Annotated in this window: 108 protein-coding genes and 1 tRNA gene (2 of these 109 running past the window's edge); 62 read left to right on the forward strand and 47 right to left on the reverse strand. The window is 62.4% G+C overall.

What is annotated here, in order from left to right:
* Window positions 1–226 carry the 5' portion of a CAF17-like 4Fe-4S cluster assembly/insertion protein YgfZ gene (gene ygfZ / locus ACSMXM_RS07165; protein ID WP_460315219.1) on the reverse strand. 635 nt of this gene lie to the left of the window's left edge, so the window shows 226 of its 861 coding nt (coding positions 1–226); its start codon is at window positions 224–226; its stop codon lies beyond the left edge, outside the window.
* A gap of 149 nt (window positions 227–375) precedes the next feature.
* On the opposite strand from ygfZ, the gene ACSMXM_RS07170 reads away from it, so the two are divergent.
* Window positions 376–1,965 (forward strand): MFS transporter, encoded by a 1,590-nt coding sequence (locus ACSMXM_RS07170; RefSeq protein ID WP_460315220.1) that lies wholly within the window; start codon window positions 376–378, stop codon window positions 1,963–1,965.
* 35 nt (window positions 1,966–2,000) lie between these two features.
* On the opposite strand, the gene ACSMXM_RS07175 is transcribed toward ACSMXM_RS07170, so the two are convergent.
* The 3 genes from ACSMXM_RS07175 to ACSMXM_RS07185 form a co-directional block, all read right to left on the reverse strand.
* A complete protein-coding gene (locus ACSMXM_RS07175) occupies window positions 2,001–3,854 on the reverse strand; it encodes a M2 family metallopeptidase (protein WP_460315221.1) in 1,854 nt (617 codons plus the stop codon).
* Between the two features lie 60 nt (window positions 3,855–3,914).
* Complete coding sequence (locus ACSMXM_RS07180) at window positions 3,915–4,667, reverse strand: alpha/beta fold hydrolase (protein WP_460315222.1); 753 nt, start codon at window positions 4,665–4,667, stop codon at window positions 3,915–3,917.
* A gap of 79 nt (window positions 4,668–4,746) precedes the next feature.
* The gene (locus ACSMXM_RS07185) at window positions 4,747–5,535 is read right to left on the reverse strand and encodes an SDR family NAD(P)-dependent oxidoreductase (RefSeq protein WP_460315223.1); all 789 of its coding nucleotides are present in this window, start codon (window positions 5,533–5,535) and stop codon (window positions 4,747–4,749) included.
* A gap of 186 nt (window positions 5,536–5,721) precedes the next feature.
* On the opposite strand from ACSMXM_RS07185, the gene ACSMXM_RS07190 reads away from it, so the two are divergent.
* A complete protein-coding gene (locus tag ACSMXM_RS07190) occupies window positions 5,722–6,867 on the forward strand; it encodes an OmpA family protein (protein WP_460315224.1) in 1,146 nt (381 codons plus the stop codon).
* 105 nt (window positions 6,868–6,972) lie between these two features.
* Here ACSMXM_RS07190 and ACSMXM_RS07195 read toward each other — a convergent pair whose 3' ends face one another.
* Window positions 6,973–7,995: an aspartate-semialdehyde dehydrogenase gene (locus ACSMXM_RS07195; protein WP_460315225.1), complete on the reverse strand. Its 1,023-nt coding sequence runs from the start codon at window positions 7,993–7,995 to the stop codon at window positions 6,973–6,975.
* Between the two features lie 118 nt (window positions 7,996–8,113).
* Between ACSMXM_RS07195 and ACSMXM_RS07200 the strand changes: the two genes are divergently transcribed.
* Window positions 8,114–9,394, forward strand: a complete 1,281-nt coding sequence (locus ACSMXM_RS07200) for a Glu/Leu/Phe/Val family dehydrogenase (RefSeq protein ID WP_460315226.1) — start codon at window positions 8,114–8,116, stop codon at window positions 9,392–9,394.
* A 54-nt stretch (window positions 9,395–9,448) separates the two neighbouring features.
* Here the strand turns inward: ACSMXM_RS07200 and secA are convergent, their stop codons facing one another.
* A complete protein-coding gene (secA, locus tag ACSMXM_RS07205; protein WP_460315227.1) occupies window positions 9,449–12,145 on the reverse strand; it encodes a preprotein translocase subunit SecA in 2,697 nt (898 codons plus the stop codon).
* 180 nt (window positions 12,146–12,325) lie between these two features.
* On the reverse strand, window positions 12,326–13,324 hold the full coding sequence (locus ACSMXM_RS07210) for a diguanylate cyclase domain-containing protein (RefSeq protein ID WP_460315228.1): 999 nt from the start codon (window positions 13,322–13,324) through the stop codon (window positions 12,326–12,328).
* A gap of 178 nt (window positions 13,325–13,502) precedes the next feature.
* Between ACSMXM_RS07210 and argJ the strand changes: the two genes are divergently transcribed.
* Window positions 13,503–14,732 carry a bifunctional glutamate N-acetyltransferase/amino-acid acetyltransferase ArgJ gene (argJ, locus tag ACSMXM_RS07215; protein ID WP_460315229.1) on the forward strand — a complete coding sequence of 410 codons (1,230 nt, stop codon included), beginning with the start codon at window positions 13,503–13,505 and terminating at the stop codon, window positions 14,730–14,732.
* A gap of 33 nt (window positions 14,733–14,765) precedes the next feature.
* On the opposite strand, the gene trxA is transcribed toward argJ, so the two are convergent.
* The 4 genes from trxA to ACSMXM_RS07235 all read right to left on the reverse strand — a co-directional run bounded on the left by trxA (window position 14,766) and on the right by ACSMXM_RS07235 (window position 17,974).
* On the reverse strand, window positions 14,766–15,086 hold the full coding sequence (trxA, locus tag ACSMXM_RS07220) for a thioredoxin (protein ID WP_460315230.1): 321 nt from the start codon (window positions 15,084–15,086) through the stop codon (window positions 14,766–14,768).
* Between the two features lie 89 nt (window positions 15,087–15,175).
* Entirely contained in the window at window positions 15,176–16,420 is a 1,245-nt protein-coding gene (locus tag ACSMXM_RS07225; RefSeq protein ID WP_460315231.1) for a DUF418 domain-containing protein, read from the reverse strand.
* Complete coding sequence (locus ACSMXM_RS07230) at window positions 16,417–17,283, reverse strand: LOG family protein (RefSeq protein WP_460315232.1); 867 nt, start codon at window positions 17,281–17,283, stop codon at window positions 16,417–16,419. Before ACSMXM_RS07230 ends, ACSMXM_RS07225 begins: the two co-directional genes overlap by 4 nt.
* A 25-nt stretch (window positions 17,284–17,308) precedes the next feature.
* Entirely contained in the window at window positions 17,309–17,974 is a 666-nt protein-coding gene (locus ACSMXM_RS07235; RefSeq protein WP_460315233.1) for an extensin-like domain-containing protein, read from the reverse strand.
* Window positions 17,975–18,131: 157 nt separating this feature from the next.
* On the opposite strand from ACSMXM_RS07235, the gene ACSMXM_RS07240 reads away from it, so the two are divergent.
* The 3 genes from ACSMXM_RS07240 (at window position 18,132) to serA (ending at window position 22,259) form a co-directional block, all read left to right on the forward strand.
* Window positions 18,132–19,259, forward strand: coding sequence for a glycosyl transferase (locus ACSMXM_RS07240; protein WP_460315234.1), 1,128 nt, complete (start codon window positions 18,132–18,134; stop codon window positions 19,257–19,259).
* Window positions 19,260–19,377: 118 nt separating this feature from the next.
* Window positions 19,378–20,535, forward strand: coding sequence for a phosphoserine transaminase (locus tag ACSMXM_RS07245; protein ID WP_460315235.1), 1,158 nt, complete (start codon window positions 19,378–19,380; stop codon window positions 20,533–20,535).
* A gap of 146 nt (window positions 20,536–20,681) precedes the next feature.
* On the forward strand, window positions 20,682–22,259 hold the full coding sequence (gene serA / locus ACSMXM_RS07250; RefSeq protein WP_460315236.1) for a phosphoglycerate dehydrogenase: 1,578 nt from the start codon (window positions 20,682–20,684) through the stop codon (window positions 22,257–22,259).
* A gap of 58 nt (window positions 22,260–22,317) precedes the next feature.
* On the opposite strand, the gene ACSMXM_RS07255 is transcribed toward serA, so the two are convergent.
* From ACSMXM_RS07255 to ACSMXM_RS07275, 5 genes are all read right to left on the reverse strand, one after another.
* A complete protein-coding gene (locus ACSMXM_RS07255) occupies window positions 22,318–22,947 on the reverse strand; it encodes a prolyl hydroxylase family protein (protein WP_460315237.1) in 630 nt (209 codons plus the stop codon).
* Window positions 22,948–22,959: 12 nt separating this feature from the next.
* The gene (locus tag ACSMXM_RS07260; protein WP_460315238.1) at window positions 22,960–23,715 is read right to left on the reverse strand and encodes a TIGR02186 family protein; all 756 of its coding nucleotides are present in this window, start codon (window positions 23,713–23,715) and stop codon (window positions 22,960–22,962) included.
* The gene (locus tag ACSMXM_RS07265; RefSeq protein ID WP_460315239.1) at window positions 23,712–24,629 is read right to left on the reverse strand and encodes a sulfite exporter TauE/SafE family protein; all 918 of its coding nucleotides are present in this window, start codon (window positions 24,627–24,629) and stop codon (window positions 23,712–23,714) included. The genes ACSMXM_RS07260 and ACSMXM_RS07265 overlap by 4 nt, the downstream gene beginning before the upstream one ends.
* Window positions 24,630–24,691: 62 nt before the next feature.
* Window positions 24,692–25,900: a hypothetical protein gene (locus ACSMXM_RS07270; RefSeq protein ID WP_460315240.1), complete on the reverse strand. Its 1,209-nt coding sequence runs from the start codon at window positions 25,898–25,900 to the stop codon at window positions 24,692–24,694.
* Window positions 25,900–27,369 carry a glycosyl transferase family protein gene (locus ACSMXM_RS07275; RefSeq protein ID WP_460315241.1) on the reverse strand — a complete coding sequence of 490 codons (1,470 nt, stop codon included), beginning with the start codon at window positions 27,367–27,369 and terminating at the stop codon, window positions 25,900–25,902. The genes ACSMXM_RS07270 and ACSMXM_RS07275 overlap by 1 nt, the downstream gene beginning before the upstream one ends.
* A gap of 10 nt (window positions 27,370–27,379) precedes the next feature.
* Between ACSMXM_RS07275 and ACSMXM_RS07280 the strand changes: the two genes are divergently transcribed.
* From ACSMXM_RS07280 to ACSMXM_RS07290, 3 genes are read left to right on the forward strand one after another with little or no spacing between them, the layout of a single operon-like run.
* A complete protein-coding gene (locus ACSMXM_RS07280) occupies window positions 27,380–28,171 on the forward strand; it encodes a thymidylate synthase (protein ID WP_460316370.1) in 792 nt (263 codons plus the stop codon).
* A complete protein-coding gene (locus ACSMXM_RS07285) occupies window positions 28,168–28,674 on the forward strand; it encodes a dihydrofolate reductase (RefSeq protein ID WP_460315242.1) in 507 nt (168 codons plus the stop codon). Before ACSMXM_RS07280 ends, ACSMXM_RS07285 begins: the two co-directional genes overlap by 4 nt.
* Window positions 28,674–29,930, forward strand: coding sequence for a dipeptidase (locus ACSMXM_RS07290; protein WP_460315243.1), 1,257 nt, complete (start codon window positions 28,674–28,676; stop codon window positions 29,928–29,930). Before ACSMXM_RS07285 ends, ACSMXM_RS07290 begins: the two co-directional genes overlap by 1 nt.
* Window positions 29,931–29,936: 6 nt before the next feature.
* On the opposite strand, the gene ACSMXM_RS07295 is transcribed toward ACSMXM_RS07290, so the two are convergent.
* A complete protein-coding gene (locus ACSMXM_RS07295; protein WP_460315244.1) occupies window positions 29,937–30,218 on the reverse strand; it encodes a 4a-hydroxytetrahydrobiopterin dehydratase in 282 nt (93 codons plus the stop codon).
* A gap of 44 nt (window positions 30,219–30,262) precedes the next feature.
* Between ACSMXM_RS07295 and ACSMXM_RS07300 the strand changes: the two genes are divergently transcribed.
* A complete protein-coding gene (locus tag ACSMXM_RS07300) occupies window positions 30,263–30,661 on the forward strand; it encodes a metallopeptidase family protein (RefSeq protein WP_460315245.1) in 399 nt (132 codons plus the stop codon).
* On the opposite strand, the gene ACSMXM_RS07305 is transcribed toward ACSMXM_RS07300, so the two are convergent.
* Window positions 30,658–31,362 (reverse strand): NAD-dependent deacylase, encoded by a 705-nt coding sequence (locus ACSMXM_RS07305; protein WP_460315246.1) that lies wholly within the window; start codon window positions 31,360–31,362, stop codon window positions 30,658–30,660. The genes ACSMXM_RS07300 and ACSMXM_RS07305 overlap by 4 nt on opposite strands.
* Window positions 31,363–31,409: 47 nt before the next feature.
* On the opposite strand from ACSMXM_RS07305, the gene dapB reads away from it, so the two are divergent.
* Window positions 31,410–32,192: a 4-hydroxy-tetrahydrodipicolinate reductase gene (gene dapB / locus ACSMXM_RS07310; RefSeq protein WP_460315247.1), complete on the forward strand. Its 783-nt coding sequence runs from the start codon at window positions 31,410–31,412 to the stop codon at window positions 32,190–32,192.
* The gene (locus ACSMXM_RS07315; protein WP_460315248.1) at window positions 32,189–33,178 is read left to right on the forward strand and encodes an LLM class flavin-dependent oxidoreductase; all 990 of its coding nucleotides are present in this window, start codon (window positions 32,189–32,191) and stop codon (window positions 33,176–33,178) included. The genes dapB and ACSMXM_RS07315 overlap by 4 nt, the downstream gene beginning before the upstream one ends.
* A gap of 25 nt (window positions 33,179–33,203) precedes the next feature.
* Here ACSMXM_RS07315 and ACSMXM_RS07320 read toward each other — a convergent pair whose 3' ends face one another.
* Genes ACSMXM_RS07320 through ACSMXM_RS07330 form a run of 3 tightly spaced genes read right to left on the reverse strand, consistent with a single transcriptional unit; the run spans window position 33,204 to window position 35,732 of the window.
* The gene (locus ACSMXM_RS07320) at window positions 33,204–34,112 is read right to left on the reverse strand and encodes a hypothetical protein (protein ID WP_460315249.1); all 909 of its coding nucleotides are present in this window, start codon (window positions 34,110–34,112) and stop codon (window positions 33,204–33,206) included.
* A gap of 26 nt (window positions 34,113–34,138) precedes the next feature.
* Window positions 34,139–35,104, reverse strand: a complete 966-nt coding sequence (locus tag ACSMXM_RS07325) for a diacylglycerol/lipid kinase family protein (protein ID WP_460315250.1) — start codon at window positions 35,102–35,104, stop codon at window positions 34,139–34,141.
* Window positions 35,105–35,111: 7 nt separating this feature from the next.
* A complete protein-coding gene (locus ACSMXM_RS07330; protein ID WP_460315251.1) occupies window positions 35,112–35,732 on the reverse strand; it encodes a DUF2141 domain-containing protein in 621 nt (206 codons plus the stop codon).
* Window positions 35,733–35,820: 88 nt separating this feature from the next.
* Between ACSMXM_RS07330 and ACSMXM_RS07335 the strand changes: the two genes are divergently transcribed.
* The 4 genes from ACSMXM_RS07335 (at window position 35,821) to ACSMXM_RS07350 (ending at window position 40,283) form a co-directional block, all read left to right on the forward strand.
* Window positions 35,821–37,053, forward strand: coding sequence for an LptF/LptG family permease (locus tag ACSMXM_RS07335; RefSeq protein ID WP_460315252.1), 1,233 nt, complete (start codon window positions 35,821–35,823; stop codon window positions 37,051–37,053).
* Window positions 37,050–38,150, forward strand: a complete 1,101-nt coding sequence (lptG, locus tag ACSMXM_RS07340) for an LPS export ABC transporter permease LptG (RefSeq protein WP_460315253.1) — start codon at window positions 37,050–37,052, stop codon at window positions 38,148–38,150. Before ACSMXM_RS07335 ends, lptG begins: the two co-directional genes overlap by 4 nt.
* Before the next feature lie 167 nt (window positions 38,151–38,317).
* Complete coding sequence (locus ACSMXM_RS07345; protein ID WP_460316371.1) at window positions 38,318–39,082, forward strand: sterol desaturase family protein; 765 nt, start codon at window positions 38,318–38,320, stop codon at window positions 39,080–39,082.
* A 259-nt stretch (window positions 39,083–39,341) separates the two neighbouring features.
* Entirely contained in the window at window positions 39,342–40,283 is a 942-nt protein-coding gene (locus tag ACSMXM_RS07350) for an N-acetyltransferase (protein ID WP_460315254.1), read from the forward strand.
* A 24-nt stretch (window positions 40,284–40,307) separates the two neighbouring features.
* Here ACSMXM_RS07350 and ACSMXM_RS07355 read toward each other — a convergent pair whose 3' ends face one another.
* A complete protein-coding gene (locus tag ACSMXM_RS07355; RefSeq protein WP_460315255.1) occupies window positions 40,308–40,766 on the reverse strand; it encodes a DUF3617 domain-containing protein in 459 nt (152 codons plus the stop codon).
* A gap of 167 nt (window positions 40,767–40,933) precedes the next feature.
* Between ACSMXM_RS07355 and ACSMXM_RS07360 the strand changes: the two genes are divergently transcribed.
* From ACSMXM_RS07360 to ACSMXM_RS07370, 3 genes are read left to right on the forward strand one after another with little or no spacing between them, the layout of a single operon-like run.
* Entirely contained in the window at window positions 40,934–41,191 is a 258-nt protein-coding gene (locus ACSMXM_RS07360; protein ID WP_460315256.1) for a hypothetical protein, read from the forward strand.
* A gap of 39 nt (window positions 41,192–41,230) precedes the next feature.
* The gene (gene uvrB / locus ACSMXM_RS07365) at window positions 41,231–43,435 is read left to right on the forward strand and encodes an excinuclease ABC subunit UvrB (protein WP_460315257.1); all 2,205 of its coding nucleotides are present in this window, start codon (window positions 41,231–41,233) and stop codon (window positions 43,433–43,435) included.
* A gap of 44 nt (window positions 43,436–43,479) precedes the next feature.
* Complete coding sequence (locus ACSMXM_RS07370) at window positions 43,480–44,601, forward strand: DUF2855 family protein (RefSeq protein WP_460315258.1); 1,122 nt, start codon at window positions 43,480–43,482, stop codon at window positions 44,599–44,601.
* A 45-nt stretch (window positions 44,602–44,646) separates the two neighbouring features.
* On the opposite strand, the gene ACSMXM_RS07375 is transcribed toward ACSMXM_RS07370, so the two are convergent.
* On the reverse strand, window positions 44,647–45,438 hold the full coding sequence (locus ACSMXM_RS07375) for a hypothetical protein (protein WP_460315259.1): 792 nt from the start codon (window positions 45,436–45,438) through the stop codon (window positions 44,647–44,649).
* Between the two features lie 141 nt (window positions 45,439–45,579).
* Between ACSMXM_RS07375 and ACSMXM_RS07380 the strand changes: the two genes are divergently transcribed.
* Window positions 45,580–47,280 carry a SulP family inorganic anion transporter gene (locus ACSMXM_RS07380; protein WP_460315260.1) on the forward strand — a complete coding sequence of 567 codons (1,701 nt, stop codon included), beginning with the start codon at window positions 45,580–45,582 and terminating at the stop codon, window positions 47,278–47,280.
* A 27-nt stretch (window positions 47,281–47,307) separates the two neighbouring features.
* On the opposite strand, the gene ACSMXM_RS07385 is transcribed toward ACSMXM_RS07380, so the two are convergent.
* Window positions 47,308–48,093, reverse strand: a complete 786-nt coding sequence (locus ACSMXM_RS07385; RefSeq protein ID WP_460315262.1) for a class I SAM-dependent methyltransferase — start codon at window positions 48,091–48,093, stop codon at window positions 47,308–47,310.
* Window positions 48,094–48,155: 62 nt separating this feature from the next.
* Here ACSMXM_RS07385 and ACSMXM_RS07390 point away from each other — a divergent pair, with 62 nt between their 5' ends.
* The 5 genes from ACSMXM_RS07390 (at window position 48,156) to ACSMXM_RS07410 (ending at window position 50,641) form a co-directional block, all read left to right on the forward strand.
* Entirely contained in the window at window positions 48,156–48,896 is a 741-nt protein-coding gene (locus tag ACSMXM_RS07390) for a double zinc ribbon domain-containing protein (RefSeq protein ID WP_460315263.1), read from the forward strand.
* A 27-nt stretch (window positions 48,897–48,923) separates the two neighbouring features.
* The gene (gene grxC / locus ACSMXM_RS07395; RefSeq protein WP_460315264.1) at window positions 48,924–49,181 is read left to right on the forward strand and encodes a glutaredoxin 3; all 258 of its coding nucleotides are present in this window, start codon (window positions 48,924–48,926) and stop codon (window positions 49,179–49,181) included.
* A gap of 2 nt (window positions 49,182–49,183) precedes the next feature.
* Entirely contained in the window at window positions 49,184–50,002 is an 819-nt protein-coding gene (locus ACSMXM_RS07400; protein ID WP_460315265.1) for a carbon-nitrogen hydrolase family protein, read from the forward strand.
* A complete protein-coding gene (locus ACSMXM_RS07405; protein WP_460315266.1) occupies window positions 49,999–50,529 on the forward strand; it encodes a DUF1178 family protein in 531 nt (176 codons plus the stop codon). The genes ACSMXM_RS07400 and ACSMXM_RS07405 overlap by 4 nt, the downstream gene beginning before the upstream one ends.
* Before the next feature lie 35 nt (window positions 50,530–50,564).
* Window positions 50,565–50,641: transfer RNA gene (locus ACSMXM_RS07410), tRNA-Arg, on the forward strand.
* On the opposite strand, the gene ACSMXM_RS07415 is transcribed toward ACSMXM_RS07410, so the two are convergent.
* The 3 genes from ACSMXM_RS07415 to ACSMXM_RS07425 form a co-directional block, all read right to left on the reverse strand.
* Window positions 50,600–52,297, reverse strand: a complete 1,698-nt coding sequence (locus ACSMXM_RS07415; protein WP_460316372.1) for a recombinase family protein — start codon at window positions 52,295–52,297, stop codon at window positions 50,600–50,602. The genes ACSMXM_RS07410 and ACSMXM_RS07415 overlap by 42 nt on opposite strands.
* Window positions 52,298–52,643: 346 nt before the next feature.
* The gene (locus ACSMXM_RS07420) at window positions 52,644–53,066 is read right to left on the reverse strand and encodes a type II toxin-antitoxin system VapC family toxin (protein WP_088712607.1); all 423 of its coding nucleotides are present in this window, start codon (window positions 53,064–53,066) and stop codon (window positions 52,644–52,646) included.
* Window positions 53,063–53,308: a FitA-like ribbon-helix-helix domain-containing protein gene (locus ACSMXM_RS07425; protein ID WP_088712608.1), complete on the reverse strand. Its 246-nt coding sequence runs from the start codon at window positions 53,306–53,308 to the stop codon at window positions 53,063–53,065. The genes ACSMXM_RS07420 and ACSMXM_RS07425 overlap by 4 nt, the downstream gene beginning before the upstream one ends.
* A gap of 458 nt (window positions 53,309–53,766) precedes the next feature.
* Here ACSMXM_RS07425 and ACSMXM_RS07430 point away from each other — a divergent pair, with 458 nt between their 5' ends.
* The 4 genes from ACSMXM_RS07430 to ACSMXM_RS07445 all read left to right on the forward strand — a co-directional run bounded on the left by ACSMXM_RS07430 (window position 53,767) and on the right by ACSMXM_RS07445 (window position 59,757).
* A complete protein-coding gene (locus ACSMXM_RS07430; RefSeq protein WP_088712609.1) occupies window positions 53,767–55,827 on the forward strand; it encodes a ParB/RepB/Spo0J family partition protein in 2,061 nt (686 codons plus the stop codon).
* Window positions 55,828–55,988: 161 nt separating this feature from the next.
* Window positions 55,989–56,732: a DCL family protein gene (locus ACSMXM_RS07435; protein WP_088712610.1), complete on the forward strand. Its 744-nt coding sequence runs from the start codon at window positions 55,989–55,991 to the stop codon at window positions 56,730–56,732.
* Between the two features lie 78 nt (window positions 56,733–56,810).
* Window positions 56,811–59,108 (forward strand): AAA family ATPase, encoded by a 2,298-nt coding sequence (locus ACSMXM_RS07440; RefSeq protein ID WP_088712611.1) that lies wholly within the window; start codon window positions 56,811–56,813, stop codon window positions 59,106–59,108.
* Window positions 59,109–59,316: 208 nt separating this feature from the next.
* Window positions 59,317–59,757: a DUF736 domain-containing protein gene (locus ACSMXM_RS07445; RefSeq protein WP_431768021.1), complete on the forward strand. Its 441-nt coding sequence runs from the start codon at window positions 59,317–59,319 to the stop codon at window positions 59,755–59,757.
* A 55-nt stretch (window positions 59,758–59,812) separates the two neighbouring features.
* Here ACSMXM_RS07445 and ACSMXM_RS07450 read toward each other — a convergent pair whose 3' ends face one another.
* Window positions 59,813–60,142 carry a hypothetical protein gene (locus ACSMXM_RS07450; protein ID WP_088712612.1) on the reverse strand — a complete coding sequence of 110 codons (330 nt, stop codon included), beginning with the start codon at window positions 60,140–60,142 and terminating at the stop codon, window positions 59,813–59,815.
* A 257-nt stretch (window positions 60,143–60,399) separates the two neighbouring features.
* Between ACSMXM_RS07450 and ACSMXM_RS07455 the strand changes: the two genes are divergently transcribed.
* The 23 genes from ACSMXM_RS07455 to ACSMXM_RS07565 all read left to right on the forward strand — a co-directional run bounded on the left by ACSMXM_RS07455 (window position 60,400) and on the right by ACSMXM_RS07565 (window position 79,703).
* A complete protein-coding gene (locus ACSMXM_RS07455; protein ID WP_088712613.1) occupies window positions 60,400–61,242 on the forward strand; it encodes a DUF932 domain-containing protein in 843 nt (280 codons plus the stop codon).
* A gap of 521 nt (window positions 61,243–61,763) precedes the next feature.
* Window positions 61,764–62,036, forward strand: coding sequence for a DNA -binding domain-containing protein (locus ACSMXM_RS07460; protein WP_088713447.1), 273 nt, complete (start codon window positions 61,764–61,766; stop codon window positions 62,034–62,036).
* Between the two features lie 133 nt (window positions 62,037–62,169).
* Window positions 62,170–62,391, forward strand: a complete 222-nt coding sequence (locus tag ACSMXM_RS07465; protein ID WP_088712614.1) for a transcriptional regulator domain-containing protein — start codon at window positions 62,170–62,172, stop codon at window positions 62,389–62,391.
* Complete coding sequence (locus ACSMXM_RS07470) at window positions 62,330–62,953, forward strand: DUF2285 domain-containing protein (RefSeq protein WP_210308524.1); 624 nt, start codon at window positions 62,330–62,332, stop codon at window positions 62,951–62,953. The genes ACSMXM_RS07465 and ACSMXM_RS07470 overlap by 62 nt, the downstream gene beginning before the upstream one ends.
* 128 nt (window positions 62,954–63,081) lie before the next feature.
* Entirely contained in the window at window positions 63,082–63,348 is a 267-nt protein-coding gene (locus ACSMXM_RS07475) for a helix-turn-helix transcriptional regulator (RefSeq protein WP_015459426.1), read from the forward strand.
* Window positions 63,345–63,851 (forward strand): DUF2840 domain-containing protein, encoded by a 507-nt coding sequence (locus ACSMXM_RS07480; protein WP_088712615.1) that lies wholly within the window; start codon window positions 63,345–63,347, stop codon window positions 63,849–63,851. Before ACSMXM_RS07475 ends, ACSMXM_RS07480 begins: the two co-directional genes overlap by 4 nt.
* The gene (locus tag ACSMXM_RS07485; RefSeq protein WP_088712616.1) at window positions 63,848–64,393 is read left to right on the forward strand and encodes a S26 family signal peptidase; all 546 of its coding nucleotides are present in this window, start codon (window positions 63,848–63,850) and stop codon (window positions 64,391–64,393) included. Before ACSMXM_RS07480 ends, ACSMXM_RS07485 begins: the two co-directional genes overlap by 4 nt.
* Window positions 64,394–64,428: 35 nt before the next feature.
* Window positions 64,429–64,764 (forward strand): DUF736 domain-containing protein, encoded by a 336-nt coding sequence (locus ACSMXM_RS07490; RefSeq protein ID WP_088712617.1) that lies wholly within the window; start codon window positions 64,429–64,431, stop codon window positions 64,762–64,764.
* Window positions 64,765–64,768: 4 nt separating this feature from the next.
* The gene (locus ACSMXM_RS07495) at window positions 64,769–65,680 is read left to right on the forward strand and encodes a lytic transglycosylase domain-containing protein (protein WP_088712618.1); all 912 of its coding nucleotides are present in this window, start codon (window positions 64,769–64,771) and stop codon (window positions 65,678–65,680) included.
* Between the two features lie 238 nt (window positions 65,681–65,918).
* Window positions 65,919–67,676, forward strand: coding sequence for a relaxase/mobilization nuclease domain-containing protein (locus ACSMXM_RS07500; protein ID WP_054725789.1), 1,758 nt, complete (start codon window positions 65,919–65,921; stop codon window positions 67,674–67,676).
* A gap of 13 nt (window positions 67,677–67,689) precedes the next feature.
* Entirely contained in the window at window positions 67,690–69,663 is a 1,974-nt protein-coding gene (locus ACSMXM_RS07505; RefSeq protein WP_054725794.1) for a conjugal transfer protein TraG, read from the forward strand.
* A 9-nt stretch (window positions 69,664–69,672) separates the two neighbouring features.
* Complete coding sequence (locus ACSMXM_RS07510) at window positions 69,673–70,101, forward strand: ribbon-helix-helix domain-containing protein (RefSeq protein WP_054725797.1); 429 nt, start codon at window positions 69,673–69,675, stop codon at window positions 70,099–70,101.
* Window positions 70,102–70,273: 172 nt separating this feature from the next.
* Window positions 70,274–71,260, forward strand: a complete 987-nt coding sequence (gene trbB, locus ACSMXM_RS07515; RefSeq protein WP_054725800.1) for a P-type conjugative transfer ATPase TrbB — start codon at window positions 70,274–70,276, stop codon at window positions 71,258–71,260.
* On the forward strand, window positions 71,257–71,589 hold the full coding sequence (locus ACSMXM_RS07520) for a TrbC/VirB2 family type IV secretion system protein (protein WP_054725809.1): 333 nt from the start codon (window positions 71,257–71,259) through the stop codon (window positions 71,587–71,589). Before trbB ends, ACSMXM_RS07520 begins: the two co-directional genes overlap by 4 nt.
* Window positions 71,589–71,861, forward strand: a complete 273-nt coding sequence (locus tag ACSMXM_RS07525; protein WP_054725812.1) for a VirB3 family type IV secretion system protein — start codon at window positions 71,589–71,591, stop codon at window positions 71,859–71,861. The genes ACSMXM_RS07520 and ACSMXM_RS07525 overlap by 1 nt, the downstream gene beginning before the upstream one ends.
* Complete coding sequence (gene trbE / locus ACSMXM_RS07530; protein ID WP_054725815.1) at window positions 71,858–74,293, forward strand: conjugal transfer protein TrbE; 2,436 nt, start codon at window positions 71,858–71,860, stop codon at window positions 74,291–74,293. Before ACSMXM_RS07525 ends, trbE begins: the two co-directional genes overlap by 4 nt.
* Window positions 74,290–75,006 carry a P-type conjugative transfer protein TrbJ gene (gene trbJ / locus ACSMXM_RS07535; protein ID WP_054725818.1) on the forward strand — a complete coding sequence of 239 codons (717 nt, stop codon included), beginning with the start codon at window positions 74,290–74,292 and terminating at the stop codon, window positions 75,004–75,006. The genes trbE and trbJ overlap by 4 nt, the downstream gene beginning before the upstream one ends.
* Before the next feature lie 4 nt (window positions 75,007–75,010).
* Window positions 75,011–75,262, forward strand: coding sequence for a putative entry exclusion protein TrbK-alt (gene trbK-alt, locus ACSMXM_RS07540; protein ID WP_054725821.1), 252 nt, complete (start codon window positions 75,011–75,013; stop codon window positions 75,260–75,262).
* Complete coding sequence (trbL, locus tag ACSMXM_RS07545; RefSeq protein WP_088712619.1) at window positions 75,259–76,563, forward strand: P-type conjugative transfer protein TrbL; 1,305 nt, start codon at window positions 75,259–75,261, stop codon at window positions 76,561–76,563. Before trbK-alt ends, trbL begins: the two co-directional genes overlap by 4 nt.
* A 5-nt stretch (window positions 76,564–76,568) precedes the next feature.
* The gene (gene trbF / locus ACSMXM_RS07550) at window positions 76,569–77,252 is read left to right on the forward strand and encodes a conjugal transfer protein TrbF (protein ID WP_054725827.1); all 684 of its coding nucleotides are present in this window, start codon (window positions 76,569–76,571) and stop codon (window positions 77,250–77,252) included.
* A complete protein-coding gene (gene trbG, locus ACSMXM_RS07555; protein ID WP_054725830.1) occupies window positions 77,249–78,265 on the forward strand; it encodes a P-type conjugative transfer protein TrbG in 1,017 nt (338 codons plus the stop codon). Before trbF ends, trbG begins: the two co-directional genes overlap by 4 nt.
* Window positions 78,262–79,485, forward strand: a complete 1,224-nt coding sequence (locus ACSMXM_RS07560; protein WP_088712620.1) for a TraB/TrbI/VirB10 family type IV secretion system protein — start codon at window positions 78,262–78,264, stop codon at window positions 79,483–79,485. Before trbG ends, ACSMXM_RS07560 begins: the two co-directional genes overlap by 4 nt.
* Window positions 79,482–79,703 carry a DUF2274 domain-containing protein gene (locus tag ACSMXM_RS07565; protein WP_054725836.1) on the forward strand — a complete coding sequence of 74 codons (222 nt, stop codon included), beginning with the start codon at window positions 79,482–79,484 and terminating at the stop codon, window positions 79,701–79,703. The genes ACSMXM_RS07560 and ACSMXM_RS07565 overlap by 4 nt, the downstream gene beginning before the upstream one ends.
* Before the next feature lie 15 nt (window positions 79,704–79,718).
* Here the strand turns inward: ACSMXM_RS07565 and ACSMXM_RS07570 are convergent, their stop codons facing one another.
* The 5 genes from ACSMXM_RS07570 to ACSMXM_RS07590 all read right to left on the reverse strand — a co-directional run bounded on the left by ACSMXM_RS07570 (window position 79,719) and on the right by ACSMXM_RS07590 (window position 82,799).
* A complete protein-coding gene (locus tag ACSMXM_RS07570; RefSeq protein WP_054725841.1) occupies window positions 79,719–80,027 on the reverse strand; it encodes a hypothetical protein in 309 nt (102 codons plus the stop codon).
* Window positions 80,028–80,059: 32 nt separating this feature from the next.
* Complete coding sequence (locus tag ACSMXM_RS07575; protein WP_158514424.1) at window positions 80,060–80,983, reverse strand: LysR family transcriptional regulator; 924 nt, start codon at window positions 80,981–80,983, stop codon at window positions 80,060–80,062.
* 98 nt (window positions 80,984–81,081) lie between these two features.
* Window positions 81,082–81,423: a Rap1a/Tai family immunity protein gene (locus tag ACSMXM_RS07580; RefSeq protein ID WP_224199557.1), complete on the reverse strand. Its 342-nt coding sequence runs from the start codon at window positions 81,421–81,423 to the stop codon at window positions 81,082–81,084.
* A 72-nt stretch (window positions 81,424–81,495) separates the two neighbouring features.
* Window positions 81,496–81,843, reverse strand: a complete 348-nt coding sequence (locus tag ACSMXM_RS07585; RefSeq protein ID WP_054725844.1) for a hypothetical protein — start codon at window positions 81,841–81,843, stop codon at window positions 81,496–81,498.
* Between the two features lie 74 nt (window positions 81,844–81,917).
* A complete protein-coding gene (locus ACSMXM_RS07590) occupies window positions 81,918–82,799 on the reverse strand; it encodes a DUF1259 domain-containing protein (RefSeq protein ID WP_054725847.1) in 882 nt (293 codons plus the stop codon).
* Window positions 82,800–83,058: 259 nt separating this feature from the next.
* On the opposite strand from ACSMXM_RS07590, the gene ACSMXM_RS07595 reads away from it, so the two are divergent.
* Both ACSMXM_RS07595 and ACSMXM_RS07600 read left to right on the forward strand, forming a co-directional pair.
* Window positions 83,059–83,727, forward strand: coding sequence for a response regulator transcription factor (locus tag ACSMXM_RS07595; RefSeq protein WP_054733083.1), 669 nt, complete (start codon window positions 83,059–83,061; stop codon window positions 83,725–83,727).
* Window positions 83,708–85,108, forward strand: coding sequence for a sensor histidine kinase (locus tag ACSMXM_RS07600; RefSeq protein WP_054725851.1), 1,401 nt, complete (start codon window positions 83,708–83,710; stop codon window positions 85,106–85,108). Before ACSMXM_RS07595 ends, ACSMXM_RS07600 begins: the two co-directional genes overlap by 20 nt.
* A 63-nt stretch (window positions 85,109–85,171) precedes the next feature.
* On the opposite strand, the gene ACSMXM_RS07605 is transcribed toward ACSMXM_RS07600, so the two are convergent.
* The 8 genes from ACSMXM_RS07605 to ACSMXM_RS07640 all read right to left on the reverse strand — a co-directional run bounded on the left by ACSMXM_RS07605 (window position 85,172) and on the right by ACSMXM_RS07640 (window position 94,529).
* Window positions 85,172–86,287: a Cj0069 family protein gene (locus ACSMXM_RS07605; protein WP_143712235.1), complete on the reverse strand. Its 1,116-nt coding sequence runs from the start codon at window positions 86,285–86,287 to the stop codon at window positions 85,172–85,174.
* A gap of 14 nt (window positions 86,288–86,301) precedes the next feature.
* Complete coding sequence (locus tag ACSMXM_RS07610; protein ID WP_153876138.1) at window positions 86,302–86,973, reverse strand: superoxide dismutase; 672 nt, start codon at window positions 86,971–86,973, stop codon at window positions 86,302–86,304.
* Window positions 86,974–87,093: 120 nt separating this feature from the next.
* Window positions 87,094–88,341: a chromate efflux transporter gene (gene chrA / locus ACSMXM_RS07615; RefSeq protein WP_082395458.1), complete on the reverse strand. Its 1,248-nt coding sequence runs from the start codon at window positions 88,339–88,341 to the stop codon at window positions 87,094–87,096.
* Window positions 88,342–88,412: 71 nt separating this feature from the next.
* Window positions 88,413–89,366: a chromate resistance protein ChrB domain-containing protein gene (locus ACSMXM_RS07620; RefSeq protein WP_054725861.1), complete on the reverse strand. Its 954-nt coding sequence runs from the start codon at window positions 89,364–89,366 to the stop codon at window positions 88,413–88,415.
* Between the two features lie 337 nt (window positions 89,367–89,703).
* Window positions 89,704–91,119, reverse strand: a complete 1,416-nt coding sequence (locus tag ACSMXM_RS07625; RefSeq protein WP_088712621.1) for an argonaute/piwi family protein — start codon at window positions 91,117–91,119, stop codon at window positions 89,704–89,706.
* A complete protein-coding gene (locus ACSMXM_RS07630; RefSeq protein ID WP_054725867.1) occupies window positions 91,116–92,849 on the reverse strand; it encodes an SIR2 family protein in 1,734 nt (577 codons plus the stop codon). The genes ACSMXM_RS07625 and ACSMXM_RS07630 overlap by 4 nt, the downstream gene beginning before the upstream one ends.
* Window positions 92,850–92,993: 144 nt before the next feature.
* Window positions 92,994–93,608, reverse strand: coding sequence for a hypothetical protein (locus ACSMXM_RS07635; protein WP_054725869.1), 615 nt, complete (start codon window positions 93,606–93,608; stop codon window positions 92,994–92,996).
* A 3-nt stretch (window positions 93,609–93,611) separates the two neighbouring features.
* Window positions 93,612–94,529 (reverse strand): hypothetical protein, encoded by a 918-nt coding sequence (locus ACSMXM_RS07640; RefSeq protein WP_088712622.1) that lies wholly within the window; start codon window positions 94,527–94,529, stop codon window positions 93,612–93,614.
* 1,019 nt (window positions 94,530–95,548) lie between these two features.
* Here ACSMXM_RS07640 and ACSMXM_RS07645 point away from each other — a divergent pair.
* The 6 genes from ACSMXM_RS07645 to ACSMXM_RS07670 all read left to right on the forward strand — a co-directional run bounded on the left by ACSMXM_RS07645 (window position 95,549) and on the right by ACSMXM_RS07670 (window position 106,039).
* The gene (locus tag ACSMXM_RS07645; protein ID WP_460315267.1) at window positions 95,549–96,946 is read left to right on the forward strand and encodes a M24 family metallopeptidase; all 1,398 of its coding nucleotides are present in this window, start codon (window positions 95,549–95,551) and stop codon (window positions 96,944–96,946) included.
* A 64-nt stretch (window positions 96,947–97,010) separates the two neighbouring features.
* Window positions 97,011–98,690 carry an alpha/beta hydrolase gene (locus tag ACSMXM_RS07650; protein WP_460315268.1) on the forward strand — a complete coding sequence of 560 codons (1,680 nt, stop codon included), beginning with the start codon at window positions 97,011–97,013 and terminating at the stop codon, window positions 98,688–98,690.
* Between the two features lie 70 nt (window positions 98,691–98,760).
* Window positions 98,761–101,850, forward strand: coding sequence for a TonB-dependent receptor domain-containing protein (locus tag ACSMXM_RS07655; RefSeq protein WP_460315269.1), 3,090 nt, complete (start codon window positions 98,761–98,763; stop codon window positions 101,848–101,850).
* A gap of 86 nt (window positions 101,851–101,936) precedes the next feature.
* Window positions 101,937–103,355: a M20/M25/M40 family metallo-hydrolase gene (locus tag ACSMXM_RS07660; RefSeq protein WP_460315270.1), complete on the forward strand. Its 1,419-nt coding sequence runs from the start codon at window positions 101,937–101,939 to the stop codon at window positions 103,353–103,355.
* 10 nt (window positions 103,356–103,365) lie between these two features.
* The gene (locus ACSMXM_RS07665) at window positions 103,366–104,643 is read left to right on the forward strand and encodes a M24 family metallopeptidase (protein ID WP_460315271.1); all 1,278 of its coding nucleotides are present in this window, start codon (window positions 103,366–103,368) and stop codon (window positions 104,641–104,643) included.
* 19 nt (window positions 104,644–104,662) lie between these two features.
* Entirely contained in the window at window positions 104,663–106,039 is a 1,377-nt protein-coding gene (locus ACSMXM_RS07670; protein ID WP_460315272.1) for a M24 family metallopeptidase, read from the forward strand.
* Between the two features lie 2 nt (window positions 106,040–106,041).
* Here the strand turns inward: ACSMXM_RS07670 and ACSMXM_RS07675 are convergent, their stop codons facing one another.
* The 6 genes from ACSMXM_RS07675 to ACSMXM_RS07700 form a co-directional block, all read right to left on the reverse strand.
* On the reverse strand, window positions 106,042–107,283 hold the full coding sequence (locus ACSMXM_RS07675; RefSeq protein ID WP_460315273.1) for a M20/M25/M40 family metallo-hydrolase: 1,242 nt from the start codon (window positions 107,281–107,283) through the stop codon (window positions 106,042–106,044).
* The gene (locus tag ACSMXM_RS07680; RefSeq protein ID WP_460315274.1) at window positions 107,280–108,545 is read right to left on the reverse strand and encodes a M24 family metallopeptidase; all 1,266 of its coding nucleotides are present in this window, start codon (window positions 108,543–108,545) and stop codon (window positions 107,280–107,282) included. The genes ACSMXM_RS07675 and ACSMXM_RS07680 overlap by 4 nt, the downstream gene beginning before the upstream one ends.
* Window positions 108,546–109,465: 920 nt before the next feature.
* The gene (locus tag ACSMXM_RS07685) at window positions 109,466–109,804 is read right to left on the reverse strand and encodes a hypothetical protein (protein ID WP_460315275.1); all 339 of its coding nucleotides are present in this window, start codon (window positions 109,802–109,804) and stop codon (window positions 109,466–109,468) included.
* A 173-nt stretch (window positions 109,805–109,977) separates the two neighbouring features.
* The gene (locus ACSMXM_RS07690) at window positions 109,978–111,759 is read right to left on the reverse strand and encodes a DUF885 domain-containing protein (RefSeq protein WP_460315276.1); all 1,782 of its coding nucleotides are present in this window, start codon (window positions 111,757–111,759) and stop codon (window positions 109,978–109,980) included.
* A 24-nt stretch (window positions 111,760–111,783) separates the two neighbouring features.
* Window positions 111,784–112,662 carry an MFS transporter gene (locus tag ACSMXM_RS07695; RefSeq protein WP_460315277.1) on the reverse strand — a complete coding sequence of 293 codons (879 nt, stop codon included), beginning with the start codon at window positions 112,660–112,662 and terminating at the stop codon, window positions 111,784–111,786.
* Complete coding sequence (locus ACSMXM_RS07700) at window positions 112,551–112,919, reverse strand: PAS domain-containing protein (RefSeq protein ID WP_460315278.1); 369 nt, start codon at window positions 112,917–112,919, stop codon at window positions 112,551–112,553. The genes ACSMXM_RS07695 and ACSMXM_RS07700 overlap by 112 nt, the downstream gene beginning before the upstream one ends.
* Window positions 112,920–113,292: 373 nt before the next feature.
* On the opposite strand from ACSMXM_RS07700, the gene ACSMXM_RS07705 reads away from it, so the two are divergent.
* On the forward strand, window positions 113,293–113,759 hold the 5' portion of the coding sequence (locus ACSMXM_RS07705; RefSeq protein WP_460315279.1) for a hypothetical protein. The gene runs 9,364 nt beyond the window's last position; the window shows 467 of its 9,831 coding nt (coding positions 1–467); its start codon is at window positions 113,293–113,295; its stop codon lies off the right edge, out of view.

Here is a 113,759-nt window from a genome sequence, read left to right on the forward strand (position 1 = left end):
CGTAGCGCTGGGCCGGCAGATCGAGCAGCACTTCGTCGGCACCGCCTGCGAAAATGACCATGTCCGCAAGATATTTGCCCTGTGCCGTCAACAGCGCCCCCCAGACGGGCGTGTCCTCGCCGACATTGGCAACGTTGTTGGTTACGAGACCGTTCAGAAACGCCACCAGATCTTCCTCGGGCGCGTGCAGACGCATGACTTTGCGGTCGGAAAGGTGAACAAGCATGGGAAGGCCTTAACGCCCTCGCGAGGCCGGTTCATCCCCCTATGTCGCGTACCCCTGCTTTTTCCGCAGATAGCGGGCCGCCTGTTCATCATTTTCACGGGGGCCACCTGCTGCTAATCGCAAGCGAAATAGCCGGGGGGAGGATTTGAGTGACTGAGGTGAATGCCACGGATCGCACCATCGATCCGCAACGCGACAGGCTTGTCATTACCGCGTCCTCGCTGGGAACGGTTTTCGAATGGTATGATTTCTTTGTGTACGGCACACTTGCCGCTCTGCTGGGCCGCTTGTTCTTCGCGCAGGTGGAGTCGGAAAGCCTATCCTTCCTCCTCAGTCTCGCCACCTTTGCCGTCGGGTTCATCGTCCGGCCGATAGGCGCCGCCGTTTTCGGATATCTGGGCGACCGCGTCGGGCGAAAATATACGTTCCTGGTCACGATCAGCCTGATGGGCCTGGCCACCGCCGCGATCGGTCTGCTGCCTACCTATGCGGCAATCGGCTATTGGGCGCCCTTGTTGCTGGTTGCCATTCGCATCCTGCAGGGGCTGGCGCTGGGCGGGGAATATGGCGGCGCCGCAATCTATGTGGCGGAACATGCGCCGGCGCACAGGCGGGGTTTTTATACCGGCTTCATTCAGGCGTCAGTGACGGTCGGCTTCCTGCTGGCGCTGGGTGTGGTTATCGGCACGACTGTGCTGGTGGGGGAGGAGGCATTCAATGCCTGGGGCTGGCGCATCCCGTTCCTGGGGTCTTTGTTGCTGTTGGCGCTGAGCATCTGGATCCGCCTGAAGCTGAACGAGAGCCCGGTGTTTCTGGCCATGAAGAAGGCGGGCCGGTCGGCGGCAAACCCGCTGAGGGAAAGCTTCAACAGCTGGTCCAATGTCCGCCTGATCCTGATCGCGCTGCTGGGCATTGCCGCCGGCCTGACGGTGATCTGGTACAATGCCCAATTCTATACGCTGTTCTTCCTGCAATCGACGAGCGGCGTATCGGAAGCGGATGCACGCGAATTGATCGCCTGGGGCGTTATCGTGGCCGCCCCCGCCTTCGTGTTCTTTGGCTGGTTGTCGGACCGCGTCGGGAGGCGGAAGGTGGTTGTCACCGGCTATGCCGTCACACTGGCCCTGCTGTTTCCCATCTATCACATGATCGCGGGAGCGGCGAACCCGGAACTGGATCGCGCGCTGGAGGAAAATCCGGTTGTCATCAGCGTACCGGACGATTGCAACTACTCCGCCTTGGCCGACGTGCAGCAGGGGGACTGCGCCAAGTCGCTGGAATGGTTCGTCGCGAACGGCATCGATTTTTCGCGTCGGGAAGGAAGCTTTCAGGTCGCCATTGCGGATGTCCGTCTGCTGAATTTCGATCCGGAGGGATTTGCACAGGCAGTGGCAGAGGCGGGCTATCCGCTTGAGAGCAACCCCGCAACGCGCAATGACGCCGTGGTCCTGATCGGCGTAATCGCGCTGAGCCTGCTGTCGGCGGCCACCTTCGGGCCCGTCGCCGCCATCCTGGTGGAGCTGTTCCCGGCGCGAATACGCTACACCTCCATGTCGGTGTCCTATCACATAGGCACGGGCATTTTCGGCGGGATGCTGCCCTTCACGTCACAATTGATCGTCGTGCAGACGGGCGGCGTCTTTAACGGCCTGTGGTATACGTTCGCGGTCGTATCGGTGGCCCTGTTCACGACATTCTTCTTCCTGCCGGAAACCTCCGGCAGAGACATATCGGGTTAGGACGGGGCCACCAATATCAGGACAGGGCTGCTACCCTACCAGCCGCACTGCTTTCCGCGGTTCTGCTCCTCCAGCCAGGCCTGTAGCGGGGCGAAATAGGCGAGCATTGCGTCGCCGTTCATCTCGCGGCTGCCGGTGAAAGTTTCCAGCGCCTCCGGCCACGGACGGCTGGCGCCCATTTCCAGCATGGCGTTCAAACGCTCACCCACTTCCTTATTGTCGTAGATAGAACAGCGGTGCAGCGGTCCCGTCCAGCCCGCCTGTTCGCAAGCGGCCTGGTGGAACTGGAACTGCAGCAGGCGCGCCATGAAATAGCGCGTATAGGGCGTGTTGCCCGGGACATGGTACTTCGCGCCCGGATCGAACGCGTCTGCCGGACGTGCGCCGCCTGGGGGCACGATGCCCTGATATTCGCGGCGAAGCTCAGTCCAGCTATCGGTATATTCCTCCGGCGTCGTTTCGCCGGAAAATACCTGCCAGCGCCATTTGTCGATCATCAGGCCGAAGGGCAGGAAAGCGATCTTGTCCATCGCCTGACGCAGCAAAAGGCCGATATCCTTGTCTTCCGACGGGACCGCCGCCTGATCCAGCAGATCGATCTGCACCAGATAGTCCGGCGTCACCGACAGCGCGATCATGTCGCCGATCGCCTCGTGGAAACCATCATTGGCGCTGTTCTTGTAGAGGAACGGCTGTTGGTTATAGGCGCGCTGGTAATAATTGTGCCCCAGTTCGTGGTGCACCGTGACGAAATCGTCAGCGTTCACCTTCGTGCACATCTTGATCCGGATGTCGTCCACATTGTCGACGTCCCACGCCGACGCATGACACACGACCTCCCGATCGGCAGGCGCGGTGATCATGCTGCGTTCCCAGAACGTGTCGGGCAAGGGCGCGAAGCCGAGTGACGAGAAGAACCCCTCGCCCGCCTCGACGATGCCCTTCGGCGTATATTGCGCCTGCTCCAGCAGTTCTGTCAGATCATAGCCGACATCGCCCGCACCCGCCGGCGCGACGACATCATAGATGTTTCCCCATTCCTGCGCCCACATATTGCCCAGCAGATCCGCGCGGATCGGGCCGGTCGCAGGCTGCACATCCTCACCATATTTTTCGTTGAGTTTCGTGCGCGTATAGCAGTGGAGCTGATCGTAAAGCGGCTTCACCTGTTGCCAATTGGCGTCCAGCATCTCGGCATAGGCGTCGGGATCCATGTCATAACCCGACCGCCACATGGCGCCGGTATCTGCATAGCCCAGTTCGCGCGCGCCCTGGTTCGACAGTTCGACGAAGCGGGCATAATCCTCTCTCATCGGCGTGCCGACCTTGTGCCAGGACAGCCACATCTCCTCCAGCAGAGCGGGGTCGCGCTCTGTCCCCATCAGCGCCTCCAGATCGTTGCCGCGGGTTTCCTCTCCTTTGTAGAGGCCCCTGCCCTTGCCATAGGTAGAGCTGAGACCCGTGAGGATGGTCGACAGCTCATCCGCCGCCCCCGGTACATTCGGTGCCGGGGCCGTCATTCCCTGACGCAGCATGTCGAGCTTTCGCTTCGTATCGTAGCTGAGTCCCGGAAGGTCGGCATATTTCGCGGCCTCGGTCGCCAGTTCGACCGCGGCCACCGTGTATTCCGCCCCGGCACGCGCAGCCAGAAAGTCGGTGTCGACGTTGATATAGGTGGCGTTCACCCACGCCGCCTTCGCCGTGTAGAGGGCGAGGTCGGCAAGCCGCTGTTCCGCCTCGACCACGAAGGCGTCGGCATCAGCGACCGTCGGAGCAGCAGCGGAGGCCGCGGCCGGCGTTTCCGCCTGCGCGGCGCGATCCGTTTGTGCGACTGCGGAGCCGGACAACAATGCGACGGCAAGTGCCATGGTGGAAATGGGCTTTAGCATACTCTTATACTCCGAAAGGCTGATCTAAGCCGATAGAATGGTCGCGAAGCCGCAGTGTGGTCAAGCAGTTAGAAAGTCCACGAGCGCTGCGCCGAATTCCGGCTTCGACACACACGACATGTGGGTCCCGGGAATTTCCGTAAAGCTTGCAGTTGGCATCAATTCCTGCAGCGCCCTTGCATCGTCATAAAAGCGATCATCGGTCGCGCAGATGATGCCGGTCGGAATGTCGATGGCGGCGATGTCCTGTTCGTCGGCATCGACCTGAGCGCGTAGCAGGCGAAGGGCGGCATCCGGATCGACCTTGTTCGTTTTCATGAACTGAACGGCGAAATATTCTTCGCTGCCAAGGCTGTGCCCGGCACGGTTCGATACAGCGTCAATGAACCAGTCGGTCCCGGCCGTCTGATCGGTGATGCCGCGAAGCCCCATGCCGCATATGGCGAGGCGACGCGGGGCGAGGCCATTGATGACGGCGTGCACGGCGGTGCGGGCACCAAGGGAAAAGCCGCCAAGATCATATTCATCATGGCCGAGATGCTGCACCCATTCGGCGACATCGCGCGCCAGCACATTGGCGGGCCATTCCGCCGAGGGATCACCGCCGCTGCCGCCATGTGCGCGGAAATCGAGCATCTGGCAGCGAAAGCCAGCCTCTGCCAGCCGCTTGGCCGTTCCGAACTTCACCCAATTTATCTGGGCGTTGGAGAAGAGGCCATGCAGCAGCAATAGCGGCCGCCCCTGTCCCATTTCATGCCAGGCCAGTTTGACATTATCAGAGGTCGTGAAGTGGTGCTGTTGAACGGCGGTCATGGTGGCATCCCAAAGATATGTTGCTGCGCGCCGGGATGACGGCGCACCGACATGCATTCAAGGCCCGAAAGCCTTTCCCTCAGGCATTCTTGATCGTCATGCCCCCGTCGACCGGGATGGCGGCGCCGGTAAGATAGCTCATGGCCGGAAGGACGCAGTTCAGCGTCATGTGCGCCACCTCCTCTGGAATGCCATAGCGCCGCAGGGGCACACGCCGCTTTGCGTAGATCGTCTTGTGCTCGTCGGAGATCGCCTCTGTAATGCCGGTCACGATGGGGCCGGGACAGACGCAATTGACGGTGATCCCCTCCCGCCCCAGATCCACGGCGAGGCCGCGCGTCAGGCCAATGACACCATGTTTCGCGGCAACATAGGGGCTGTTGCCGGGCGTCGCGCCGAGCCCCTCAGTCGATGCTATGTTGACGATGCGGGGATGTTCCGCCTGTCGCAGATGGGGCAGCGCGGCACGGATCATGCGCTGATGCGCGGAGAGCATGACCGCCAGCGTCGGTTGCCAGCTATCCTCGTAACTTTCCTCGGCAATGTCGCCCGGCAGGGCAAAGCCGGCATTGTTCACCAGAATGTCGATGCCGCCGAAACTTTCGGCGATAGCCGCAACCGTGGTGCGGATCGCCTGCGGATCGGATACGTCGAGCGCCCATGCCCGCGCCGATCCGGGCAGGCCAGCCGAGCCGATTTCCGCGACAACGGCATCGCAATCCTCCTGCCGCAGATCGGTGACCGCGACACGCGCGCCCTCCCCCGCGAAAAGGCGCGCCGTCGCGCGGCCCATGCCACTGGCCGCGCCCGTGACGATGGCGATTTTGCCCGCGATCGAGCGGCTGAGTTCCTGATAGGGCTGGGACATGACGGGCGATCTCCTGTCTGGATGGCGAGGGGCAGCATAGGCGCCATAGGACCGATCGACAGCTATCGCATTTGCACCAGTTTCAGTCCCCGCGACGTCAAACTGTCATACAAGGTGCGTAGGCGGCGGTCCTGCAACAATATTTGCGCGAACCCTCCGCCATTAGATTCAAGGGGACTTTCCACAATGACCAGAAACAAGCTCGTAGCGGCGCTGCTGCTATCGTCGGCAATGGCCGCCGCGCCCGCCATGGCGCGCGACGGGGCCGCCTATGTCGGTGTCGAGGGCGGCTTCTTCGACGCAAGCGATATCAAATTCGACCTTGCGGACGTCGACACGACCTCTGACGATCCCCTGCGCGTGAAGCATAGCAACGGCTATGATGTCGGCGCGGTCGTGGGCTATGATTTCGGCATGTTTCGCGTCGAGCTGGAAGGCTCGCGCAAGGTCGCCGAGCTGAACATCGTCGAATTGAACGACTCCCCGGTCGGGTTTCAGGGCGGCGGCGTCACGGGCCGCGACCCGCTTGCGCCCGGCAATTATTCGGACGGCACCTTTACCAGTGCCGGCGGATCGACGCGTATCTGGGCAGGCATGCTGAACGCCCTGCTGGACATTGGCGGCAATGACGGCGTGGGTGTCAGCATCGGCGGCGGTGTCGGCTATGCACAGATCGATGCCGACATCTATCAGATCTATGAGCCTGGCGTGGCCTTCATCGACGACAAGACGGAGGAATTCGCCTATCAGGGCATCGCCGAGCTGTATTATCCGATCGCCCGCTGGGTCGATGTGGGGGTCAAGTACCGCTATTTCCGGATCCCTGATTACACGCAGGTCGCACGCAACGGTACGGAACTGGACGGCAAGTTCCAGAGCCATTCTGCGCTGGCAACGCTGAGCTTCAACTTTGGTGGTGAAGAGGCAGCCCCTCCTCCCCCGCCACCTCCTCCGCCTCCTCCCCCGCCGCCGCCTCCCCCGGCGCCGGTCGCCGATAATTTCCTGGTCTTCTTCGACTGGGACGAGTCCGACGTCACGTCAGAGGCTGCCGATACGCTGAACCGTGCGGCAACGGCCTATTCCGAAGGCGGTTCGGCCAGCGTCACGCTTGCCGGTCATGCCGACAAGTCGGGTAGCGCGAGCTATAATGTCGGCCTGTCGCAGCGCCGTGCAGATGCGGTCCGCGAATATCTGGTCGGTCGTGGTGTTCCCGAAGGCGTCATCTCGACGGAAGCATTCGGCGAAAGCCGTCCGCTCGTCGAAACCGCCGACGGTGTGCGCGAACCGCAGAACCGCCGCGTGGAGATCAATTTCGGCGGCGCCGGAATGTAATCTGCGATGGGGGCGCGGTTCGCCGCCGCCCCCGCTGACAGACCTAAAAAAAAGGGCCGCCCCTTTCGGAGCGGCCCTTTTTCTATTGAAGGTGCCGAAGCGGGATTATCCCTTCTTCAGCTGTTTCCTGCCGACAAGCTCCGCAATCTGGACGGCGTTGAGGGCGGCGCCCTTTCTGAGATTGTCGCTGACGCACCACAGGTTGAGGCCATGCGGCACCGTCGGATCCTTGCGAATGCGGCTGATGAAGGTGGCATAATCGCCGACGCATTCGACCGGCGTGACATAGCCGCCATCCTCCTGCTTATCGACGACCATGATGCCGGGCGACTTTCTTAGGATGTCCCTCGCCGCCTGCGGCGTCAGCTCGTTCTCGAACTCGATATTGATCGCTTCCGAATGTCCGACGAATACCGGCACGCGGACACAGGTCGCGGTCAGCTCGATATCGGGCGACAGGATCTTGTGCGTCTCCTGCACCATCTTACGCTCTTCCTTGGTCGAGCCGTCCTCCAGGAAAACGTCGATGTGCGGGATCACATTGAAGGCGATCTGCTTCGTGAAGACCTGATTCTCCTTCGGATCGCCGACGAAGATGGCGCGCGTCTGGGTAAACAGCTCGTCCATCGCTTCCTTCCCGGCGCCGGAGACGGACTGATAGGTCGATACGACGACGCGCTTGATCTTCGCGGCATCATGCAGCGGCTTCAGGGCGACGACCATCTGTGCCGTGGAACAGTTCGGATTGGCGATGATGTTGCGCTTCGCCTTCATGATCGCATCGGGATTTACCTCCGGCACCACCAGCGGCACGTCGGGTTCCATGCGATAAAGCGAGGAATTGTCGATCACCATGCAGCCGGCGGCAGCGGCCTTTGGCGCATATGTCTTGGTGGGGCCGCTTCCCGCCGCGAACAGGGCAATATCATAGCCGGTAAAGTCGAAATGCTCGATCGACTGAACCTTCAGCTCCTGCCCCGAGTCGCCGAAATCAATCATGCGCCCCTGGCTGCGTGACGAGGCGACAGCGGTGAGTTCGTCGAGCGGAAATTCCCGCTCGTGCAAGATGTTCAGCATTTCGCGACCGACATTGCCGGTCGCGCCGACGACGGCGACGCGATATCCCATATGATAGTCCTTCGTAATTCAGTGACCGCGCTTATGTGCCGCAGCCTGCTGCGATGCAACATAAGGGAACTTAATGGCGATGCCACCTTTGCTTGCAACATAAGCTGAGGAGCACTGCATGGGTGAAATGCTGCACGCGGCGCGCGGACGGATGCATCGCGCTGCCGAACATGTGAACGTCGATACAGAGCTGGTTACGCGACTGGATTATCCGGCGGAGACGCTGGCCGCGTCCGTACCGCTGCGGCGCGACGACGGATCGTTGCTGGCGCTGAAGGCGTGGCGGTGCCGCTATGATTCGACGCTGGGGCCGACAAAGGGCGGTATCCGGTTCCACCAGTCCGTCACCGCCGACGAAGTGCAGACGCTCGCCTTTCTGATGACAATGAAATGTTCGCTGATGGGACTGCCCTTTGGCGGGGCTAAAGGCGGCGTGCAGGTCGATGCCAACGACTTAACGCTGATGGAAAAGGAGCGGCTGGCGCGCCAGTGGGTACGGCGCTTCGCCAAGATAATCGGGCCCGATCGCGATATCCCCGCCCCCGATGTGGCGACTGGGGAGCAGGAAATGGCGTGGATGACGGATCAGTATAATGATCTGGTAGGGTCGATCTGTCCTGCCGCCTTTACAGGCAAGCCTGCATCCCTGGGCGGTATCCCACAGCGCACCCCCGCCACCGGCCACGGCGCGCTAATCGCGCTTCAGGCCGTGCGCGGGGAACTGGGGGTCGGTGACGGTCCGCTGACCATTGCGTTACAGGGTTTCGGAAATGCCGGGGCGTGGTTCGCGACGCGCGCGGCGGAGGCCGGACATCACATCGTCGCTGTATCCGATTCCGCAGGAATGGTCCGCCGCGACGATGGGTTGGATGTGGATGCGTTAAGGGCGGCGAAGCGCGCCGGCGGCTCCGTTACAGACACCAAGCAGGACGGCGTCGAGAGGGGTGACCGGAACGACATCCTCTCCGCGCGATGCGATATACTGGCGCTGGCGGCCCTGGGCAGCGTGGTGACGCGGAAAAATGCCAGCGATGTCCGTTGCAAGGCCATCCTGGAGATCGCCAATGGCCCGGTCGCGCCAGACGCGGACGACATGCTTCGCAGTGCCGGCGTAGAGGTCGTTCCCGATATTCTGGCCAACGGCGGTGGCGTGACAATCAGCCATGCGGAATGGGCGCAGAACCGGGCGGGGCTGCCCTGGGATTCAACCCATGTCGACATGTACCTGAAGCAGCAGATCGAAAAAGCGGCCTCAAAAATTCTCGATATGATGAACGAGAAAAAGATCGATATGCGAACCGCCGCCTATGGCGTCGCGCTGGTGCGCCTGTGCGATGCCATCTCCGCACGCGGAACCCATGCCGACTTCGACCCCAATAGAGCGGACGCTAGACGTTAGGGGACATGCTGGCGGGCGAAATCATACCCGACCAGCAAAGAGACTGAACCGCCTCTAACCCGCCGCGCCGTGGCAATGCTTGTATTTCCGGCCGGACCCGCAGGGACAAGCGGAATTGCGGCTGATCCGGGCGTCGGTTCCTGCCGGCATGGGCGGCAGCGCGCGCTGGGCCGGGCCGGGCCGCTCCGTATGCGGGAAACTGTCGTCCTCGCCCGTGAAGGGGTCGATATGGGTCGTCACGAATTCCGAAGGCTTGGGCTCGGGCCGCGGTTCGGCAAGGCGGGCGTTCGCCAGCATGCGCGTCACATCCTCGCGAATGGTACCCAACATGCGCTCGAACAGTTCGAACGCCTCCTGCTTATATTCGTTGATCGGCTGTTTTTGCGCATAGGCGCGCAGATGGATGGAGCCGCGAAGAGCGTCGAGGGTCGCCAGATGCTCTTTCCACCGCGTGTCGATGGCCTGCAACAGGAAGCTCTTCTCCACCTCGAACCATTTGCCCTCTGGCAATTGGGCCACCTTCGCCTCGAGCGCGGCGGCGGCACGTTCGGTAATGCGGTCGATGAAGATTTCCTGGCTGACCGCATCCTCCTGCATCCATTCCGTGAAGGGCAGGTCGAGACCCATGACGCGCTGCGTCTCTTCGGAAAGGCCTGCAACATCCCATTGTTCGGGATATGATGATGGCGGCGCGTAGCTGCGTACCAGTTCGCTGACCGTTTCGGTGCGCATCTCCTCGACCACATCGTCGACGCGTTCCGAATCCATGACCTCCTCGCGCTGCTGGTAGATCACCTTGCGCTGATCATTCATGACGTCGTCATATTGCAGCAGGTTCTTGCGGACGTCGTAGTTCCGCGCCTCAACCTTCCGCTGGGCGGTCTCGATCGCCTTCGAAATCCACGGATGTTCAATCGCCTCGCCGTCTTCCAGACCGGATTGCATCATGCGGTTGAGAAGATTGGCCTGGCCAAAAATACGCAGAAGATCGTCATCGAGCGAGAGGAAGAAGCGGCTGACACCCGGGTCGCCCTGCCGACCCGAACGGCCGCGCAGCTGATTGTCGATACGGCGGCTTTCGTGACGTTCCGTGCCCAGCACGAACAATCCGCCGGCATCGCGCACAGCCTGGCGTTCCGCCTCGATCTCCTTCTGAATGCGCTCGATCTCGCGATCCTTTTCGGCGCCGTCCTCCATGGAGGAAAGCTCGTCCTCGACACGGAAATCGAGATTGCCGCCAAGCTGAATATCGGTGCCCCGACCCGCCATGTTGGTGGCGATGGTGACGGCACCAAGACGCCCCGCCTGGGCGACGATATGCGCCTCCTGCTGGTGGAAGCGGGCATTGAGGACCGAATGATCGACCCCCTCCTTCTTCAGGAATTCCGACAGCATTTCGGATTTTTCGATGCTGGTCGTGCCAACGAGAACGGGCTGGCCGTTACGCGTGGCATCGCGGATCGCCTCAACGATCGCCTTGAATTTGTCGCCGGCATTCTTGAAAAACTGATCATCATAATCCTGTCTGGCGACAGGCACGTTGGTCGGGATTTCAACAGTGTTCAGCTTGTAGATTTCGTAAAATTCGGCCGCTTCGGTCGCCGCCGTGCCGGTCATGCCGGCCAGCTTTGGATACATGCGGAAGAAATTCTGGAACGTGACCGTCGCCAGAGTCTGGTTTTCCGGCTTGATATCGACATTTTCCTTTGCCTCGACAGCCTGGTGCAAGCCGTCGGACCAGCGGCGCCCCTCCATCATGCGGCCGGTAAATTCGTCGATGATGACAATCTTGCCGTCCTTGACGATATAATCCTTGTCGCGTTTGAACATCTTGATCGCGCGCAGGGCCTGGTTGGTGTGGTGCACCACCTGCGTGTTTTCGATGTCGTAGAGGTTCTCTCCCTCCAGCAGGCCAGCATCTTCCAGCAGGCGTTCGACGCGCTCCGTGCCATCCTCGGTCAGGATGATCGATTTCTGCTTCTCGTCGATTTCGTAGTCGTCGTCTTCCAACTGGCGAACGATGCGATCGACATTTACGTAAAGCTCGGATTTGTCCTCCGTCGGGCCGGAGATGATCAGGGGGGTCCGCGCTTCGTCCACAAGAACGGAATCGACCTCGTCGACCACCGCGAAATTGAACGGGCGCTGCACCATCGTGCCACGCGAATATTTCATATTGTCGCGCAGATAATCGAAGCCGAACTCATTATTCGTGCCGTAGGTGATGTCCGCGGCATAGGCCCGGCGGCGTTCATGTTCCGGCAGATCGGGGATGATAACGCCGACGGAAAGACCCAGAAATTCATATACCTGCGCCATCCAGGCGGCGTCGCGGCTGGCCAGATAGTCGTTCACGGTAACGACGTGAACGCCCTTCCCCTCCAGCGCGTTCAGATAGACTGCCAGCGTCGCGACCAGCGTCTTGCCCTCGCCCGTCCGCATCTCCGCGATTTCGCCGCGATGGAGAACGATGCCGCCGATAAGCTGAACATCGAAGTGACGCATGCCGAGGCGCCGCTTTGCCGCCTCCCGCACCGTGGCGAAGGCCTCTGGCAGCAGCTTGTCGAGCGTTTCGCCGTTTTTCAGCCGTTCGCGAAATTCATGAGTCTTGGCGGCAAGCGCATCGTCATCGAGGGGGACAAACTCCTCCTCCAGCGCGTTGATCTTGTCGACAATGGGGTGCAGCGAGCGCACGTACCGATCATTGGAAGAGCCAAACAGGCGCTTCGCCAGCGCATTCATCCCGAGCATGGACTACCCTCAAATTTCATATCGGCGGACGCGATCATTCGCGGCCCACGCCAAACTGCTCGCGCGACATAGGAACGCATGGGTTGCTGGTCAATGAAGCGGACGCTGTCGAAACGTTCGCGCAGGATGAGTGCCGCCGCCCGCGTCGCTTATCAATTGGGTGTTTCTGGCGCCGGTGTTTCAGGCGCCATCATAAACGACGGCCCTGCTCTTTCCGGCTGCCTTGGCACGGTACAGGGCGACATCCGCCTTTCGCCGCAGATCCCGGGCGCTGGTCGCTAGGTCGGGATAAAGCGCCGCGCCTATGCTGATCGATGGAACACCCGCATCAGGCTTTCTCAACGCCGACTTGGCCAGCGCCTTCAACCCGGCCATGCTGCGTACCTTTGGCAGGACCACGCCGAATTCATCCCCCCCGATGCGCGCGACCGTCGCGGGGGGAGGAAAAAGGCCACGCAGATGATCGGCAATGCGGCATAGGGCGCCATCGCCCGCCTCATGCCCGTTTTCATCGTTGATCGCCTTGAAATCATCAATGTCGATAAACAGCAGACCCGCGCGCCCGCCCTCCTTATTACTGGAATGAATGGCCGCGCTCAGCATTTCCTCGAACAGCGCACGGTTGAGCAATCCGGTGAGGGGATCGTGGACCGCGAGCCAGCGCACGCGTTCTTCGCTCTCTCGCCGTTCCGTCACGTCGGCGCGCGTCCCGATCATCCGTACGGCGCGGCCGTTCTCGTCCCGCTCCACAATGCGGGCACGCTCCAGAATCCAGACCCAGCCGCCATCTTTGTGACGCAGGCGATGTTCGTTAGCGATCAGGTCCAACCGGCCCTTTACGCACAAGGTCAGCAGTTTTTTCCAATGCGGCCAGTCCTGCGGATGAAAATAGGCCTCCGCATCCAGCATACGCGTTTCTATCTCACCCGGCAGATAGCCCTGAACGGACAGCGCGCTGTTCGACATCCAGACGTCGCCAGATTTCATGTCCCAGTCCCAGACGCCAAACCCAGTCGATTCAAGGGCCAGAGACAGGCGCGCCTCAGCGGTCGAATGCCGCGCTATCGACAGACGAAGAGCGGCATTTTCGGCACTTAGCCGCGCCAGTTCCACCCTGTAATCGCTTGCGGGCTTCGATACCGGTATGGCTTCTGGCCGCGCTCTCGCACGATCTGTCATGATAGTCCCCCCGAACAAAGGAAAGTGGGCAAGCTACCGGTACGCCACGAAAACAAGATAGCACGAGAAAATGAACGAGCTAATGCCTGAATACACCCCCCGACTCTTTGGTCTCGGCTGAGAGGCCTGCTTCGGCTAATCCTTGAATTCCAGAATTGCAAAAGGAATTATTCCCACCGTGTCAGAACGTTCGCCGCTTGCGCCCGCCCTTTTTCCCGAACTGCCGCCGGTCGAGGGCGTGCGTATCGCGGTCACCCATGCAGGATACCGATATCCCGAATCGCGCATGGACCTGACCCTAGTCGTTCTTGATGAAGGTACGACTGTCGCAGGCGTGACAACGAAGTCGCTATGCCCTTCACCGGAAGTCGAATGGTGCCGGGAGCGGCTGTCCGGCGGCACTGCGCGGGCGCTGGTCGTCTCCTCCGGCAACAGTAACGCCTTTACGGGAAAGAAGGGCGCGGCGGCGGCCCATGCCGTCGGCAGCCGCGCGGCGGAAGTACTGAACCTGAATTTGGACGAAGTGTTCCTGTCCGCCACGGGCGTTATCGGCGTCCCCCTGCCCGCAGAGCGGGCGTTCGATGCGCTCGGTAGCGCGGCCGAAGCGCTCGGCAGTGCGGACTGGCAGGCGGCAGCGCTGGCCATCGGCACGACCGACACCTTTCCAAAAGGCGCCACTGCACAGGCGGTCGTCGGCGGCGAGACCGTCACGCTGGTGGGGATTGCAAAGGGGTCAGGCATGATCGCGCCGGACATGGCGACCATGCTGGGCTATATATTCACGGACGCCAACGTCGCCCCCGCCATGCTGCAGGCCATGCTGAACGATGCAAATGGCAAAAGCTTCAACAGCATTACGGTCGATGGAGACACGTCGACCAGCGATACCGTCCTGCTGTTCGCAACCGGCCGCACGGGCAGCAGGATCGAAAGCGGGGACAGCCCCGGCGCGGATGCATTTGCCAGTGCATTGCGCCAGGTATGCGAAGACCTGGCCCGGCAGATCGTGCGCGATGGAGAGGGCGCGTCGAAGTTCATCACCATAAATGTGGACGGCGCCGAATCCGACGAAAGTGCGCGGGTCATTGCCCTTTCCGTCGCGAACTCACCGCTCGTGAAAACGGCGATTGCAGGAGAGGACGCGAATTGGGGACGCGTGGTGATGGCCGTGGGCAAGGCAGGACAGCCCGCCGACCGCGACCGTCTCGCCATCCGCTTTGGAACGGTGACGGTGGCGCGAGATGGGGAGGTGGTCGACGGCTATGACGAGGCGCCGGTTGCCCAGCATCTGAAGGGCAGCGACATCGATATCGGCATATCGCTGGGTCTGGGTGACGGCCGCGCGCGGGTCTGGACCTGCGATCTGACGCACGGCTACATCACGATCAACGCCGATTACCGAAGCTGACGGCCATCCGGCCGCCAGCTCGGTGTGTCGGCATTAGCCGAGTTCGCTTTCCAGCCATGCCTTGATGCTGCTCTTGGGCTGCGCGCCAACCTTTGTGGCTGCAGGCTTTCCGTCCTTGAACAGGATCATCGTGGGAATACCGCGAATGCCGAATTCGGCCGCGAGCTCGGGATGATCGTCGGTATTGAGCTTCGCGATCGTCACCCCGTCCATCTCGTCTGAGAGCTCCTCCAGGGCGGGGGCGATCTGCTTGCAGGGGCCGCACCACGGAGCCCAGAAGTCAACGAGGACGGGCGCCGACGCCGTCTTAATAGCGCTATCGAAATTATCTGGCGTGATGGCGGTAGTGGCCATGAATTGTCTCCTGCGATGTTATGCAAGAGAACATGGCGTCGACCGGGGAAACGCGCAAGCCGACATGCACAATGCTTTCTTTCCGATGCTCAAGCCGGACGCCGCAGATAAGTCCCCCAGCGCCATAGCCATTCCAGCGGGCCAAAGCGGAAATAGCGCAGCCACAGATGACTTGCCGCGATCTGCGCGAGGAGGATCAGAAGGGCGACACCCCAAAGCTGCGAGAGGGACAGTCGGGCGTGGAGCCCCAGCCCAAATCCCGGAAACAGGACCCACTGGCAAATCAAGGTCTGGGAAATATAATTGGTCAGCGCCAGGCGGCCCACAGGTGCGAAAATGCCGAGCGCACGGCGTCCGATCCCCCGCCGCCATAGCCACAAAAGCAGACCAAGATGGCCCATGGTCATGGCGACCCGGCCGATCTCGTCCGAATAGAAAAGGATCGGGTTTGGGTGGGCGAAATTCGCGGCGTAGAGCTGGCCCCATTCCGCAACGCTGATCGGTATGCCAAAGCCATATCCCGCCACCAGCATCCAGCGATAGAGGTCCGCATCAGCCTCGCCCGACAAAAGGCCGTATTTCATCAGCCCCGCGCCGATCAGCATCATCGCAAGCGCATCGAGGACCAGCGTGACGAGGCTTTCCGGCTTCATCCAGTCATTGGAGACGCCCAGCTTGTAATGCCAGTTCTCGGCGAAACTGCCGGCGCGCGCCTCCAGCGATCGCTCCATCTTTGCCGCCGACGGTTTCAGGGAAGCGCGGTAATCCGCCCACTCCACGATGCGGGCGTCATCCGCCTGCGCGCCTGCGGCGGCCGCGCCCTCCGCCAGTGCGCGCATATTGGCGACCTCTGCCGTTCCGCCGAGACCCAGACCCGCCAGAAAGACCAGAATGGCAATGCCAGCGCCGACAAGCGGGCGGGCATCCACGTCCTTTACGAAGTAGAGAAGTAAACCCGCGATTCCGTAAACGAAGAGAATGTCCCCCGGCCACAACAACAGCCACGCATGGGCGGCGCCCATCAGGATCAGGATCAGAGTCCTGCGGAAATAACGACCCGCGCCAGCCCGCGCAGACATGAGAACGAAGCCCGCACCGAACAGCAGCGACAGCAGACCGCGCATCGTCCCTTCGACAAAGACCATCTGCAGCCACCAGACGGCCTGATCGAGAATGCCCCAACCGCTGAGACGGGCGTCATATTCGACGCCCGAAACGCTGCCCATGACCCAGATATTGATGAACAGGATTCCGCAGATTGCGATACCCCGGATGATGTCCAGCGTCGCGATCCGGTCCGCAGGGGCGGCGAGAGGCCCGCCGGCAAGAGTCACACCTCGGCGCCCTCTTCGATCTCGTAAAAATCGGCGACGATCCGCCATCCCTCCTCAGCCGTTTCGACATAATGGAACAGGTCGAGATCACCCGGCGATATGGTCCCTTCGTCCACCAAAGCTTCGAAATCGATGATCCGGTCCCAGAAGGCACGGCAAAACAGCAGCACGGGCATGCGCTTGATCTTGCCGGTCTGGATCAGGGTCAGCGTCTCGAACAGTTCGTCCAGCGTCCCAAATCCGCCCGGGAATGCCGCAACGGCGCGCGCGCGGATCAGGAAATGCATCTTTCGGATCGCGAAATAGTGAAACAGGAAACTGAGTTCCGGCGTCACATAGGCGTTCGGTGCCTGTTCGAACGGCAGAACGATGTTGAGGGCAACCGAATCGGTGCCGACATCATGTGCGCCGCGATTCGCAGCCTCCATGATCGACGGTCCGCCGCCAGAGACGACGACGAAATTCCGTTTTCCGTCGTCTGTCTGCGGCATGGAGGACACGATCTGCGCCAACCGGCGCGCTTCGTCATAAAAGCGCGCCTTTTCGGCCAGCTTTTTGGCCTTTCGCCGCTCATCCTCGTTGGTCGCGGCGGCCAAGCGCGCTTCGGCGGCGGCGGGTTCCGGGATGCGGGCGGACCCGTAGATCACGAAAGTCGATTCGATGCCGCGCTCCTGCTGGACAAGTTCCGGTTTCAGCAGTTCGAGTTGCAGCCGCACCGAACGCAAATCCTCACGCTTCAGGAAATCGAGATCCTGATAGGCAAGGCGATAGGCTGGGTGCTCGGTGGGACCGTGCGCCGCGCGCTCGGCATCTTCGGCACTGGTGGGGAACAGGCGGTCGTGAAGCTTTTCTTCTTTTGTCATGCGCCCGCGCATAGCGCCCCCGCCCCTATCGGCAATAGGGGCCACGGCCCATGTCCATATGGATATGATCCTGGTGAAAGCGGTCGCCGTCCGGGCCGATGACGATCTGAAACGTCTGGCAGGCGGCGCGATGCACATCCTTCAAAAAGGCGGTGGAAGCGCCCCCGGCGCGCCATCCCGTTTCAACGCCAATCGTCCGGCCATCAGCGAGTTCGAAGGCGGCGATATCAACCGCATTGGCATAGGAATGTTCGCTCAGCCTTGCGCCGGGGCGGCTGTTGACGCTGCGGCAGGAATAGGTGCCATAGCTGGTAATGCGCACGACCTGCTGACCGAAATGCCGCTGCGCCGCAGGCTGCAGTCCCTCCTCGATCCAGCGGTAGAGCGCTCCGGCGACCGGGCAGGACATGGCGGTAATGCCGGATATGGGGACGCCCACCTGCAAAAGCTGAACACCGTCATCGAAACCGCATCCCTCCGCCGTGCGGCGCGGCGCCAGGGGTCGATATTCAAGGCCGGGCACACGGTCGAGCGAGGCATAGCATTGTGCTGCCGGTCCCGAAGCGGGCGTCTGAATGGGGGCAGGGCCCGCCGACGGCGGACGCGTCACCACGGGTCTGTCCGGTGCGCAGGCCGTCAGGGCAGCGCACAGCAGCAATGCCAAATGGAGAGGCCGTAGAAACGATGTCATCAGGGCGAGCATGACCGAAATTTGACGTCCAACGGCGATCCGTAGCAAAGATTGAACCCTTTCCCAGAGGCACGATAGAAAACGCAGCCAAGTGCCACCGTCCTGCCATCCGGGCAGGACATTGCTGCTTGCAGACAGGCAGGACCGTCAAGAATCAATGCCCAAGCGTATCAAGGTCGGTTTTCTGTATATTGGCGGGCGTCATCAGGTGGCGCACAGCGCACCCGTCGCGGCGGAGCTGGCGCTGCGCGGGCGTGTCGAGGTACGCGCATTCGCCGCCACGCAGGCAGAGGTCGATTGCTTTGATGCCATCGCGCGCCAATGCGGTTGTCCGGATCTGGTCGCTACCCGGTTCAGGCGTCCGCCGCTAATATCCTCGCTGATCGCCGGTTTTCCTGCGGTTTCGGCGCTGAAAGTGCCCATCGTCGTTGCAAACCTGCCGCACCTGGCCCGCTGTAATGCGCTGGTGACGACGGAACGCACATCATCCTTTTTGGGTCGTATACCGGGCTGGCCACCGCAGATGGTCCATATTCCCCACGGGGCGGGCGATCGCGCGGTGGGATTCGAATCCCGCCTGTCCCGATTCGACCATGTGATCACCGCAGGCAGCAAGGACCGCAGCCGGATCATATCGTCGGGCCTGCAGCCCGCCGAGCGGGTCACCGCCGCCGGCGCCGTGAAGCTGGGCCATGTTCTGGGAAACACGCCGACGCCCACGCTGGGCCTAGATACAAGTCGTCGGACGATCCTATATAACCCACATTTTTCAAAGAAGCTGGGATCATGGCCGAATGCCGAACGAGTGTGGAACGCCGTGGCAACTCGGCCCGACTGGAACCTGATCATCGCGCCCCACATCCGGCTGGCCGACCGACTGTCGCCGGAGGAGAGGTCGCGATGGGAGAGACGCGCCGTTCCGGGGCGAATCATCGTCGATTTCGGCAGCGAGAGAAGCATAGACATGAGCTATACCCGCGCGGCGGATCTTTATCTGGGGGATGTCAGCAGCCAGGTTTATGAATTCATCGCAGAGCCACGACCCTGCGTCTTTCTGAACGACGGAGCGGCGATATGGCAGGATAATCACGACTATCTGCACTGGACGATGGGCGAAGTCATCACGCGCGACGACGATTTGCGGCAGGCGGTCGACGCCGCCTTTCTGAACCACGGTGCCTTCGCATCGCGGCAGGAAGCAGCAGTCAAGGCTGCCCTGGGCGACATTGAGAATGCAGCGGCGCTGGCGGCCGACAAGATCGAGCAGCTTTGCCTGGAGCGATAGCGCGGCGGACGCCCCGCCGCGCCAAATGACCGTTTGACATGCGGCGCGAGGCCAATAGGTACGGCGGCGGGCCACGCGGTCCCAACGCCGCGCGCGCTCTCTGTGAGGAGAGACTTAAATGTCAAATGTACCAACGCTCAAACCCGAGCGTCCTTTCTTTTCGTCCGGACCGACCGCGAAGTTTCCTGGCTGGTCGCTCGATAAGCTGAAAACCGAAGCCCTTGGACGGTCGCATCGTTCCGCCGTCGGCAAGGCACGCCTGAAATACGCCATCGACCTTAGCCGCGAATTGCTGGGCATCCCCGACGATTACCTGATCGGCATCATGCCTGGGTCTGACACGGGCGCGCTGGAATGCGCCATGTGGACGATGCTGGGCGCCGGTCCCGCGACGGTGGCGGCATGGGAAAGCTTCGGCAATGTGTGGATTCAGGACGCCGTCAAGCAACTGAAGCTGAAAGAGCTGACCACGCTTGATGCGGACTATGGCGAAATCCCCGACCTCGCCTCCATTCCGCAGGATAATGACGTCGTCTTTACCTGGAACGGCACCACGTCCGGCGCGCGCATTGCGAATACCGACTGGCTGGAACCCGGCCGCAAGGGTCTGGCGATCAACGACGCCACCAGCGCGCTCTTTGCGCAGCCCATGGACTGGCCAAAGCTGGATGCGACCACCTATAGCTGGCAGAAGGTCATGGGATCGGAAGCCGCGCATGGCATGCTGATCCTCAGCCCGAAAGCCGTGGAGCGGATCGAGAGCTACGATCCGGCATGGCCGCTGCCCAAGCTGTTCCGCATCAAGAAGGGCGACAAGCTGAACCGCGCCATTTTCGAGGGCGCGACGATCAACACGCCGTCCCTGCTGGCAACGGAAGACTATATCGCATCCCTGGAATGGGCGAAGTCGATCGGCGGCCTGAAGGCGCTGTTCGCACGCGCCGATGCGAATGCGAAGATCGTCACCGACTGGATCGAGGCGACCCCCTGGCTGCGCAACATGGTTTCCGACCCGGCGCAGCGCACGAATACCGGCGTTTGCATGGTGTTCCAGGGCGATTGGTATGAGGGGCTGGACGCAGACGCGCAGGCCGCCGTGCCAAAGAAAATCGCCAAGATGCTGGAAGAACGCGACGTTGCCTACGACTTCAACGGCTATCGTGACGCGCCCCCTTCCCTGCGCATCTGGTGTGGCTCCACGGTCGAGGAGGAAGATTTGCGTCGCCTCCTGCCCTGGATCGAATGGGCCTATGAAGAGGTGAAAGCCGGACGCTGACGTCAGGCCCCTTCCCCATGTGGGGAGGGGGCACGAACGCAGCGATGGCTGCCCCCGCCCGTTTGCGGCGGCCGCCCCTCTTATGATTGCACGATTTGCGCCTTCCCCCGCACAAGGGGGAGGATACTCCCTTAAGGAGATTTCCCATGCCTAAAGTTCTGATTTCCGACAAAATGTCACCCAAAGCCGCCGAAATCTTCCGTGACCGCGGTATTGAGGTGGACGAAAAGCCCGGCCTGTCCAAGGACGAGTTGATCGCCATTATCGGCGATTATGACGGCCTCGCCGTTCGGTCGGCAACGAAGCCGGACGCCGACATCATGGATGCTGCGCCGAATCTGAAAGTGATCGGTCGCGCCGGCATCGGTACCGACAATATCGACAAGGATGCCGCCTCTGCACGCGGTATCGTCGTCATGAACACGCCGTTCGGCAATTCCATCACGACCGCCGAACATGCCATCGCCATGATGTTCGCGCTGGCCCGCCAACTGCCGGAAGCAGACGTGTCGACCCAAGCCGGCAAGTGGGAAAAGAACCGCTTCATGGGCGTCGAGGTCACCGGCAAGGTGCTGGGTCTGATCGGGGCAGGCAATATCGGGTCCATCGTCGCAGATCGCGCGCTGGGACTGAAGATGAAGGTTGTTGCCTTCGACCCCTTCCTGACGGAGGACCGGGCGCGCGATATCGGTGTCGAGAAGGTTGACCTCGACACCCTGTTGAAACGCGCCGATTTCATCACCCTTCATACGCCGCTGACGGATCAGACCCGCAATATCCTGAGCAAGGAAAATCTTGCAAAGACGAAGAAAGGCGTACGGATCGTCAATTGCGCGCGTGGCGGCCTGATCGACGAAGCGGCGTTAAAGGAAATGCTGGAATCCGGCCATGTCGCCGGTGCCGCACTGGACGTGTTCGTCGAAGAGCCGGCAAAGTCGAACCCCCTGTTCGGAACGCCGAATTTCATGGCGACCCCCCATCTGGGCGCATCGACCGATGAGGCGCAGGTGAACGTCGCCATTCAGGTGGCAGAGCAGATGTCCGACTATCTGCTGACCGGTGCCGTGACGAATGCGCTCAACACGCCGTCGGTCAGCGCCGAGGAGGCACCGCGCCTGAAACCCTATATGGCGCTGGCGACGAAGCTGGGCCTGCTGGCAGGTCAGTTGATGACGGAAGGGGTGCGCCGTGTTTCCATCGAGGCCGAAGGCGCGCTGGCCGAGCTGAATATGAAGCCTGTCTCGGCTGCAGTTCTGGCGGGCCTGTTGCGCCCGATTTCGGAATCGGTGAACATGGTCAACGCACCCTTCATGGCACGCGAGCGCGATATCGACGTCGCTGAGGTGCGCCATGATAAGGAAGGCGATTATTCCAGCCTGCTGCGCCTGACAGTAGAGACGGCCGATGGCACGCGTTCGGTCGCCGGCACCCTGTTCGGGGACAATGCACCGCGTCTGGTGGAACTGTTCGGTATCCGCATGGAAGCGGAGCTGGAAGGCGCGATGCTGTTCATCGAGAATGAGGACAAGCCAGGCTTCATCGGCTCGGTCGGTTCCGCACTCGGCGAGGCCGGCGTCAACATCGGTACCTTCAACCTCGGCCGGCGCGTTGGCGGCAACGATGCCGTCATGCTCGTCGCCATCGACGAGCCGGTCAGCGAGCCGCTGCTATGGAAAATATGCAATCTTGACGGCGTCAAGAACGTGAAGTCGCTAAACTTCTAATCAGATATGGTAAAGCCGGGCGTCCGATTTGTCGGACGCCCGGAGACCCCTTCACCGCTCATTGCGGATGTGCCCACGGGCGTTCGCAGAACCATTTGGTGATGATATATTTCAACCCCGCGCGCACCGGCATGCCGTGGTGCAGGGTCGCCGGATTGGGCGAACCGTCCGGCTTCAGATTGTTCCAGGCCAGCAGCGTGCCGCGCTCAGGCTGTATCGATTTACGAATGACCTTGAAACGGGTCGCCCCGCCCGCGCCGGGTTCGTTCAGATAGATCATCGCCGTCCAGGTGCGCTGGCCCGGGATCTGGCGGATCGTCTTGATCGCGTCTCCGTTCGCTTCGAAATAGTCCGTGTGGCCCTTGAATTCCTGACCGATGGCATAGCGCTGCCCTTGCATCGGTTCGCCGAGTGCTGGGTCGAGATCCAAGAGGGCGGAAATCCGCTGATCGATCGTGGCAATCAGCGGATCGCCGCGGTCGAAATGGCACGTTTCACTGGTGCGGAAGCTGCGATCATTATTGTAATCGTCGGCAATTGTTGATGGCTGGCGATTGGCGTCAATCCGTTCGATCACGCCCGCGCATTCCTCGGCTGTCATGAAATCTCGCAGGCGAAAGAGATCGAGTTTCGGAGACGGCACACGCTGCACCTTCTCCGTCCGCTTCAAACGTTCCGCGACCGACATTCCCGCTTTTCCCTATCTACGCACCAAAAGGCCTGCGCCCCATCCAAGAAGAAGCGCCAGAGCAACGGCAAGTATGCCATAACTCAGGCTCTCCTCCTGAGCTGCCGAATAAACCGCCCGCTCGAAACCGGATTTGTCGACATCGATGGTACGCGTTGTGGAGGACAGGACGTCACCATCCTCTATCAAATGTATTTCAACCGTATAGGTGCCGACCGGCACCTGGCTCGGCAGATCGATGCGGGCGCGGTAAAGAACATTTTCGACAAGATCGACGCCCGTGGGGTCCGAGCCGTAAAGCGCCTCATCCTGCCATGTGGCAAGGAAGCCATCCTCGAACCCCGCCACCATCGCCGCGTCCGCGCCGCCAGTCGGTGATAGCTGCAAATATTGCGGGCTGAGTTCGAATATGGCGGCGGTCCGCTCGTCCACCATATCGGCGATGGGGCGGGTGGACGCGGCGCGAAAGAATGTTGGCGCAGTCTCGAAGCGAACGGAATCCGTATTGAGCCAGAGACCGAGAACCCGCTCCTTCCGTCTGACGGTGATCGCCTCTGGCGGGCCGCGCACCACGATGGCGATATCGGGCCGTTCGTCGGGCGTGCGCCCGTCCGGATATTGTATCGCGCCGAATACAAGCAGCTCGGCACCGGCAAAGGAATAGATGATGTCGATCCGGCTTTGCGACAGATCCGCGATCAAACGGGGCGGGGTTTGCGCCGCGGCGGGCACAGCCAGCAACGTCAACAGCGCCAGCAGCCACCTCATGCGCCGTCAACCTGAATGGAGAAGAGGTTCGCCGGTTCGACAGTCAGCCCGAACAGCAATCGCCCCGCCACGATCAGCACCAGAATGGCAAGCGCCAGGCGCAATTTTTCCGGGGGCAGGCCGATCGCGATTTTTGCGCCCAGCTGAGCGCCCATGACACCGCCGATCAGCAGCAGGGCAGCCAGGACGATGTCCACCGTCTTAGATTGGACGGCATGCAACAGCGTGATCGCCGCGGTCGTAAAGACGATCTGAAACAGGCTGGTCCCCACGACGACGCCAACCGACATGCCGAGGACGTAAATGAGGATCGGCACCATGATCAGGCCGCCGCCAATGCCCATGACGAACGTCAATATGCCGACCACCATGCCGACCAGCAACGGCGCCAGGGGAGAGATGAACAGTCCCGACGCGCGGAAACGCATTTTTCCTGGCAGGGCGGAAATAAGGCGGTTCTGGCGCCGGGACTGTTTCGGCCGCCCCCCCTTTGCCTGCCGCCGCAACGTGCGGACAGTTTCAATGAGCATCGACGCGCCAACAAGACCAAGAAAAACGACGTATATCAGCGAGATCGTCAGGTCGATCTGGCCGACCTGCTGAAGCGCGCGAAACAGCACAGAGCCCAGCAGCGCGCCAATTACGCCCCCCGCGACCAGTACGGCGCCCATCTTCACATCGACGCCGCCACGCCGCCAATGCGCCATGGCGCCCGAAACGCTGGACCCGGTTACCTGGGTCGCGGAAGAAGCGACGGCGACGGCGGGCGGAATGCCATAGAACATCAGCAGCGGAGTCATCAGAAAACCGCCGCCTACGCCAAACAGACCCGACGTAATGCCCACCAGCAGGCCAAGGCCTATGATCACGGCGGCGTTGACGCTTAGTTCCGCAATCGGCAGGTAAATATCCATGGCGGATTGCCTTAACGGGCTATGCGCGGAGTCGCCACTGGATTGCTGCGCCGCAACAGTGGTCAGTATCCAAGTGCGACCGTCAATGCGGCTCCATCATTGTTCGCAGCGTTCCCGGCAATTCCGCGCCGGTAGCTGGCCCGCAGGTCCAAGGTGGCCGCTCCGATAGGGACCTGGGCACGCAGAGCGGGTCCGATCTCAAGAACGGATATTGTATTCCCTGCCCTTTGAATGCCGCCCCAGGCGCCCGCCCCGATGCTGAGACCGTCGCGCAGGCGATAGCCGGTAAACCCTTGCCCGCCCGCAAACACATCTCGATCCCGCCAGCCGACAATTCCGACATCGGCATATACTGACGCGTCGAGGGCATTCTCCTGATCCGTCGCCATGCCCCCGGACAGCCGGATCTGCGTTGCATTGATACCGCCATCCCCGAGGGCAATCCGCTGTTCGACGACCAGCTTGGGCACTGCGCGGCCGAACAATTGCCATCCCGCCCCGACCAGCGCCTCCGCAATGCCCGGCTGTCCGCCCTGTGCAGGCGCGCCGGTCATGCGCGCCTCGATTGAAACTGGCTGCCTTGCGAGCGGATCGAGTGTCCATGACGCGGCAAGGCCATATTGGCTTCCCCCAAAGACCGGCTGGGTCGGAAGGATCGTCGCCGCAGCCTCGTCACGCGCCAGCCAATATGCGGAAATGGACAGCCGCTTGTTGAGACCGCGAAGCTGCGCGCGCCACAGTTCAGCCTGAGGATGGTCCGGCCCCTCTGTCAGCGCCCGCTGGAAATAATCGGCCGCTTCCCGCCGGTCCCCCGCTTGCAACCGTGTAAAAGCAGTTTCTGCCAGATTGAACGGGTCTGGGCGGATCGACGGTATATCCGTGCGGATCGGGGCCTTGGCAGAATGGAGGGTCGCGGCGCTCGGCCCAGTGGCCTGAGAATCAGTCGCGATGGAAGAAAGGGGCAAAGAAGCAAGCGCATCCGGGTCATGGGCAATTTGCCTATGGCCTCCTTGGCGGGAGGGCGATGGGAACGTGCCTGGCGAACCGGCTGGCACCGGTGCACCCGCCGCTGCAACAAGGGTCTCGTCGGCCGGGGTGGGGTATAGCGGAGAGGCCGCAGGAGCGCGGTGCCGTTCAGGAGCGGGCACAGAGGGCGGCGGCCCCATCTCTGCAATGAGGAGTCGCACATTATCCTGCAGCACGGCGAGGCGCCAGATCATCCAGCCGAACAGCAGCGCCCCCAACAGGGCAAGCCAGAAAAGCGGCCTCATCAGTCGTCTGCCGCGGCGGGAAATTTGTGCACGGTCTTGTCCCAGCGCAAGCGCTCACCCCGCACGATGAGCGTCAGATAGACGCCAAGGGCGCGTCTGGCAGCTAGGATACTGAAGATATTGGCGATAACCGCCCTGGGGATCGAAAGCGCTCCTTCGACAAGGCCATAGACCCGGGCGGTAAACCACGCCCGCATCGCGAGCCGCCAAAGAACCGAAGCCGTGCAGAAAAGCATCAGATACCACAGGAGGGAGCCGCCCCTCACCAGCGTCGGCAGACGTGCCGCATCGGCATCGACCCATCTGGCGACCACCGAAATAGCGACCATGATCGAGGCGGCATAGGCCAGAAGAATAATGACCGCGTTCACCGGCGGCTTCCGGTCCCTGAGCATCATATATCGGTCGGCAAGGCCCCCTGCCCAGCCAAGCCGTTGCCAACCCTGAAACACGATGCCGGTCAGCCAGCGTGTCTTTTGCCGAACCGCAGCGTCGAAGCTCGCAGGGAAATGTTCGCGTGTCGCCACGGCGCCCCTGCCATTGCGCTCGGGCAGGCGCACAAAGGCACCCCTGCCACCACGCGATATCCTCAGCCCTATCTCATAATCCTCCGTCAGCGATTCCGCATCGAACGGCATTTGCTGACGCAATTCTGCCAAAGCGCCGAGTTCCTGCCTGCCGAAGGCACATGCCACCCCGGCAGACGGGATCGCGGCACCCAACATTTCGCGGACGATCAAGGTCTTGCCATGATGTTCTGAGAATTCGTCGAGGTAATGGCCGCTGACCCAGCGAGAATCAGCATCCGGCAGGGGGATGACCGGCAGTTGCACCATGGCGATCCGCGGCATCAGATGATCGAATATTCTGAGTTCGCTGGGATGGACGACGTCCTCGGCGTCATGAAGAACGACGCCCTTGTAGCGAAAGCCGCCCTTTTGCTCATGTCGCAGCATTTCTTGCCAGATATGGTTCAGGCAATCGGCCTTTGTCGTCGGCCCCGGCCGTGGATTTACGGTGACGTGTACGCGCTCGTCATTGATGGGACGGATGGCGGCGATGGTGGCCGGATCATTTGCGTAGACGCCGACGAAAACGTCGTAGCACGCGTGATCGAGGGTGCGCGTCAGGCGCGTCAGCATGGGGCCGATCACGTCGCCTTCGTCCCAGGCCGGCACGAAGATCGCGAAGCGCCCGGCAGGTTCACGGCGCGGGACGTCATCCTCCGTCCATCGGCTATAGCGGCGATAGGCGCCGAATCGACGCCGCAGACTGCCCACGATATAGGTCAGATCGACGAACAGCTCATCAAGGCCGAAGACGGCCACGCCCAGGGCGGCGATCATCAAAAGGTCGCGGGTCAACACCCAGTAATACGGCCAAAAGCCGAACTGCTCTGTCGTCGCCACCCCCATGGGATGCCGCATAGCGGCAAACGCGGACTTCACAAAATGTATCGTCTGACGCATGACTGCCGCCATGCAGCAATATCTGGATTTGATGCGCACCGTCCTGGAAACGGGCGTCGTGCGCGGCGACCGCACGGGAACGGGCACGCGCAGTATATTCGGCCATCAGATGCGCTTTGACCTGGCAGACGGCTTTCCGGTGCTGACCACCAAGAAGCTGCACCTGAAAAGCATTATCCATGAGCTTTTGTGGTTCGTCGCCGGCGATACGAATATCCGCTACCTGAAAGAGAATGGCGTCTCCATTTGGGACGAATGGGCGGACGAGAATGGCGAATTGGGTCCGGTCTATGGAAAGCAATGGCGCCGGTGGGAAACGGCGGACGGCCGGGTCGTCGATCAATTGCAGAATGTGCTGGATCAGATTCGGACCAACCCCGAGTCCCGGCGCCTGATCGTCACAGCCTGGAATCCGGGTGAGGTCGATTCAATGGCTCTGCCCCCCTGTCATTGCCTGTTTCAATTCTATGTCGCAAACGGGCGGCTTAGCTGTCAGCTATATCAGCGGAGCGCGGATATTTTCCTGGGCGTTCCGTTCAACATCGCCAGCTATGCACTGCTGACGATGATGATTGCGCAGACCAGCGGACTGGAGCCCGGCGACTTCGTGCTGACGCTGGGGGATGCGCATCTCTATTCGAACCATGAGGAACAGGCGCGTGAGCAACTCACTCGCACGCCCGGGCCGCTGCCCCGAATGCATATTGCCGACCGTGCCAGTCTGTTCGATTTTCGCTATGAAGATTTCCGGCTGGAAGGATATGAGGCAGCGCCGACGATCAAGGCGCCGATCGCGGTATGACGCGGCCCGCCATCGTTCTGCTGGCCGCACTGGCGGAAAATCGCGTGATCGGCAAGGACGGCGGTATGCCCTGGCACCTGCCGGAAGATCTGAAGCGGTTCAAAAGGATGACGATCGGAAAGCCCTGCATCATGGGGCGCAAGACGTTTGAATCCATGGGCGGCGCCCTGCCCGGCCGGCATAATATCGTCCTGACACGGCAATCCGGTTGGCAGGCGGAGCGGGCGCACGTCGTACCCAATCTGGCAGAAGCGATCGCGGAAGCCGGCCTGAATCCGAAGGCGCGCGCGGAAACGATTTTCGTCATCGGCGGCGCGGAAATCTATGCGCAGGCGCTGCCGTCCGCCACGCGGCTGGAACTGACCGAAGTGCATGCCACGCCGGAGGGTGACACATTCTTTCCTGCATTCGACCGGGAGAAATGGCAGGAAATCGCGCGGGAGCGCCATGAAGGACCCGAGGGGCAGCCGGACTTCAGCTTCGTTACCCTGGAAAAAGCCTGATGGCAGCCAAGCCGAAACCGAAGCGCAAACCGGGTCCGCAAGGAAAAGCAAAGGCGAAGGCGAAACCACCGGCAACTGCCGCCGCGCGCAGGATTCGCCGCTTCTTCACGACGGTTACGGTCTTTTCCATCATCATCGTGCTGTTTTTCTGGCTGGTCCCCGCCATGGCAGAGCGCGCGATGAACCGGATCGAGGGGTCCGGGCTTTGGCGGGTTTCCGAGGAAGCGCAGGCGCTGCACGATGAGGTGATTGTCGCTGACCTGCATGCGGACACGCTGCTGTGGCGCCGCAATCCTAATGAGCGTTCCGCACGCGGGCATGTCGATTTGCAGCGGCTGCGGGACGGAAATGTCGCGCTGCAGGTCTTCGGATCCGTCACAAAGACGCCGCGGGGACAGAATTACGAGTCTAACAGCGCCGATACGGACAACATCACGCCTCTTTCCGTCGCTCAGTTGCAGCCGATCCGAACATGGGATTCCCTGCTGCAACGCTCCCTCTATCATGCCGAGAAACTGGCAGATGCAGCGCAGGAAGAGCCCGGCGGCTTTCTGCTGATACGCACGAACGCCGATCTGGACCTGCTGCTCGCCCAGCGTGCGCGCGGACAGCAGGTCGTGGGGGCGCTGCTGGGGGTCGAAGGGCTGCACAATCTGGAGGGGCGCATCGACAATCTCGACCGCCTGTTCGATGCCGGCTATCGCATGGCGAGCCTGACGCATTTCTTTGACAATGATCTCGCAGGGTCAATGCACGGCATGGACAAGGGTGGCCTGACCCCCATGGGACGACAGGCGGTACGGCGCATGGAACAAAGCGGCATGCTGGTCGACGTGGCGCACCTGTCGCATATGGCACTGGCCGACCTGATTGAAATGGCTGAGCGGCCGCTGATTTCCTCGCACGGGGGCGTGCGCGCGACTTGCGCGGAAAACCGCAATTTGTCCGACCCCGAAATCCGGGGCATCGCCGCTACGGGCGGATTGATCGGCATTGGTTTTTGGGACGGCGCCGTATGCGCCCCCACCCCGGCCGCGACGGCGCGCGCGATGCGACACGTTCGCGATCTGGTCGGCATCGAACATGTCGCGCTTGGCAGCGATTTCGACGGCGCCGTCACTACCGGTTTCGATGCAAGCGGCATGGCGGCGATGACGCAGGCCCTGCTGGACCAGGGTTTCAGCGAGGCAGAGGTGCGCGCCGCCATGGGAGGCAATGCCGTAAGGCTGTTCCGCCGCACCCTGCCCCGGGACTAGCTGCGCTTACAAGGCGTCGATCTGCTTTGCCAAGTCCAGGTCGCGCGTCGAAAGACCGTCGGCATCGTGCGTGGTAAGTGTGATCTCTACCTTATTGTAAACATTGAACCACTCCGGGTGGTGATCCGCCTTTTCCGCCAGCAGGGCAATTTTCGTCATGAACCCGAAGGCAGCGACGAAATCGTCGAACTGAAAGCTTTTCTGAATCGCATCTCGGTCTGCGGCAATTTTCCAGCCGGACAGTTTCGGCAAGTGCTGGGCACGTTCTTCCTCGGTCAGCTTTTTCATCTTCGTCTTTCCTCCTGTGCTTTGCGTTTCTAGGGGGGGATCGCATGACGACCCCGCATGGTTTCGCACCGACCCTTGACGATATCGAAGCGATAGCGCGACAGGCGCTGGCCGATCTGCCCCCGGTTTTCCAGGCCTATCTGCCCGATGTGGTCCTGAAAGTGGAGGATTTCCCCTCCGAGGAGGTGCAGAGGGACATGGAGCTGGAATCGCCGTTCGACATTCTGGGCCTTTATCATGGACATGATGTCAGCCGCTCGGTCGAGGTGTCAGGCGCCCTGCCCGACACAGTCTATCTCTACCGTCGGCCGCTGCTCGATTATTGGGCCGAACATGAAGAGACGCTGGAACATCTCGTCGCCCATGTGCTTATCCACGAAATCGGCCATCATTTTGGTATGTCGGACGATGATATGCACGGCCTGGAGGACCAGACGGACTAGCCGAGGAGCGAATCCACCCATTGCGGCACCAAGGTTCCCGCAGGTCCGTGGCGCGCTTCATCGAAAAACGACGTCCCCTCACTGGGGTCAAGATTGAGTTCCAGGGTGCGCGCGCCATGCGCGGCCGCTACCCGAACGAAGCCGGCGGCAGGATAGACCGCCCCCGACGTGCCGATGGAAACGAACAGGTCGGCCACGGACAGGGCCTCCTCAATACGCTCCATATGATAGGGCATCTCCCCGAACCAGACGATGTCGGGACGCAATGCCTCTGGCGCCCCGCAAGCGGCGCAGGTAGCCTCCTCGACCAGCGTCGCAGGCGAATCCTGGCGCTCGTCGCATGACAGACAGAATGCCCGGCGTAATTCGCCATGCATGTGGATAAGGCGCCGCGATCCCGCGCGCTCGTGAAGATCGTCGACATTCTGCGTAACCAGCAGCAAATCCCCGGGCCATTCGCGATCAAGGCGCGCCAAGGCCAGATGCGCGGCATTGGGTTCCACCCCCGCCAGCGCGGCGCGGCGCTGATCGTAGAAATTCTGTACCAGCCGGGGGTCGCGTAAAAATGCCTCGGGCGTGGCGACATCCTCGACGCGGTGCCCCTCCCACAGGCCATCGGGACCGCGAAATGTGGCAACACCCGATTCCGCCGATATACCGGCGCCGGTCAGGATGACGATGTTTCCTGGCTTGTCATGCATGATAGGGCTCTCCATCTCTTTGAGGACGAATAGGAGCGCTGAAGAACATGACAAGCCGCATTGGCGTATTGGGTGCGGGCGGACGCATGGGCCGCGCGATCATCGAGACCGTCGAGATGACCGACGGGGTGACACTCGGCGGGGCAGCCGAGCGCCCGGGGCATCCATGTCTCGGCGAGCCATTGACCGGTACCCTGACAATCTGCGCGAACCCCTCTGCCATTGCGAACGATTGCGAAGTCCTGGTCGATTTCACGACACCGGACGCGCTGGCGGGCAATCTGGATGCGGCGCTAGCGGCCAAATGCGCCATCGTCATCGGAACCACGGGCCTGACAGAGTCTCACCTGAAGCAGGTTGACGAAGCATCGCGCGATATAGCTGTATTGCAGACGGCGAACACCAGTGTCGGCGTCAACATGCTCGCATCACTCGTCCGGCAGACTGCCGCGGCACTGGGGCCGGACTGGGACATCGAAATCGTGGAAATGCACCATCGCCACAAGGTGGACGCGCCATCCGGCACGGCCCTGCTGCTGGGCGAAGCGGCGGCTGCAGGTCGCGGTGAAACGCTGGGCCGTCTGGCCGAACGCGGACGCGACGGCCCGGACAGCCAGAGAGTGCCAGGTGCGATCGGCATGGCATCGCTGCGCGGCGGCTCCGTCGCGGGCGACCACAATGTGATCTTCGCTGGCGATGGAGAGCGGCTAGAACTCGGTCATCGCGCTGAATCGCGTGAAACTTTCGCGCGCGGGGCTGTGCGCGCGGCGCGCTGGCTGGCTGGAAAGCCGGCCGGTCTTTACACCATGAAGGACGTACTTGGCCTGTGATCCCCTTTTCCATTCTTGATCTTTCCCCCGTCGTCGAGGGCGGTGACGTTTCGACGTCCCTGGCGAACTCCCGCGCGCTGGCGCAGGCCGGCGAGCGTCTGGGTTACAATCGCTTCTGGCTGGCCGAGCATCACGGCATGCAGGGCATTGCCAGCGCCGCGACCAGCGTCGTTATCGGCCATGTCGCGGCAGGTACCAGCAAGATACGCGTCGGCGCAGGCGGCATAATGCTGCCAAATCACGCCCCCCTGCTGATCGCTGAACAGTTCGGCACACTGGCCGCACTGCACCCCGGTCGTATCGACCTTGGCCTGGGACGCGCGCCGGGTTCGGACGGTGTCGTGGCGCAGGCAATGAAACGCGACCTGTATGCGGCTGCGGAACGGTTTCCTGCCGATGTTCAAGAGCTGATGTCCTATTTTGCCGGCAGCGGGCCGGTGCGCGCCGTCCCCGGCGAGGGCGAGGACGTACCTGTTTGGATCTTGGGCTCCAGCCTCTATGGTGCGCAGGTTGCGGCACATTTCGGCCTTCCCTACGCCTTCGCCAGCCATTTCGCGCCCACGCATATGCACGAGGCGATCCGGATTTATCGGGAACGTTTCCAGCCGTCAGAGAGGCTGAAGAAACCCTATGTCATGCTGGGCTACAATGTAGTCGCCGCGGAAACCGACGAGGAGGCGCAATTTCTATCTACCTCCCTCCTGCAGGCGTTTGTCAATCTGAGTCGCGGCACGCCGGGGCGGCTGCCCAGGCCCGTCGAGGGGTATGAAAAGGATCTGCCCCCTGATGCACGCGCGCGGCTGTCGGGCATGCTGTCGGCAAGCGCCATTGGTTCCGCCGACACCGTGGCGAACACCATCGTCTCCTTCATCGAAAAGACCGGCGCCGACGAACTGATCCTGTCCGCGAGTGTGCATGATTTCGAGAAGCGGGTCAGAAGTTACGAAATTGCCGCCGACGTTCATGCGCGGCTGGCGGCGGCCTGAATTGGCTGTGCGGTCGGCAGTGCCGTTACTTGACCGCGCCGCTTTTCAATAATTGCGGCAAAAGGGTGATGCCGGCAAGGATCGGATGCCGGCGCTGCCAGTCAGAAATGCGGATATCGCTGCCGGCGTGGCGGTTTATCTTCCAGGCGAGATAGTCGATGCCGCCGTCGAACGTTGCGGTTGCCTTTGCGAGGCGCGCGACGGAGATCAGCTTTCCATTGCGCCGCCGCCGTGCCCAGGCACGCTCCCCTGCCCTTCGATCGACCGCGTCCCTGAATCGAATGAGCGTGCCGCTTATCTCTGCGTCCAGTTTCGCTTCCGCCAGGGCTGGGGCCGTGATGGAGCGATACCAGTCCGGCGCGGCATCGAACACGGCCCCTGGCCTCTCCTTGCGCTCGGCGCGGAGTTCGGCCGCGTAGGTCAGCGCAAAGGCGGAAGACCATAAGGAGCGCATGTCCGTTTCCTGCGGCAATAGCGGCCGGGCAGTGTTCATCAGCGTCACTGGACTGTTCGCAACGGCAGAAATGATCCTGTCGGCCGCCGGCAACCCTGCCCCCCAGGCGAGGCGCGCAGGTTGGCAAAAGCGCGCCCAGACCGATACGCTGCGCGTTTCACCACGACATTCACGCTGCAGATCGTCAAGGCTGAGCACCGCATATTTCGCGACCAGTCCCTGCCACCGGGCATGGAAAACATTTGGCGGGACAAGAGCATTGGCGCGCGCCAGCCATGCGCGGTCATAGGCCCGTTCATAGCTGTCGACGATCAGGTAGAAATCCAGCATCAGGCCGTCGAGCCGAGCCTCTCTCAGGCAGGATCCATAAAAGAGGACGCCGAGCGCACCGGCATGGCGTGCCGCGACATCAGCGGCAAATCCGCGGACCTGGGCATCGACAGGCTTCGACAGCTCGTTTCTGTAAAGGTCGATCAGCATGAGAAGCGGGCCTAACCGCCCCGCAGCTATGCCGCCAGCCGCAGGAAATTCACTGGTTCAGTGGGTGTCAGGATGATCGAGCCCCCCTTGGGCGCGGAAAAGTGTTCCCCGTCCAGAATGACGTCGGACTGCGATCCAGAAATGCGGATTTCGTCCCCGCTGTCCATGTGAAGCCCCCGAAATTTCGATTGCCCTAGCCGGCCGAAGATAGCCGCAAAGCTGGCGCGGAGCACCGCGCCGCGCGTCTGGTCGATCGCCATCACGCCCAGACGGCGGTCGGCGGACGTACCATTCTGTACGTTCATCAGAACCTTTTCGAGCGTCGTGACCATCAGGAGCAGAAAGTGCCCCTCCAGCAGTCCGTCACGGCGAACGGACACACTCAGCTTTTCACGCGATACCGGACCCCATTTGCCCGGCAATCCAACGATCAGCACGAGGAATGCCATCACCGATGTCAGAAAATGCGCCATCCAGTTCGGCAGGCCGAGCGGGTAGAGCTTATGACGGCAATAAAGGATTGAGGAGGCAAGCCCCGCGCCCCCCAGGAACATACCCATGACAGGTCGCGACAGGCGACCGTCGTTGAGCGCGATCAGTTTACGCGGGGTCACATAATCCTCGACGCCGGTTTCGGCGATTTCGATAATACGTTCCAGGGCCTTCAGCGGATCGGTACCGCTGCCGAGGTCGGCGGCGATCAGATTCGTTTTACCGTTCGGCAGCACGGCGACTGGCGGAGGCGTGTCCCCGAACGGCTTGCCGTGATAAATTTCGGTCAGCGTCGCCTGGACCGTTCCGTCACCGCCATTGATCACCAGCACCTTTGGCTTGGTACGCGCGATCGTTCTGAGCGCATTGGGAATCTCGGCAATGTCATTCACTTCGTAATGAAAGATTTCCGGAACCCGCGCAGTGAAATCGCGCACCCGGGGCAGATGGGCGCGATTGCCAGTGGAAACAGGATTGGAAAGGAGGGCGACCGATGCCATTTTTGATTTACTTCCGCTTCACGGGGCCGAAGCCCAAAATACCCTTGTGGTAATTGAGAACGACGGTCATCGGCGTGACGCCGGCCTTCGCCTGAAAATTCGCCATGTCATATTTGGGCTTGGCCAGCTTCATGCTGGGATTGCCCGGCAGTCCGGCACCGTCCTCGAACGGATCGAGTTTGCCGTTCTTTGCGCGGTCGTGCATCACGACCATCGCCATTTCACCGGAGTAGGGCAGCGGCACGCAGATATCCATGTCGCCGGATTTTGACACCGGAACGTCGACGCGTCGGATCCACTCCCCCCCTTCAAGAAATTTGTCGGGGTCGTCGGGATAAAGCTGGATACGCACCTGGCCGGCGCGATCCTTGAAGCCCGTAACGCGGACCAGGGCCGCGGGTTCTTTCGCGTTCGAATAGCAGGCCGAGGGTGTATTCGGCATCTCACGCTTTGCGGTGGCAGCCTGCGACATGGCGGGCTGGGCGGCCGCCAAAGCGGCGCTCGCCAGATAAAGCGGAACAAGTTTACCGTAGAATCTCAAAATCTCTTCCTCACCGACTTTGCGTATTCTGATGCGGGGCGCTATTGCGCGGTGCACCGACGAAGGGCAAAGCCATGCCTTCGTCATCAGGACATCACATATTGCCTCCGGTTGCGGCCAAAATTGGGCAGGCACCGGGCAAAACTGGGCAGGACTGGGCCTAACGAACACCGATATGCTCGCTGCCCGCTTAGACAGATATATCGCCAGGCTGATCGCGCTGCCGCTATTGGGCACGCTGGTCGTCGCCGCCATGCTGTTGCTGCTGGACAAGATGTTGCGCCTGTTCGATTTTGTCGTGAACGAGGGCGGTCCGGTCAGCGTCGTTTGGCGAATGCTGGGGAATGTGTTTCCGCAATATCTGGGCCTCGGCGTCCCCGTCGGCCTGCTGCTCGGAATTCTTTTGGCCTTTCGTGGACTTGCCCTTTCCAGTGAACTGGATGCCATGCGCGCGGTGGGCGTGTCCTATCTGCGCATGCTGCGTGTCCCCTATCTTTATGCCTTGGCAATGGGCGCGATGACGCTGGGCATCGTGGGGTTCATCCAGCCGATCACCCAATATACCTATGAGGCGCTGGAATTCGAATTGCGGTCAGGCGCGCTCGGCGCGACCATCGACGTTGGGGCCTTCGTCCTCGTGGCGGAGGATACGATCCTTCGCGTCGAAGAGAGCCGGGAAAGCGGCAGTGACCTACGCGGTATTTTCCTGCACACACAGCGCGCCGACGGGCGGACGGCAACGGCAACGGCGGAACGGGGCCAGTTTTTGTCCACCGACGATCCCGACGTGATCCTGTTGCGGCTGGAGGAGGGTGTTATCGTTCACGATGCAGCCGAATTCCCGGAACCGCGCGTGCTGAGTTTCCAGAACTACGACCTGGCCGTGCCCCTGCCCCGCATCGATGTGTTTCGCGCCCGCGCGGACGGCGCCGACGACCAGGAATTCACCCTGCCCGAACTGTGGCAGGCGAGCGCCAATCCGAACCCCAGTTTCGGTGCCGCGAACCAGCGTGCGATCGAGGCGAACCTGCACAGGCGCCTGGTACAGATCGTCGTCGTTCTCGTCATTCCCCTGCTTGCGCTGGCACTCGCCGTTCCCGCGAAGAGGTCGTCAAGCGCGCTGGGGGTGTTCGCGGCGCTGATCATCCTGGTCGTGTATAATGAGATTTCGGAAACGGCCGAGCGCGCCGGGGCGGCCGGCGACATACCGATTGCGCTTAGTCAATGGGCAAGCTTCGCCGCCTTTGCCGCGCTGTGCGGCTGGTTCTTCTATGTTCTGGCGTTCAAGCCGGCCGGGCAACCCATTGGCATGCTGGAAAGCGCCTTCACCCAGCTTGCGAAGCCGATAAAGAAACTGTGGCGGTTCATTCGTCGTAAAACCCACCGCATGCAGGCGACGTCTTCATGATGCGGCCATGGCCATCAAATACCCTGGCTCTTTATCAGGCGCGCATGTTCGCGATCAGGATCGTCGCCTTCGCTTTCGTCCTGGTCGGTATCCTGCAAATGCTGGACCTGTTGTCGGAATCCGAAAAGATCCTGGCGGTCAGCGGAAACGGCAATGCCGAGCTATGGCAATATGTCCAGCTTCGCGCGCCGCAATTGGTCGACACATTCCTGCCGTTTTCCGTGCTGCTGGGCGCGCTGGTGACATGGGCGTCGCTTTCGACGTCCTCCGAAATCGTCATCATGAAAGGTGCCGGGCTTTCGCCCCACAAGATATTATTGCCGATGATGGCGACCGCCCTGCTGGTGTCGGTGGCGCACTTTGTCTTTTCGGAAACCGTGCTCCCGCAAACCAACGCCCGGCTGGACGCATGGCAGGGGGCCGATTACGGCGTCCTTCCCGCCGACCCTGGCACGGCCCGCTTCGATGAATGGCAGATCGGCGACAGCGATATTCTGTTTGCCGAACAGGTCGAGGGCGCAGGAGCGGACATGGTGCTGACCGGTGTCACAGTCTATCGGCGCAGCGCAAATGGCGCGGACCTAGTTGCGATCGCCAACGGCCCTCGTGCGGTTCCTGTTGCGGACGGCTGGCAGTTGGATGATGCGCGCAGCTTTAACGTGGCGGCCGCCCAGATCGAGGAGATCGGCCCAACGATCGTCGGGCGCGGCATCGCGCCGGCGCGCTACACCGTCGAAACGCCCGATCCCGACGAAAGCACGACATCCGAATTGGCGGCAGCAATCGAGCGGCTGGAGGCGGCCGACCGACCAACGGACGCGTTGCACACGGCATTGATGCACAAATTTTCGGCCCCGCTTTCAGCGCTGCTGATGCCGCTATTGGGGGCGGTGGCCGGCTTTGGCCTGGCACGGTCCGGTCAGTTGTTCAAACGCACGGTCATTGGATTGGTGCTGGGGTTCGCCTATTTCGTGGCCGATAATGCGATGCTGGCGATGGGACAATTTGGCGCAGCCCCGCCCATATTGGCCGCCTGGGGGCCATTTCTGATGTTCTTTCTGGTAGGGGAAGCCGTGCTTTTCCGAACCGAGGAATAGCGATTGTTGCGGCCCGCAGCCCGCATTGCCATGAGGCAACCCACGACCTGCCGCATCTTCGCCGCATTGCGTCGCAATATGCGAATTTGACGAAGCTGATGAACAGATTTGAGGGCGATGAGATCGTGAGTAGCGTAGCGAAGCTGATAAAGGGCTTTCGACTCGGAATGTGGGAAAAATCCCATCATCTCGACAAGATGGACTTTCGCGGCCTGGTGAAGGCATATTTCCAATATTACGCCATTCAGGGCTACCTGATCCTGGCGGCGATTTCGATCGGCGTGGCGATTGCCTACCCCCCAACGACGCTGGAAATTCTTGCAGCGACAGGCGTGGCCGTCGTCTTCTATCCGCTCGTCTGGTACGTTCTCCACCGCTTCGTCCTGCATGGCCAGTGGATGTTCAAATCGCGGCTGACGGCGCGGACGTGGAAGCGTATCCATTTCGACCACCATCAGGACCCCAACCATTTGGAGGTCCTTTTCGGCGCGCTTTACACGACCCTGCCTGCGATCGCGGCGGCGATGCTGCCAATCGGGTATCTGATCGGTGGCGTCGGCGGCATGGCGGTCGCGATGGCCGCAGGACTGCTGACGACCTGCTTTTACGAGTTCGTGCATTGTATCCAGCATCTGGCGTACAAGCCGAAGTATGAATTCCTGAAAAAGATGAAAGCGCGCCACATGGCGCATCACTTCCACGACGAAACCGGCAATTTCGGTATCACCGATTTCACCTGGGATCGGCTGTTCGGCACCTTTTACGAGCGCGCGCAGCGCCCGCAAAAAAGCCCGTCAGTGTTCAATCTCGGTTATGATGAGGAGGCGGCAAAGCTTTATCCATGGGTCGCTGCAAAGTCCGGCGGCACCTTCAAGACGCCGCAGCGTCGTGCGAAAGTGAAGGAAGAACTGGAACGGCAGCAGGCGGCATAATAGGAGCGCCGTTCCTTTCCTTCAGCATCAGCGAGCGTCAGCGATCACTCCCGATAATCAACCAATCGTTCTTCGTAGGGTCGTCACCCGCGCCGACCGAAACGCCTTCGTCGATTTCCCCTACGGCCTTTACCATGATGATCCGGCCTGGCGACCGCCGCTGAAGGCGGATGTCCACGGCCTTATCGGCGGTGCGAAAACCAATCCTTGGTTTCTGCACGCGCGCGCCGCGTTCTGGCTGGCCTATCGCGGAAGGAAAATGGTCGGTCGCATTTCCGCGCAGATCGACGAGCTGGTCTTGGAAAATATGGGACCGGGCACGGGCCAATGGGGCATGTTCGAATGTATCGACGATCAGGCGGTCGCAGATGCCCTGCTGCAGGTCGCGACGGACTGGCTGAGGTCCGAGGGCATGACCCGGATGTTAGGTCCGTTCAGCCTGAGCATCTGGGACGAACCGGGGCTGTTGGTGAAGGGACACCATATCCCGCCGACCATCATGATGGGCCATCACCATGCCTATTATGAACGCCTGGTCGAGGCGGCGGGCCATGAAAAGGCGAAAGATCTATATACCTACGAACTGCCCATAGCGGCGGGCTTTCCCGAAACGCCCGATCGCATGGTGGCCATGGCGGAGAAAAATGCGCGCCTGAATGTCCGAAAAGTCGACAAAGCGCGCTTCGATGAGGAAGCGGCACTGATCCTCGATATTCTGAACGACGCCTGGGCGGATAATTGGGGATTCACGCCGCTGACCGAGGCGGAGATCGCCTATGTCGGCAAGAAGCTGAAGCCCATCGTCTATGAGGATCTGATCCGCATCGCGGAAGTGGATGGTGAACCCGTCGCGTTCATGATGACCCTGCCCGATATTAATGAACTGACCGCCGATCTACACGGAAAGCTGTTCCCCTTCGGTTGGGCAAAGCTGCTGTGGCGGCTGCGGCGGCCCCAGGTGCAACGTATGCGCGTCCCCCTGATGGGCGTTCGACAAACGCACCAGTCGGGCAGGCTGGCCACATTCATGGCATTCCTGATGATCGAGCTGATCCGGCGCGATTCCGTAAAGAATTATTCGGCCACTGTCGGCGAATTCGGCTGGGTGCTGGAGGATAATAAGGGAATGACCGCCATTGCCGACGCGCTGGAAAGCCCGCTGTCGAAAATATACCGGATTTACGAGAAACCGATCGGCTGAGCGGGTCGGCGCCCCCCCGACCGGTCAGCAATCGCCGGTGCGGGTGCCCGATCCCTCAGTGATAATCGTCATATTGCCCATCTGGCCCTGCCCTGTCATCGTCATCCGGGTCTGATAATCATTATCCGAATGGGTGCCGGTCATTACCATTTGCATGGTCTGGCCCTGCATCTTGCAGACAGCAACAGCATCCAGCTTTCCGCCCGACATATCGAAGCGTTCATATTCGCACTTCCCCTCGGACTCCTGGAACATCTTTTCCGGCGCCTCATCGAGATCGGCCTGCGTGATGCACTGATCCTGGGAATAGCTTTGCCCCGTCATCTGCGACTTTATCATGTCACGCATGCTGGCAGGAACGCCTGGCGGCAGCGCGATGTCGATGTCCACCGTTTTTCCGGTGGTCGTCCACATACCGGGCTCCATCGCCGCGGCAGGTGCCGCCAGCAGGACAGCCATGAGCATCGTCGTGCGCTTTTTCATGAGAACCCCCTCTGATTTCTTCGAGGATCCATGTTAAAGCGATGGCGAGGGGACGGCCACCCCCAATAAAAAATCGGGTCAGGTAGTCATGGATCAAGGCACAAATAGCGGGGTCTGTCAGTTACAGTGCAGGAAGCCCATTTGCGGGCTCCGACAGGAACTTTCCCATGTCCTTCACACGTTTGGAACCTCCCCTTCCCCTCCACGTCATCGGGCGCGGCGATGGCCTGGCCTTCGGCGTCATCGATTATGGCGCCGAACATAATTTGCTATGGGTCACGGCGATTGATGCCACTGGCGAGATCTGGTGTGCGCCGAATCCCCAGGTACGCATGCAGCCCAACTGGTCCATGGGCCGCGCGCGCGTGGCCGATGCCGGCGGCGCCGACATCCACGACATGAAGCCTTTCGCCGCGAGCTCCTGACGGCTGGCGCTTGCGATAGCGGCCTCCTATCTCAACCCCATGTCCGATATTGCGATCCGCACCTCCGTCACCGATCCCAGCGACATGCCCGCATTTCAGCCGCACAGGCCGGAACGCGGGGAAAAGTCTGAAGGGGGGCAGCCCTTTGAGCTGATCAGCGACTATGAGCCGTCCGGCGATCAGCCGACGGCAATTGCGGAACTGGTCGAGGGGCTACGGCAACAGGAACAATCGCAGGTACTGCTGGGTGTCACCGGGTCTGGCAAGACCTATACGATGGCCAATATCATTCAGAATCTGCAGCGGCCGACGCTGGTGTTGGCGCACAACAAGATCCTGGCGGCGCAACTGTACGGTGAGTTCAAGACCTTCTTTCCGAACAATGCCGTCGAATATTTCGTCAGCTATTACGACTATTACCAGCCTGAAGCCTATGTTCCGCGTTCGGACACCTATATCGAGAAGGAATCGTCGATAAACGAGGCGATCGACCGAATGCGCCATTCGGCCACACGGTCGCTGCTGGAGCGCGACGACGTCATCATCGTCGCCTCCGTATCGTGCATCTATGGCATCGGCTCCGTCGAGACCTATTCGGCGATGACCTTCAAGCTGAAGAAAGGAGAAAGCGTCGACCTGCGCGAGATCATGCGCAAGCTGGTTGCCCTGCAGTATAAGCGCAACGATACCAATTTCGTGCGCGGATCATTCCGTGTGCGCGGCGACACGCTGGAACTCTATCCCTCCCACCTGGAAGACATGGCGTGGCGGATCAGCTTTTTTGGCGACGAGATCGAGGAGATCGCCGAATTCGATCCGCTGACCGGAGAACGCGGACCGAAGATGGACAGCATCAAGGTCTACGCCAATTCGCACTATGTGACCCCCGGCCCGACGATGAAGCAGGCTACAGTCGCCATTAAACATGAGCTGGCGGAACGACTGAAGGAATTCGAAGCAGAAGGAAAGCTGCTGGAGGCGCAGCGTCTGGAACAGCGCACGCATTTCGATCTGGAAATGATCGCCGCTACCGGATCCTGCGCCGGTATCGAGAATTATTCCCGCTTCCTGACCGGTCGGCTGCCCGGCGAACCACCGCCGACTTTGTTCGAATATCTGCCGGAAAACGCGCTGCTGTTCATCGACGAGAGCCACCAGACCGTGCCGCAGATCGGGGCGATGCAGAAGGGCGATTTCCGCCGCAAGCTGACCCTGGCCGAATATGGTTTCCGCCTGCCGTCGTGCATCGACAATCGCCCCCTGAAGTTCGAGGAATGGGACGCGATGCGGCCGCAGACGACCTTTGTATCGGCGACGCCTGGGAAATGGGAGCTGCAGCAGACCGGCGGCGTGTTTACCGAACAGGTGATCCGTCCCACCGGCCTGATCGATCCGCCGGTGGAAATCCGGCCAGTCGAAAGCCAGGTGGACGACCTGATCGGCGAGCTGCGCGCGACGACTGCGAAGGGCTATCGCAGCCTCGTCACGACACTGACCAAACGCATGTCCGAAGATTTGACGGAATTCCTGCACGAGGCGGGGATCAAGGTGCGGTACATGCATTCCGATGTAGAGACGCTGGAGCGTATCGAACTGATCCGCGACCTGCGGTTGGGGGTTTATGACGTGCTGGTCGGCATCAACCTGTTGCGAGAGGGGCTCGATATTCCGGAAACAGGTCTGGTCGCCATTCTGGATGCGGACAAGGAAGGGTTCCTGCGTTCGGAAACCAGTCTGATCCAAACGATTGGCCGGGCCGCGCGCAACGTCGATGGTCGTGTCATTCTTTACGCTGACAGCATCACCGGCAGCATCGAACGTGCCCTGATGGAAACCGACCGCCGACGCACCAAGCAGATCGCCTATAATGAAGAACATGGCATCACGCCGCGTACCATTTCGAAGGCGGTCGGCGATATCGTCGCCATGGCGGACGCCGGATCGGATCGCAGCGGCAAGGATCGCGGGCTACCAGGCGAGCGCAAGGATGCCGCGCCGGGACCGGGCCACAATTTGAAGGCCTATATCACCGAGCTGGAGCAGAAGATGCGCGCGGCGGCCGCCGATCTGGAATTCGAAGAGGCGGGACGCATCCGCGACGAGATTCGTACGCTGGAAGCCGACGAATTAGGTCTGCCAGCCGATTTGCAGGTGGCGAGGCCCACGGGCCGCGCGACCGAGGGGAAGCCGGGGACCCGAAAAGACCGCTATGGCAAGATGAGGAAGCGGAAGATGGGAATCTGACGAAGGTCCTGCGACACTGAGGCGGAGCAACGAGGAGAACGAGCATGTCAGTCCCGGAAGATAATGAAGCAGGGGAACGCGTCTTTGGCCGCCGCCTGCTCGTGGAACGAGGCGATATTGCTCGCGCCCAGATGAGCGATGGCGGCAGCCAGCCTTCGCTTGCGGAAGGACAGGCGCTGTTTCGTATTGAGCGTGTGGCACTGACGGCCAACAATATCACCTATGCCGCCGCAGGTGACGCGCTGAATTATTGGCGCTTCTTTCCTGCGCCGGACGGCTATGGCAGCCTTCCAGTGTGGGGGTTCGCCGAATGCATTGGCTCAGAAGCGAGCAGTATCAAACCCGGCGAGCGGGTCTACGGCTATTGGCCCATGGCGGAAATGCTGCTGATTGATGTGGGCGACGTGTCGCCTCGGGGCTTTTCCGACATGGCGCCGCACCGGCAGGAATTGTCGCCGATCTATAACCGTTATGATCATGTCGAAGAAAAACCGGATGCCGCACGCGAAAATATGGCAGCGCTGTTCCGTCCGCTGTTCACGACGGGTTGGCTGATCGCGCAGCAGATGCAGATTGCCGCCGATTATGGCGCGCAGCAGGTGATCATCTCCTCAGCATCGTCCAAGACGGCGATGGCAACCGCATGGAACTACAAGCGGCGCGAAGGCGAGGTTCCCAGTATCATCGGCATGACCTCGGCCAACCATAGGGATTTCGCTATCCGCCTCGGCTTATATGACGAGGTCCTGGCCTATGAGGATTTGGGCCAGATCGCTGCCGATGTCCCGACCGCCTATATCGACATCGCCGGGGACCGGACGCTTCGCGGCCACGTGCATCAGCGCTTTGGCCCGCATCTGGGCTATTCGATGGCAGTCGGCCTGACCCATTGGGAAGAGGGCCGCAAAACCGGACAAACTCCTCCACCGGAGCCGAAATTCTTCTTCGCTCCTGATGCGATGCAAACTGAGATAGAACGCAGCAGCGCCGGCGAAGTGCGGAAAAGAATTGACGAGGCGTGGGAAGATTTCGCCGCATTCGCAGCACCGATGATCGACATTCGGGAGGTCGAGGGACTAGCCGACGCCGTGTCCTGCTATCAGCAAATTGCGCAGGGCGAGCTTGGCGGTGCAACCTCGCTGATCGTCAACATTCCTGAATCCTGAACATGAGAGGCGGGAGCATCCCGCCTCTCATGTTGCGATTCTGGATTATTGTTGCGGCGCGTCCGTTTCCACAGGTGCGATCTCGTCCGTGCCCTTTTCGGCTTCCTCGATCGCCGTGGCGGCAGCGGCGGCAACGTCGGGCGAAATGGCTTCACCCGGCGCGCCCACCTGCTCATCAAGAGCGGCCGTTGGCAATGGCGGCGGCGTCTGGCCATTGTCGCGCATGGCCTGGCGATACGTCACCTGATACTTCTCGATCTCGGCAAAATGGTTCTGGAAGATCTTTTCCAGCGCCGCTGTTGCCGTCTGGCTGTATTCAGTGATTGCCGCAGTCGTATCCGGCAAATCGAGCGCAGCCCGCACATCCTTCACGGCGACCGGGCAAAACTCAGACAAGGTCCCCGGCCGCGCGAAATGATTGTAAAGAGCCGTCAGATGGGCGTCGCGTGCCGCACGCCCGCCTTCTACTTCGGCGATATAATATTGTTCAACCGTGCGGTTAGCCTTCGCAAGCGTGCGAACATATTTCTTGATGAAGGCATTATATTCCGCCGTCACGTCCATGCCCGGAATCACCCGGCAGGACAGGGCCGCGACGTTCATTGCGGCACGGAAGTGAAACAGCGCCTCCTGCTCCGACAGATTGATATTGGGAGTGTGAAACTGGCCGGACGCATCGCGGGACGGCAGCACATAATTGAAATAATAGGTGTCCGGCGCGGCAAGGTCCGCGCGCGGCGGGGGCGGCGGGGGCGGCGGTGGCGGTGGGGGTGGTTCAGGGGTGGCACAGGCCGCAAGAACGCCCGTGAGGGCCAGAAGAAGTAGACCGTTACGCATGCTCGAAAAATCCCCCGGAAGGTGAGTTAGCAGCGCTTTTCATAGGCTGTCATCGCGAACGCAAGCCCTATCGCGATCAAAGACTGCAAAAAGCGTGAATCGAACATTGACTCCTTCTGTTCGTGGCTATGAGTATATGAAATGGTTGCGGAAACCTTTCTTCCCCCAGTTCGCTGGCTGCGCGAATATTCGACAAGCGACCTGATGGCCGATCTGGTCGCCGGGTTGATCCTGTCGGTTCTTCTGGTGCCGCAGGCGATGGCCTACGCAACGCTGGCGGGACTGCCGCCGGAAATCGGCCTTTACACGGCGATCCTGCCGCCCATCGTCTATGCCTGTCTGGGAACGAGCAGTTGCACCAGCGTGGGGCCCGTCGCCTTGCCGTCCCTGCTGGTTGCCGACGCCATTGCCGGAGCTGAGATGCCGGCTGGCATCGCCGCGTCGATCATCGCGGTAGAGGTCGGATTACTTCTGCTTCCATTGGGCATACTGCGCCTTGGGCGCCTCGTGAACTTCATAAGCGACCCTGCCCTTCTGGGCTTTACGGCAGCGGCCGCCGTCCTGATCGCGCTGAGCCAGATTCCGCCGCTTCTCGGCATAGACGCGGAACGTGGCGGCGATGCGCTTACCATGGTGCAAAACATCCACATGGCAATCGGAGAGGCCAGCGCGATGACATTCGCGGTCGGAGCCGGCGGCCTGCTGCTGCTTCTGTTCAGCGAAAAATTCGGCGGCGCCGCGCTTTGGAAGCTGGGCGTTCGCCCGCCGATACGCGGCGCCCTGCTAAAATCGACGCCACTGCTGATGCTGGTCGTCAGCGCGGCACTTGTGAGCTGGTTTTCCCTTGACGTCGAGACGGTTCCGCAGCCGCCATCCGGCCTGCCCAAGGCGGGCTTTCCACCCTTCGACGTTGCGGCATGGAGCGCGATGCTGCCCTCTGCCGCGATCATTGCCATTGTAATCTTCGTGACCGGTACGGCAATTTCGAAGTCCCTTGCCGGAAGACAGAGGAAATCGCTGAATACCAGCCAGGAGGCGATCGCGCTTGGCGCAGCGGGAATCGCATCTGCTGTAACCGGGGGATACGCGCCGGGGGTCAGCTTCAGCCGCTCCGCATTGCTTCATGACAGCGGCGGGCGCTCGCCACTCGCCTCGGCAATCGGCGCTGCCATCGTTCTCCTTGTCGCCCTCTTCTTTGCCGCGCCGCTCGCCTATCTGCCGAAGGCCGCACTGGCCGCACTGGTCATCAGCGCGGTATTCGGTCTGATCAAGCCCAAAGAGATGCTGGCCATTTGGCGTCATTCAAGAACTGAGGGAGGAGTGATCGCCCTGACGATTATGGCCACTCTGTGCCTGGGCGTCCAATGGGGTCTTGCCACGGGAGCTGCCGCCGGAATCATCGCATTTCTTTGGTTTTCAAGCCTGCCACGCGTCACGCGATTGGGCGAAACGGGGGGAGATACGGTGCACTTCCGTTCTGTCGATCGTGAAGGGGTTGAGGTGAACAGTATGCCGGTGCTGGTCATTCGCATCGACCGCTCTCTCTATTTCGGCAATGTCGGGCATTGCGAAGATCAATTGCTGGCGCTGCTGTCGCGTCATCCGGACGCCGAATGTCTGCTGATCGACATGCGCGGCGTCAACGAGATCGACGCCAGCGGCATCGCCATGCTGCAGCGCCTTGTCAACGACGTCGAGGAAAAGCAGCTGAGGGTTGGGTTCGCCGAACTGAGGGCACCCTTGCAGGAGGATTTCGACGACGACAGGGTGCTGTGCCCGTGCCCGCGATATGCCGACGTCGCGGAGGGGGTTCGCAAGATGCGGGAAAGCTGCGGCGCTTAACACGTCCCCCGTACCTGCCCGCTGCGTTCAGACGCCTCGGCCAGTCATGGTTATGATTTCCAACCGCGCGGCGATACGTCCGTCCGTTCCACGCAGCCCTTCCACCGCAGCAATCATCGCGGCGGTCGCGCGGCGCGTCAGCGGTTTCCGCGCGCGGCTTTGCAGGACATTCTGCTCCCCCATGCCGCGAAGGTCGCGAAGCATGCCAAGCGGCTCTCGGTAATGAATGACGAGGTCGGAAACATCGACCACGGGGTCCGCAAAACCCGCCCGCTGCAGCAGAGCCGGCGCCTCGCGCGCGTCCACCATCGGGTGAACCCTGGGACTCGCCCCTTCCGATTGCTGTACCTCCATTTCGATCAGCGCGTGGCGGATGTCGCCAAGTGATGCGCCGCCGACGAAAGACGCCAGAAAGACGCCATCTTTTCGCAGGGCACGCCGCACCTGCACCAGGGCACCGGGCAGATCATTGACGCTCGCCAGGCTGCCCGCCGACATGACAAGGTCGAAACTGCCGTCCGCAAAGGGCAGACGATCCTCGTCGCAAACGACGTGCGGTCCATAAGCGAGGGCGCTTTCCGCGCGCAAAATCAGGTCGGCAGGGATCGCTGCGGTTGCACAGCCATCATGCGCGCCCAGATCGAGAACCCTGCCCCAGCGTTGGCCGAAATCATCCGCCCGTTCCGCAAGATCCTCCGCCAAATGCTTCTTCAAGAATGAGAAGTCGGCGAATTCGCGCGCGGCACGGGCGCGCAATTGCCGGCGCGCACGACGGTCGAAGGGTTCGATCTTTTGGCTGGTTTCAGCGTTCATTCCGCTGGCATATAGGCAAGCCGAACCTTCTTGGTAGGGTATAGGGGGCAGCAGTCGAACGAATGAACCTTGCCACGCTCACCACCCGGTTTGGTGCCGCGGCCCTTGACCTGGTGCTGCCGCCGCGCTGCCCCGGTTGCCGGGATATCGTCGATCAGCCCGATCGCTTCTGCGCCGAATGCTGGACCGATCTTAGCTTTATAACTGATCCGATGTGCATGACATGCGGATTGCCGTTCGAGACCGGCAGCTTCTCGACCAGCGGGGAAACTGGCGGAATTATCTGTGGCAACTGCGCAGGCTCGTCCCGCCCATATGACACCGCACGTGCGGCGCTTCGCTATGACGGCAACGCCATTCCGGTACTGCTGGGATTCAAACATGGCGGCCGGACCCATCTGGCACGCCTGATGGCGGAAATGATGGCGCGCCACCTGCCCCCCGAGGCCGACCTGATCGTGCCCATTCCCCTGGACCGAAAGCGCCTGGCCAAGCGCGGATATAATCAGGCGGGTCTGATCGCACGGGCGCTCGCCAAGCGCTGTGGATTTCCTCTGGGGATCGACACGCTGAAACGGACCAGGCCCACCTCCTCTACCGCAGGACTTAGCCGTGCGGGCCGCTTTCGCGCAGCACAGGGAGCTTTTGCGATGCATCGTTCGTTGGCGAAGGGTCAGCATGTCATTCTGATCGACGACGTGATGACGACAGGCGCCACGGTCGAGGCCGCATCGCGCACCCTGAAAAGGGCAGGCGCCGAGCGCGTGGACGTGCTAGTCTTTGCCCGCGCCCTGTCCGCATGAATATTGGAGTAGGAGGAAATCTCACCCGTGCCCGCCATCGACGTCTATACGAAATTCCTGTGCCCCTATTGCAGCCGCGCCAAGGCGCTGCTGACCGACAAGGGCGTTGAATTCAACGAAATCGACATTTCCATGGGCGGGGAAAAGCGCCAGGAAATGCTGGCGCGTTCGTCGGGTGCCTCGACCGTGCCGCAGATTTTCATCGGCGATCGTCACATCGGCGGCAGCGACGACCTGGCCGCGCTGGAACGCGCAGGCGAACTCGACGCCTTGCTGGCGGAGTAAGCATGACGAGATTGGGGTTAGTCCAGACCAACAGCGGCATAGATCCGCTCGCCAATGCCGAGATGTTGAAAGACGGGGTGGCAAAATTGGCTGCAGAGGGAGCGGAGATTGTCTTCACCCCCGAAATGTCGGGGCTTCTGGACCGTAACCGCGCGCGCGCGGAACAGGTCATCCGGACGGAAGATGACGATATCGTTCTGGCAGCGATGCAGGATGCCGCGCGACAGCATGGCGTGTGGATCACCCTGGGTTCTTTGGCCATCCGTACGCCGCCGCACGAACGCCTGTCCAATCGCAGTTTCCTGATCGATCCGCGCGGCGAAATCGTTTCGCGCTATGACAAGATCCATCTGTTCGACGTCGATCTGGGCGGGGGGGACAAATGGCAGGAATCGAGCGCCTATCGACCCGGTACGGATGCCGTGGTCGCGCAAACACCCGCAGGCAGACTGGGCCTGTCGATCTGTTACGACATCCGTTTCCCGCGTCTTTACGACGCCTTGTCAGAAGCCGGCGTGGACCTGATCGCCATCCCCGCCGCCTTCACGAGACCATCGGGCACCGCGCATTGGCATATATTGGCCCGCGCCCGCGCGATCGAAAATACCGCATTTGTCGTCGCCGCCGCACAGACCGGAGAGCACGAGGATGGCCGCGCCACCTATGGCCACAGCCTGGTCGTCGATCCTTGGGGCAAGATATTGCTGGACATGGGAGAGGAACCGGGGACGGCTATTTGCGACATCGACCTCGGCCAGATCGACGAAATTCGTCGCCGTCTTCCCTCCCGCGATAATCGCGTCCATATTGAGCCCATATGATCGTCTATGACCTGAAATGCGGTGCCCAGCATGTTTTCGAAGCATGGTTCGGCAGTTCGAGCGATTATGAAAGCCAAAGGGAGCGCGGTCTGATCGCATGCCCGCTCTGCGACAGCCCAGAGGTAGAGCGACTGCCCAGCCGCCTTGCTATTGGCGGGATGGCCGCGGCTGGCGCGCATGCCGAAGAGTCTCCGTCCACTGGCCCGGGGTCAGGATCAGGTAATGTGAGACAGCGCCACGATAGCGAGCAGCCCCTCCCTCCCCCTAGCGCAGACCAGCCGTCCTTCGACGCGGAGAAGGCAAAGAAAGCGCTGACGGCGATGGCGAAAGCGCAGGCAGAAGCCGTCGCGAAGAGTGACTATGTCGGCGGCAAATTTGCCGAGGAAGCACGTGCAATGTATTATGGCGAGCAGGCGGCGCGGCCAATTTATGGCGAGACAGACCGCAAGGAAGCAAGGGCGCTTTATGAAGAAGGCGTCCCCGCAATGCCGCTGCTGTTCCCGGTCAAGAGGCGATCAGACGCTTGACGCCACCCCCGAACCTAGGTGAGGAGATCTCCCGGGCGCCCGTAGCTCAGTCGGATAGAGCACCAGATTCCTAATCTGGGGGCCACAGGTTCGAATCCTGTCGGGCGCGCCATTTCGGTTCAAAGGCACGAACGCCTAGCACCGCCGCCTCTACGCCAGAGGCGGCGGTTAGCGTTCGGAGCAGTTCGCTCCGCAGCCCACGGATGCGGACCTCCTTTCGGCTCACCACTTCAACCCGCTGCGCGACCGCGCGAATCTGATCGCGGGCGAACGTCCCATCGCCGTTCCGCAGCTTCTTGCGCAGGGCCGCCGCAAACGCCCGGAGGGTTTCCGGCGTGATCGCTGGGCCGATCTTTACGATATGCGCCAAGGCGCGTTCGGAATCGCCCTTAGCCTGGTCGCGCGTCGCGGTCAGCTCGGTGATGCGATCCTTGAGCGACGGGTCGTTCACGTCGATCACGCCATTCTCGATCGCGTCATAGAGGCGCTTGAGCTTCGCTTCGGCCTCGGTCGCGCGCCGTTCAAGATCGGCGACATGCTCGCGGCGCTGGTTCACCCACTCGTCGCGCCGTTCGAGGATCTGATCCATCAGAGCTTCGAGCCGCGCCGGGTCGAGCAACCGGGCTTCGAGATGATCGACCACGGCCTCATTGAGCCGATCCATCGGCACGGTGATGCCGGGACAGCCGGTCGCTCCCTGCCGCGCCTTCGTCGAACAGGTGTAGTAGCGGTATTCCCGCCCGACGCTGCTGGTGCCGGTGCGCAGCGTCATCGCGCCGCCGCAGCACGCGCAGAAGCAGATGCCGGTGAGCAGCGTCGGGCCGCCCACCGCCATCGGCGGCATCATCTTCGGGCTGCGCGCCTTGAGCGACCGCTGGACAGCCTCGAACTCCGCTTCCGAGACAATCGCCGGCACTTCCATGACGGCATGTTCGCTCTCCGGCTTCGGCGTCTTCGTCTTGTGATCGCGGGTATTGAAGCGGTGCTGGCCGATATAGGTCGTCCGGGTGAGCACCTGATGCACCGCACCCAAGCCCCAGCGCCCGCCGTCGCGGGTGCGGATGTTGTTTTCATTGAGCCATGTGGCGATCGACTTGAGACCCATCGGCCCTTTGTTATCGACGCCGTTCAATGCCATGCGATAGATGCGCCGCACCGTCTCGGCCTGGATTGGGTCGATCTCCAGCTTCTTCTTGATCTTCGCTCCGCGCTCTCCGGCCGCGACCACGCGATAGCCGATCGGCGCACGCGCGCCGTTCCAGAAGCCTTGCCGCGCGTTCTCCTTCATCGCCCGCAACGTGTGCTTGCCGTTCTCCTTCGACTGATACTCGTCGAACAGCGTCATGATCTGGCGCATCATCACGCTCATGGGATCGTCGCCCAGGTCTTGCGTGATCGAGATGAGCTTCACCCCGTTCTTTGCCAGCTTGCGAACGTAGAACTCGAACTGGAACTGGTCGCGGAAGAACCGCGAGAAGCTGTGGACGAGGATGATGTTGAACGGCGACGGCTTTTGCATCGCCGCGTCGATCATCGCCTGGAAAGCGGGGCGACGATCGTCGGTCGCCGTGTTGCCCGGCTCGACGAACTCGGCCGTGACCTCCCAGCCGCGAGACAGGCAATAGCCCTCGATCTGGCGGCGCTGGTCCGGGATCGACAGATCGCTATCGGCTTGGCGGCCGGTCGAAACGCGCAGGTAGAGCGCCGCGCGGGCGGTCGCCACAACCGGTGCCCCATCCTCATCTCGTCGCAGGGCGGCGCTGGTCATGACGCTTCACTCCTCACTTCACGGCAGCGGTCCGAACAGCTTGTCCAGCGCTTGCCGCATGTGGCCTTCAATCGCGCGCAACTCGGCGTCGCCGATCGGAACTTGCTCCGGCCAGTCATCGGTGACGACGACCGGCCCATCATCTTCGCGCAACCGACGCGAAGCGCGGCGGGGTGCAAGCTGACTTGTGTAGTCGTGTAGGTCATCCGGGCACTCGGCCCAGCGACGAGGCGTGCGGCGGCGGAGCTTGCGAGGAAGGGCCATTCCAACAGGCTGCCTCGCACCCGCGCCTTGCACAAAGTTTCTGTCGCGTCGTAGCGCAGATAAGGGCGTGCTGCGGCGGACGTCATGCTTCCCCCCAAGGATCGACAACGGTGATGCCGCAGTCGGTGAAATCGCGGACATTGCGAGTCGCCAATCGTGCGCCGCGCGAGCGCACGATGGCGGCGATTTGCGCATCAATCTGGCTGATCGGCTTGCCGCCCTGTTTCCGCCCGGCGGCGATCTCTGGATAGGCGCCGGCCGCGTCGGTATCGAACGGCAGCACGCGTCCGGCAAGATCGACATCGAACATGGGGCGCGCCGCTGCCAGCAGGTCATCGCGGCGGCGTCCCTCGGGAAGCAGCGCCAGACCGTAGAAGATTTCCGCCTGCGTCAGCGTCGTCGTGAACACGCCTGCCATCGGCTGCTCGGCGATCCACGCCATGACCCTCGGGTCAGGCTCGCGCCGCATCAACTCGGAAATGACGTTGGTGTCGAGAACGATCATTCGCCGAAGTCCACCGCCCGGATCGGCTCGCGGGGCCGGTCAGGCAGATCGACGCCGCCCAGCGCGCCAAAGCGTTCATGGATCGCCTGGCCCAGATTGCGAGGCCGCGGGATTTCGGTCGAGAGCGCCGAACGCAGGATGTCACGGGCCTCATCTTCCATCGACCGGCCGTGCATCGCCGCGCGCAGGCGCAGGCGATTTTTGATCGCGTCGTCGATGTTTCGGATCGTCATGACCGCCATTACGCACCTCCATAAGTCATTGACTGCATGTTAGTCGATGAAGTGGGAAATTGCAAGGTTAGGGTTGGCGCCTCCCTACGGGACCGCCGCTCTATCTTCGCTTCGCTCCGACCGAGCCCCTGACGGGTCTCGTCCCTGCCGGGTGACGATCAGCATGGCGGAGCGGCGCTGGCGCGCCGGTCGGTCAATCCGCCCTGCGGATTGCGGGGTCGTTCGAGCTGCGGAGATCGGGCCAGGGCTGCGCCGGCCCGATCGCATTGTTTGTAGCTCTCCCCGTCGGTGGGGTGGGCGACGCTTCCCTCTAGGCCCGCCGCGCCGGGCCGCAACGCGCGTACCGCGCTTACCTCCTCTGCGTTCCGGCCCTGCGGGTGCTGCCCGGCTCCGCCGGCGGGCCTGCCGGTCCGCTCCTTCGCCGCCCACCCCATTCCGGGGTGAGTGCGGTTTGAAGGAGAAGTGTGATGAACGCTGTTACCGAAACCGTTGCCGCCGAGCCTGTGTCGGGCGTCGAGCTTTCCGTGCCTCTCGCTAAGCTCAAGAAGTCCCCCCGCAATGCCCGCAAGGTGCCGCATGGGGAGGCCGCTATCGAGGCGCTGGCCGCTTCGATCCAGCACAAGGGGCTGATCCAGAACCTTGTCGTGGAGCCGGAAACCAAGGAGGACGGAACCCCGACCGGCTATTATCTCGTCACCGCTGGCGAGGGCCGCAGGCTGGCGATGCTGCTGCGCGCCAAGCGCAAGCAGATCAAGAAATCGGAGCCCGTGCGCTGCTGGCTCGATACGGCGAACGACCCGTCCGAGATCAGTTTGGACGAGAACGTGACCCGGACCCCGATGCACCCCGCCGATCAGTTCGAGCGGTTCCGCGAGCTTGCGGACGGCAAGGGCTGGGGCGCGGAGGAAATCGGCGCGCGGTTCGGCGTGTCGGCTTCCGTGGTGAAGCAGCGGCTTCGCCTTGGCGCGGTCAGCCCCAAGCTGTTGCAGGTCTATCGGGAGGACGGCCTTACGCTCGATCAGCTTATGGCCTTCGCCATCACTGAGGACCATGCTCGGCAGGAGCAGGTTTTCGAGGGTCTGCATCACAACCGCGAACCGTGGATCATCCGGCGCGACATGACCGCTGCCAACGTCCCGGCGACCGACCGGCGCGCGGTGTTCGTCGGAGCCGACGCCTATGTGGAGGCGGGCGGCAGCATCATCCGCGACCTGTTCAGCGAGGACCGGGGCGGGTTCTTCGAGGATGCGGGCTTGCTCGATACGCTAACCACCGAGAAGCTGCGGGAGGTTGCCGAGCAGGTGCAAGCCGAGGGCTGGAAATGGGCCGAGGCGCATATCGACTATCCCCACGCCCACGGGATGCGCCGGTTCTATCCGCAGTCGGTTCCGCTGTCCGACGAGGACGAGGCGCGGCTGGAGGCGCTGTCCACCGAGCATGACGAGCTTGCCGAAGGCTATTCGTCCTATGACGATATGCCCGAGGACGTGGCGACGAAGCTGGAGGCGGTGTCCGACGAGATCGACGCCATTTCCGAGAAGCGCCATGCCTACGACGCCAACGTGGTCGCGTATGGCGGCGCGTTCGTGGTGCTTCACTATGACGGCAGTGTCAGGGTCGAGCGCGGTTTCGTCCGTCTTGAGGACGAGGCGCTGGCGGACCCGCAGCCCGAACCGGAAGCCAAAGGCGATGCGCCCGAACCGCAGGCCGGGGAGGACGAGCAGCCGGAGGACGGCGACGAGGACGTGCGGGAAATCGAGGAGGAGGACGAGGAACCGGGCAAGCCCATTTCCGACAGCCTCACCCGCGACCTGTCCGCCTATCGGACGCTGGCGCTTCGCGTGGCGTTGGCCGACCAGCCGGACACGGCGTTGGTCGCGCTGACCCACACGCTCACCGCGCAACTGTTCTACAGCTATGCGGAGGCGGGTTGCCTTGAGGTCCGTCCGACCGTGACCCCCTTGGGGAGCCACGCGGACGGGATCGAGGATACGCCCTTGGCGGCGCGGTCGAGCGAGCAGCACGAGGCTTGGGCCGAGCGGATGCCGCGTGACATCGCGGGCCTGTGGGACTTCATCGTCGGACTGGACGAGGCGAAGCGGCTGGCGTTGCTGGCGCATTGCGCGGCTCGCACCGTCAACGCCCTGCGGCTGCCGTGGGACCGCAAGCCCCGGACGCTACAAACCGCCGACCGGCTGGCAAGCGCGCTGGCGCTGGACGTGGCGAAGGACTGGACGCCTACCGTGGACAGCTACCTTGGCCGCGTTACCAAGGCGCACATCGTCGAGGCCGTGACCGAAGGCGTGTCCGAGGATGCCGCCCGCCGTATCGCGGACATGAAGAAGCCGGACATGGCGCAAGCCGCCGAGCAGCTTCTGGCCGGGACCGGCTGGCTGCCTGCCGTGCTGCGGACGCCAACGCCGGAGGCCGAGCAGCCCGCGACCATCGAGGTCGACGACACCGAGGCCGTGGAGCAGCCGTCCGAAACGGAGGACGGCGAAGCGTTCTACGCCGTCGCCGCCGAGTAGCGGCACCGGGCCGGGGCCGCGCGAGCGGTCCCGGCCTTGCTCTCACCCTAAAAAAATCGGCCGCGCGCGGGCGCGCGGCCGACCTTGTTGCGTGTCGCCTTGCGTCGAACCATCCTCGCCGATAGCCAGCTTGGCAGGCGGAACGGGGATACGGGGTAGCAGTGGCAAAGGCGATCGATCTGTCGAACGGCAGAGCATGGAAGACCCAAAGCGCCGCCTTGGCTCATTTCAAGGATATGCTCGCCCGCTATTCCGATGAGGACGTGGTCGAAGACCGTGCCGACCATGACGACCTGATTGCCCTTCTCGAACGCTATGATGCCGTGATCGTCGATGGCCCCTCGAAGATCGGCGACGGGGTGGACTCCTTTTTCCGGCGCCGGAACACCGGCGACGGCTACTCGACGCCCGGTTTCTGGGTGCGGCGCGTTGACGGGAGTGAGACGGATTTCAGCTATCTGGCGGCCGTTCGGGGAGCCCCGAAATCAAACGCCCAGGAGTTCTATGACGCCTGCCGGGCGGCGGTGGCCGCAGATTTGAAAGCCGCCAAAGCCCGGCACTTCAAGACCTACGGCGACGAACTCGGCCGCGTTCCCTGCGAGCTGACCGATGAGCTTATCACCATCGACGCGGCTCATATCGACCACGCCTATCCGACATTCGGCCAACTGGTCCTGAGCTTTCGCGCCGCGCGGGGATGGCAGCACGAAGTGCCCCCCGGCACCGTCACCGTCCCGGCAGACAGCCAAACCACGACGACATTCGTCGATCCGGCCGTTGTCGCCGCGTTCCGGCAATTCCATCATGGCGCCGCCATTCTGAGAATCGTGGCCCGGACCCGCAATCTGGCGATGTCGGCCGGGCAGCGCAGGCCAAAGGTTCGCAGGCCGGTGGTTTTGACCTGAATCATCGCTGACCCTCGCGACGGAGAGCTTATGGTTGTGCCATCCATAGTATAGTGGCGGACCAAGGGGGGATTCGGCGTGGTCCAGGCAATTCAACTACTGCGGAATATTGGCCAGTTCGATTCGGTGAACGCTGGCGCTCAGATTCCGTTCGCGAAGCTCACGGTTGTCTATGGCGAGAATGGGCGCGGGAAGACGACGCTCACCGCCATCCTGCGCTCCCTCGCAACGGGGGCCGCCGCGCCGATCAGCGATCGGCATCGTCTCGGCGCCGCCAATCCCCCGCATGTGGTGATCGGCTTGGCCGCCGGAGCGCCCGCCGTCTTCGAAAACGGCGCCTGGTCCCGAACCGAGCCCAATGTCGCCGTTTTCGACGATGAGTTCGTTGCGCAGAACGTGTGCTCGGGCATTGAGGTTATTCCCGGCAATCGCCAGAACCTGCATGAGTTGATCGTCGGGAGCCAGGGTGTCGCGCTGAACGCCGCCGTGCAAACGCATGTCGATCGGATCGAGCAGCACAACCGTGATCTCCGCGCCAAGGCCGATGCGATTCCCGCCGCGCGGCGCGGCGGGCTCGACGCCGAGGCATTCTGCGCGCTGCAACCGATCCCCGACCTCGACCGGGAATTGGCCGACGCAGAAAAGCGCCTGGCCGCAGCGCGGTCGTCGGAGGTGGTCGCGACGGCAGCGATATTTCCAGCGCTCTCCCTGCCAGCCTTCGACCTCGACGCCTTGGACGGGCTTCTCGGCCGAGATTTGCCGGGTCTGGAAGAGGCGGCGGCCGAGCGGGTGCAGGCCCATATCGCGCTGCTTGCCCGTGGCGGTGAGCGCTGGATTGGCGAAGGGCTGACGCACGCCGACCATGCCGCGGCGGCAGGCCCGGCCATCTGTCCGTTCTGCGCCCAGGATCTCGCCGGCTCTTCCGTGATCGGGCACTACCGCGCCTATTTCGGTGACGCCTACAACGACTTGAAGCGCGACATCGCCAACGCGATCCAAGCCCTCACGACCACCCATGCCGGCGACGTGCCGGCCGCCTTCGAGCGCACCGTGCGCGAAGCGATCGAGCGCCGCGAATTTTGGCAGGCTTTCACGGAAGTCCCCGCCATCCAGATCGACACCGCGGAAATTGCGCGCGCCTGGAAAGCCGCCCGCGACGGCATCATGGAGCGTTTGAAAGCCAAGCAGGCCGCCCCGCTGGAGCCCTTGGCGCTAGGCGACGACGTGCGCGCCGCCGTCGCGACCTATGAGGAACAGCGGGTGGGCCTTGATCGGGTTGCTGCGGTCTTGGTGCAGGCGAATGAGGCTCTGGCACTCGTCAAGGAAGAAGCGCGCGCGGCCAACGTCGCCGCGCTTGCCGCCGATCTGACGCGGCTTCGCGCTGTCGAGGCCCGACATCAGCCGGACATGGCCGCGCTCTGCACCGCCTATGTTGACGAGCGCGATGAGAAGGGCCGGACCGAGACCGCGCGGGACCAAGCCCGCGAGGCGCTGAACCAATATCGTCAGAACGTCTTCCCGGCCTACCAAGACGCGGTGAACGACTATCTGCGTCGTTTCAACGCCGGCTTTCGCTTGGGCAACGTCGCCCCCGTGAACAATCGCGGCGGATCGGCCGCCAACTACAATGTGCTCATCAACAATATCGCCGTGGGGCTCAACGCTGCCGAGGGACCGTGTTTCCGGACCGCGCTGAGTGCTGGCGACCGCAACACCTTGGCGCTCGCCTTCTTTTTCGCCACGCTCGAACGTGACCAGGCGCTCGCGCAGAAGATTGTCGTGATCGACGATCCTATGAGCAGCCTTGATGAGCACCGCACCCTGCACACCGTGCAAGAGATTCACCGTCTCGCGGGCGCCGTGGGGCAGGTCATCGTCCTCTCGCACTCGAAGCCGTTCATCCTCAATGTCTGGGAAAAGTGCGGCGCGCTCCCGCGCGCCTCGCTCCAGGTTGTGCGCGCGCAGCAGGGCTCGACGCTGGTGGCCTGGGACGTCACCGGCGACATGATTACGCTGCACGACAAGAGACACGCCGATGCGCTCGCCTATCTCCAAGCGGCGGACCCGGCCGTCGAGCGCAAGATCGCGGAGTCGCTTCGCCCGATGCTCGAAACCTTTGTCCGCGTCGCCTTCCCCGCGCAGTTCAGGCCCGGCGGTAAGCTCGGTCAGTTCGCAGATATTTGCCGTCAACGGCTCGGAACGGCCGACGAGATACTGGGGCCAAACGACACCGCCGAGCTACGGGCGCTTCTCGACTTCGGCAACCGCTATCACCACGATGAGAACCCGGCTTACCAAACCGAGGCGATTAACGATCGCGAGCTGGCCGACTTCACGAGGCGAACGCTCGCCTTCGCTTCACGTCCTCGGCAGTGATGATCGCCCGGCCAAGCGGGGGACCGGCTAACGCCCGCTGATGCTCTTGGCCCGCGTGAGGCATGGCGCCGTCGATGCCATGTTCCGCCCCGATATTTGCCGACCACCCCGCACAGCCTCGTAATGGCCTGATCTGATCGGAGGACGCCTCCGTCTCGATCGTCTTGGCGCAACGGCGTCGCACGGCTTTTTTCCGCCGCCTCCGGCTTTGCATCGCGATCCAAAAAAGCCGCCCGCCGCCGTCCTGCACTTCGTTCCGGCCGCCCACGGTGCGCAGCCGCTCGCCACCGATCCGTCGATCGCCATCGAGGCCGCGATGGGCGTGGCTCGAGCAAATGGAGATTACGACATGGCTACGATCGGCACCTTCACCGCCAATGACAAGGGCGAGTTCAACGGCGTCATCAAGACGCTCACCCTCAACACCAAGGCCGTCTTCCGCCCGATTGAGAGGAATGGCGACAAGTCTCCCGACTTCCGCGTCACCGTCGGCAACCTCGACATTGGGGCCGCCTGGAAGAAGACCAGCCGCGAGGATCGCGCCTACTTCTCGGTCAAGCTCGACGATCCGACCTTCCCGGCACCGATCTACGCCACCCTCTCAGAGACCGATACCGCCGGCGAGTACGCGCTGATCTGGTCTCGCTGATCCGCCGCAGCGCCCCGCTCCACGGAGCGGGGCGCCTCTTGTCGGGAAAAGTTGGCTAGCCGGGCAGCGAATCGAACAGCGGAAGCGGCATCGGTGCGCGCTCCGGCAGCGCGCCGGCATCGTAGGGCGCAATCGCCACCCATTCGACAGCCCAGTCCAGCGTCAGCTTGCCGGGGCCGATGCGCGAGAAACCGGCACCGTCCACCACGACTCGGAAATCGAAGCGATCCTCCTCGGCTTCGAGGCGACCTTCGATCAGCGAACCGTCGCTTGCCGCCAGCAGGAAACGCTCCTCAACCGCGTCATAGGGCACGCGTAGCGTCTTGGTGATGTCGCCCGCGACCGCGATGCGCCGGCCGGGCTGTCCCGTGATCGTGATGCTCATACCGACTCCTTGCCGCCGGTTTGGATCAAAACAGGAACAAATGGCAAGGGCTGTTTGCTGGCGCCGCAGAGCGGCGCGGTGCTTGGGGCTCTGCCCCCGGCGCACTGCAAGCGGCTTCCGCCCAGCTTCCCTCGCTTCGCTCAGTGCAGCCGGTTCCCCGCGAAGCCGCCTTCCGTTTGCACCCCCGGTCTCGCCGACGGGCAGGGTTTCAGCGCGGCGCTCCGCTGCGCGGAAACCCAAGCTCAAGGAGTTCAGCCATGTATCATCAACTTGCCACGCGGTTTGGCCGGAACGCCCATCAGATCAGCGGTCGGGAGCCGCTCGACAACGAGGCGCTTTATCGGCACGTCCCGTCCATCTTCGCCCGTGAGGCGCACGACAGCCGTTCGGAGCGGTATGTTTATGTGCCCACTATCGACATTGTGGAGGGACTGCGCCGTGAAGGATGGTTCCCCTTCTTCGCTGTCCAGTCGGTGCCGCGTGATGGAAGCCGCCACGGCCACGCCAAGCATATGCTGCGCCTGCGCCGGGACGAGGGCATCGGCAAGGCCGAGGCCGCCGAAGTCATCATCGTGAACAGCCATGACGGGACCAGCGCCTATCAGATGTTCGCCGGGATGCTGCGGTTCGTTTGCACCAACAGCATGATCGCGGGCGAGCGGTTCGAGGAGGTCCGCGTTCCGCACAAGGGCAACATCGAGCACGACATTATCGAGGGCGTCTATGCCGTCGCCGAGGACTTCCCCCGGCTGATCGACGCCAGCGAGTCGATGAAGTCCATCCAGCTTTCCGAGGACGAGCGGCGGTTGCTCGGCGAGGTTAGCCTTGTCGCTCGCTACGGAGAGGATGAAAGCCCGCTGCGGCCCGAGCAGATCATCGAGCCGCGCCGGCGCGAGGATGTGGACCGCAGCTTGTGGACCACATTCAATGTCATTCAGGAGAATGTCATTCGGGGCGGATTGCAGGGCCGCAAGCGCAACGCCGAGGGCCGTATCCGCCGCGCACAGACTCGCGCGATCAACGGCATCGACCAGAATGTGACGCTGAACCGCGCGCTCTGGACGCTCGCCGAGGGAATGCAGCGCCTCAAGGCAGCCTAAGGTTCGCCGCCGCAGGGTCGAAGTTCCGGCCCTGCGGCTTCCGCGATTTCGCGCCGATCCGCTTCACCGGATCGGCGGCAGGCGCGCGCCCCATAGGTCCGCGCGACTGCAATGGCGCGCTCGCCGGGCTGGCGCCCGGCTCGCGCTGGGTAGTGGTAAAATCCCTGCCGCTGTCCTAAAAGGACAGCGGGCCGCTACGCGGCGGCCTGGGGTTGGTAGCCCCACGTTTAGCGGTTTGGTGTCGGCCGAAACGACGCCGCGAATCCTTGACCATGCGGTCGGGGAGCCTGCGACGTATGTCCAGGCGCTCCGGTGCTAAAGGTCGTAGGGCCGACTAAACGCGGTTTACCACTCCCCGATCACGGGTTCAGGAGCTGTTTGCGGGGGCGCACCGCAAACCAGCAGCTCCGTGAGTGATTGTCGAGCAATGCGGATTGCGCACCTAGTTATGCTGAGCAAGCGCATCGAAAATGCTTCGCCGAGGGTCTATTGGTTAACGCGGGCCAAGACGTGAGGGCATGATGGGCAACAACCATTTTCATGACCGAGCGCCTGATTCGCCGCAACTCACCGAGTACGACGAAGGCCATTTGACCGCTTATCTTCGCCTGCTCGATGCTGACGCAGAAGGGACCGACTGGCGGGAGATTGCCGCCGCTATTTTCGGCATCGACGTGGGCGCGGAACCCCATCGCGCCAAGGCGATGCACGAGAGTCATCTTGCCCGCGCGCGGTGGATGACAGAGATTGGATATGCGCATCTGCTCGGCTGCAACCGGCCGCTAAATCGTTAAGATTGAACCCCAAATTGGAAGTATTCGCGCCGCCTTCGCCGCACGGTTGATCGCTATCTTTGCGCTATAATAGCCAGGACAACCGGAAGATGTTGCGCTCCTGACGCGCGCTAAGCGCGGTTGGGAGGATGCAATGCCGACGCCGCCAAGGCGTCGCCAGCGGCGCGCCGACGGACTGTCCGGCGCCCTCGGGCGCGCCGATTTCGCCGCTGAGTTTCTACGCCGAAACCGCACCTATCGCGCCGAACACAAGCAGATGCAGCAGCGCATCGCAAGCGGCGCCGTCGCGCAAAGTGCCGCCGAGATGGCCTTCGCGCGGCGATGGGGGTTGTCCTTTCGCTACGGCGCCGGATGACCTCTCAGAGCCGGTCCCCTGGCGCCCGGAACTGACCGCCGTCACGGTCATCCTCGACGCAGCGCCGGAAGGATTCGACAGCGCTTCGCCGGTCGATCCTCGCGCACTCGGCGGGCTGCTCGCCGACCTAGCCGGCATCGACGGACGCCATGTCATCGTCGCCGACGCGGCGGGTGAGCATCGGCTGTGGCTGCGCGATCCGCAGCCCGGCCGGCCGCTCGCTGCCGTCATCCCGCTCGACAAGGATTTTGTCACCCGCATCGCCAGCTTGCTGCGCTTCCATCGCCGCCTGCTCGGCCGCGCCGCCGGGCCGCTGCCGCGCGGCTGGCCGCTGACCGCCTATCGGCTCGCCCGGCTCGACCTGATGCTCCGCGCGCTCGACCTGCGCGACGGCGGCGCGACCTATCGCGAGATCGCGGTGGCGCTCGGGCGCGACGAGGCGGCGCGGCTGTCCGCGAGCGATTGGAAGATGTCCGCCGCGCGGTCGTTCGTCGTCCGGCTGGTCCGCGACGGCATCGCCATGATGAACGGCGACTACCGCAAGCTGCTCCGCATCCGCTGATCCGCTCCCCGCTGCCACCCCGCGCGGGGGGGGGCACATCCGTGCAGCCGCACATCTTCATACCCCACCCGGCCGCCTCCCTTCTGACAATTACGCCTCCTGCCGCCACCGCCCGCAGGAGCCGTCACTTGTCCGATACGCCCACCAACCTGCCGCCCCGCTTTCTGCGCACGCCGGAAGCCGCGCGCTTTCTCGGCCTCTCCGGCCGCACCCTTGAGAAGCACCGCTATTTTGGGACCGGGCCGGCCTACCGCCGCATCGGCGGCCGGGTGGTTTATTCGGTCGATGACCTGCGCGCCTGGGCCGACATCGGCATCAAGCATTCGACCTCCGATCCGGGACAGGACGACCTCATGCCGCGCGCGGACTCGGCCATCGCCCGGAGCCGGCGATGACCGTCCCCCTGTCCCCGATGCGTCATCGCCAGCCGTCCGACGACGGTATGACTCGCGTCGAGTTGACCTGGATCGAGAAGCGGATTGAGCACTGGATCAGGTTCGGGCGCGTCGCCGTTGACGAGATCGTCGACCGCCGCCGCCGCATCGTCCGCTTCCGTCCCGGCGCCATCTTCGCGTTCGTCCGCTGGGCCGCCAACGACTACGGCACGGTCAGCTCGCGCATCGACATCGTGCGCGCGGTCGGCGTGGGCGAGCCGTTCACGACGCTGCCGTTCGTGCGGCCCGGCGGCGACATCCTGCTCAAGATCGAGGGCTGGCCGAAGGTCAGCCAAGTGCTCGCCGCAATCGACGCGGCCGAGGCCGCGGGCGTCGATCCCTGCGATGCCGCGCCCGATCATTGGCGACACGTCGCCAACCGCATCGCCGCCGGACATCAGCCGCGCCCCTATACGCTGGAGCGTCATCGCGCCTGGCTCAAGCGCCGGGAGATCGAAGGATGACGCGCCGTGGATGGACCATCGCGACGGCTTCCGCCGCGTCGCTGTTCGCCGTGTCGTTCACCGCCGTCGCGGTATTCGACCCGCTGCCGCGCGTCATCTGGAACGCCAGCGCGAGCGCGCCGCTCGGCCTCTACCGCATCGAGCCCGACCGCGATCCCGCTATCGGCGCGCTGGTCGCCGTGACGCCGCCCGCGCCGCTGGCGCGGTGGCTGGCCGAGCGCGGCTATCTCGGCGAGCGCGTGCCGCTGTTGAAGCATGTCGCGGCTAAGGCCGGGCAGCGCGTGTGCCGGATCGGCGCCGTGGTGAGCGTCGATGCACGGCCGGTCGTCGTCGCCTTGGCGCGTGATGGACGAGGCCGGTCGCTGCCTGTCTGGCAGGGCTGCCGCACGCTGCGCGCCGGCGAGCTGCTGATGCTCAATCCCGATCACGCCGACAGCATGGACGGCCGCTATTTCGGGCCGCTGCCGGCCTCGACCGTGCTCGGCCGCGCCATGCCCGTGCTCACCCGCGACACCCCGAACGCGCCGCTCGCGTGGCGCTGAACCCGCTTGTCCCTGCCAACCCTAAGGAGAGTCCCATGCAGATCGGCAGCTTTTTCCGTACCGCCAGCGGCTACGAAGGCATCATCGAGACGGCGACGCTCGACATCCGCATCTCGATCGTCCCGGCCGAGGCGAGCGACGCCGACAAGGCGCCGGACTGGCGCGTTCATCGCGGCGACGGCGGCGAAGGGCCAGAGATCGGCGCGGGCTGGAACGAGACCGGCGAACGCGCCGGGGACTACGTCTCGCTGCGCATCGACGATCCCGCCTTCGCGCAGCCGCTCCGCGCCGCGCTGTTCCAGAACACCGGCGACAAGTCGGCCTGGTCGCTGCGCTGGAACCGCCAGCCGAAGTCGCGCGAGCAGGACTGATCCGGTGCGCTTGTCCATCATCCCTTTGTTCGCGGGAAAGCCGTCTCATCCCTCCGTCCCGCTCGGTCGCAGGCCGGCCGGGGCGCGCAGCGAAGGTCAAGGGCGGCCGCAGGCCGGCGCAGCGCGCGCACCCTTGAGCGTAGCGAGCACGCTGGCAGGCTGGCGGCGGAGTGGAGTCGGATCGGCGTTGGCATTGGCCGTCGCGCTGCTGTCCGGCGGGGCTGCGCCGGTCGCGGCGACGGCGCAGGATTTGCCGGCCGCGCGATCGGCGGCGGTTCATCCCTACGCCGGCCACGTCGCCGATGCCGCGCGGCGGTTCGGCATCCCCGAGGCATGGATATGGGCGGTGATGCGCGTCGAGAGCGGCGGCAACTCGCGCGCCGTCTCGCGCGCGGGTGCGATGGGATTGATGCAGATCATGCCCGCGACCTGGACCGATCTTCGCGCGCGATATGGCCTCGGCGCTGACCCGTTCGACGTGCGCGACAACATCATGGCGGGCGCGGCCTATCTGCGCGCGATGCACGACCGATACGGCAACGCGAGCGCGATGCTGGCGGCCTATAATGCGGGACCGGGCCGCTACGACGACTTCGTGTCGCACGGCCGCCCGCTGCCGCCCGAGACGGTCGGCTACCTCGCCCAGCTCACCGCCGCCATCGGCACGTCGGGCGCTGCGGAGGTGGCGGTTAGCGCGCCGCCCGATCCGTTCGCCTGGCGACGTGCCGCACTGTTCGTCCGCACCGCGAGCGCCGCGTCCGAGGGCGTCTCCGTGCAGTCGGACGATGAAGAACCCGCGCCCGAACTGCCGACCGATGGGGCGACATCCGGCGACGTTAGCGCCGTCGCTCTTCCTGCCAGCGAGCCGGCGGACACGCTGTTCGTCCCCCGCGCCCGCGCGGGCCGACCGCAATGATCCGCGCGTCATCCCCATCATCCGTCCCGAGCAGGAAAGTGGCTGGGGAGGGAGAAAACGGCAGGGACAGACGAGGGCAAGATATAAGCCGCACCCCGTTTCGCCGAAAAGCCAAGGCTTTTCCGTGGCTTCATGCGGGGGCGTCGGTCGGCGCGCGTGCCGCGCGGAAGGGAAAAGCAAGCAAAATCAACGTCTCGAATGGCACCACGGGCCATTTACGGCCGAAAGCGGCCCGGCCGTGAGCGAGGACAGTGAGTTCCGCGTTCGGCCGGGCAAGGCCAAGCGCAGCAAGGCGCAGGGCCGCAATGCGCGCGGCCTGGTGGCCGAGGTGCTGCGCGTGGCCGCGATCCACAGCGGAGGCCGGCGCACCGGGGGCGGCTCGCGCCGAGGTCGCCAATCCAGTTTCGGGCGGGGACGAACAGCATTTGCCCGCAGCCGGTTATTCGGATCGGGCCGTCGAGTGATGGTGAAGGCGCTACCCGTGAACCATCGCAGTCGCGGGGGCCGACGCATGGCGCCGCTGTCCGCGCACGTCGCCTATTTGAAGCGCGAAGGCGTCACCCGTGACCGTTCCCCGACGCGCATGTTCGACGCGGCCGGAGACAATGCCGACGATCGCGCATTCACCGAGCGGTGCAAGGATGACCGGCATCATTTCCGCATCATCGTCTCGCCGGAGGATGCGGCCGAGCTGACCGACCTACGCGAATACACCCGCGATCTCGTGCGGCAGATGGAAACGGATTTGGGGACGCGGCTCGATTGGGTCGCGGTCGATCATTGGAACACCGACAACCCGCACGTTCATATGCTCGTGCGCGGTGTCACCGACACCGGCACCGATCTCGTCATGGCGCGGGACTATATCAGCCACAACCTGCGCTCCCACGCCGAGGAGCTGGCGCAGGCCGAACTTGGGCCGAAGCCTGAGCATGAAGTGCAGCGCGCGCTCGACCGAGAAGTGACGGCCGAGCGCTGGACGCGGCTCGATACCGAGATCGGCCGCGCGGCCGACGAACTGGGGGTCATCGACCTGCGCCCCGAGCGGCCCGGTCCGGCCGATCCGCGCCTCCGCCGGTTAATGGTCGGCCGCTTGCAGCATCTGGAGACGATGGGGCTCGCCGCTGAGGGTGAGCCCGGACAGTGGGCGGTTGCCGAAGGCGCGCAAGGCAAGCTGCGCGAGCTGGCCGCGCGCGGCGACATTATCCGCACCATCGGACAGGCTCTGAAAGATCACGGGCAGGACCGGCCGCTGGAAAGCTACGCGGTTGTGAGCGGCGCGCCGGAAAAGCCAATCGTCGGCCGGCTGATCGACAAGGGGTTGCACGACGAGCTGTATGGCGCGGCCTATGCCGTGATCGACGGCACGGACGGCCGCACCCATCATGTGCGGCTGCCCGGAATTGAAGCGCTGGAGCAAAGCCCGACGCTCGGCGGGATCGTCGAGCTGCGCGCTATAGGCAAGCCGGGCGAGCCGAAGCCCACCCTGATCCTCGCCACGCGATCGGACCTCGACCTCGCCGCGCAGGTGAAGGCGCCCGGCGCGACCTGGCTTGACCATCGGCTGATCGAGCGCGGCACGGGTGTCGCGGATGGCGGGTTCGGTGCGGAGGTGTGCCGTGCGATGGACGCGCGCACCGATCATCTTGTCCGCGAGGGGCTGGCGCGCCGCTATGGCCAACGCGCGGTGTTCGAGCGCGGCTTGCTCGACACGCTGCGCAAGCGCGAGCTGGACGCCGTTGGCGCGAAGATCGCGGGCGAAACGGGCCTTGCGTATCGCCCGACCACCTCCGGCGAGAAGATTGCCGGCGTAGTCCGCCAGCGCCTCGCACTCGCCTCCGGTCGCTTCGCCATGATCGACGACGGGCTCGGCTTCCGTCTCGTGCCCTGGGCCAGCGCGCTCGAACAGCAGCTCGGTCGCCAAGTGTCCGGTGTCGTTCGCGCTGGTGGCGGCATCGACCTAGCGCTCGGCCGCAAGCGCGGCCTCGGCCTCTGACAAGGAAACAGCCATGTCCGCGACGAAAATCCTGTGGGGCCAGATCATCGCTGTCTTTCTGATCGTGCTCGCAGGTGTGTGGGGCGCGACGCAATGGACCGCCGCGGCCTTGGCCTATCAACCCGAGCTGGGGCCGCCCTGGTTCATCGTCGGCGGCTGGCGTGTCTATCCGCCGCCGGCCTTCTTTTGGTGGTGGTTCTCGTTCGACGCATACGCGCCAGCCATCTTCAAGACCGGCGCATTCATCGCCGCGTCGGGCGGGTTCGTGTCAATCGCCGTCGCCATTGGAATGTCTGTGTGGCGTGCGCGCGAGTTGAAGAACGCCGAGACCTACGGCTCGGCACGCTGGGCGACAACGCGCGAGGTTCGGGCGGCCGGGCTGCTGGGCGCGAACGGCGTCGTGCTCGGCAGACTCGACCGGGACTATCTGCGCCACGATGGCCCCGAGCATGTGCTGTGCTTCGCTCCGACGCGGAGCGGCAAGGGCGTCGGGTTGGTTGTGCCGTCGCTACTCACCTGGCCGGCCTCCGCGATCGTCCACGACATAAAAGGCGAGAACTGGTCGCTGACCTCGGGCTTCCGCGCGCGACACGGCCGCGTGCTGCTGTTCGATCCGACCAATGCCGCATCGGCTGCCTACAACCCGTTGCTGGAAGTGCGGCGCGGCCAATGGGAGGTGCGCGATGTGCAGAATGTGGCGGACGTGCTGGTCGATCCCGAAGGCAGCCTGGAGCGCCGGAACCATTGGGAAAAAACGTCGCACTCGCTGCTGGTCGGCGCGATCCTTCACGTCCTCTATGCCGAGCCGGACAAGACGTTGGCCGGCGTCGCGTCGTACCTCTCCGATCCATCTCGCACGATCGAGCAGACGCTGGCCGCGATGATGGCGACGCCGCACCTTGGCGAAGCCGGCGTTCATCCCGTCGTCGCCAGCGCGGCGCGAGAGCTGCTGAACAAGTCGGATAACGAGCGGTCGGGCGTGCTCAGCACGGCCATGTCGTTCCTCGGTCTCTACCGCGATCCTGTTGTGGCGCAGGTCACGCGGGCCTGCCAGTGGCGCATATCGGATCTGGTGGGGGGCGAACGGCCGGCGACGCTCTATCTGGTCGTGCCGCCCAGCGACATATCGCGCACCAAGCCACTCATCCGCCTCATCCTCAACCAGATCGGGCGCCGTTTGACCGAGGAGCTGACCCCGAAGGGCAACCGCCACCGCGTGCTCCTGATGCTCGACGAGTTTCCCGCCTTAGGCCGGCTCGACTTCTTCGAGTCTGCCTTGGCGTTCATGGCCGGCTACGGGCTCAAGGCGTTCCTGATCGCGCAGAGCCTCAATCAGATCGAGAAGGCTTACGGCCCGAACAACGCGATCCTCGACAACTGCCACGTCCGCGTGAGCTTCGCCACCAACGATGAGCGGACCGCCAAGCGCGTCTCGGACGCGCTCGGCACCGCGACCGAGATGCGGGCGATGAAGAACTATGCGGGTCACAGGCTTTCGCCCTGGCTCGGGCATCTGATGGTGTCGCGGTCAGAGACCGCTCGCCAGCTCCTCACGCCGGGCGAGGTGATGCAGCTGCCGCCCGATGACGAGATCGTCATGGTGGCGGGCGTCCATCCGATCCGGGCGAAGAAGGCCCGCTACTACCGCGACGCACGGTTCGCCGAACGTATCATGTCCGCGCCCACCCCTGACGCCGCCCAGGTCCGGCGCGATGACTGGACGGGCCGCGCCGTCATCGCCGATCCCGCCGCCGTGGCGCAGATCGTCCGTTCGGCGGAGGACGCGGCGAACGGCGGATTGCGCCGCGAACCCGAACTGCCGGAGCATGTCGCCATCGCGCCCGAGACCTCGCCACCGCCCGCGCAGGAGTTTGCGATCATGGACGACGAACCCGACGACGCCGCGCGGCAGGCGGCGGTGCGGCGCCGGATGCAGGGGCTCGCGCGGCAAGCGTCGCTCGACCCCGGCGATGGTATCGAGCTGTAGGCGGCGATCATGCGCGTCCGGCTCAATGTCTATTTTCCGCCAGCGCTCGCCAAGCAGGTTGACGAGCTGGCGATCCGCCGCCGCATCTCTCGCTCGGCAATCGTGGAGGCGGCGGTCGCCTCCTACCTCTCGCCGGACGGCGCCGACCGGATGGAGGCGGCGTTCGCTCGACGGCTCGATCGCTTGTCGCGTCAGGTCCAGCGGCTTGAGCGCGACACCGGACTCACGATTGAGGCACTGACGTTGTTTGTGCGGTTCTGGCTGACGGTGACGCCGCCATTGCCCGACGAGGATCAAGCGGCCGCGCAGGTGAAGGGACGCAAGCGCTACGAGGGTTTCGTCGAGACGCTCGGCCGGCGCTTCGCCAGCGGCAAGAGCTTGAGGGACGAGATACCGGAAGATGTCTGGCCGCGCTCCACTTCGACTGAGTCGGACTGAATAGACACGCCAACCACCGCGTAGTCGAAAAGCAATTCCGCCGCCGACCACGTATCTGCCGCCCCCTCTACTACGCCAGCAAGTAGCTGTTGCGGCAGAAGTATTTATGCGTCTCTTGCTGTGCCCCGACAGCCGGGCGGCGGTTCGCCCGGCCCTTCGCAGGGCCAGTTCCTTGACCGTTCATCCGATCCGATCCGAGGCCAAGACGCGCGGCGCGCGGATGCTGCGCACCGCGCTCGGGCCGTCGATCTCGGCATGGCTGGACGACCCGACCGTGATCGAGGTGATGCTAAACCCGGACGGGAGGTTGTGGCTCGATCGGCTCGGCGAAGGCGTTAGCGATACCGGCGAGACGCTGACCGCCGCCGATGGCGAACGCATCGTGCGCCTGGTCGCTCATCATGTCGGCGTCGAGGTTCATGCGCGCAGTCCCCGCGTGTCGGCAGAACTGCCCGAGGGCGGCGAACGATTCGAGGGCTTGCTGCCGCCTGTCGTAGCGGCTCCCGCCTTCGCTATCCGCAAGCCCGCCGTCGCGGTGTTCACGCTTGACGACTACGCCACCGCCGGGATCATGTCGGCCGACGCGGCGACGGCGCTGCGCGAAGGCGTATCGGCTCGCGCCAACATTCTCGTCGCCGGCGGCACCGGCAGCGGCAAGACCACGCTGGTCAACGCGCTCTTGGCCGAAGTCGCCAAGACGACCGACCGCATCGTTCTGATCGAAGACACGCGCGAGCTGCAATGCGCTGCGCCCAACCTCGTCGCCATGCGGACGAAGGACGGCGTGGTGTCGCTGTCCGAGCTGGTCCGTTCGTCGTTACGGCTTAGGCCGGATCGCATCCCGATCGGAGAGGTGCGCGGCGCCGAGGCGCTCGACCTCATCAAAGCCTGGGGCACCGGCCATCCGGGCGGCATCGGAACCATTCACGCCGGCACCGCACTTGGCGCGCTCCGCCGCATGGAGCAACTCGTTCAAGAGGCGGTCGTGACAGTCCCTCGCGCGCTGATCGCCGAGACCATCGACCTGATCGCCGTGCTGGTCCGTGACGCGCACGGCCGGCGTCTCGCCGAGCTGGCCCGCGTCGAAGGACTCGACGCCGCGACCGGCGACTACCGCCTTACCCTGCTTCCCAAACCCCAGCCCGGAGACCTGCCATGATCCATGCCATTCGGCATGGCGCGCGTCGCGCCATGCTCGCCACCACCGCCAGCGTCGTCGCGCTGACCTTTGCCGTTCCGGCCCACGCGGGCGGATCGTCGATGCCGTGGGAAGCGCCGCTGCAAAGCATCCTCGAAAGCATCGAGGGGCCGGTGGCGAAAATCGTCGCGGTCATCATCATCATCGTGACCGGCCTGACGCTGGCTTTCGGCGATACTTCCGGCGGCTTCCGCCGGCTGATCCAGATCGTGTTCGGTCTCAGCATCGCCTTTGCCGCGTCGAGCTTCTTCCTGTCGTTCTTCTCGTTCGGCGGCGGGGCGCTCGTCTGATGCAGGACGCAGCCGAACCGATCGCGGGCTTCTATGCCCCCGTCCACCGGGCGCTGACCGAGCCGATTTTGCTCGGCGGCGCGCCGCGGTCGCTCGCCATCGTCAACGGGACGCTGGCCGGCGCGATCGGGCTCGGCCTGCGTCTCTGGATCGCCGGCCTGGTCATCTGGGCGATCGGCCACGCGCTTTCCGTATGGGTTGCACGACGCGATCCGCAGTTCGTGGACGTGGCCCGGCGCCATCTCCGCTTCCCGACATGGATGCAGCCATGATGAGCTTGCGCGAATATCGCAGCAAGGCCGCGTACCTTGCGGACTTCCTGCCTTGGGCCGCGTTGGTCGGCGAAGGTGTCGTGCTCAACAAGGACGGTTCGTTCCAGCGCACCGCACGCTTCCGCGGCCCTGATCTCGACAGTGCGACGCCGGCCGAGCTGGTCGCCACCACGGCACGCTTGAACAGTTCACTCCGGCGCCTGGGCTCCGGTTGGGCGATCTTCGTGGAGGCGCAGCGCAGTCCCGCGCTCGATTACCCCGAGTCCGAGTTTCCCGATCCCGTTTCTGCGCTGGTCGATATGGAGCGCCGCGAACAGTTCCGTGAGGAAGGCGCGCATTTCGAGAGCGCCTATTTCCTGACGTTGCTGTGGATGCCGCCGGCCGAGGACGCCGCGCGGGCCGAAGGCTGGCTTTACGAGGGCCGGTCCACCACCGGCGTCGATCCGTGGGAGCTGCTCAAAGGCTTCACCGATCGTAGCGACCGCGTGCTCAATTTGGTCGAGGGTTTCGTGCCCGAGGTCCGCTGGCTCGATGACGGCGAGACGCTGACCTACCTCCACTCGACGATCTCGACGCGGCGACAGCGTGTGCGCGTGCCGGAAACCCCGATGCACCTCGACGCGCTGCTCGCCGATGAGCCGTTGACCGGCGGGCTGGAACCTTGCCTGGGCGACCATCATCTCCGCATCCTCACCATTACCGGCTTTCCCAGCTCGACGTTTCCGGGGCTGCTCGACGAGCTGAACCGACTGGCGTTCGGCTATCGCTGGTCCACCCGCGCGATCATGCTCGACAAGACCGACGCGACGAAGCTGCTTACCCGCATCCGTCGCCAGTGGTTCGCCAAGCGCAAATCCGTCGCCGCCATCTTGAAGGAGGTGATGACCAACGAGGCGAGCACGCTGCTCGACAGCGACGCCTCGAACAAGGCCGCCGACGCCGACACCGCCTTGCAGGAGCTGGGCGCCGACTATGCCGGCATGGCCTATGTCACCGCCACGGTGACGGTGTGGGACCGCGATCCCGCCATCGCGGCCGAGAAGCTGAGGCTCGTCGAGAAGGTTATTCAGGGCCGCGATTTCACCGTCATTCCCGAGGGCATGAACGCGATCGAGGCGTGGCTGGGCAGCCTTCCCGGCCACACCTACGCCAATGTTCGCCAGCCCCCGATTTCCACCATCAATCTCGCCCACCTGATCCCCCTGTCAGCAGTATGGGCGGGGCCGGAACGGGACGAGCATTTCGGTGCAGCCCCCTTGCTCTACGCAAGAACCGAAGGCTCGACCCCGTTCCGGTTTTCCCTTCACGTCGGCGATGTCGGCCACACGCTGATTGTCGGCCCGACCGGCGCCGGCAAATCGGTCCTGCTCGCGCTGATGGCGATGCAGTTCCGCCGTTACGAGAACAGCCAGGTCTTTGCCTTCGACTTCGGCGGCAGCATCCGCGCCGCCTCGATCGGCATGGGCGGCGACTGGCAGGATCTCGGCGGAATGCTTGCCGACGAAACCGGCGACGGGGTGCAGCTCCAACCGCTCGCCCGCATCGACGATCCGGCCGAGCGAGCGTGGGCGGCGGAATGGCTGGCGGCGATCCTCGCGTCCGAAGGCGTCGCGGTCGATCCGCAGGCTAAGGAGCATATCTGGTCGGCGCTCAACTCCCTGGCGTCGGCGCCGGTTAGCGAACGCACGCTGACCGGCCTTGCCGTGCTGTTGCAGAACCAGCAGCTCAAACAGGCGCTCGCCTCGTATTGCATCGGCGGGCCGTGGGGCCGGCTTCTCGACGCCGAGGACGAGCGCTTGGGCGAAGCCGCCGTGCAGGCGTTCGAGACCGAAGGACTGGTCGGCGCCGGCTCCGCCGCCGCCGTTTTGTCCTACCTGTTCCACCGGATCGGCGGGCGGCTGGACGGCTCGCCCACACTCATCATCATCGACGAGGGCTGGCTGGTTCTCGACAGCCCGGACTTCGCAGCGCAGCTCCGCGAGTGGCTGAAGACCCTTCGCAAGAAGAACGCCAGCGTCGTCTTTGCCACGCAGAGCCTTGCGGACATCGAAACGTCGAGCATCGCCCCGGCCATCATCGAAAGCTGCCCGACGCGCATCTTCCTGCCGAACGAGCGCGCCGCCGAGCCGCAGATCGCCGCCATCTACGAGCGGTTCGGGCTTAACGCCCGCCAGATCGAAATCCTCAGCCGGGCGATACCCAAGCGCGACTATTATTGCCAGTCGCGGCGCGGCAACCGGCTGTTCGAGCTGGGGCTGGGCGAGGTCGCGCTGGCCTTCGCCGCCGCGTCGGCCAAGGCCGATCAGCTCCGCATCGCCGACATCATCGAGACTCACGGCCAAACCGCATTCGCGGCCGAATGGCTGCGCCATCGCGGCTGCGCCTGGGCGATCGAGCTTCTTCCCCCCCGCCAGCAGGAGTTACCGCTATGACCCGACTTCCCCTGCGCCGCGCCATTCTGGCCGGCGTCCTCGCCACCGCGACCATCGCGCCGATCGCGGCGCCCGTGCCGGCCTACGCGCAGTTCGGCGGGATCGTCTATGACCCGACCAACTATGCGCAGAACGTGCTGACCGCCGCGCGCACGCTGGAGCAGATCAACAATCAGATTCGCCAGATACAGAATCAGGCGACTTCGTTGCTCAACGAGGCCCGCAATCTGGCGAGCCTCCCGCAATCCTCGCTCGCCGAGTTGCAGGGCCAGGTGCGCCAGACCCAGCAGTTGCTCGGCCAGGCGCAGCGCATCGCCTATGACTTGGGCCAGATCGACCAGGCTTTCACCAGCCGATACACAGCCGGCGCCATGTCGGTCCCGCAACGGCAGCTCGTCGCAAATGCGCGCGAGCGGTGGGAGACCAGCGTAGGCGCGTTTCAGGACGCGCTCCGCGTTCAGGCCGGCGTCGTTGGAAATATCGACGGCTCGCGCGCGACGATGAACCGCCTCGTGTCGGCGAGCCAATCATCTCAAGGCGCGCTCCAAGCGGCTCAGGCCGGCAACCAGCTTCTCGCGCTGCAATCGCAGCAGCTCGCCGACATCGCGGCGTTGCTGGCCGCTCAAGGCCGAGCGCAATCGCTGGAGGCGGCGCGAAATGCAGCCGCCGAAGCCGAGGGGCGCGAGCGCCTCCGCCGCTTCCTCGGCAACTGAGCCGATGTCGGCAGCCGTCAAGATCGCCGGCGTCGCCACGCTGGCAGGGCTCATGATGACGGTGGCGGTGATCGCCGCCGTCACCGAGCCGCGCGTGCCGGAGGCGGCCAACGCCGTGGCGGCACGCGCCGAGCGCGATCCCTTAGCGGCGGAACTCGCGCGTTGCCGCGCGCTCACCATGCCGGATTCCGGCTGCGAGGCGGCATGGGCGGCGCATCAACGCCGGTTCTTCGGCAGGGAAGGCAATCAGCGGTGAACGACACCGGCATCATCGACAACTTCCTACAGGTTTTCACGACCTACATCGACAGCGGGTTCGGACTGCTCGGCGGCGAGATCGCGTTCCTTTCGACCACGCTGATCGCCATCGACCTGACGATTGCCGGTCTGTTCTGGGCATGGGGCGCCGACGAGGACGTGCTTCAGCGCCTCATCAAAAAGACGCTCTACATCGGCGTCTTTGCCTTCATCATCGGCAATTTCTCGACACTGGCGACGATCGTGTTCCAGTCTTTCGCCGGGCTGGGCTTGAAGGCGACGGGCGATGCCATGAGCATCGCCGACTTCATGCGCCCCGGCTTCATCGCCGCGACCGGCTTGGATGCGGGTGAGCCGCTGGTCGTTGCTGCGGGCGAGCTGGTCGGTCCAATCTCATTCTTCACCAACTTCGTTCAGATCGTCGTGTTGCTGCTCGCTTGGGCGCTTGTCGTCATCGCCTTCTTCATCCTGGCGATCCAGATTTTCGTGACGCTGATCGAGTTCAAGCTGGTGACGCTCGCCGGCTTCGTGCTGTTGCCGTTCGCCTTCTTCAGCAAGACCGCCTTCATGGCCGAGAAGGTGTTGGGCCATGTCGTCTCCACCGGCATCAAAGTTCTCGTGCTCGCCGTCATCACCGGCATCGGCACGACGTTGTTCAGTCAATTCACCGCCGCCGCTGGCCCAGAGCCCACGCTGGAGCAAGCGATGTCGATCGCGCTCGGCGCGCTGTCGCTGCTTGGCTTGGCGATCTTCGGCCCCGGCGTAGCGAACGGCATCGTCTCAGGCGGGCCGGCCCTCGGCGCGGGCGCAGCCGCCGGGACCGCGCTGGCCGCAAGCGGCGCGCTGGTTGGCGGTGCAGCCGCCGCACGCCTCGGCGCCGGCGCGGCTGCAAGCGCGATCGGCGGCGCGGCACGAGGGAGCGCCTTTGCTTCCGGCGCCGCCAGCAGCGCCTATGCGCTCGGCTCGGCAGGCAAGACCGGCGCAGCCGCCGTCGCGGGTGGCGCGGCCGGTGTCGGCCAAGCGGCGGCGGGTGCGGCGATTTCCCCGCTACGGAAAGCCGCCGCGTCCCTGAAAGACAGCTATCGCGCCGGCGGTCGCGCAGCAGTCACCGCGACGCGAGGCACGATTTCAGGAGGTGCTTCGCCATCGGCACCAGCCTCCGACGACAGGCCCGCTTGGGCATCGGCCATGAAGCGCCGCCAGACCATGACCCACGGCGCGACGATCGCCGCCCACACCCTACGTTCCGGCGACGGCGGGGGAAGCGGCTCGTCCGTCGATCTCCATCAGAAGGACTAGCTGCCATGTTCCGACGACCGACCATCCGCTACGGCCAGACCCCCGAACCGACCACGCCCTATCAGCGCGCCGCCCAAGCCTGGGACGACAGGATCGGTTCGGCGCGCGTGCAGGCGAAGAACTGGCGTCTCGCATTTTTCGGCACGCTCGCCCTTTCGGGCGGCCTGGCTGGCGGCCTCGTCTGGCAATCGGCCCGTGGCCATATCGTCCCTTGGGTGGTGCAGGTCGATCGGCTCGGCGAGGCGCAGGCGGTCGCGCCGGCCGAGGCCGGCTATCGCCCGACCGATCCGCAGATCGCGTTCCATCTCGCCCGCTTCATCGAGCAAGTCAGGAGCGTGCCGGCCGATCCGGTCATCGTTCGTCAGAACTGGCTTCGCGCCTATGACTTCACCACCGATCGGGGCGCGGTCGCGCTCAACGATTACGCTCGCGCCAACGACCCGTTCGCCAACGTCGGGCGGGTGCAGGTGGCGGTGGACGTATCAAGCGTCATCCGCGCGTCACCGGACAGCTTCCGCGTCGCCTGGACGGAGCGACGCTATCAGGACGGCAGCCTCGCCGCCACCGAACGCTGGTCGGCGATCCTCACCATCGTCGTGCAGCCGCCTCGCACGCCGGACGCACTCCGCAAGAATCCGCTCGGTGTGTTCGTCAATGCCCTCAACTGGTCAAAGGAGCTGTCGCAATGATCGGCATTCCCTTCCGGCGCGCCGTCACCGCCGCGCTGCTCGTTTCCGCCTCCGCGCTCGCCGGCTGTGCCACTACTTCCGCTCGGCCGCCCGCTATCGCATATGACGATCCACCGCGCGAAGTCGCCGCGACGCCGGCCGCCGAGCCGCCGCGCCCGGTGGAGATCGTTACGATTCCTGAACCGTTGCCGCTTCCCGGTCAGCTCAAGCCATTGCCGGATGCCCCTCGCGTGTCAGAGCCTGCCGATCCCCGTAGGCGCGTCGGCGATGCAAACGCCGCCGCGCGGGTGCAGCCGGCCCGTGACGGCTTCCTCAACGCCATCCAGCAATATCCCTGGACGGACGGCGCGCTCTATCAGATCTATACCGCGCCCGGCCAAGTGACGGACATCGCCTTACAGGAGGGCGAGCAGCTCGTTGGGCCGGGGCCGGTAGCAGCCGGCGACACCGTGCGCTGGATCATCGGCGATACTATCAGCGGCGGCGGGCCGGCAGCGCGAGTGCATATCCTCGTCAAACCGACGAGGCCGGACCTCGCCACCAACCTCGTCATCAACACCGATCGGCGCACCTATCATCTGGAGCTGCGCGCGACACCTGCGACCTACATGGCCTCAGTGTCGTGGACCTACCCGCAAGATCAGCTCATCGCGCTACGCGGCGGCAACATCGCCGCTGCGACGGTCGCGCCGGCCGCGACCGGCGTGGATGTGACTTCGCTCAATTTCCGTTATCGCATCGAGGGCGACCGCGCCCCGTGGCGTCCCATTCGTGCGTTCGACGACTCCCGGCAGGTGTTCATCGAGTTTCCGGCGGGGATCTCGCAGGGCGAGATGCCGCCGCTGTTCGTTACCGGCGCGGCCGGGGACGCCGAGCTAGTCAATTATCGCGTGCAGGGCCGCTACATGGTGGTGGACCGGCTGTTCGCCGCCGCCGAACTGCGCCTGGGCGATCGGCGCAATGAACAGCGCGTCCGCATCGTGCGCGACGACGGACGGGAGCGGCGGCCGTGAACGATCGCACCGACATTCCCTCCGCCGAGCCGGCCGCGCCGCAGCCCCTTCCCGCCGATCCAAAGCCATTCCAGCTTCGACGCGATCCGCCCCGCGTCATGCGTCTGTCCCGCAAGGCGCTGACAGTCATAGGCGTGGCCGCCGGCCTCGGTATCGGCGGCTCGCTGATCTACGCGCTCAAACCGGCTGGTGAACGGCAGGCGGAAGAACTCTACAACACCGAGAGCCGCGCCACGGCCGAGACCATCACCTCGGGACCGAGGGACTATGCTCAAGCGCCGCGCCTTGGGCCACCACTTCCCGGCGACCTCGGCGGCCCGATCGTGTCCGCCCAGCAGCGCGGCGAGAACGTGCCCGTGCCGCCGATCGGCACGCAGCCGGCCCAACCCGATCCGCGCGCGCAGGCCGAGGAGGCTGCGCGCCAGCGCGCCCAGCAGGAACGTGACGCTGCCCGAATGAGTGGCGTATTCCTCGGCGGCAACGCGGGCAACGCCGGAACGGCGCCGGCCCCGTCGCTGATCTTGCCCGACCAAGCCGCGCAGCTAACGCAGCAGGCGAGCGCAGCGCAGGGCGATCAAGCTGGCCGGCGCGCTTTCATGGCGCAAGCCTCGAACCAGCGAACGGTGAGCGCGGAGCGGCTGATCGCACCCCCGTCGCCCAACATCGTGCAGGCCGGAAGCATCATCCCGGCCGCGCTCATCACCGGGATCAGGTCCGATCTTCCCGGCCAGATAACGGCGCAGGTTACGCAGAACGTCTATGACAGCCCGACAGGCCGCATCTTGCTCATCCCGCAAGGTGCCCGGCTGATCGGCGAATACGACAGCGAGATCACCGCCGGGCAGACCCGTGTTCTCCTCGCCTGGGACCGGCTCATCATGCCGGACGGGCGCTCGATCGTTCTCGAGCGCCAGCCAGGCGCGGACGGCGCTGGGTTCGCCGGCCTACAGGATCGCGTGAATCAGCATTGGGGCAATCTGCTCAGGGCGGCGGCCGTCTCGACTCTGCTCGGCGTCGGCGCCGAGTTGGGCGCGGACAGCGAGGATGACTTGACCCGCGCGTTACGGCGCGGCTCGCAGGACACGATCAATCAGACCGGCCAGCAGATCGTTCGGCGGCAGCTCAACGTGCAGCCGACCCTTACCATCCGGCCGGGCCATCCGCTGCGCGTGGTCATCACCCGCGACCTAGTGCTCGAACCTTTGGGAGCGTCACGATGACGAAATTGAAGCTGGGGCCATTGGTGGACGATCGGCCTGTCAAACTGACGGTGGAGCTACCCGCCGGGGTCCACCGCGATCTTGTAGCCTACGCCGCCGCGCTCGCGGCGGAGACCGGCCAGCAACCTATGCCGCCTGAAAAGCTGGTGGCGCCTATGCTTGCGCGCTTCATGGACACCGACCGCGGCTTTCGTCGCCACCGCGCGCAAGGCAGTTAAGGGGTTCCCGGCTTCTCAGTTGCCGGTGAAACGCTTGAAGCGATCGCGGCTATCGGCCTCGATAACTGCCTGCTCGGCGTTGGCGCATTCATCACCGCGCACCGAACCGTCTCGACACGCTGCTACGATCTGCCGAGCCTCGTCGATATTGGCCGCAAAATACTGCGTCCCGCGCGCTGCGGTCGGCTGCGGCGCGGCCGGGGCCGGACTGACGGCGACGGCTGTTTGGCTAAGGGGGGCGATGACCGGCCGCAAGACAAAGCCGCCTGCGAAGCCGATGACCAAAGTGACAAGCACGATGATGATGGTCCTGCCTTGCGACATCAAAAATTTACTCCACCGACTGGCCGCCTAATTTACTGGAATCTTGGCGAGAAATCAAAAGAGAGCGCATAGCGGGCCTTGATAAATCCAAGAAAGCGCCGCAACGCTGGATTGCGATTGTCGTCTCGCCAGCAACCCGAGTATCCGGTCAGTGCCGGTCCTTGTTCGCCATGAATCGGCCGATAGACGACACTAGGATAGGTCGCTCCGGTCGATCCCTCGCAGACAATGGTAACACCCGAGTTGACGCCGAGGATGCTCAGCACGGTCTCACGGCTCGCCCGCGACATTCGGATGTCAGGCTTACCGCCCGAGATTGGAAGTCTGCCAAGCAACATGTCGCGGATTTCAGGGCCGGGATCGGCCGCGGGCAGAAGGAAGTGCTCGCCCCGAAGATCCGTCCAGTGAATTATGTCCCGTCTAGCCAACGGATGCGAGGCGGGCAACGCGGCTAGCATCCGCTCGCTCCATAGCGGCTCGCAGCGAAATCCGTTGTGGCTGGGCGTCCCCATCAGGATCGCTACGTCGATTTCGCCCGTGTCGAGCCCAGCGAGCAGAACGCTGCGATCAGCCTCGACGCATTCCAGTTCGACGTCAGGATGCGCCTCGCGCCAGCTAATGAGGGTCGCCCGGAGATTGCCGGCGGAGACCGAGCTATTGTACCCGAGCAATAGACCGCCAGCGCGGCCCTGGCCGGCTGCGAGCATCATGGTGACTAGCTTATCTGCCGTTGCCACCATTGGTCGCGCGCCACGAATGAACGCGGCTCCGGCCAGCGTCGTTTTGACCCCAGCCCGCGACCGCTCGAAGATAGACATTCCGATCGAGCGCTCCAACTTCGAGATGGAGCGACTGAGGGTCGATTGTTCAATATCAAGTGCCCGGGCGGCTCTGTAAAAACTACCATGGTCCGCCGCGGCGATAGCATAACAAAGCTGGCGGATTTCAAATGGCAAGCAGAACTCCTTACTCCGTTCGGTGATACCAGCTACCTGCCAGAAACAATTCCTATCTGAGCGCCGCTGTGGAGCGATTGGGATGATGCAACTTCTTCCTATCGTCGCGGCGCGCAAGGCCAAGCTTCAGCCAATGCTTGTTCGGCGCCAGCAACCATGTGAACGTCCATGAAGTAGCTGTTGTCTTCTGCCCAGCGCAGATAGGCTGAACGCAATCTATTCCGATCGTAACGCGGCGCCCCACACTCGCTACCCCGCGCCACTATCATCATGTCCAGCACGCCTTGAAGGTATGCGCCGCACGCTGGGTTGTTGGCGCGACAGCTTGCAACGAGTTCAGAGCCGTTTGTGTGAATCGGTTGTTCTTGCGCATAACTCGAAGCAGCGAGCACGACGGATGATACACACGCTCCGATGCAATAACCGACAGTCCTAAACATATTTGATCCTCGGATGGTGTTTTCAAAGAATGGGCCTTACCCCCATTCAGGCCCATTCAGACGACTGAGAGTTCAGTCGCCATCCTCATCGCTGTCGTTTTCATTCCCGAGGATTTGGCCTGTCGGCGTAACGAACAGCTCCACGTTCTTGCCAGCCTGATCCTTGCCTTCGATCTCGTAGAGCGTGCTGCCGTCCGCCTTTCTGGTTACCAGCTCGGCTTCGCGGACAGACGCGAGTCGTGTGCGCGCGGCGTTCATCGCGGCCACCGGCACCTGGTCGAGTGCGACTTCCTTCTCGCTATGCTCGCCGATAATGCGGTTCTCGTTCGCCTCATGGTTCTGCTGCGCCGCGAGCGCCACGCCTGCCACCGTCAACACAGCAGCGCTGGCTCCGATGACGAGAGTTCGTTTGCTAGCCATGTTCCGTTCCACTTCCTTCGGGGCCGGGGGATGAACGGGCGGCGGTCGCGGCCCGACTGGCCGTCGTCCGATTCTTAGTTTTTTCGATTGTTCATTGTGTCGAGTGCCGAGCGGAGACCGCGCGCCAGCTTTGCCGCGTCGTCATTGGCCCAGAAGTGCAGGAAGAACAGGCGCGGCTCGTCGTTCAACATATGGTTGTGAAGCGCTGTGACTTCGATGTCGTTCGCTCGAAGCGCTCGAAGGACGCGGTCTACTTCGCTCGCGATGAGGACGAAATCGCCCGTGATCGCCGCCTTGCCGCCGCCGGTGGGCTGAAAATTGATTGCGGTCGCAGTTCCCATTGATTGAGGCGTCACCATGCCGCCATCCATGAGCCGCTCCGCACGGGGAATACTGTATTGCAGAACGCCACCATTGACCCTGCCTTCGGCTCCCATCAGCTCGTCCAGAGCATCGGAGTTTAGATTGAGGCGAGACGGTGCTCCCGCTCCAAGAGACGGTGGAGAGATCGGTGTGCGGCTTGCGGAAATGGCTTGGCGCAGCGCCGCCGCCAGCCTTACCGGATCGCCATGCGCAGCTATGTGCATGTACATGGTGCCGGGCGCGGACCGCAGCAGGTGATTGTGGAGCGCGGTGATGGTGTATCCACCTTGCAAAAGGCGCGTCATCACAGGGTTCACTTCCTCGTGCGTGAGCACAAGATCGCCCATTACCATCACTTCGTCCCCCATAGGCTGAAACGCGGCCCAGGAGCCGAGCGCCAGCGAAGGCTCTATCGATACGCCATCCAGAACAACGCGCAGGTCGGAGCGAGGAAATCCGTAGCGACGAACTCCGTCCGGCTGCTCGACGCCGGGGCGTCCCAGCGCGGCGTCAACCTTCGCCCAGTCCGGTGCCGCCCAAGCAGGTGCGGCTAGTAGCAGCGTGGCCAACCCCGATAACAGCACCGTCCGCATAGTTTTGCTTCAACTCCTGATGCATAATGAGATCATGGTCGATGCCTCCTCGGGCACGCCAAAGCTGCGACACTCATGCATCGGCGCCGACCGCAAGGCACCTTGTAGATTCACAAGGTCCGCTGGCGGCATTCTGCACTAGAAGGCGATCGAACTCTTGTGCGAACGCAGCCGTCGGCAAACGACATTGGCGCACTGTCGGCACTGCTCGCACGCGGCTATGGTCGGCGCAAACAACAGAGGAGATGCCTCGGGCATTATGCGCCTACTACTGATCGAGGACGACGAGGACACGGGGAGCGCCGTTGTTGAAGCGCTGCGTGCTCGCGGTCACGCCGTCGATTGGGAGGACGACGGAAAAAGCGGACTTGATCGCGCCGTGAGCGGTGCTCACGCGTTGCTGATCGTTGACCGAATGCTGCCAGAGATGGATGGGCTATCGGTTGTCACCGAGCTGCGCCGTCGCCAAGTCGTAGCACCCGTGCTGATGCTCACGGCGCTAGGCTCCGTGGGCCAACGAGTCGAAGGTCTTGAAGGTGGAGCCGACGACTATCTTGTCAAACCGTTCGCGATCGCCGAACTGGTCGCGCGCGTTGAAGCGCTGCAGCGCCGGGCGGCCGGCCCGCCCAGCATCCTCTCGCTGGGCGATCTGACACTCGACCGTCTCGCTCGGACGGTGCGGAGAGGCAACACGCCCATCGAACTAATCCCACGCGAGTTCCAGCTTCTCGAACTACTGATGCTGAACTCGCCGGCCGTGCTTACGCGGTTGATGCTGCTGGAGACCGTGTGGAAGTTCCGTTTCGATCCTGGCAGGAACCTCGTCGAAAGCCACATCAGTCGGCTGCGGGCAAAGATCGATCGCGGTGACGATCCCCCCCTGATCCATACCGTGCGTGGGGAAGGCTATGCCGCTTGGAGTGATTAGCCGGCTGTTGCGCTCGACGGTGTCCCGTCTTGTTGCGCTCAACGCGCTGCTGCTCGTCATCAGCATGGTCGCCGGCGCGCTCGGCGGCTGGATCGCAACGCGCGGGGTGGTTGAGCGCGAGGCTCGAAATCGCATCGAGCTGGAGTCGCACGTGATCGCCCTCGAAGCGCAACGGGGAGGCCTTGATCGCGCACTGGAAATAATTCGAGCGAAGGCCGAGCGGCCGGGGTCGCCCGAGTATTATTTAGTTGGGCCAGATGGACGCACGCTGATCGGCGACATCCAAATTGTACCGCGAAAGGTCGGTTGGCACTTTATCGACCAGCCTCCGCCGCAACCCGGCGTCGAGGGCGTCCATCTGCTGGCGATGACGCGACGCCTTCCCGATGGATCCCTTCTCATCGTTGGAGAGGATATGGAGCGAAGCGAAGCAATCCGCGACGCTGTTTTCGGGGCCATTCTGACCGCTGGCGGAATCGCGTTGGTGTTCGGCATCATCGCAGGCCTCTTCGCCACGCGGCAGACGCTGCGCCAGATGAAGCGGATCAACGTTACCGTCCGAGCAGTCGAGCGTGGCGATCTCTCGGCGCGGACCGGCGCTCCGGTCGATGCGCGCACCGATCTTGATCAACTCGCGTTGGCCATCGACCGTATGCTCGATCGGATTGACACGCTGGTAGCCACGATCCGTCGCGTGTCGGCGGAGGTCGCCCACGACCTGCGCACGCCGCTCACGCGGGTGAGGCACTCTGTTGAATTGGCGTTGGCACAGCACGATGAAGAGCTCAGGTCTGCGGCGCTGGGTGAGGCGTTGGCCGGGCTGGACGAGGCGCTTCGGCTGTTCAGTGCGGTGCTGGATCTAGCGGAGATTGATGCCGGTAACGCGCGCGCGCGATTTCAGCCTATCGACCTGGCAGAGATCGTTGACCGGGTGGTGGATGCCTATCGTGCAGAGATCGAGGCTTCCGGCCGCAACATCTCTGTGAGCTTAGCGCGAGAAGCGCTGGTCGCCGGTGACGCCGACCTGCTGGCGCGTGCGCTCGCCAACCTGATTGAGAACGCGCTCAAATACTCCGGTGAGCACGCTCGTATCGATGTTTCGGTCACCGAGCAGGCCGACACGTTGACGATGGCGGTCGCCGACGACGGTCCCGGCGTATCCGATTGCGAGGTCTCCGAGATGCTGCGCCCGTTCGGGCGCTTGGACCGAGCGCGGCGTGCATCCGGCAACGGCCTTGGCCTCGCCATCGCCGACGCCGTTGCCCGACTGCACCGTGGAGCGCTGGCCTTTGCGCGGCTCCAGCCAGGGCTGGCGGTCGAAATCAGATTGCCGCGGGCACCGGCGGTGACGGCGGCTCGAATACTGGATCAAGTTGACTGAGCGTGACGAAAGGCGCTTCGCTGGTCCAGCGACCGACTAACGTATCCCGGAACGTGCGAACGTTTATGCCGGCGAAGCCGTGGTTCCTCGGCCGGCGACACGGCGTTCGTGCGCCGCGACCGCGCGACGGTATGCGGCATCCGCCACCTGTCGCACGGCGCTGGGCGGAAACGGCGCGACCGAACTGACGTTGATCTCGCACAAGACATAGCTGTCCGAGCCGCGATCGTCTTTCGGCCCGTAGAGGAAGTCCGCGTCCCACAGGAGCGGCAGCTCGTCATGCTCGATGGCGAGGATGTGCTGCAACCCGGGAATCCACGACTGTTCCATATCGTCTCTGAGCGACTGGAAAGCGCCGGCGTCGGCAGGCTGCATGACCCGCGGCCCCGGCTGCGCCTTCGGAGAATCGACCCCTTCCGCGGGTAGCGGCAATAGCGCGCGGATCAGTTGGTGGCCGAAACCGACGACCGTGCCCTCGCTCACATAGCAGCGGATCATGCCGTCCCCGAGCCGCGGTTGGAACGGTTGGTCGATGAGGCATTCGCCGCGCTCAAAATAGGGTGCGAACCGAGCGATCAGGGCATCGAGGGGGATCTTGAACGGAACGCTGTCCCGCGCGGCGTGAAGGACCGAAACGATCGGTTGGGCGCCACCCCCCCGGTCAGCAACTTCGACCCGCCACACGCCCCGGCCGCCATTGCTCCGATTTTCCTTGAGCACACGCGGCCCGGAAGCCAGGCGTTCAAGAAGCAGCGCGCGCAGTTCCTCCAGATCGGCGTAGCGGTGTGTGTCGGTGCCCCAACCCAGCGCCCGCGTGGCGTGAAGCACGCTTTTCACGCCCATTTTCGCGATGATATCGGGATGCGCGCTGATCGAGACGCCCGCCGCCGCGGCCTCGCGCAAAATCGGATCGAGCCTTGAGCGGTCACCGGCGTCGCTGATCGGGTCGGCCCAGACCATCACGCCATCGCACGTCAGCAGACGGTCGCGCGTTGTACCAGCCGTCTCGTCGGCATATCCAATCGCCTCGACCTCACCGCCCAACTCACGCAGCGCTGCCATGATCGGCCACTGGCGCGCGCTTTGCACGTCCAGAGGGCTGGTGGGGAGGTCGGTTCGCCACAACAGGCCGATCTTGGGGCAAGTGGTCAAGGCCGACTTCACTCGCCTCCCGTTCATCGCCGCTCTCCAACTCAGGCGCTGGCGGTGGCGATCGCCTGCGCATAACGGCGGTCGGTCGCTTCCCAGTCGAGGTTCTTGAACCACGCGTCGATATACCTGGCGGCTTGGGTGCCGTAATCCATGTGAAAGCTGTGTTCATACATATCGAGCGCGAGCAGCGGTATGCCGGCCGCAGCGCCGTGCATGTGATCCCAAGCCCAATGATTGTTGAGCGAGCGCGTGTGGACGTTGTAAGCGAGGATTGTCCAGCCAGAGCCGCCCGCAAGGCTCATGCCGGTGCGGCGGAATTCCGCCTCCCATGTCGCGAACGAGCCGAAGGCGGCGTCAATGGCGTCGCGGACCGAACCGGCCGCCCGGCCGTCGCCGCCCAACCCGTCGAAGTAGATTTCATGCAGCACCACCGAGCCGGTACGGTGCAGTTCCTCGCGTTTGAGGCCGCCGTAGATGGCAGGCGGCGCTTCGGTATCGGCGAGCGCGGCGGCCAGCCGTGGCCGCAATGCGTTCAGCGTCTTGACCGAGCCGGCATAGTTGTTCTCGTGGTGCGACGTGATCAATCGCTCGGACAAGCCCTCAAGCCTGGCCGGATCGAACTTGAGCGGCTTGATTTGATGGTTGCCGGCAAAGGCGGGGACGGTCGACGGCGTGGCGACCGGCGTCCGGGCGGAGGCTTCGTTGATCGTCATGGCGGCGGCTCCTATGCCTAGGGTTGCGATTGCACTGCGTCGGGAGAGATTGTCGATCGTCACATTCGGTCCTTTCCAATATGATTGATTAGGCTGCGTAAGAGTGACGGTGCGTCGCGATCATCCGAACAGGACGAGGCCCGCCCCCGCCGCGGCGAGAACAACCCACAGGATCGTCGTTTTGGCCTTGAACACGTAAAGGAGCGCGAGGGCGACGGCGAAGATCGCGAGCGGGATCACCACGCCGGGCACGTTCACGAGAGTCTTTTGCCCTAGTTCCAGCGTCGTGGCGGCGATCAGCCCGACGACCGCTGCTGATATTCCCTCTAGGAAGGTCTTGATCTTTTCGTTGTCCACCAGCCGTTCAAGCTGGTCATGAAAGAACAGAGAAAAGCTGAATGCCGGCAGGAAGATGCCGATCGTCATCACGATCGCTCCGAGTGGGCCGCCGCCGAAATATCCGATGAACGTCGAGAAGATGATCAGGGGTGCCGGCAGAATCCCCGATAGGGCGAGCCCGTCGAGGAACTGCGCATCCGTCATCCATCCATTGCCAACCGCATCGGCACGCAGGAACGGGATGACTGTGTAGGCCCCGCCAAAGGTGAGGAGCCCGGCCTTGAGGCCCGAGATGAAAAGATCCAGCAGCGACGGTTCTTGGTTTGCGACGGGTTGCGCCGAGACCGCATCTCCACCAACCGGACCGGCGAAAGTGACCCAGGCGAAGTAGAGCCCGAGCCCGACGAGCACGGCCATGAGCAGGCCGGCCGTCACCCGCTGACGGCGCGTCGCGAACATATAGACGAGGCCCGCGATCGGCAGGGTGAGCCAGAACGGCGTGCCGACGAGGGCCGCTAGGCCGGCGACGCCCGCGATACCCCAAAGCCAGCGGTCGAGCAGGATGTGACCGCCAATCCGGTGCACGGCGCGCACGATCAGGGCGATGACGGCCGGTTGCACTCCGAGAAATGCCGCGGTTGCGGCGGCAGTCTGCATGATCCCGGTGGAGAGATACAGCCAGGACAGCGCGAACATTAGGACAAAGCCCGGCATCATGAATCCCAGGCCTGCAAGAAGACCGCCGAGCTTTCCTTTAGGAAGCGTGCCGAAGAAGACGCATAGCTCGTGAGCCTCCGGACCGGGGAGCACCTGATACACGGCTAGGATGCGGTTGAACCTGGCACTTGAGACCCAGTGTTCCTCGTCGACCAACTCGCGGCGGATCATGGCGATTTGGGCGATCGGGCCACCCCATGCCAGGAAACCGAACCGCAAGAACTTGGCGAAGATCTGTGCATACGAAAGCTGCGGCAAAATGCCTTGACCTTCCGCAGAACCTACAGCCTCGCTCGGTACATTTGTCTGCATTCACCACGTTCCTCAAGCTATAACAGTCATCTCTCGGCCGAGGGCCGAGTGCCTTGCGCTGACTCCCGACTTCACGGGTTTTGCCGGGTGAAGTAGGCGTAGAAGCCATCGAGCGCGTCGCCGGCACCGGCGATGCGCTGGAGATCGTCATCGAACGTCGCGCACACGCCTGACAGCATCGCGCTGAGTCCCGGCGTTTCCGGCCGCTCAAACTTGTCGTCGCCGATGTCGAGGTCGTGGATGATCTCCCCGATCGCGGCTAATCCCGGATCGCCGTCCAGCTCGGCGCGTAGCAGCAGGGTCTCGAAGCTGCACCGATCGCCCTCATGGGTGAACTCGGCATCGGTCATATCGAAGCGCAGCTCGCCGGCATCGGACGTGTAGCTCCTGCCATCGACGAACTTGAAGCTCGCGTGGGGGTCGATGAATCGTCGGATCAGCCAAGCGCAGGCGATGCGATCGACGTGGACGCCGCGCCGCGTCACCCAGACGCGATGCTTGAGGTCAGCGGGCGACACCGCAGCCGCTTCGCCTGTGCGGCCGACGTCGGGATGGGCGTAACGCTTCTCGTCCAAATCCCGCAGCGCCGCCTCGGCACCTTGACGACCGTGCGCGCCAAAGAAGTCGAGCCGGACAATCTCAGAAAGCCGTCGCTGGAGTTTTGAGATCTCGGTCCCCGACGCCGGCCCAGTGTCGAGCAACTGCCGTGCGGCTTGGGCCAGCTCGTCATAATCGGCATCCCGCGCAGCGTCGAAAAGCTGGCGGAGCTCAACGTCGCTCTGGCCTTCGATCATCTGCGCGTCGATCAGCACCGCCTCGCCGCCGCTGGTCGTGATCTCTGCCAGCAGGTCGCGAAATGCGGTTTCGTTCTCCTCGCGACGGGGGAGCACATGAACAGCGTTCTTGAGCGGCACTGCGCCAATCGCCTGCAAGCGGCGCCAGATTTTCACACGCAGATAGGGCGGCTTCGCAGGGATTTGGTGCAGCAATGCTAGCCAATGCTCGGAGTCTTGCGAAGCGTCCATAACGCATATGTATCATTTCCGATGTTGAAATGAAACACGTATATCTCCATCCTGCAACGGTTCAGGAAGGGTGCGGATTGCGGGCGAAGCGCAAGCGACGTTCGACGGCGACGATCGCTGGCTCGTTTCGGTGTTTGGCGGCGCTACGGTAGTAGGAACAACGGGATGTATTCGTTATGTTTATCCTGCACGGGGCACCAAATTCCGCCGCCGGCCGCCGTTTGTGCGCGTCAGCCGCACAGGCTACGATCAGCGAAAACTCAGTGTTAACACGATCGTAGGCACGGCGGCCATCGACGGCAAAAAGTTCGAATCCTGTGGGTGCAACGAACTTTCACTACATGAAGAATCGGAATTGGTAGGGTGTGCTGCCTAGATTCGTCATGCGCTTGAGGACGCGCGCCAGCACCTTCGCATAACTCATCGTTACGGGTAGCGGATCATACAGCCCGTCATTGTTCCAGTTCATCTTCGACAAGGCGAGCGCCGCGCGGGCGCTGTCGTCCCACGTGCCGTGCCCGGCATGGCGGACAAGTCGGATCGGACGCGGCGTGCCGCGCTGACCCTGAAAATAGGTTTTCGGTCCCAAAGTCTCCACGGCACCGTGCATCCACAGTAGTGCCTCGCGCTCGCCAAGCCCGATCAGTGAGCCACGCTTAATTGGAAACGCCGCCGCCTTACCTCCCGAATTGGCTTGGTCGCGTTCCCAACGCGCGCCGCGCCAGCCCACATCCTCGACCACCTGAATCAAATCGACCGCCTCGCACAGCGGTAGTGCCTCGAAGCAGCCGAGCACTTCTGCGTCTTTGAACTCGGTCGATTTGTGGACCATGACCCGGCGCGGCGAGCGTCCGCCATGCCGGTGACGATACAGCGTCATCGACCGCGTGATGACACGGAACATCTCAGCCTGCGATAAAAAGGGATTATCGCGTTGCACCTGCACGTCGGCGGTATCGTAGGCGATAAACTCCAAGCCGGCGCCCTCCGCGTCGAACACCTGGCTGCAACAAGTCACAAATCGCGGTTTGTCGGCACCGTTCGACCGCACCGCATAGGAAATGCCGACATAGGCTGTTTCTGGGTCCACGTCGGCTAGCTTCCAGGGAACGCCGCCGGCCTTGGCATACAGCGCCAGCCCGACTCGCCACATCACGCTCGCACGGCAGCGATAAGCGAGCGCCTTGTCTTCGCGCACGATCTGGATCGGCATCCCGCGCGCGGCCGTATAGGCTTTGAGATGATCGTGGAGATCGAAATCGTCCCCCGCGCCGTAGAAGCCACGCTCCCACCGCTGCGGTAGGTAGATGAACAAGACATCGAAGTCGCTGCGGAACGCCTCAAGGGGCTGGATCGCACGAACGAGCTGTTCGGCGAGCAACACGTGCGGCATCGCCGATTGTGCCATCTCGCTCTCAAACGATCCGTCCAGCTCGACACGGCATTTCTTGGTTGCCGCCGTCACGCGCATGTCGAACACGGTATTGAAGCCCGGCCAATCCGGCAGATAGTCGGTTCGCTCGACCGGGCGCACGCTCTGGCTCAGCTCACGCATGAATGCGAACAGTCGCTCGGACTCGCCCTTCGGGGCCAGCGTCGCTACCCGGATCGGCGATTGCACCAATCCGCGCGAATGGGGGCCGAACCGCTTGAGCCCGCGCAGCGGATGAATGTCCCGCTCGCTCGTTCGCTCGGGATGGAACACCAGCTCGGGTTCGGGATACCATATGGTCGGGGCGATCTCGCTCGTCATGGCTGCACCAGCTTGGAGAAGGCCGTGTTCTTCCCGACTGCGAAGCGAGCATCGATCCCGTCGCCAATCGACAGCGCCAGAAGCGCTTCGCCGGCAAGGCGCTTTGCCCAAAAATCGATAAGCCGATCGAGATCACGATTATAGCGCTTCACCGTCCGTTCGCGCGCGAAGTCGGCGGTGATCGCTTTGGTCGCGTCCGTGACACCCTCAAACACGATCTTTGGATCAAGCAGCAGCCAAAGACCGTCGTCTGCCCAGTCAAGCCGGACCCCGACCCCCTCGTGCCATTTCAGGTCCGGGTGTTTGGGCACGGTGCCAGTCGTCTGATGAGTTATCGCGCGAAGCCCATCCCATGCGCTGTCGGCGGGATCTACTGGCACGAGCAAATCAGCGCTGCGGCGGCGGATCGCACGAACATTCTTGGCGGCACACAGCGCCTCTACCAAGGCATCGCGTAGCAGGCCGCGTTCGCCGGACTCATAGCGCAGGCGCCGCTTCTCGAAGGTGGCCAGATCGAACGCAGTGATTCCGAACGGGTCGAACACTCGACGGAACTCGGCATCGCTGCCGAAACCGAGCACGCCCGCTTGCGTGCGCGTCACGATCAGGCGCGCGTTCGCCTCGGCGACCGCCGAACGCGCCGCTGCGACACCCTCGATCGTGCATACCAGCTTGCGGCAATTGGCCGGGATGGTGACGGCAAGCCCGTTGAGCCGAATGAGGGGCCAGCCCCGCTGGCCCGAGGGCTCGGGAGCGCCCGACACGCGCGACCGTCCTGTTGCCAGCGCGTTGAGAGCGGATGTGTCGAGCGCGGGCAGCAGCCGCACGAGATCACGTAATATCTCATCGAAGCTCTCAATCCGCACCAGCCCGCACTCAACGCCCGCGTCGCTGGCGCGCTGGAGAAGTCGGATGACCCGCCCGAGCGGTGGATCGCTACCGCGATGCAGCCAGAACAGTCCGCCAGGATAACCGCCCGGCTGATTGAGCGCCGTTTCAAGCGCGTCCATCACTGAATCGTCGCGTCCGCTGTAGCCGGCGACTACGAGGCCGGATCGTCGGCAGGCATCCACGAGCTGCTGACGAAGCGCCGCATCCTGCTGGCGCAGCTCATCGGTCGTGTTCTTAAGCCGACGCGAGCGGAAATCGCCGTGCAGCTTCACTGCGATGGGCCATTTTTGCGCGCCGATCAATTGCCCCGCCAGTTCCGGAGCGTCGAGTGCAACGACGCTCAACGTGCCCGTTGTGCCATACGTTCTCGCGCAGGCATCTTCGATCAAGTGGTCGAAATTGGTCGTCCAGACGAGCTGAGTGTGGCCCGCTTTTAGAAGCGAGGCGAGGGCAAGATGGCCATAGGCCAGCTTCGCGCCGCTAATCATGCCTTGAATAAAAGTCGTGCGATCGCGCTCCACCGGGTAGGTTGCTTCGAAGAGCGCCGCGTATTCATCCGGTGAACCCGGCGACGGTAGTCGCTCGGAACTCGCAATGTGCGAGTCTAACAGCGCGCGGATCGCAGGATTACCGAGATCGGCGACACTCTGCGGCGACGCCTTGCGTTGGGCAACGAACAACGTTTGCTTGAATTGCCAGATCATATCCCAAGCGCTGGGGATGCCGGCTGAAACCGACGCACCCGCGCCAAGGAGCCACATTAATTGGCCGGGGCGCAGCGCGAAGCGCCGCACAAAGTCATCGCTCGATAGCTCGCTCGGGCTCGTTATGCTCTCCATCCGCCCATGCCTAACCGATCCACAAGCCTTCGCCAGCAGATTTTGTTCTCTAATGGTTCTCTAGGCTCAACCTTGTGATCGGCAGGTGCGGGAAGCGACGCCACCGTTGTAAGCGCCTGGGCTTCCGAGCAGCCGTAGCGCAGGTCATTCGGGGGGTGGTGGCAGCAGAGGCGGCGCCTCGTAGGCTTCTAGCTGCCACGGCCCCTGGTAGTTCTCAATGATGCCTTCGGTCGGCACGGGCATGCCGGCAATGAGCGCGATCTGCCCGAGACACCGGCTCAGGTGTCCGCGTAAGATTTCGAGGCCGTCGAAATAGGCTTGGCGCACGTCCGGCGGTCGATGAAACTCGCCGAAACGTGGATGCGGGGGCGCATCCTTGTCGCGCCGCAACAGCTCCTCGTAAGTCATAAACTGTCGAATACCAGTCGCCATCGCATCGAGCAGAAGGAACAGCGGTCCGTCCTGCAACTCGGCGAGTTCCACCTCTTTGTCGACGATCAACTGGCGGATTTCCTTGAGCGAAGTGAGAGCTCTCTCGATGCAATCGTCGCAACATTCCCACGCAGATAGGACGCGCCGATCGCGCAAACGGAGGACGATCTCGCGCGCCACACGGCGCTCGCGATCTTTAGGGCTGACCGCAATGCTGATGAAAGGCAAGTTCAAGGTGACGTCACCTATCCGGCCAGCGACTTGGCGGCGAGCGCGGGCGAGGAGATCGGTCAGATCGAACTTGAAGGGGATATCGCCACTTCGCACGGCTCAGGCCTCGCCCGGCAGGGTAATTGATGCAGCGAGAGCCGCCCCAATGGGCCCCGATCGGCGTTCGAGGAAATAGCGGACGCGATCGTCATTGCTGTCATCGAACTGCTGTCCAACCTGACAGGTCAGCAGCAGATCGGCAGCCCAGGTTTCGAGCGGCCAATCCCGCCCGACGCAGGCGGATTTCAGCAGGCTGAAGGTGGGAGATTGGCCGTCATTGAGTTCGACAAGAGCGCGGTGGAGGTTGTCGGCATCGACCACCCGATTTCCGACCGGCATGTCGCCAACGCGGATTCGTTTTCGCAGGGGGTAGGTAACTGCGTAGGGAAGCTCAGGCGGTGCGTAGAGCAGGTAGAAGACGGCCTTGCCGAAATCCCGATTGAGCGTGTCGATCAGTTCGACCTGTCGGTGTCCAGCCTGAATTGCGGCGAAGGTGCAGGTTTCGTCGAAGCTGTAGGTTCGGTGGAGTGCGGCGGCTGCTTGCTGCCCATCGCGGCGGATGAACGCATTCATGCCATGAAGGAAACCAATTTCATCTTCGTCTTCGACATCATGGTTAGTCGGAAAGAGACGTTTGGATTGGAGCAGGCCAATCTTCTTCGCCACCAGCTTGTCTTGTCGATAGACGAAGACGAGGATCGCAATATCCGCCGTTTCCCAACGCCGGCGTTGCGGAAAATCCCAATCCCAATGGGGAGCGCCTAGGCGCCGCAAACCACCGATGTTGTGAGTATCCATGCGGATGATCGCGCCCGAAGGCAGGAGCGTCGGCGCACTGTTGGGGATCAGCGCTTCAATCAATCCGTCATCGAGCGATGTCTCGCGGATATTGGGGAGATTGGCCAGGCGCTCACATACGTGGCGGTTTGCGTCCGCGAAGACGCCACGGAACCAGGCAACAACGTCGGCGGGTATCACTGGCCAAGGATTCAATCGCGTTCCCCTCATCTGCCGAGGTAATTGCACTACGCAATCCGACCAAGCGGTATCTACGGCGGCGGCAGAGGCAACTTGCCATCGGGAGGCTCGAAAGTGTGGGCCGTTGATCCTACCCCCGATGCTTCTCGAATAATCAGCGGCGTCGCACTACGCCATAGGGCGGCTACAGGCGCGCGGCGGCGGTTCTATAGGAGTGCAAACGGCGATGTGTATTCGTTATGTTTATCCAGGGCGGGGCACCATTCCCGGTCAGCTGTGGGGACAAAAACGAACGTGCCGCTGGACAGCTTAAGACGTCCGCTGGGCAAGATAAGACGTCCGTTCCGAAAATTTTGCTGGAAATTTGCAGGAGTCCCTGGCGAAAAGCGTGAACGACGCCGCTTCAAATGTGAGGAGCACTGTACATCCACGAGGACTGTCGAGCCGCACGAAATGTGGTTCGGAACCTCAGTCAATCAATCACGCGAGCACAGAACGATTCGCTCATCGGTCTGAGGCGCGATGCTTGGACCAACTGACGCTTTCCCGGACATGGTGCACCGGCAACCCTAAAGTCGTTTCGGTAACAACATAATTATTATTTGGATGCATATATTCAACTTTAGCTATCCGAATTTATTTTATAAATTATTTTATTAAGATATAACGCGCGTCTGGGCTATCACAATTCCATATTTTTTTCTATAAAATTTAATTATCTATCTAAAGAACCGCGTATATCATCAATATTATTTGAATAAATAGTATTTAATACTAGAAATATCATCACGTACATTTGTATAATATTAAAACTATTATATTTAAAAAATATTATAAGTCATAACTGTTCGTTATATCCGTCGACGCGGCCCTGCATCGATGCCCGACACCGACGGCTGCGATATTTTAAACCGGAACCACTTGACAGACTGATGATATTGCGCTGCTGTGCTCTTAGCGATTGGAACTCCTACAGTATCCGGTCAGCGGGGGAACATGTTATGGGATTAAACCGGGCCTTGACGCGTCAGCATTGTGCGCTCGCCTTGCCGTTTTTGATTATGGGGATGGCTGCCACCCCACTATTGCCGGTATCGGCGCAAGTTGTTTCCGACTCCAATGCTGACATTGCTTCGGCTCTGAGGGAGGTTGAAGTTCCTTCGCCTGAACTGCCGGCGATCCTTCCACTCGAAGAACGAGCCGCCCTACGCGACGCTTGGCTCGCTAAGCGCCTCGACACGGTTGTGCCGCAGTTGATGCGCGAGAACGACGTCGACATGTGGATCATGATCGCGCGAGAATATCTGGAAGATCCGGTGGTCTCGACCATGCTGAACGCCACCAGTCTTCGCGCACGGCGCCGCACCATTCTGATCTTCTTCGATCCGGGAGAAGGAAAGCCGCTCGAGCGCCTGACGGTCAGTCGTTACGGACTTGGTGGTTTATTTGCGCCCTCTTGGGATCCGGATACAGAGCCGGACCAGTGGACACGGCTGGGCGAACTAGTTGCAGAACGCGATCCGAAGAAAATCGCAATCAATACTTCGGATGTTACTGCGTTCGGGGATGGGCTGACGCTTAGCCAATATAATGGGCTGATCGGTTCGTTGTCCCAGACTTACCAGGACCGCGTCGTGGCCGGGGAAAATCTGGCGGTTGGTTGGCTGGAAACGCGTATTCCGGCGGAAATGGCGGTTTATCCCGATATTGTCCGGCTAGCGCATGCCATACTCGCCGAGGGACTGTCGCGAGAGGTCATCACGCCTGGGGAAACCACCGTTGAGGATGTCGAATGGTGGTACCGCGAGCGAATCGCAGGGCTAAAGCTGGCGCCGTGGTTCCATCCGTCTGTGCACATTATTCGTGAGGGCGCCGAAGGAGAGTTGTCCGGTCCGGAAGTGATCCGACCCGGTGACCTTATCTGGACAGACTTTGGTATCGTCTATTTGGGACTCAACACGGATACACAGCACCTGGCTTATGTATTGAAACCCGGGGAGACCGAGGCTCCGCAAGGGCTCCGCGATGGCCTTGCCGCCAATAACAAGGTGCAGGACGCGTTGACCTCTTCATTCCAGGTGGGGCGTAGCGGCAACGAGATCCTTGCGGCGGCGCGTGAAAAGGCGATCGCGCAAGGTCTGACCCCCTCGATTTACACGCACCCTATTGGATATCACGGCCATGCGGCCGGTGCTTCCATCGGTTTTTGGGACAATCAGGGGCCGAGTGACAAGGGTGAGTACCGGCTGCGTCCCAATACAGCTTGGTCGATAGAATTGTCGGCCACGGAACCGGTGCCCGAGTGGGGAGGGCAAAAGGTCGCCTTCAAGACTGAGGAGGACGCTTTTTTCGACGGAACGAGCGTCAAATATATTGATGGGCGGCAGACGGAGCTGCGGCTCATACCATCTGAATAAACGGGAAAAGGGGGGTGAGATGAAGAGACGGAGGGTGGGTTTTCGGCGCTTGAGTGCGTGTGCTATGCTTTTGGCTGCGGCGGCAATGCCCGCAGCGGCCGAAGAGTTCGCCGTGTCGCTGCCAACGGGTGCGCCCGCATATGACGGGCGCGTTATCCTGATTCTGACGCCGGACGGAGAGACGGAACCGCGCTTTCAGGTGAATCAGAATATAGATGCGCCGCAGATTTTCGGCGTCAACGTGGACGGCCTCAAGGGCGGCGAGACGGCGCGGATAGACACCGGTGTCCTAGGTTTCCCAGCGGAGGGTTTGAGCCAGGTCCCGGCGGGGGACTATTATGTTCAGGCCGTTCTCCACAAATACGATACATTCGACCTTGCCGCAGGGAAGCAGGTCAAGCTGCCGGCGGCACGCGGCGCCGGGCAGAACTGGCGCAAGGAGCCTGGCAACCTCTATTCGAAGCCGCAGAAAATCAGCTTTGACCCCTCACGAACCGGCGACATCAGTGTGGTCCTCTCCGAGGTAAATCCCGCCATCGACGAGCCCGAGGACACGGAATTCGTGCGCCACTTCAAGATGCGCAGCGAGAAGCTGTCCCAGTTCTGGGGCACGGATGTTTACATTCGCGGCCACGTGCTCGTACCGAAGGACTTTGACGAACATCCGGAAGCGCAATATCCGCTGATGGTGTTTCACGGGCATTTCCCGGCTGATTTCGGGGGCTTCCGTACTACGCCGCCGGATCCGAATCTGGAGTGCGAATATAGTGAGCGCTTCGACGAGCCCTGTTACAATAAGACAGAGCAGCAAGAGGCCTACGACCAGTATCAGCAGTGGATATCTGACGATTTTCCACGGTTTCTGATCGTCGAAATTGATCATTCCAATCCATATTATGACGATAGCTACGCGGTGAATTCCGCCAATCTCGGCCCCTATGGTGACGCGATCACGCACGAATTCATCCCTGCTCTCGAAGAGAAATTTCGTGGCATTGGAGAGGGCTGGTCCCGCTTCCTCTATGGAGGCTCGACGGGTGGGTGGGAGGCCCTCGCCGCCCAGATATTCTATCCGGAGGAATATAATGGCGCCTTTGGCGCGTGTCCGGACCCAATAGATTTTCGTCAGTTCATGGTGACGAACCTCTACGAGGATCCAAACGCCTATTGGAATTTCGGGCCGTTCGGCCGGACGCCGAAGCCTGGCAAGCGCGACTATCTCGGTCACGTTCACTACACTGCCGAGCAGGAGAACCGCTACGAACTGGTTCTGGGCGATAAATCCCGATCCGGTGCGCAATGGGACATTTGGGAAGCGGTTTATTCGCCAATGGCCGATGACGGCTACCCTCAGCGCATTTGGGACAAGCGTACGGGCGAGATCAACAAGGATGTCGCTGCTTATTGGCGCGAAAATTACGACCTTCGCCATATCATGGAGCGTGATTGGGCAACACTCGGTCCGAAGTTACAAGGTAAAATTCACATCTACGTCGGCGACATGGATAATTTTTACCTAAATAACGCCGTTTACCTCGCGGAGGATTTCCTGAAGAAGGCGGATCCGCCGTATCGCGGGGAAATCACTTACGGCGACCGTGACGAGCATTGCTGGAATGGTGATCCTGATCTTCCGAATAGTATTTCCAGACTTCGTTATAATACGATGTATGTTCCGAAGATACTAAAGCGCATTGAAGAGTCAGCGCCGGATGGGGCTGACCTTACGAGTTGGCGTTACTAGCCTCTTTCAGAATACCAACAAGATTAATTCTTAGTCGATGGGTGAGTTGTGCCCGACAAAGGAGATAATGATGAAAATTAAGCTCGCCAAAGGACTTTTACTGTCCACCAGCATCCTAATGAGCCTTGCGGCCCCCGCCTTTGCTCAGGTCCAGGATACCGCTCCCGATACAGACGCGGAACTGCCGGGCACCGTCCCAGTGCCCCAGCAAACCACAGGCGCAGAGTCCGCCGAGATTGTCGTTACCGGCTCGCGCATTCGCTCGGCAAACCTTACGAGCGTCAGCCCTGTAACCACGCTGCAGTCAGAGGAGTTCCTGCAGCGAGGAACGGTCCGCACCGAGGATCTTCTTAATCAGTTGCCGCAGGTTTTCGCCGCGCAGGGTGCCGCAAACTCCAACGAAGCGACTGGTACCGCCCAGGTCGACCTTCGCGGTCTGACTCCAAGTCGGACCCTCGTTCTCGTCAACGGTCGGCGCCTTCCCTATGGCTCGCCAAAGAATATCCCATCAGACGTAAACCAGGTGCCGACACCGCTGATCGAGAGCGTGGAGGTGCTGACAGGCGGCGCGTCCGCAGTCTACGGCTCGGACGCCATCGCTGGCGTCGTAAACTTCAAGCTGATTGATGATTTCGAAGGGCTGCGCTTGTCCGGCAACCTGTCCGTGTCGCAGCATAGTAACGGCCGGGATGAATTACGTGACCTTTTAGACCGGAATGACGAGGTGGTTCCGGGGGCTTATCCAAAGCCGGACACCACCGTCTGGAACGGCTTTACCCAGGAATACTCCGCGGTCATGGGCGCAAATCTGGACGAGGGACGCGGCAACGTCACCGCCTATGCGACCTATCGCAAGGTGAACCCGATCCTGCAGAAAGATTTCGACTATAGTGCTTGTGCCCTCGGGACAGCGGGCGAGGGCGGCGGCGAATATTCCTGCAGTGGCTCTGGCACGAACAAACCGGCGAACTTCACTAATTCTAGCCAGATCCCCGGGCTCCCAACGTCCTTTCGGGCCACCGGCGACGGCCAGTTCGTTCCCGGCACCAGTACATATAATTTTGCGCCGGATAATTATTACCAACGTCCGGATGAACGCTACGCAATTGGCGCCTTCGCACATTATGAGATCAATGATCATCTAGTGCCTTACATGGAAGTCAACTTCATGGATGACCGGTCCGTCGCGCAAATCGCGCCGGGCACTGTGGCGGCGGGCATTACTGTAAACGCGAGCGGTATCAGCGGAATAAACTGTGACAACCCCTTCCTCAGCGACCAGCAAGCTAATTTCCTCTGCACGAGTAACGGTTTATCGACTGGCAGTATCTATGATGCCGAAGGTAATTATGTTGGACCGGAATCGGTTGCAGAAGGCGTACGGGTCGCTCGCCGCAACGTGGAGGGCGGGCCACGCCAGGACGATATTCGTCACCAGACCTATCGACTGGTAGGTGGCCTCCGCGGCGAGCTTGCTGGCCCGTTCCGCTATGACGTCTTCGCGTCATATTCGAACGTCACGCTGAATAGTACGTTCAGTGGCGATTCCAATCGGCAGCGGACGGCGAATGCCTTCTTCGCAGTACGGGATTCGGGGGGCAATATCGTCTGCGCGATTAATGCCGATGGAAACCCCGACAATGACGATCCCGCCTGCGCCCCGCTCGACTATTTCGGGGCGGATGCCGGCCAAGAAGCGACTGACTACACTGCCGAAGTGAAAAGCATTCAAGGCACGACCAGCCTGACCAACATCGTTGCGGTCATCGACGGTGATCTGGGCGAATACGGGATCGCCTCGCCTTGGGCAGACGGCGGTGTGGGCATAGCCTTCGGTGCCGAGTATCGCAAAAACGCGGTCGACTATAATCCAGACGAAATCTACCAGAACGCAGCAAGCCCGGAAATCCCGATTGCTGGCTCGGTCACCGCGAAAGAGCTGTTCGGCGAGGTCATTGTTCCCATCGTAGAGGGTCGGCCCGGCATCGACCTTTTGTCCTTCGAGGGCGCATATCGCTACTCCGACTATGATTCCGGCTTTGAGACAGACACCTACAAGCTGGGATTGAACTACTCGCCTATCCGCGACCTTCGTCTCCGCGGTAGCTTCCAGCGGGCGGTCCGTGCCCCGAACGTTATCGAACTGCTTTCAAGCCAGTCTTTGTTCGAGGTCGAATTGACGCAGAACGCCAACGGTTCGTTCGATCCCTGTGCGGGCTCGACCCCCGCTGCCAGCCTGGCCGCTTGCGCCAATACCGGCGTTACAGCAGCGCAGTACGGCAATATCGTCGACAACCCAGCGGGCCAGTTTAACTCGCTTATTGGCGGCAATCCTGACCTGCAGCCGGAAACGGCCAATACATGGTCGCTTGGCGGCGTGTTGCAGCCGGCCTTCGTGGGGGGACTCACGATTTCAGTCGATTACTTCAGTATCGAAGTCGAAGACCTTGTAGGTAGCGTCAATCCAAACCTCGCGCTGCCAAACTGTCTGGCGAGCGGCGACGAGTTCTTCTGTAACCTGATCCAGCGCGATTCCTCCGGATCGCTGTGGCAGGGCGAGCAGGGGTTCTTCCGCCGCTTTAACGTCAATACAGGGTCGCTAGAAACCAGCGGCGTTGATTTGACGGTCAATTATCAGACGAATCTGGATACGCTCGGAATGGGGGACGCCGGGTCCGTCAACTTCAATCTGGTCGGCACATATCTTGACAGTTACAAGACCGTGCCGCTGCCGGACTCTCCGGACAGTGACATTTACGAGTGCAAAGGTCTTTATGCAGGCCTCTGTGGTCGCCCCCGTCCCGAATGGCGTCACAAATTGTTGACGACCTGGATGTCGCCATGGGACTTCGATGTATCTTTGACGTGGCGGTACGTGTCGAGCGTCGACATTGCGCAGACGAGTTCACAGCCTGCGCTTAGCGGCAGCTTTGCCGAGGTGAATGAAACACTTGGCTCGCGGAACTATTTCGACTTGGCAGGCAGCTACGAGATCCGGGAGGCCTTTACGATCAGGGCGGGCGTGAATAACGTTTTCGACCGCGATCCGCCGCTAACGACAACGGCAGCGATCGAGGACGGAGGTAACGGGAACACGTATCCGCAATTCTATGACGCCGCCGGCCGTTACCTGTTCGTGGGCGCTACCGTCGATTTCTAGTAGTTGCCTCCGCTAAAATACCTGCGGGGGAGCCATTTCCCGGCTCTCCCGCTATTTTCTTCCGCAAGCGGAAAAGGACCCGCCCGATGCCCTCAACATTCCGCCTTCTGGCCTGCAGTGCTCTCGCGATTGCCAGTATCTCCTTCGCCGTTCCGGCGGCAGCGCAGGTCGATCAAAAGGACCAAAGCGAGGCCCGGGAAGTGCTGGAAGAAATCATGTCCTTCCGCACGGCCGCGGGCGAGGGACAGGTTCCCGCCATGGCTGAAGCACTGGCAGCACGTCTAACCGAAGCCGGGTTTTCCAGCGAGGACATCCAGTATGTGCCGATCGATAAGAACGGCGAAAAGACCGTTGGTCTCGTCGTTCGATACCAGGGTTCAGACCCCGAAATGAAGCCGATCGCGATCCTGGGTCATATGGATGTGGTTGGCGCGGTGCCGGACAATTGGGAAACCGACCCCTTCGTTCCTACTGAGAAAGAAGGGTATCTTTACGGCCGGGGCGCGGTGGACAACAAGGCTGGCATCGCGGCGGTTACGACAACTTTCATTCAGCTGAAGAGAGAAGGATTCCAACCCGAGCGGACGCTGCTGATTGCGTTTTCGGGAGACGAGGAAACCGGCATGGAAACCACCCGTGCCCTGACGCAGCATCCATGGGTTTCCGAAGCGGTGCTTGCGCTGAACTCCGACGCAGGATCTGGCGCAGTTGAAGATGGCAAGTACAGCTTCTCGATCCAGTCGGCGGAAAAGACCTTCGCAACGTTTTTCCTGTCAGCGACCAATCCCGGCGGACATAGCTCCGCTCCAGGACCGGACAATGCGATCTACGACCTTGCGTCCGCACTGATGAACCTGTCGAACCTGAAATTTCCTGTACAGTTCAACGAAATTACGCGGCCTATCGTTGCTAATCTGGCCGAGGAGCAGGGCGGTGAGCTGGGCAGCGCGCTTGAGACCCTGCTGGCCGACCCGGCAAATGCCGGCGCGCACGACGTTGTGCAAAAATATCCGCAATATACGAATATCCTTTGGACCACCTGCGTTCCGACGATGCTGTCGGCTGGCAACGCGCCGAACGCGTTGCCGCAAAATGCGACAGGGACGGTCAATTGCCGGATTTTTCCTGGTACCAGCGTCGAATCCGTGCAGCAGGACATGGTCAACGCAATTAACAATTCCGAGATCGCCGTTACGTTGGACGGGGAGCCAGTAGAGAGCCCTGTCTCTCCCCCAAATGAGGCGCTGTTTTCTGCCCTCAGGGACGCAGTTCACAGCAACTACCCCGGTGCACCCGTAACACCCAGCATGTCGGCAGGTGGAACCGACGGGCGCGAGTTTCGACGCGCTGGCATTCCCACCTACGGCGCTGGCAGCCTGGCGCTAAAACGGCCGGAAGACAGCCGTGCGCATGGTATTGACGAGCGCGTACCCCTGGAATCCTTCTATAAGGAATTGAATTATTGGCGCGGCCTGCTGCGGGATGTCGGGTCGATGGAACTGTAGGGAGTCGAGTATGACTGGCGATGGAGTGGCACGCAGGGACCTGTTCGGCCTAGGCGCAATCTGGGCCGCAGGTTCAGCGGGTCTGATGATATCCGCTCCATTGGCGGCGGCGCCAGCCCAGGATGCCCGTGCGCCGACTGACGTCCCCCGTCGTCCGGCGCCTATCAGCAGCGCAGAGCGAATGGGGCGGCTGCAGAAGGCGAGCGAAGCGTTGCGTGTGGCAGGCTTCGGCGCGATGCTTGTGGAGGCTGGCTCAACCCTGTCCTACCTGACGGGCGTCGACTGGTGGCGCAGCGAGCGCCTGACCGCCGCTCTTATCGGCGCAGACGGCGACGTGATGATCGTGACGCCGGGTTTTGAACAGCCCTCCATAGAGGAGATGCTGGCGGTGCCTGCGGATGTCCGTGTCTGGCAGGAGGATGAAGACCCGGCGCGGGTCGTTCACGGCTGGCTGCGGGAAAGACGCCTCGACACGCGGCCGCTCGCCGTGGAGCCCACTGTGCGCTTTTTTGCAATTGATGGCCTGCGCGCGCTGCAGCCGGACCTGAATGTCCGCAGCGCAGCGGCAATCGTCAACAGCCTTCGCATGATCAAGTCGCCGGCAGAGTTGGCGCTGATGCAGCACGCGGCCGACATCACCGAAGCAGCGTACCGCGCGACGGGCCCGCAGATATCGGCCGGTATGGAGGCAACAGACATTTTCGCGATAATGAGCGCGGAGATGGCCGCGCGCGGTGGCGCTACACCCTCCGGCGGGATCCAGATCGGCGAAGGCAGCGCCTTACCGCATGGGTCGAAAAGGGTCGAAACGGTTGGACCCGGATCGGTTATCCTGATGGACTGTGCCTGTAGGGTCGACGGCTATTTTTCCGATATATCCCGCACTGCGGTGTTTGGCGAACCCACCGCACGCCAGCGGGAAGTTTGGCAGCACGTCCGGGAAGGGCAGAACGTGGCGATGGAGGCAGCGCAGCCTGGCACACCCGCCGGCAAAGTGGATGACGCCGTTCGCGCTTATTACGAAAGTCTGGGATGGGGTCCGGGTTACCAGACCCCCGGCCTGCCCCATCGCACCGGCCACGGCATCGGGCTCGACATCCACGAGCCTGTAAATCTCGTACATGGAGAGTCGACGCCACTGGCGGCAGGCATGTGCTTCTCCAACGAGCCCGGTCTTTACATCCCGGGCAGCTTCGGCGTCCGGCTTGAGGACTGTTTCTATATGACACCGCAGGGTGCGCGCTTCTTCACGCGGCCCCCGCCGACCCTTGAGCAGCCATTTGCCTGACAGGCGTGGGGAGAGAAATATGAGAACCGCGTACTTACTTACCGTCGCCGGATTGGCCACCGCCGTCCTCGCAATGACGCCAGCCGACGCGCAGGCGACATATACACCTGACCAGGGGGAGGCGGACATGGCGCCGGCTCTGCCGCCGATTCTAACTCTGCGCGAGCAGGCGGCCGTCAAGGATGCGTGGCTGGAGGAGCGATTTACGACGGTGCTTCCAGAGCTGATGCGCGCCAATAATATCGATATGTGGATTTTGGTTGCGCGCGAGTATCTGGAGGATCCGGTCGTGTCCACGATGCTGAATGCAACCAGCCTTCGCGCCCGGCGTCGCACAATCCTCGTCTTTTACGATCCCGGGGACGGACAGCCGGTGGAGCGGCTGGTGGTCAGCAAGCACGGAATGGGAAGCCTCTTCGAGGGCGCGTGGGATATGGAGGCGCAACCCGATCAATGGGCGCGGCTCGCCGAGATCGTAGCTGAGCGTGAACCGAACAGCATTGCGCTCAACACTTCGTCGCTGACGGCATTCGCCGATGGAATGACACACAGCCAGTATGAAGATCTTATGGCGGCGCTTCCTTCCCAATATCGCGATCGCATTGTGCCCGGCTACCCCCTCGCCGTAGGCTGGCTGGAGCGGCGTACGCCGGCGGAGATGACGCGCTATGCCGAAATGGTGCGGACCGCCCATGCGATCATAGGAGAAGGCTTTTCGAACGCCGTCGTGACACCGGGTGAGACCACGAACCACGACCTTGTTTGGTGGTACCGGCAGCGGGTCAATGATCTGGGCCTCGATTCCTGGTTCCATCCCTCGGTTGAAATTACACGCCAGGGCGTTCCCGGCGTACTGCGGGAGGAGGACAGCGTTATCCAGAAGGGTGACATGCTGCGCGTCGATTTTGGCATAAACTATCTTGGGCTCAATACGGATACGCAGCACGTCGCCTATGTGCTGCGTGAAGGGGAGACGGACGCGCCGGCAGGCCTCAGGGCAGGCTTGGCCTCGAATAACCGCGTGCAAGATGCGCTCACCAGCAATTTCGCCGTGGGCCTTACTGGCAATGAAGTGCTGGCGCGGGCACGGGCGGATGCCATTGCCGCTGGACTTCAGCCCACCATCTACACGCACCCGATCGGCTATCACGGTCATGGCGCGGGCAGCACCATAGGTTTGTCAGAAAATCAGGAATGGGTCGATCGGGGCGAGTATCCGGTAATGCCCAACACGGCCTGGTCCATCGAATTGAAGGCTACCGAGCCGGTTCCAGAATGGGGCGGACAGATAGTGGACTTCAAGAGCGAGGAGGACGCATTCTTTGACGGTGAGCGCGTACAATATGTGGACGGTCGCCAGATCCGGTTTCATCTGATCGGCGAAATAGGCGAGTAAGTTTAATCGGGCGGTGGCAAGGCCTCGCCCAAAGCAACGGCTAGCAGCGCAACGAGGCGGGCCGTCCGATGCAGAACGGGGATGCTCGCCCATTCGTCCGATTGGCCGCGCATGCCGCCCCGCTCACCGCCCAAGCCAATGGCGGGCGTACCGCCGCCTATGGCGATGTTGAGATTGGCGGATCCGGCATTCGTCAGTTCTGCCGATCGGCCCTCGCCGCGGGCAATGGCTGAGGCCCAGCGAACCAGGCTGCTCTCCCGCGCTCCGGCGATCTGCCCGCCGGGGACGAGGTTCACCGCTTTGCGTTTCAATTCTATGCCCGTGTCGCGAGATACGTCGGCCATAATGGCATCCACGTCAGCTTCGATGGCAGCTATTCTACCGGCATCGAGCGAACGAATGTCCAGGGAAAACCACCCCTCCGCCGGTTTGTGGTTGAACACCTTTCCGCTTTCGATCACCGCGATATTGAGTCGGGTCATGTCCAGCTCGTCTGCAGCAGCTGGAAGCGCAAAGATGCGAGAAACCGCTTCGGCTATGCCTCGATTCACGTTCGGTAATCCCCCGCGCAGCGTATGTCCCGAAGGGCCACCCGCCTCCACCCGCCACCAGTGGATACCCAGCGCGCCATAAGAAATATCTGATCCATCCCCAAGAATGTCGATGAATGCCGCCGCATCATCGCGATATTCCTCATAAAGCGCCCTCATTCCGTTCAGGCCGGTCTCTTCCTGGGCGACAGCTGCGAAAATGATATCGTGTTCGGGCTGAAAACCTACCGACACCAGCGCTTCGGCGGCCGCCAACATCGCTGCCGTGGTAAGCGAGGTGTTACTGCCCGGACCCACAATGCGGTCGCGCTGCCGCTCCAATGGTGTGCCAGCATCGCGCTGATGCTCGGCCACGGTCGCGAGATCGTCGAGCGTGGAGACAAAAACCAGCGCTTGGCCAGGAGACCGTCCAGCAATGCGCCCAACGGCGTTTGGTGCCTCGGTGATCTCTACGTCTGCCAGCCCTGCTTCCCGCATGAGTTCAGCCACTTTGGCAGCGCGTTCGTGCTCTTCCCCGGACGGAGAGATGATGCTGCCGATGGCGATCAACTCACCCTCCGCTTCCGCCTCTCCTGCATCGAGGGAGCTAAGGACCGCACCTCCGACATCATTGCCGCGGAGACTCTCTTGTGCGGGAAGAGGCGAGGCCACGAGGCACAGTGCGGTCGCTGAAGCGAGCCTGAGGGGGGTCATTGCCGTGGGATCAATATGAATTCGTCCTGCGAGCCGTCGAAGAAGCTGAATTCCCCATCTTCATCGAGGTACCCGTTTTCCTCGTACATGAAACGGACCTTCTGCCCGCCCCATTCGGGGACGTCGTGCTGCGCATTTAGCTCGATCGACCAGGCGGTGCGCGGTTGGATGACATATTCCCCCATGGATGGCACTTTGTCCTGCCGCTCCCAGGCGCCGATCCACGTGCCGGCCCCGTGTCCATGAAACCCAAGAGGGTGGCTATAGATCGTGCCGTCGACGCCCTCCGCCTCGACCTGTGCGCGGGCAGCGGCAAGCGTTGCATCCCCGCTGCGTCCCGGTTTCAGGTTTGCAACCAGTGCAGACTTCACCCGGTTCATGGCGGCGAGGCCGTCCTGAAGACCCCGTGGTGCGGCGGTTTCGTGCGGGCGAAGCACGTACGCGACGCGCTGCACATCTGTCTTCAGGCCCAAATAATCGATGCCGAAATCGACGTGCAGCATGTCGCCAGGCATGATGACCGTGTCGCCGCGCAGCCCCATTTGCTGCACCCCGAAGCTGCCGCTGCCGTCGCGCTGGATTGCGACGCTGGGCTGGAACCAGGTGTCGAGGCCAAGCCCGTTCACGCGATTCCGCAGCCACCATACCACGTCGTCCGACGTGGTCACTCCGGGCGTAACAACCCGGTCGGAGAAGGCCTCTTCGATAATCGAATGGGTAATGCGTGACAGTTGCGGATAGGTTGCCATCTCTGCCGGGATCCGGCGTTCGAGCCAGCCGATCGCAAGTTCTTTTTTGGGTGAGATACGTGCAGCAAGGTCTGGGCCGAGCGCGCGCTGAAGTGCCTGCAAGTGACTGGCGGAGAGGCCATCTGCGAGTGGAAAATGCTCGGCCATGTTAACTGCTATGGTCTGGGGCTGGCGCTCCGCGATGACGGTTGCAAGGCGCTTCCACTGGTCCTCTTCTGCATCCGGATCCCATGCGCTTTCAAAGTTCGCGACCGGATAGCGCGTCAAAGCCAGCCGCTCGACCCCTGCTGCGCCGCGATCGAAAAAAAGAAGAATGGTGCGGCGCCGCGCCGTCAGCCATTCTGCTGGCAACATCGTCCGGGCCACGGGATCCTCATTATATTCCCCCGCGATTATCAGCCACATGTCTGCACCCTCCCGGCGCATCAACTCCGGAACCACATTGTCCAGCCGATCGACCAGCCAGCGGTTCCGTACCTCGGCGCGCACCTGGAGAGGGGCAATAGCAGGCATGTGCGATCCGGGGGTCTGCACCACATAAGCGTTCTGACTGCTATCGGAGTGCTGCGCCGTGGCAGTCGTGCTCGCGAAGAGAAGCGCTGCGAACAAGAAGGATTTTATACCGCAAGATGCCACACCTATCTCCCCGTATCGATGATTTCTTCTTAGCTTGGTGCGAACAACATTCAATGCATTCGGTTAAACTGCGCAGCAGAACCCAATCCCCATCTACCTTTTTTTAACAAGGATACACGACATGCTTGTCACCATTTAAAATCGATTACCATCCCGGCCATATGCCCGCTCATGCGCGGCTGCACGTAGATCGGAGCCCGAGGAGAAGCTTGTCCATTCGCTTGGTTTGGCGGATCGCTGAGGTGGAGAGGCTTGCAGCGAAGTTAAGCTCATTCCTGTTGTGGTTATGCCGGCCGATTTCCGCCTCGCTGGCAGCCTTCGAACACTGGTCGCCACCTTCCGAACAGACCAGCATGCCGCCCATCGTCTGACGCTTCCAGGTCCCAATGATCGTATGGGGATGCCATGCTCCGCTTTCAGCTCCGCCAGCGTCTGGTCGCGCCGGATAGCTTATATGGCCCCTTCGCCTTGAACTACGCGCTGTAGCACTGCCCCGTCGTCTTCATTTCCATCCATTCCTTCAGGTCGGGATGAGCTGAACACCCTGTCCGAAGTTCCGGGACTACCTCAGACTTCGTTCTTGCGGCGGAAGGCTCAGACTTCGTTCTTGCGGCGGAAGGTCGGCGCTTCTCAAACTGCGCGCATGGCAGGGAGCCCGGCTGCTCGGTTTAAGCGATTGCGAACGGTCGCCAGACATCAAGCGTTGCAATCGCTGGCGCCAGCTAGGTAGTGAGAACTTCGTCGCACCCATTTACACCAAGCGCAGGCGATGAAGCGATCGACAAAGCGCGATTTGATCAGCGTTGCTTCTTGGCAATGGGCGCGGTGAAATCCGGGTCCTTGCTTGCCACCCAATCGACAAATTTGCGCACGTTGGGGTTTGCGAGCAGTCCCTCCACATCCATGCCATGGCGCTGTAATTCGGAAGTGGTGAAATTGCCGATCAGCGTCTGCTGGCACATGGAATGCATGGGCACGACATCACGCCCGCCCCGGCTTTTCGGCACAGGATGGTGCCAGACAATGGTTTCGCCGGTGGGCCGACCACAGAGCCAGCATGGTGGAACTATCGCCTCAGTTTCGTCGTCACGATGCAAGTCTTCAGACGGACCGTGTTTTGAGTATTTGCGGCCCATGCGTTTATCTATGCCTAAACTTGCGGTGCTCACCTATAGCGGTGTGGTTGGCGAAACGACACCGACATGTGCAGCTAAAAGCTCACCAAACCTGCTCTCGCGGGCGTTCCTTGTCCCGGTGTCAATGGTTGATCCATATAGAGCATTACCGTGCGGCTAATGTTCGATGAGCGCTACCGTAAGAATCTTTCGCGCCGCTTAGTGACGTAACGGTCAACGTCAGCTTCCACCACTGCCATCGGTCGGGCGCCGGGCGCGAGGAGCACTTCGTGAAATTCGCGGATGTCGAAAGCTGAGCCAAGCGCGTCTTCCGCATGGTGGCGCAATTCCCAGAATTTGTCATAGCCGGAACGATATGCAAGCGCCTGCCCCGGGATACTCACTGAATATCGAAGTGACTCCGAGGCAATTTCCACGTCCGACAACGACGTGACGTCGTGCATGTAGGCGCGCGCCTTTTCGAGCGGCCAGCCGAAATAATTCATGCCGGTATCGACGACCAATCGCGCGGCCAGAAACATCTCATTGACGTAACGCCCGTAGAGCGCCTCCGGTGTATCGTAGAGACCGAGTTCAATACCGAGGCTGGCGGCATATTCGCCCCAGCCTTCGTTAAAGGCCCCTGCCACATAATGTTTGCGGAAGGGCGTAAGCGCGGCGTTCTCCTCTTGCAGCGCAATCTGGAAATGATGGCCCGGAATGAGCTCGTGATAAATAAGCGTACCCGCGTTGACGAGTGAGCGCTTTTCGAGATTGGAGCCATTATAATGATATATCCCGCGCGGCTCCGCTTTTGTTGGCGCGCTGTAATAGCCAAAGGTCTGACCTTGTTCGGCCGCGAGCGGCAGGCGCTTGACGCCATATGGGGCCGTGGGCACGGCACGAAAATAGTCTGCCACCTTCGGCTCGATGGCGCGAATGTAGCGCCAATAGCTAGCCTCTACGTCGGCGGGCGACGTGGCGAGAAAGCGCGGGTCGGTACTCAGCTTGGCGTAGAATGCGCGCGAACTGGCACTGGAACCGAGCTGCTCACGGATTTCCTCCATGCGCGCTGAAATATCGGCGACTGCGGCGAGTCCCTGCTGATGCAGCTGCTCCGGGGTTGCATCGATGGTGGTGTGACGCCGTATCAATTTGCGATAGACGTCCTTTCCGCCCGGATATTGGCCGATTCCTACCGCTTCTGGCGCCTCGGCCTCATAGTCCGCGCCGACGGCGGCAATAATGTCGACATAGGCAGGAGCGACGCGTTGCGTAATAACACGATCAAAACCCTCATTCAGCGCGGCGCGCGCGGGAGGGTCGAGCCGCGCTAACCGCTCCTCAGCCGGACGCAATTCGTCTGCACTGTCGGCGAGCGCTGTCCAGGTCGAGCGAATGACCGGCAGAATAGCCTTGGGCATGTAGATCCCGCGCGCTTTCTGCGCTTCCAACTTGGCAAATAGCGACTCAAGCATCGCGCCATATGCTTCTATTAAAGAAAGGTAGTTTTCGGCGTTCTCCGCCGTCTCGAGCGGCTGGGCGGCCAGTACCTGATTGGCATACCCAATCATCATCGGTGCCTGATAGGGGGTAAGATCGAACGTCAGCCAATATTCTGCCTCGTCGGGCGCGACCCCAGACAGCTCGAACTGGAGGATGCCGAATGTCTGACGATCGGTTTCATTCAGGTGCTGGGGATCGACCTTAGAGAGCTCGGCTTTCCACGCCGCCCGCTTCTCGGCCTGCTTTCGCACCGGAGCCAGCGAGTAGTCGGCAAATGTCGTGACTGGCTTGCCCAGTCGGAATTGGGCCTGGAAACTCGCTGCGATCCGTTCCTGCTCTATCCTGTCCGCAAGCTCGTGGAGCACCGCACGATCTCCGCTCTTCTGAATGTCTTGGGGTGGAGCGGCAGCGCCGGGCTGGATCGTTCCTGTCAGCAAAAGCAGGGGCAGCAGGATTTTCATTCTCTTCATGGCGGCACTCCCTATCCGTCGGTGTCAGGCGCTTCCGGCGCGCGCAAGATCATGCGGCAGCGATTTGATGGCGGCCCAGAAATGATAGGCACCCCAGACCCCCGTCACCCCGGCGAAGGCGAGGGCGTAACGTAATGACTGCACCGGATCGTCGATCCGCAGTGCCAACATGTCGGAGGCAAAGCCGATAAGCTGGGGTGCGATGGCCAGATTGGCGATGTTAGCCGTGAACAACAAAACCGCCACTGTCAGCCCGCGCATATTGGGGCGCGTGAGGTTCTGCAGCAGTGCGAGACTGGGGCCGATCATGACATTGATGAAGGGAACGAACAGCCACAGCATAAGCAGCGCCGTCTCTCGGTCGTCGACGACGTGCGCAAGCACGCCCGGAACCGAGATCAGCAGCGTAAGCCATGCCGCGAAATAGCATTGCCACTTCGGATCTCGCTTCGCGAGCCACAGCATCAGCAATGTGGCGGACACCATGGCGATGGTGCCGCCAAGGCCGTTCATGGCGCCCACGTTCAAACCGGCTTCACCCACCGACAAGCCATGGGTGCGACTGAGAAAAGCTGGAGTCCACCACACCAGGCCGCCGCCCGCAAAGGTGGCGACTGTGGCCCCCGCAAGGACGTGCATCAAGGAACGCTGCGAACGGATGAACCTCAGCGTCTCTTTGAAGCTGGGTTGGCCCTCTCCAGTCTCGACGCTGGGGTCGCACGCGCCACGACGCGGCTCCCGCACGGTAAACAGCAAGATCAACACCGGGATACTGGCGCCGGCAAAGATGATCAGAGCGTACCGCCAGCCAAAATGTTCGGCCAGCAGACCACCGAAGATGCCGCAGTGCGCAATTCGGCGATCACCGCAGGATCGGTATCGATGCCCTGCAGAAAGCGGCAATTGCGGCCCACGACGTCCAAATCGCGATAGCCGGTTAGCCTCCTGAATGCCCAGTTCACATATACGATCGGATTATCCGGGCGTGTATTATCCGTGATGAGAACCGGGTGCGAAGTTGCCGACAGAGCAGCCAGTCCCTCCGGCGTTCGGCGAAATGATCGCCGCGATCTCGCCTCCATCAACGCCGAATCTTCGGCCGACGATGGCGCATATGGTTTTAGGATACGCGCATCAAAGTGGCCTTGGCGATGCATCATATCCCCTCCCCCTACATATAAATAAAATATGTCTTGGAATCTTTTATGAACAAGTAATAAACACTGAAACTACATATATATTAGTTACCGTATATTTATTAATTATTATAACACGAAATTTCAAATTTAAAGTAACCGCCCTGTTTAAAAGAAAATCTTGGAAATTTTCTGGATAATTTCGTCTGGCAGGGCCGTGTGGCGGCAGCAGTCCTATTAATCACTAGCTAACCAATGCCGGATAGCAAGAGGGTGATCGCAGCACTTCAGTGTCTGAAATCACATCCAGCTTGCCCGTGTTCTTTGGGCAAGTACGCGCGTTTTCCCCCAAATTTTCATGACGTCCTCTCGCAGGCTATCCAAGGAGCGCGCCACCATGCCCCGCACAACGCTGTCGCCAAGAGCGATCGGCCTTATGGCTTCTTCGGCCATCGCAATCTGCATCGCCGGATCGGCACAGGCGCAAACGATCGTCACCTTTGGGCCGGGGCATGGCCTTAATGACCGAAAGCAGGGCACCAACGGCACCGCTGGTGCCGATAATTACTATGACTGCAAGGGGCCTCAAGACGGCACTTCGGGCTCTGCGGGGGCAAATGCTTCTGGTGCGAGTGGCACCTATACATACGCCCCGGGAAATCCGACGGCATCTCTAAATGGCGATGTCGTCATCATCGGCAGCAGCGGTGGTACCGGCGGCGCGGGCGGTTCAGACAGACTCAAGTGGCTCTGTGTCTATGACGGTGGAGATGGCGGCGCCGGCGGTGCAGGCGGCGCCGTATCCCTGACGATCAATCCCGGGTCCAACGCACCTGCAGACGGATATCTCGTCGGCAATACCGG

The organism is Pacificimonas sp. ICDLI1SI03 (assembly GCF_054740865.1).

Bases quoted from the DNA above. Each gene is read 5' to 3' on its own strand.
- ACSMXM_RS07590 (WP_054725847.1), bottom strand. From the start codon at position 82,799: ATGCGGACGGTGCTGTTATCGGGGTTGGCCACGCTGCTACTAGCCGCA.
- ACSMXM_RS07505 (WP_054725794.1), top strand. From the start codon at position 67,690: ATGTCCGCGACGAAAATCCTGTGGGGCCAGATCATCGCTGTCTTTCTG.
- ACSMXM_RS07520 (WP_054725809.1), top strand. From the start codon at position 71,257: ATGATCCATGCCATTCGGCATGGCGCGCGTCGCGCCATGCTCGCCACC.
- ACSMXM_RS07245 (WP_460315235.1), top strand. From the start codon at position 19,378: ATGTCAAATGTACCAACGCTCAAACCCGAGCGTCCTTTCTTTTCGTCC.
- ACSMXM_RS07330 (WP_460315251.1), bottom strand. From the start codon at position 35,732: ATGACGAAGGCATGGCTTTGCCCTTCGTCGGTGCACCGCGCAATAGCG.
- ACSMXM_RS07465 (WP_088712614.1), top strand. From the start codon at position 62,170: ATGCCGACGCCGCCAAGGCGTCGCCAGCGGCGCGCCGACGGACTGTCC.
- ACSMXM_RS07650 (WP_460315268.1), top strand. From the start codon at position 97,011: ATGCTTTTGGCTGCGGCGGCAATGCCCGCAGCGGCCGAAGAGTTCGCC.
- ACSMXM_RS07600 (WP_054725851.1), top strand. From the start codon at position 83,708: ATGCCGCTTGGAGTGATTAGCCGGCTGTTGCGCTCGACGGTGTCCCGT.
- trbK-alt (WP_054725821.1), top strand. From the start codon at position 75,011: ATGTCGGCAGCCGTCAAGATCGCCGGCGTCGCCACGCTGGCAGGGCTC.
- ACSMXM_RS07230 (WP_460315232.1), bottom strand. From the start codon at position 17,283: ATGACAAAAGAAGAAAAGCTTCACGACCGCCTGTTCCCCACCAGTGCC.
- ACSMXM_RS07430 (WP_088712609.1), top strand. From the start codon at position 53,767: ATGAACGCTGTTACCGAAACCGTTGCCGCCGAGCCTGTGTCGGGCGTC.
- ACSMXM_RS07675 (WP_460315273.1), bottom strand. From the start codon at position 107,283: ATGACCCCCCTCAGGCTCGCTTCAGCGACCGCACTGTGCCTCGTGGCC.
- trbJ (WP_054725818.1), top strand. From the start codon at position 74,290: ATGACCCGACTTCCCCTGCGCCGCGCCATTCTGGCCGGCGTCCTCGCC.
- ACSMXM_RS07620 (WP_054725861.1), bottom strand. From the start codon at position 89,366: ATGGACGCTTCGCAAGACTCCGAGCATTGGCTAGCATTGCTGCACCAA.
- ACSMXM_RS07325 (WP_460315250.1), bottom strand. From the start codon at position 35,104: ATGGCATCGGTCGCCCTCCTTTCCAATCCTGTTTCCACTGGCAATCGC.
- trbF (WP_054725827.1), top strand. From the start codon at position 76,569: ATGTTCCGACGACCGACCATCCGCTACGGCCAGACCCCCGAACCGACC.
- ACSMXM_RS07210 (WP_460315228.1), bottom strand. From the start codon at position 13,324: ATGACAGATCGTGCGAGAGCGCGGCCAGAAGCCATACCGGTATCGAAG.
- serA (WP_460315236.1), top strand. From the start codon at position 20,682: ATGCCTAAAGTTCTGATTTCCGACAAAATGTCACCCAAAGCCGCCGAA.
- ACSMXM_RS07455 (WP_088712613.1), top strand. From the start codon at position 60,400: ATGTATCATCAACTTGCCACGCGGTTTGGCCGGAACGCCCATCAGATC.
- ACSMXM_RS07630 (WP_054725867.1), bottom strand. From the start codon at position 92,849: ATGGAGAGCATAACGAGCCCGAGCGAGCTATCGAGCGATGACTTTGTG.
- ACSMXM_RS07490 (WP_088712617.1), top strand. From the start codon at position 64,429: ATGCAGATCGGCAGCTTTTTCCGTACCGCCAGCGGCTACGAAGGCATC.
- ACSMXM_RS07610 (WP_153876138.1), bottom strand. From the start codon at position 86,973: ATGACGATCAACGAAGCCTCCGCCCGGACGCCGGTCGCCACGCCGTCG.
- trbE (WP_054725815.1), top strand. From the start codon at position 71,858: ATGATGAGCTTGCGCGAATATCGCAGCAAGGCCGCGTACCTTGCGGAC.
- ACSMXM_RS07510 (WP_054725797.1), top strand. From the start codon at position 69,673: ATGCGCGTCCGGCTCAATGTCTATTTTCCGCCAGCGCTCGCCAAGCAG.
- ACSMXM_RS07480 (WP_088712615.1), top strand. From the start codon at position 63,345: ATGACCGTCCCCCTGTCCCCGATGCGTCATCGCCAGCCGTCCGACGAC.
- ACSMXM_RS07660 (WP_460315270.1), top strand. From the start codon at position 101,937: ATGCCCTCAACATTCCGCCTTCTGGCCTGCAGTGCTCTCGCGATTGCC.
- ACSMXM_RS07405 (WP_460315266.1), top strand. From the start codon at position 49,999: ATGATCGTCTATGACCTGAAATGCGGTGCCCAGCATGTTTTCGAAGCA.
- ACSMXM_RS07670 (WP_460315272.1), top strand. From the start codon at position 104,663: ATGAGAACCGCGTACTTACTTACCGTCGCCGGATTGGCCACCGCCGTC.
- ACSMXM_RS07625 (WP_088712621.1), bottom strand. From the start codon at position 91,119: ATGACGAGCGAGATCGCCCCGACCATATGGTATCCCGAACCCGAGCTG.
- ACSMXM_RS07665 (WP_460315271.1), top strand. From the start codon at position 103,366: ATGACTGGCGATGGAGTGGCACGCAGGGACCTGTTCGGCCTAGGCGCA.
- ACSMXM_RS07175 (WP_460315221.1), bottom strand. From the start codon at position 3,854: ATGCTAAAGCCCATTTCCACCATGGCACTTGCCGTCGCATTGTTGTCC.
- ACSMXM_RS07345 (WP_460316371.1), top strand. From the start codon at position 38,318: ATGTGGGAAAAATCCCATCATCTCGACAAGATGGACTTTCGCGGCCTG.
- ACSMXM_RS07690 (WP_460315276.1), bottom strand. From the start codon at position 111,759: ATGAAGAGAATGAAAATCCTGCTGCCCCTGCTTTTGCTGACAGGAACG.
- ACSMXM_RS07580 (WP_224199557.1), bottom strand. From the start codon at position 81,423: ATGTTTAGGACTGTCGGTTATTGCATCGGAGCGTGTGTATCATCCGTC.
- ACSMXM_RS07320 (WP_460315249.1), bottom strand. From the start codon at position 34,112: ATGCTGATCGACCTTTACAGAAACGAGCTGTCGAAGCCTGTCGATGCC.
- ACSMXM_RS07185 (WP_460315223.1), bottom strand. From the start codon at position 5,535: ATGTCCCAGCCCTATCAGGAACTCAGCCGCTCGATCGCGGGCAAAATC.
- ACSMXM_RS07525 (WP_054725812.1), top strand. From the start codon at position 71,589: ATGCAGGACGCAGCCGAACCGATCGCGGGCTTCTATGCCCCCGTCCAC.
- ACSMXM_RS07565 (WP_054725836.1), top strand. From the start codon at position 79,482: ATGACGAAATTGAAGCTGGGGCCATTGGTGGACGATCGGCCTGTCAAA.
- ACSMXM_RS07350 (WP_460315254.1), top strand. From the start codon at position 39,342: ATGGTCGGTCGCATTTCCGCGCAGATCGACGAGCTGGTCTTGGAAAAT.
- ACSMXM_RS07460 (WP_088713447.1), top strand. From the start codon at position 61,764: ATGGGCAACAACCATTTTCATGACCGAGCGCCTGATTCGCCGCAACTC.
- ACSMXM_RS07300 (WP_460315245.1), top strand. From the start codon at position 30,263: ATGACGACCCCGCATGGTTTCGCACCGACCCTTGACGATATCGAAGCG.
- ACSMXM_RS07265 (WP_460315239.1), bottom strand. From the start codon at position 24,629: ATGGATATTTACCTGCCGATTGCGGAACTAAGCGTCAACGCCGCCGTG.
- ACSMXM_RS07595 (WP_054733083.1), top strand. From the start codon at position 83,059: ATGCGCCTACTACTGATCGAGGACGACGAGGACACGGGGAGCGCCGTT.
- ACSMXM_RS07180 (WP_460315222.1), bottom strand. From the start codon at position 4,667: ATGACCGCCGTTCAACAGCACCACTTCACGACCTCTGATAATGTCAAA.
- ACSMXM_RS07195 (WP_460315225.1), bottom strand. From the start codon at position 7,995: ATGGGATATCGCGTCGCCGTCGTCGGCGCGACCGGCAATGTCGGTCGC.
- ACSMXM_RS07425 (WP_088712608.1), bottom strand. From the start codon at position 53,308: ATGGCGGTCATGACGATCCGAAACATCGACGACGCGATCAAAAATCGC.
- ACSMXM_RS07415 (WP_460316372.1), bottom strand. From the start codon at position 52,297: ATGACCAGCGCCGCCCTGCGACGAGATGAGGATGGGGCACCGGTTGTG.
- chrA (WP_082395458.1), bottom strand. From the start codon at position 88,341: ATGCAGACAAATGTACCGAGCGAGGCTGTAGGTTCTGCGGAAGGTCAA.
- ACSMXM_RS07255 (WP_460315237.1), bottom strand. From the start codon at position 22,947: ATGTCGGTCGCGGAACGTTTGAAGCGGACGGAGAAGGTGCAGCGTGTG.
- ACSMXM_RS07335 (WP_460315252.1), top strand. From the start codon at position 35,821: ATGCTCGCTGCCCGCTTAGACAGATATATCGCCAGGCTGATCGCGCTG.
- ACSMXM_RS07240 (WP_460315234.1), top strand. From the start codon at position 18,132: ATGCCCAAGCGTATCAAGGTCGGTTTTCTGTATATTGGCGGGCGTCAT.
- ACSMXM_RS07585 (WP_054725844.1), bottom strand. From the start codon at position 81,843: ATGGCTAGCAAACGAACTCTCGTCATCGGAGCCAGCGCTGCTGTGTTG.
- ACSMXM_RS07385 (WP_460315262.1), bottom strand. From the start codon at position 48,093: ATGAACGCTGAAACCAGCCAAAAGATCGAACCCTTCGACCGTCGTGCG.
- trxA (WP_460315230.1), bottom strand. From the start codon at position 15,086: ATGGCCACTACCGCCATCACGCCAGATAATTTCGATAGCGCTATTAAG.
- uvrB (WP_460315257.1), top strand. From the start codon at position 41,231: ATGTCCGATATTGCGATCCGCACCTCCGTCACCGATCCCAGCGACATG.
- secA (WP_460315227.1), bottom strand. From the start codon at position 12,145: ATGCTCGGGATGAATGCGCTGGCGAAGCGCCTGTTTGGCTCTTCCAAT.
- lptG (WP_460315253.1), top strand. From the start codon at position 37,050: ATGATGCGGCCATGGCCATCAAATACCCTGGCTCTTTATCAGGCGCGC.
- dapB (WP_460315247.1), top strand. From the start codon at position 31,410: ATGACAAGCCGCATTGGCGTATTGGGTGCGGGCGGACGCATGGGCCGC.
- ACSMXM_RS07450 (WP_088712612.1), bottom strand. From the start codon at position 60,142: ATGAGCATCACGATCACGGGACAGCCCGGCCGGCGCATCGCGGTCGCG.
- ACSMXM_RS07190 (WP_460315224.1), top strand. From the start codon at position 5,722: ATGACCAGAAACAAGCTCGTAGCGGCGCTGCTGCTATCGTCGGCAATG.
- ACSMXM_RS07295 (WP_460315244.1), bottom strand. From the start codon at position 30,218: ATGAAAAAGCTGACCGAGGAAGAACGTGCCCAGCACTTGCCGAAACTG.
- ACSMXM_RS07200 (WP_460315226.1), top strand. From the start codon at position 8,114: ATGGGTGAAATGCTGCACGCGGCGCGCGGACGGATGCATCGCGCTGCC.
- ACSMXM_RS07290 (WP_460315243.1), top strand. From the start codon at position 28,674: ATGGCAGCCAAGCCGAAACCGAAGCGCAAACCGGGTCCGCAAGGAAAA.
- ACSMXM_RS07285 (WP_460315242.1), top strand. From the start codon at position 28,168: ATGACGCGGCCCGCCATCGTTCTGCTGGCCGCACTGGCGGAAAATCGC.
- ACSMXM_RS07275 (WP_460315241.1), bottom strand. From the start codon at position 27,369: ATGCGTCAGACGATACATTTTGTGAAGTCCGCGTTTGCCGCTATGCGG.
- ACSMXM_RS07700 (WP_460315278.1), bottom strand. From the start codon at position 112,919: ATGATGCATCGCCAAGGCCACTTTGATGCGCGTATCCTAAAACCATAT.
- ACSMXM_RS07305 (WP_460315246.1), bottom strand. From the start codon at position 31,362: ATGCATGACAAGCCAGGAAACATCGTCATCCTGACCGGCGCCGGTATA.
- ACSMXM_RS07605 (WP_143712235.1), bottom strand. From the start codon at position 86,287: ATGAACGGGAGGCGAGTGAAGTCGGCCTTGACCACTTGCCCCAAGATC.
- ACSMXM_RS07685 (WP_460315275.1), bottom strand. From the start codon at position 109,804: ATGGGCCGCAAATACTCAAAACACGGTCCGTCTGAAGACTTGCATCGT.
- ACSMXM_RS07485 (WP_088712616.1), top strand. From the start codon at position 63,848: ATGACGCGCCGTGGATGGACCATCGCGACGGCTTCCGCCGCGTCGCTG.
- ACSMXM_RS07655 (WP_460315269.1), top strand. From the start codon at position 98,761: ATGAAAATTAAGCTCGCCAAAGGACTTTTACTGTCCACCAGCATCCTA.
- ACSMXM_RS07570 (WP_054725841.1), bottom strand. From the start codon at position 80,027: ATGTCGCAAGGCAGGACCATCATCATCGTGCTTGTCACTTTGGTCATC.
- ACSMXM_RS07680 (WP_460315274.1), bottom strand. From the start codon at position 108,545: ATGCCTGCTATTGCCCCTCTCCAGGTGCGCGCCGAGGTACGGAACCGC.
- trbG (WP_054725830.1), top strand. From the start codon at position 77,249: ATGATCGGCATTCCCTTCCGGCGCGCCGTCACCGCCGCGCTGCTCGTT.
- ACSMXM_RS07270 (WP_460315240.1), bottom strand. From the start codon at position 25,900: ATGAGGCCGCTTTTCTGGCTTGCCCTGTTGGGGGCGCTGCTGTTCGGC.
- ACSMXM_RS07380 (WP_460315260.1), top strand. From the start codon at position 45,580: ATGGTTGCGGAAACCTTTCTTCCCCCAGTTCGCTGGCTGCGCGAATAT.
- ACSMXM_RS07420 (WP_088712607.1), bottom strand. From the start codon at position 53,066: ATGATCGTTCTCGACACCAACGTCATTTCCGAGTTGATGCGGCGCGAG.
- ACSMXM_RS07400 (WP_460315265.1), top strand. From the start codon at position 49,184: ATGACGAGATTGGGGTTAGTCCAGACCAACAGCGGCATAGATCCGCTC.
- ACSMXM_RS07360 (WP_460315256.1), top strand. From the start codon at position 40,934: ATGTCCTTCACACGTTTGGAACCTCCCCTTCCCCTCCACGTCATCGGG.
- ACSMXM_RS07280 (WP_460316370.1), top strand. From the start codon at position 27,380: ATGCAGCAATATCTGGATTTGATGCGCACCGTCCTGGAAACGGGCGTC.
- ACSMXM_RS07375 (WP_460315259.1), bottom strand. From the start codon at position 45,438: ATGCGTAACGGTCTACTTCTTCTGGCCCTCACGGGCGTTCTTGCGGCC.
- ACSMXM_RS07355 (WP_460315255.1), bottom strand. From the start codon at position 40,766: ATGAAAAAGCGCACGACGATGCTCATGGCTGTCCTGCTGGCGGCACCT.
- ACSMXM_RS07260 (WP_460315238.1), bottom strand. From the start codon at position 23,715: ATGAGGTGGCTGCTGGCGCTGTTGACGTTGCTGGCTGTGCCCGCCGCG.
- ACSMXM_RS07370 (WP_460315258.1), top strand. From the start codon at position 43,480: ATGTCAGTCCCGGAAGATAATGAAGCAGGGGAACGCGTCTTTGGCCGC.
- ACSMXM_RS07390 (WP_460315263.1), top strand. From the start codon at position 48,156: ATGAACCTTGCCACGCTCACCACCCGGTTTGGTGCCGCGGCCCTTGAC.
- ACSMXM_RS07235 (WP_460315233.1), bottom strand. From the start codon at position 17,974: ATGACATCGTTTCTACGGCCTCTCCATTTGGCATTGCTGCTGTGCGCT.